This is a genomic window from Flavilitoribacter nigricans DSM 23189 = NBRC 102662 (assembly GCF_002646595.1).
Classification (GTDB): Bacteria; Bacteroidota; Bacteroidia; order Chitinophagales; family Saprospiraceae; genus Flavilitoribacter; species Flavilitoribacter nigricans.
In genome coordinates, this window is record NZ_PDUD01000035.1 from 57672 (window position 1) to 161704 (window position 104033).

General features: G+C 51.0%; 86 protein-coding genes and 2 tRNA genes (1 of these 88 only partly in view). 53 read left to right on the forward strand and 35 right to left on the reverse strand.

The features are described from left to right. The 4 genes from CRP01_RS29355 to CRP01_RS29370 all read left to right on the forward strand — a co-directional run. Positions 1-389 carry the 3' end of a glycosyl hydrolase family 17 protein gene (locus CRP01_RS29355; protein WP_233752786.1) on the forward strand. 907 nt of this gene lie to the left of the window's left edge, so the window shows 389 of its 1296 coding nt (coding positions 908-1296); its start codon lies beyond the left edge, outside the window; it ends in the stop codon at positions 387-389. Between the two features lie 48 nt (positions 390-437). Further along, a complete protein-coding gene (locus tag CRP01_RS29360; RefSeq protein WP_099153637.1) occupies positions 438-1907 on the forward strand; it encodes a glycoside hydrolase family 30 protein in 1470 nt (489 codons plus the stop codon). A gap of 4 nt (positions 1908-1911) precedes the next feature. Continuing rightward, positions 1912-3342, forward strand: coding sequence for an MFS transporter (locus CRP01_RS29365; RefSeq protein WP_099153638.1), 1431 nt, complete (start codon positions 1912-1914; stop codon positions 3340-3342). Between the two features lie 139 nt (positions 3343-3481). Next, the gene (locus CRP01_RS29370) at positions 3482-4366 is read left to right on the forward strand and encodes a glycoside hydrolase family 17 protein (protein ID WP_099153639.1); all 885 of its coding nucleotides are present in this window, start codon (positions 3482-3484) and stop codon (positions 4364-4366) included. 48 nt (positions 4367-4414) lie between these two features. Here the strand turns inward: CRP01_RS29370 and CRP01_RS29375 are convergent, their stop codons facing one another. Together CRP01_RS29375 and CRP01_RS29380 are read right to left on the reverse strand one after the other, a co-directional pair. Further along, positions 4415-5158, reverse strand: a complete 744-nt coding sequence (locus tag CRP01_RS29375) for a LytR/AlgR family response regulator transcription factor (protein WP_099153640.1) — start codon at positions 5156-5158, stop codon at positions 4415-4417. Between the two features lie 133 nt (positions 5159-5291). Next, the gene (locus tag CRP01_RS29380) at positions 5292-8429 is read right to left on the reverse strand and encodes a ligand-binding sensor domain-containing protein (protein WP_099153641.1); all 3138 of its coding nucleotides are present in this window, start codon (positions 8427-8429) and stop codon (positions 5292-5294) included. Between the two features lie 434 nt (positions 8430-8863). On the opposite strand from CRP01_RS29380, the gene CRP01_RS29385 reads away from it, so the two are divergent. Next, positions 8864-11431, forward strand: coding sequence for an adenosylcobalamin-dependent ribonucleoside-diphosphate reductase (locus CRP01_RS29385; RefSeq protein ID WP_099153642.1), 2568 nt, complete (start codon positions 8864-8866; stop codon positions 11429-11431). Between the two features lie 76 nt (positions 11432-11507). Here CRP01_RS29385 and CRP01_RS29390 read toward each other — a convergent pair whose 3' ends face one another. The 3 genes from CRP01_RS29390 to CRP01_RS29400 form a co-directional block, all read right to left on the reverse strand. Further along, on the reverse strand, positions 11508-12488 hold the full coding sequence (locus CRP01_RS29390) for a phytanoyl-CoA dioxygenase family protein (protein WP_170110594.1): 981 nt from the start codon (positions 12486-12488) through the stop codon (positions 11508-11510). Positions 12489-12528: 40 nt separating this feature from the next. Further along, entirely contained in the window at positions 12529-14322 is a 1794-nt protein-coding gene (locus CRP01_RS29395) for an ABC transporter ATP-binding protein (RefSeq protein ID WP_099153644.1), read from the reverse strand. A 225-nt stretch (positions 14323-14547) separates the two neighbouring features. Continuing rightward, entirely contained in the window at positions 14548-15168 is a 621-nt protein-coding gene (locus CRP01_RS29400) for an NADase-type glycan-binding domain-containing protein (RefSeq protein ID WP_143473579.1), read from the reverse strand. Between the two features lie 344 nt (positions 15169-15512). Here CRP01_RS29400 and CRP01_RS43365 point away from each other — a divergent pair, with 344 nt between their 5' ends. Then, positions 15513-16220, forward strand: coding sequence for a M23 family metallopeptidase (locus tag CRP01_RS43365; protein ID WP_170110595.1), 708 nt, complete (start codon positions 15513-15515; stop codon positions 16218-16220). 12 nt (positions 16221-16232) lie between these two features. Here the strand turns inward: CRP01_RS43365 and CRP01_RS29410 are convergent, their stop codons facing one another. Further along, positions 16233-18620, reverse strand: a complete 2388-nt coding sequence (locus CRP01_RS29410; RefSeq protein ID WP_099153647.1) for an endonuclease MutS2 — start codon at positions 18618-18620, stop codon at positions 16233-16235. A gap of 376 nt (positions 18621-18996) precedes the next feature. On the opposite strand from CRP01_RS29410, the gene aroC reads away from it, so the two are divergent. Further along, positions 18997-20076 carry a chorismate synthase gene (gene aroC, locus CRP01_RS29415; protein ID WP_099153648.1) on the forward strand — a complete coding sequence of 360 codons (1080 nt, stop codon included), beginning with the start codon at positions 18997-18999 and terminating at the stop codon, positions 20074-20076. Between the two features lie 20 nt (positions 20077-20096). On the opposite strand, the gene CRP01_RS29420 is transcribed toward aroC, so the two are convergent. From CRP01_RS29420 to folP, 3 genes are all read right to left on the reverse strand, one after another. Then, on the reverse strand, positions 20097-25016 hold the full coding sequence (locus tag CRP01_RS29420) for a translocation/assembly module TamB domain-containing protein (protein WP_099153649.1): 4920 nt from the start codon (positions 25014-25016) through the stop codon (positions 20097-20099). A 231-nt stretch (positions 25017-25247) separates the two neighbouring features. Then, positions 25248-26669: a hypothetical protein gene (locus CRP01_RS29425; protein ID WP_099153650.1), complete on the reverse strand. Its 1422-nt coding sequence runs from the start codon at positions 26667-26669 to the stop codon at positions 25248-25250. Positions 26670-26730: 61 nt separating this feature from the next. Further along, the gene (gene folP / locus CRP01_RS29430; RefSeq protein ID WP_099153651.1) at positions 26731-27570 is read right to left on the reverse strand and encodes a dihydropteroate synthase; all 840 of its coding nucleotides are present in this window, start codon (positions 27568-27570) and stop codon (positions 26731-26733) included. Positions 27571-27789: 219 nt separating this feature from the next. Between folP and CRP01_RS29435 the strand changes: the two genes are divergently transcribed. Beyond that, complete coding sequence (locus CRP01_RS29435) at positions 27790-28932, forward strand: DUF4230 domain-containing protein (protein ID WP_233752789.1); 1143 nt, start codon at positions 27790-27792, stop codon at positions 28930-28932. A gap of 6 nt (positions 28933-28938) precedes the next feature. After that, positions 28939-29406, forward strand: coding sequence for a nucleoside 2-deoxyribosyltransferase domain-containing protein (locus CRP01_RS29440; RefSeq protein WP_099153653.1), 468 nt, complete (start codon positions 28939-28941; stop codon positions 29404-29406). 19 nt (positions 29407-29425) lie between these two features. Here CRP01_RS29440 and pyrH read toward each other — a convergent pair whose 3' ends face one another. The 5 genes from pyrH to rplM form a co-directional block, all read right to left on the reverse strand. Next, positions 29426-30139 (reverse strand): UMP kinase, encoded by a 714-nt coding sequence (pyrH, locus tag CRP01_RS29445; RefSeq protein WP_099153654.1) that lies wholly within the window; start codon positions 30137-30139, stop codon positions 29426-29428. Positions 30140-30219: 80 nt separating this feature from the next. Then, complete coding sequence (gene tsf, locus CRP01_RS29450; protein WP_099153655.1) at positions 30220-31050, reverse strand: translation elongation factor Ts; 831 nt, start codon at positions 31048-31050, stop codon at positions 30220-30222. Positions 31051-31094: 44 nt separating this feature from the next. Beyond that, positions 31095-31820: a 30S ribosomal protein S2 gene (gene rpsB, locus CRP01_RS29455; protein WP_099153656.1), complete on the reverse strand. Its 726-nt coding sequence runs from the start codon at positions 31818-31820 to the stop codon at positions 31095-31097. 60 nt (positions 31821-31880) lie between these two features. Next, positions 31881-32267, reverse strand: a complete 387-nt coding sequence (rpsI, locus tag CRP01_RS29460; RefSeq protein ID WP_099153657.1) for a 30S ribosomal protein S9 — start codon at positions 32265-32267, stop codon at positions 31881-31883. Between the two features lie 39 nt (positions 32268-32306). Further along, positions 32307-32750 (reverse strand): 50S ribosomal protein L13, encoded by a 444-nt coding sequence (rplM, locus tag CRP01_RS29465; RefSeq protein ID WP_099153658.1) that lies wholly within the window; start codon positions 32748-32750, stop codon positions 32307-32309. A 291-nt stretch (positions 32751-33041) separates the two neighbouring features. Between rplM and CRP01_RS29470 the strand changes: the two genes are divergently transcribed. The 4 genes from CRP01_RS29470 to CRP01_RS43225 all read left to right on the forward strand — a co-directional run bounded on the left by CRP01_RS29470 (position 33042) and on the right by CRP01_RS43225 (position 37179). Further along, on the forward strand, positions 33042-34103 hold the full coding sequence (locus CRP01_RS29470; RefSeq protein ID WP_099153722.1) for a beta/alpha barrel domain-containing protein: 1062 nt from the start codon (positions 33042-33044) through the stop codon (positions 34101-34103). 32 nt (positions 34104-34135) lie between these two features. Further along, positions 34136-35449 carry a hydroxymethylglutaryl-CoA reductase gene (locus CRP01_RS29475; protein WP_099153659.1) on the forward strand — a complete coding sequence of 438 codons (1314 nt, stop codon included), beginning with the start codon at positions 34136-34138 and terminating at the stop codon, positions 35447-35449. Between the two features lie 2 nt (positions 35450-35451). Continuing rightward, entirely contained in the window at positions 35452-36426 is a 975-nt protein-coding gene (locus CRP01_RS29480; protein WP_099153660.1) for a GYDIA family GHMP kinase, read from the forward strand. 138 nt (positions 36427-36564) lie between these two features. Next, positions 36565-37179, forward strand: a complete 615-nt coding sequence (locus CRP01_RS43225) for a NifU family protein (RefSeq protein WP_099153661.1) — start codon at positions 36565-36567, stop codon at positions 37177-37179. A 79-nt stretch (positions 37180-37258) separates the two neighbouring features. On the opposite strand, the gene CRP01_RS29490 is transcribed toward CRP01_RS43225, so the two are convergent. The 3 genes from CRP01_RS29490 to CRP01_RS29500 form a co-directional block, all read right to left on the reverse strand. Then, positions 37259-37852 carry a hypothetical protein gene (locus tag CRP01_RS29490; protein ID WP_099153662.1) on the reverse strand — a complete coding sequence of 198 codons (594 nt, stop codon included), beginning with the start codon at positions 37850-37852 and terminating at the stop codon, positions 37259-37261. Positions 37853-37898: 46 nt separating this feature from the next. Then, positions 37899-38168: an acyl carrier protein gene (locus CRP01_RS29495; protein ID WP_143473580.1), complete on the reverse strand. Its 270-nt coding sequence runs from the start codon at positions 38166-38168 to the stop codon at positions 37899-37901. A 110-nt stretch (positions 38169-38278) separates the two neighbouring features. After that, positions 38279-40225 carry an endonuclease/exonuclease/phosphatase family protein gene (locus tag CRP01_RS29500; RefSeq protein WP_143473581.1) on the reverse strand — a complete coding sequence of 649 codons (1947 nt, stop codon included), beginning with the start codon at positions 40223-40225 and terminating at the stop codon, positions 38279-38281. 45 nt (positions 40226-40270) lie between these two features. Between CRP01_RS29500 and CRP01_RS29505 the strand changes: the two genes are divergently transcribed. The 5 genes from CRP01_RS29505 to CRP01_RS29525 all read left to right on the forward strand — a co-directional run bounded on the left by CRP01_RS29505 (position 40271) and on the right by CRP01_RS29525 (position 44582). Then, entirely contained in the window at positions 40271-40741 is a 471-nt protein-coding gene (locus CRP01_RS29505; protein ID WP_099153665.1) for a hypothetical protein, read from the forward strand. A gap of 180 nt (positions 40742-40921) precedes the next feature. After that, entirely contained in the window at positions 40922-41518 is a 597-nt protein-coding gene (gene yihA, locus CRP01_RS29510; RefSeq protein ID WP_099153666.1) for a ribosome biogenesis GTP-binding protein YihA/YsxC, read from the forward strand. Then, positions 41515-43227, forward strand: a complete 1713-nt coding sequence (locus tag CRP01_RS29515; protein WP_099153667.1) for a 1-acyl-sn-glycerol-3-phosphate acyltransferase — start codon at positions 41515-41517, stop codon at positions 43225-43227. The genes yihA and CRP01_RS29515 overlap by 4 nt, the downstream gene beginning before the upstream one ends. 23 nt (positions 43228-43250) lie before the next feature. Next, a complete protein-coding gene (locus CRP01_RS29520; RefSeq protein WP_099153668.1) occupies positions 43251-44033 on the forward strand; it encodes an ion transporter in 783 nt (260 codons plus the stop codon). Positions 44034-44036: 3 nt separating this feature from the next. Next, complete coding sequence (locus tag CRP01_RS29525) at positions 44037-44582, forward strand: 3'-5' exonuclease (protein ID WP_099153669.1); 546 nt, start codon at positions 44037-44039, stop codon at positions 44580-44582. 77 nt (positions 44583-44659) lie between these two features. On the opposite strand, the gene ung is transcribed toward CRP01_RS29525, so the two are convergent. Continuing rightward, a complete protein-coding gene (gene ung / locus CRP01_RS29530; RefSeq protein ID WP_099153670.1) occupies positions 44660-45331 on the reverse strand; it encodes a uracil-DNA glycosylase in 672 nt (223 codons plus the stop codon). 219 nt (positions 45332-45550) lie between these two features. On the opposite strand from ung, the gene CRP01_RS29535 reads away from it, so the two are divergent. The 5 genes from CRP01_RS29535 to CRP01_RS29555 all read left to right on the forward strand — a co-directional run bounded on the left by CRP01_RS29535 (position 45551) and on the right by CRP01_RS29555 (position 52169). Beyond that, positions 45551-48103, forward strand: coding sequence for a family 20 glycosylhydrolase (locus CRP01_RS29535; RefSeq protein WP_099153671.1), 2553 nt, complete (start codon positions 45551-45553; stop codon positions 48101-48103). An 80-nt stretch (positions 48104-48183) separates the two neighbouring features. After that, entirely contained in the window at positions 48184-48837 is a 654-nt protein-coding gene (locus CRP01_RS29540; protein ID WP_099153672.1) for an IMPACT family protein, read from the forward strand. A gap of 9 nt (positions 48838-48846) precedes the next feature. Continuing rightward, a complete protein-coding gene (locus CRP01_RS29545) occupies positions 48847-49938 on the forward strand; it encodes a BamA/TamA family outer membrane protein (protein WP_099153673.1) in 1092 nt (363 codons plus the stop codon). 54 nt (positions 49939-49992) lie between these two features. Continuing rightward, complete coding sequence (locus tag CRP01_RS29550) at positions 49993-50685, forward strand: TIGR04283 family arsenosugar biosynthesis glycosyltransferase (RefSeq protein WP_099153674.1); 693 nt, start codon at positions 49993-49995, stop codon at positions 50683-50685. Between the two features lie 44 nt (positions 50686-50729). Continuing rightward, entirely contained in the window at positions 50730-52169 is a 1440-nt protein-coding gene (locus tag CRP01_RS29555; RefSeq protein ID WP_099153675.1) for a pyridoxal phosphate-dependent decarboxylase family protein, read from the forward strand. Positions 52170-52201: 32 nt separating this feature from the next. Here CRP01_RS29555 and CRP01_RS29560 read toward each other — a convergent pair whose 3' ends face one another. Continuing rightward, on the reverse strand, positions 52202-52609 hold the full coding sequence (locus CRP01_RS29560; protein WP_099153676.1) for a DUF1761 domain-containing protein: 408 nt from the start codon (positions 52607-52609) through the stop codon (positions 52202-52204). 257 nt (positions 52610-52866) lie between these two features. Between CRP01_RS29560 and CRP01_RS29565 the strand changes: the two genes are divergently transcribed. From CRP01_RS29565 to cysM, 4 genes are all read left to right on the forward strand, one after another. Beyond that, entirely contained in the window at positions 52867-53910 is a 1044-nt protein-coding gene (locus tag CRP01_RS29565) for a sensor histidine kinase (protein WP_170110596.1), read from the forward strand. Between the two features lie 81 nt (positions 53911-53991). Beyond that, the gene (locus CRP01_RS29570; protein WP_099153678.1) at positions 53992-54741 is read left to right on the forward strand and encodes a LytR/AlgR family response regulator transcription factor; all 750 of its coding nucleotides are present in this window, start codon (positions 53992-53994) and stop codon (positions 54739-54741) included. Between the two features lie 123 nt (positions 54742-54864). Further along, the gene (locus CRP01_RS29575) at positions 54865-55668 is read left to right on the forward strand and encodes a serine O-acetyltransferase (protein WP_099153679.1); all 804 of its coding nucleotides are present in this window, start codon (positions 54865-54867) and stop codon (positions 55666-55668) included. A 58-nt stretch (positions 55669-55726) separates the two neighbouring features. Further along, complete coding sequence (gene cysM / locus CRP01_RS29580) at positions 55727-56608, forward strand: cysteine synthase CysM (protein WP_099153680.1); 882 nt, start codon at positions 55727-55729, stop codon at positions 56606-56608. A gap of 40 nt (positions 56609-56648) precedes the next feature. On the opposite strand, the gene CRP01_RS29585 is transcribed toward cysM, so the two are convergent. The 5 genes from CRP01_RS29585 to CRP01_RS29605 all read right to left on the reverse strand — a co-directional run bounded on the left by CRP01_RS29585 (position 56649) and on the right by CRP01_RS29605 (position 60840). Next, entirely contained in the window at positions 56649-56864 is a 216-nt protein-coding gene (locus CRP01_RS29585; protein WP_099153681.1) for a PspC domain-containing protein, read from the reverse strand. Positions 56865-56974: 110 nt separating this feature from the next. Continuing rightward, positions 56975-57703 (reverse strand): metallophosphoesterase, encoded by a 729-nt coding sequence (locus tag CRP01_RS29590; RefSeq protein WP_170110597.1) that lies wholly within the window; start codon positions 57701-57703, stop codon positions 56975-56977. A 127-nt stretch (positions 57704-57830) separates the two neighbouring features. Then, positions 57831-58766 carry a succinylglutamate desuccinylase/aspartoacylase family protein gene (locus tag CRP01_RS29595; protein ID WP_099153683.1) on the reverse strand — a complete coding sequence of 312 codons (936 nt, stop codon included), beginning with the start codon at positions 58764-58766 and terminating at the stop codon, positions 57831-57833. A gap of 7 nt (positions 58767-58773) precedes the next feature. Beyond that, complete coding sequence (locus CRP01_RS29600; RefSeq protein WP_099153684.1) at positions 58774-59400, reverse strand: HAD family hydrolase; 627 nt, start codon at positions 59398-59400, stop codon at positions 58774-58776. A gap of 168 nt (positions 59401-59568) precedes the next feature. After that, the gene (locus tag CRP01_RS29605; protein WP_099153685.1) at positions 59569-60840 is read right to left on the reverse strand and encodes a hypothetical protein; all 1272 of its coding nucleotides are present in this window, start codon (positions 60838-60840) and stop codon (positions 59569-59571) included. Positions 60841-60854: 14 nt separating this feature from the next. On the opposite strand from CRP01_RS29605, the gene CRP01_RS29610 reads away from it, so the two are divergent. From CRP01_RS29610 to CRP01_RS29630, 5 genes are all read left to right on the forward strand, one after another. Continuing rightward, entirely contained in the window at positions 60855-61772 is a 918-nt protein-coding gene (locus CRP01_RS29610; protein WP_099153686.1) for a DUF72 domain-containing protein, read from the forward strand. A gap of 1 nt (position 61773) precedes the next feature. Next, positions 61774-63873 carry a polyphosphate kinase 1 gene (ppk1, locus tag CRP01_RS29615; protein ID WP_099153687.1) on the forward strand — a complete coding sequence of 700 codons (2100 nt, stop codon included), beginning with the start codon at positions 61774-61776 and terminating at the stop codon, positions 63871-63873. 466 nt (positions 63874-64339) lie between these two features. Continuing rightward, on the forward strand, positions 64340-65689 hold the full coding sequence (locus CRP01_RS29620) for an ABC transporter substrate-binding protein (protein WP_099153688.1): 1350 nt from the start codon (positions 64340-64342) through the stop codon (positions 65687-65689). Between the two features lie 239 nt (positions 65690-65928). Then, positions 65929-66004 (forward strand) — tRNA-Gly (locus CRP01_RS29625). 202 nt (positions 66005-66206) lie between these two features. Next, positions 66207-66291, forward strand: a tRNA-Leu gene (locus CRP01_RS29630). Positions 66292-66376: 85 nt separating this feature from the next. Here the strand turns inward: CRP01_RS29630 and CRP01_RS29635 are convergent. From CRP01_RS29635 to CRP01_RS29650, 3 genes are all read right to left on the reverse strand, one after another. Beyond that, positions 66377-66574 carry a hypothetical protein gene (locus tag CRP01_RS29635; protein WP_099153689.1) on the reverse strand — a complete coding sequence of 66 codons (198 nt, stop codon included), beginning with the start codon at positions 66572-66574 and terminating at the stop codon, positions 66377-66379. 789 nt (positions 66575-67363) lie between these two features. Then, on the reverse strand, positions 67364-68668 hold the full coding sequence (locus CRP01_RS29645; RefSeq protein WP_099153691.1) for a hypothetical protein: 1305 nt from the start codon (positions 68666-68668) through the stop codon (positions 67364-67366). Then, positions 68668-68922 (reverse strand): hypothetical protein, encoded by a 255-nt coding sequence (locus tag CRP01_RS29650; protein WP_099153692.1) that lies wholly within the window; start codon positions 68920-68922, stop codon positions 68668-68670. The genes CRP01_RS29645 and CRP01_RS29650 overlap by 1 nt, the downstream gene beginning before the upstream one ends. A 685-nt stretch (positions 68923-69607) precedes the next feature. Between CRP01_RS29650 and CRP01_RS29660 the strand changes: the two genes are divergently transcribed. After that, on the forward strand, positions 69608-70468 hold the full coding sequence (locus CRP01_RS29660; RefSeq protein WP_099153694.1) for a helix-turn-helix domain-containing protein: 861 nt from the start codon (positions 69608-69610) through the stop codon (positions 70466-70468). A gap of 76 nt (positions 70469-70544) precedes the next feature. After that, a complete protein-coding gene (locus CRP01_RS29665) occupies positions 70545-71621 on the forward strand; it encodes a hypothetical protein (protein ID WP_099153695.1) in 1077 nt (358 codons plus the stop codon). 50 nt (positions 71622-71671) lie between these two features. Here CRP01_RS29665 and CRP01_RS29670 read toward each other — a convergent pair whose 3' ends face one another. Continuing rightward, on the reverse strand, positions 71672-73108 hold the full coding sequence (locus tag CRP01_RS29670; RefSeq protein WP_099153696.1) for a hypothetical protein: 1437 nt from the start codon (positions 73106-73108) through the stop codon (positions 71672-71674). A 245-nt stretch (positions 73109-73353) separates the two neighbouring features. Between CRP01_RS29670 and CRP01_RS29675 the strand changes: the two genes are divergently transcribed. The 3 genes from CRP01_RS29675 to CRP01_RS29685 all read left to right on the forward strand — a co-directional run bounded on the left by CRP01_RS29675 (position 73354) and on the right by CRP01_RS29685 (position 75839). Then, positions 73354-74361 (forward strand): WD40/YVTN/BNR-like repeat-containing protein, encoded by a 1008-nt coding sequence (locus tag CRP01_RS29675; protein WP_099153697.1) that lies wholly within the window; start codon positions 73354-73356, stop codon positions 74359-74361. 44 nt (positions 74362-74405) lie between these two features. After that, the gene (locus tag CRP01_RS29680; protein WP_143473582.1) at positions 74406-74762 is read left to right on the forward strand and encodes a hypothetical protein; all 357 of its coding nucleotides are present in this window, start codon (positions 74406-74408) and stop codon (positions 74760-74762) included. A gap of 231 nt (positions 74763-74993) precedes the next feature. Next, the gene (locus CRP01_RS29685; RefSeq protein ID WP_099153699.1) at positions 74994-75839 is read left to right on the forward strand and encodes a universal stress protein; all 846 of its coding nucleotides are present in this window, start codon (positions 74994-74996) and stop codon (positions 75837-75839) included. Positions 75840-75939: 100 nt separating this feature from the next. Here CRP01_RS29685 and CRP01_RS29690 read toward each other — a convergent pair whose 3' ends face one another. Beyond that, positions 75940-77448: a S8 family peptidase gene (locus CRP01_RS29690; RefSeq protein WP_099153700.1), complete on the reverse strand. Its 1509-nt coding sequence runs from the start codon at positions 77446-77448 to the stop codon at positions 75940-75942. A gap of 449 nt (positions 77449-77897) precedes the next feature. Here CRP01_RS29690 and CRP01_RS29695 point away from each other — a divergent pair, with 449 nt between their 5' ends. The 10 genes from CRP01_RS29695 (at position 77898) to CRP01_RS29740 (ending at position 88944) form a co-directional block, all read left to right on the forward strand. Continuing rightward, entirely contained in the window at positions 77898-79433 is a 1536-nt protein-coding gene (locus tag CRP01_RS29695; protein ID WP_099153701.1) for an OmpA family protein, read from the forward strand. A 3-nt stretch (positions 79434-79436) separates the two neighbouring features. Beyond that, positions 79437-79964, forward strand: a complete 528-nt coding sequence (locus CRP01_RS29700) for a GNAT family N-acetyltransferase (protein ID WP_099153702.1) — start codon at positions 79437-79439, stop codon at positions 79962-79964. A gap of 12 nt (positions 79965-79976) precedes the next feature. Continuing rightward, a complete protein-coding gene (locus tag CRP01_RS29705) occupies positions 79977-81368 on the forward strand; it encodes a dipeptidase (RefSeq protein ID WP_099153703.1) in 1392 nt (463 codons plus the stop codon). Positions 81369-81436: 68 nt separating this feature from the next. Beyond that, positions 81437-82765: an amidohydrolase gene (locus tag CRP01_RS29710; protein ID WP_099153704.1), complete on the forward strand. Its 1329-nt coding sequence runs from the start codon at positions 81437-81439 to the stop codon at positions 82763-82765. Between the two features lie 152 nt (positions 82766-82917). Further along, positions 82918-83283, forward strand: a complete 366-nt coding sequence (locus tag CRP01_RS29715; RefSeq protein ID WP_099153705.1) for a hypothetical protein — start codon at positions 82918-82920, stop codon at positions 83281-83283. Positions 83284-84086: 803 nt separating this feature from the next. Next, on the forward strand, positions 84087-85736 hold the full coding sequence (locus CRP01_RS29720) for a hypothetical protein (RefSeq protein ID WP_233752788.1): 1650 nt from the start codon (positions 84087-84089) through the stop codon (positions 85734-85736). A 77-nt stretch (positions 85737-85813) separates the two neighbouring features. Next, positions 85814-86671, forward strand: coding sequence for a helix-turn-helix domain-containing protein (locus CRP01_RS29725; protein ID WP_099153706.1), 858 nt, complete (start codon positions 85814-85816; stop codon positions 86669-86671). 200 nt (positions 86672-86871) lie between these two features. Then, positions 86872-87357 (forward strand): anthrone oxygenase family protein, encoded by a 486-nt coding sequence (locus CRP01_RS29730; RefSeq protein ID WP_099153707.1) that lies wholly within the window; start codon positions 86872-86874, stop codon positions 87355-87357. Positions 87358-87376: 19 nt separating this feature from the next. Further along, positions 87377-88225: an NmrA family NAD(P)-binding protein gene (locus CRP01_RS29735; RefSeq protein ID WP_099153708.1), complete on the forward strand. Its 849-nt coding sequence runs from the start codon at positions 87377-87379 to the stop codon at positions 88223-88225. Positions 88226-88389: 164 nt separating this feature from the next. Continuing rightward, entirely contained in the window at positions 88390-88944 is a 555-nt protein-coding gene (locus tag CRP01_RS29740; protein ID WP_143473583.1) for a hypothetical protein, read from the forward strand. Between the two features lie 32 nt (positions 88945-88976). Here CRP01_RS29740 and CRP01_RS29745 read toward each other — a convergent pair whose 3' ends face one another. Both CRP01_RS29745 and CRP01_RS29750 read right to left on the reverse strand, forming a co-directional pair. Next, positions 88977-91208 (reverse strand): ligand-binding sensor domain-containing protein, encoded by a 2232-nt coding sequence (locus CRP01_RS29745; RefSeq protein ID WP_099153710.1) that lies wholly within the window; start codon positions 91206-91208, stop codon positions 88977-88979. A gap of 77 nt (positions 91209-91285) precedes the next feature. Continuing rightward, on the reverse strand, positions 91286-92431 hold the full coding sequence (locus tag CRP01_RS29750) for a mannonate dehydratase (RefSeq protein ID WP_099153711.1): 1146 nt from the start codon (positions 92429-92431) through the stop codon (positions 91286-91288). A gap of 373 nt (positions 92432-92804) precedes the next feature. Between CRP01_RS29750 and CRP01_RS29755 the strand changes: the two genes are divergently transcribed. The 5 genes from CRP01_RS29755 (at position 92805) to CRP01_RS29775 (ending at position 99635) form a co-directional block, all read left to right on the forward strand. Further along, positions 92805-93452: a hypothetical protein gene (locus tag CRP01_RS29755; RefSeq protein ID WP_099153712.1), complete on the forward strand. Its 648-nt coding sequence runs from the start codon at positions 92805-92807 to the stop codon at positions 93450-93452. A 122-nt stretch (positions 93453-93574) separates the two neighbouring features. Next, positions 93575-94666 (forward strand): T9SS type A sorting domain-containing protein, encoded by a 1092-nt coding sequence (locus tag CRP01_RS29760; RefSeq protein ID WP_170110598.1) that lies wholly within the window; start codon positions 93575-93577, stop codon positions 94664-94666. A 207-nt stretch (positions 94667-94873) separates the two neighbouring features. Then, positions 94874-96043: a hypothetical protein gene (locus CRP01_RS29765; RefSeq protein WP_099153714.1), complete on the forward strand. Its 1170-nt coding sequence runs from the start codon at positions 94874-94876 to the stop codon at positions 96041-96043. Positions 96044-96148: 105 nt separating this feature from the next. Next, entirely contained in the window at positions 96149-97993 is a 1845-nt protein-coding gene (locus tag CRP01_RS29770; RefSeq protein WP_099153715.1) for a right-handed parallel beta-helix repeat-containing protein, read from the forward strand. A 223-nt stretch (positions 97994-98216) separates the two neighbouring features. Continuing rightward, positions 98217-99635: an OFA family MFS transporter gene (locus tag CRP01_RS29775; RefSeq protein ID WP_099153716.1), complete on the forward strand. Its 1419-nt coding sequence runs from the start codon at positions 98217-98219 to the stop codon at positions 99633-99635. Positions 99636-100054: 419 nt separating this feature from the next. Here the strand turns inward: CRP01_RS29775 and CRP01_RS29780 are convergent, their stop codons facing one another. From CRP01_RS29780 to CRP01_RS29790, 3 genes are read right to left on the reverse strand one after another with little or no spacing between them, the layout of a single operon-like run. Next, the gene (locus CRP01_RS29780; protein WP_143473584.1) at positions 100055-101410 is read right to left on the reverse strand and encodes a pentapeptide repeat-containing protein; all 1356 of its coding nucleotides are present in this window, start codon (positions 101408-101410) and stop codon (positions 100055-100057) included. 41 nt (positions 101411-101451) lie between these two features. Continuing rightward, positions 101452-102267, reverse strand: coding sequence for a hypothetical protein (locus tag CRP01_RS29785; protein ID WP_099153718.1), 816 nt, complete (start codon positions 102265-102267; stop codon positions 101452-101454). A gap of 6 nt (positions 102268-102273) precedes the next feature. Beyond that, positions 102274-103167: a DUF488 domain-containing protein gene (locus CRP01_RS29790; protein WP_099153719.1), complete on the reverse strand. Its 894-nt coding sequence runs from the start codon at positions 103165-103167 to the stop codon at positions 102274-102276. A gap of 170 nt (positions 103168-103337) precedes the next feature. Here CRP01_RS29790 and CRP01_RS29795 point away from each other — a divergent pair, with 170 nt between their 5' ends. Beyond that, complete coding sequence (locus CRP01_RS29795; RefSeq protein WP_099153720.1) at positions 103338-103559, forward strand: hypothetical protein; 222 nt, start codon at positions 103338-103340, stop codon at positions 103557-103559. 89 nt (positions 103560-103648) lie between these two features. Here the strand turns inward: CRP01_RS29795 and CRP01_RS42515 are convergent. Beyond that, a partial coding sequence (locus CRP01_RS42515) for a hypothetical protein (protein ID WP_170110599.1) occupies positions 103649-104033 on the reverse strand: 385 nt, incomplete at its 5' end.

The window sequence follows — 104033 nt, forward strand, 5'->3', positions numbered from 1 at the left end:
GAGTAGAAAAGCCCATTCATATCGGGGAGACCGGTTGGGCCAGTTCATCGAATGAGTTCTACGGACCTACGGGCTCCAAAGCAACGGATGAATATAAATCGGCTTTGTACTACCATAAGATCAGGTCCTGGACCAATGCGGAGGGCATCGCCTGTTTCTACTTTGAAGCCTTTGACGAGCCGTGGAAGGATGCCAATAACCCCGGGGGATCGGAAAACCATTTTGGCCTGTTTGATATCAACGGTCAGGCAAAATTCGCTTTGTGGGAGCTGGTGGATAAAGGGGTTTTTGAAGGTTTGAGCCGGGGAGGGCACTCCATTGGGAAAACCTTCAACGGCGATCGGGAAGAAATGCTTTCGGCAGTAGAGGTACCACCCTTGAAAAAATAAATCAAAGCGTAACTCATAGAGATCCTTAACTCTAATTTTTTCCTGCTAATGTCCGCTACCATGTTGCCAGTCTGTTCTGAAGTAAAGGAGGATCAGCTTGCCGTAGAGGTCTACGAAACCGCTGCGAACGGTCACCAGTTGCAGCGGATCACGGAATGCTGTACAGCCGATACTGCGGGAACTATACGATTAAAAACGGAAAAGACTTTTCAGACCATCACCGGTTTCGGCGGATCTTTTACCCAGGCTTCAGCCTATTTGCTTAACCGGCTGAGCCCGGAAAACCGTACACGAATACTGGAGGCCTATTTTGGAGAAAGCGGGGCAAAATACGCTCTGACCCGGACGCATATCAATTCCTGTGATTTCTCGATCCGAAATTATGCCTATGCTCCGGTTCCGGGAGACAGAACGCTGGAACATTTTTCCATTGACGAGGACCGCAGAGACCTCATTCCCATGATCAAAGACGCCATGGCCGTTTCCCAAGACGGCTTCAGGATCATTGCCTCACCCTGGACGGCGCCGCCCTGGATGAAGGATAATAACGATTGGCGGGGTGGCAAACTGATACCGGAATACTACGAGACCTGGGCCCTGTACTTTTCCAAATATCTGGTGGCATACCGGGAGGCGGGTATCCCCATCTGGGGGATCACCGTTGAAAACGAACCCCTGGGCAATGACTGTAACTGGGAAAGTATGCATTACACCCCCCGCGAAATGAATGATTTTGTGAGCCGGCATCTAGGCCCCCGGCTGCGGGCTGACGGCCACGAGGTGAAGATACTGGGCTACGATCAGAATAGGGGAGAGGAGTTACGGGAATGGGTAAATACGATGTACGGGGACGATGCCGCCGCATCCTACTTTGCCGGCACTGCCGTGCATTGGTACGCCAGTACCTACGAATTCTTTCCGGATAATCTTCAGTACGCTCATGCCGCTGCTCCCGATAAACACCTCATTCAGTCGGAGGCCTGTGTCGATGCGGAAGTACCCCGATGGCAGGATGACCAATGGTACTGGTCCCGGGAAGCCACGGATTGGGGGTGGGACTGGGCCCCGGAAGCGGACAAATATCTGCATCCCAAATACGTACCGGTATATCGCTACGCCCGCGATATCATCGGCTGTCTCAATAACTGGGTGGACGGTTGGATTGACTGGAACATGGTCCTGGATCGGAAGGGCGGTCCCAACTGGTCCCGCAACTGGTGTGTGGCTCCGGTAATTGTCGACCCGGAAAATGATGAAATTTATTTTACACCGATCTACTATACCCTGTCCCATTTTAGCCGCTATATCCGTCCGGGAGCGCAACGTATCGATTTTGAAAATACGCAGGAGCGATTGCAGGTGACAGCTGCAAAAAATCCGGATGGTTCCCTGGTAGCCGTCGTGCTAAATGAAGGAGAAACTCCGCAAGGCTTTCACCTGATTTTGGGTGAGGCCAGCCGGAGGCTTTCGATCCGGGGACAGGCAATTCAAACTATCTTGATATCAACACAAAATTAATATTATGTCTACAACTACCGGTAAAGTCTCATTCGGACAAAAAGTAGCTTTTGGAATTGGTATGCTGGCCAATCAGATGTTTCCCGCCGTACTGGGCATATTTATGGTCGTGTTAGTGCAGGATCTGGGGTTCCCGGGTTGGATGTGGGGAATTCTGTTCTTTTTGCCCCGGGTATTCGATTCGATCACGGATCCGATCATGGGTTTCATATCGGATAATACCCGCTCCCGCTGGGGGCGCCGCCGACAGTACGTCATGCTGGGAGCGGTTATTATGGGCGTTTCCTTTATCATCATGTGGCAGCTTTACCGGGAGAACGGGATTAATTACAACTTCACCTATTTCCTGCTCTGGTCTTTTGCCTTTTATCTGGGGTTGACCATTTTTAGCGTGCCCTACGTGGCTATGGGCTATGAAATGAGCAATGACTTCCACGAGCGGACCAATATCATGGCTATCGCCCAGTGGATCGGGCAGTGGGCCTGGGTGATCGCGCCCTGGTTCTGGGTGATCATGTACGACCAGGGCTGGTTCGAATCCGCGGATGTAGCTACCCGGGAACTGGCCATATATGTCGGAGTGGTTTGTATGCTCTTTGCCATGGTACCGGCCATTTTTATTAAAAGCAAGTCAACCTTAAACGAGGATTATTCTCCGCTGACCCTGAAAAATACGGGGAAAAGCCTGAAGGAAATACTCCGGGGATTCAAGGAGGCCTTTGAAGTAGTACCGTTCCGGAAACTCTGCATCGCCACCTTTTTTATCTTCAACGCTTTCAATACGATCGCGGCCTTTTCTTTCTTTATCATCGTATACTATCTGTTCAACGGAGATGCAGGAGCAGCCGGGATCTGGCCGACACTTTTTGGTAGCCTGGGAGCGTTGGTGACCACCTTTGTGGTTATTCCCATCGTAGCCAGAATGTCCAAAACCATGGGTAAAAAAAGAGCCTTTGTGCTTTCCCAGGGATTGTCCATAGTGGGGTACATTCTGCTCTGGTTCCTGTTTGTTCCGGGCAAACCCTATATGTTCGTATTTGCCTTGCCGTTCTTCTCTTTCGGGATCGGCAGTCTTTTCACCCTGATGATGTCCATGACTGCAGATGTGCTCGATCTGGACGAACTGAATACGGGCAAAAGAAGGGAAGGTATCTTCGGAGCTATCTACTGGTGGATGGTAAAATTCGGATTCGCTATTGCCGGACTACTCAGCGGGGCCATCTTGTCAGTAGTGGGTTTTGATCCTAATGCTGCTACCCAGACGGAGGGCGCTATTTTGGGTTTGCGGGCCTTCTATTCCGGTTTGCCTATTCTGGGTACCCTGATCGCTATTTACGTCATGCGTGATTACGATGTCACGGAAGAACGCTCCAATGAGATCCGGGCCGAACTGGATAAACGGGCAGCCCGTCCCGAAGTGATCAGTCCTTCTTAATACCAAACGGATACCCTGAATTCACGGATCAACGGAGAATCAGCGGTGGATCGAACCGTTTACACGTGCTTTTCCGGAAAAAGTGAGGAAGAGCCAGATATCAAATACATCGAAGACAAGACTGTAAAAAGATAAAACTATGTCCTACAGATCAAGACGAAAATGGTTGGCTAAAGGAGTCGACCTGAATCATAAGTCGGAGCAGGAGACCCACGAGCTGTTCCTGGAAGTTTTGGAGGAAGGATTACACGGACTGTGCTACAGCGCGTACGAAGATGGCCAGCAACCCGGCTCCATCCTGACCGAAAGTCAGATCCGTCGGCGGATGGCCATTATCGCTCCCCACACCGAATGGGTACGGTCCTTTTCCTGTATCGAAGGCAACGAGCTGATCCCGGTCATTGCCCGGGAATTCGGACTGAAAACGCTGGTTGGGGCCTGGTTGGGAAAAGATGAATCCCTGAATGAGCAGGAGATCGCCGGATTGATCAAGCTGGCAAAAGCCGGTTATGTGGATATCGCCGCGGTGGGGAACGAAGTGCTGTACCGGGAAGATCTGACCGAAGCAGTATTGCTGAATTATATCAACCGGGTAAAAACGGAACTCCCCGGTGTCCCGGTAGGTTATGTCGATGCGTATTATGAATTCAGTATGCGCCCCGAGATCACTGCCGCCTGCGATATCATTCTGGCCAATTGTTATCCGTACTGGGAAGGTAGCCACATTGATTACTCCTTTATCCACATCAAGCAAATGTACTACCAGGCACTACATGCAGGCAAGGGGAAGCAGGTGATCATCACCGAAACCGGTTGGCCCAGCCAGGGAACGGGCCTGGATGATGCCGCACCTTCGAAACTCAATGCCCTGAAGTATTTCCTCACGATCCAGCAATGGGTGGCCGAAAACAACATTGACCTCTTCTATTTCTCTTCCTTCGATGAATCCTGGAAAGTAGGAGGAGAAGGGGATGTCGGGGCCTACTGGGGATTATGGGATAAAAATGAACAGCTGAAATTTTAACCAAGAGCGCTATGGTCGGTATCCCCCGGAAAGATCCGAACGTAATGCTCAAAACTGCTTCAACAATTCCTCCCGCCGGCTGCGCGAAACCGGCAGCGTCATCTGATTGCTCATAATGAGATACCCCCCGTCGTTGCGGACGAATTCCTTTACGTGCCGGAGATTCACCAAATGGGAATGGTGGGCCCGAAAGAACTGGTATTCACTGAGCAGTTCCTCGATGTCTTTCAGGGTACGGGAGATTAGTTTTTTTCGGCCGTTTTCCAGATAGACCATGGTGTAATTACTATCCGAAGAGCAGGCGATGATCTCCTCCGGGAATACGAATTCAATACTCTCTTTGGTGGCCAGTGCGATCTTGCCCGGCCGCCCCTGTTTCTCTTCCTGGATGTTGCTGAACAGGACTTTCAGTTGGGTGCTGGTGAGTTGGGTATTGACCTTCTGCCGGTGCTTCTCGATAGCGGTCTTCAACTCGTCTACCTGTACCGGCTTCAGCAGATAATCGAGAGCACTGAACTTGATGGCTTTTACCCCGAATTCATCGTAGGCAGTGGTAAAGATCACATCAAAGGGTATGGGTACGATCTTTTTCAGGAGCTCGAAACCGTTGAGTCGCGGCATCTCAATATCCAGAAAAAGCAGATCGGGTTTGGTTTCCTGCAGGAATTCCAGTCCCTCTACCGGATCGGTAAACGTGCTGCTGACTTGTACTTCCGGACAGTGCTTTTCCAGTTTCCAGGCCAGGGTTTCTACGCTGTGGCGTTCGTCGTCGATAATTACTGCGGTGATCATGTTTTTGATTTTAGGGTTTTTGAGGTGTCAGGTTTTGAGGTGTCAGGTGTCAGGTTTTCAGGTGTCAGGTTTTGAGGTGTCAGGTGTCAGGTTTTCAGGTGTCAGTGTTTGAGGTTTTGGGTGTCAGACCGGTTTAGCGGATGGGGACTATGATGTCTACGCGGGTTCCGAGAGCAGTTCCCTGCTCGTCTTTCAGGTCGGTGATCTCCACGTCCGCTTTGGAATTGTGCATGCGGTTGATCCGGTGGAGCCGGTCCCGGGTCAGGTACATGCCCATCGAACGGTGTTTGCCGGTACTGGCCGACTTCATCCGGCGGGCGGCTTCGCGGCCTATACCGTTGTCTTCTATGCGGCAGTACAGAAGATTGTCCCGGCGGGTGATGGTCAGATCCAGTCGGTTTTTGCCGTTGGATTTTTTGGCCAATCCGTGCCAGATGGCATTTTCCACGTAGGGTTGCAGGAGCAATGGCGGAATCTCCAGATTGTCCAGTTGCAGTCCCGATCCGATGCGGACCACGTATTCAAAACGATCGTCGAAACGCAGACTTTCCATTTCCATGTATAATTTCAGGGCTTCCAGTTCATCCTTTAAGTTCACGTATTCGGCCCGGGAGTTTTGTAAGATCAGACGGATCAGCCGCGAAAAACGATTGAGGTAGTCCGATGCCTTTTCCGTTTCATTTTTGATGATGTAATAATCGATGCTGTTCAGGCAGTTGAAAATAAAGTGCGGGTTCATTTGTGCCCGGAGCGCGTGTAATTCCGTTGCCACCAGCTTTTTATCAAACTCGGATTTGATCTTTTCCTGTTCCCGCACCTGCCGGATGCGCCAGCGCACGGCAAACACCATTGCCATCGCGGCAAAAGATCCCGAGGGGAACCAGAACCACAGGGATTTCCACCAGGGCGTGGTTATGTGCATGGGTACTTCCAGGGCTTCGTGGTTCCAATTACCTTCATTATTGGTGGCCTCCAGTTGGAATACGTAATCTCCGCCGGGAATATTGGTGTAGGCGGCGTACCGGCGATTACCAGATTCGTTCCATTGCTGATCGAAGCCGCTCAGGCGATACCGGAAGCGCACCTGTTCGGGCAGATTGAACGCCAGCGCCGAAAACTCAAATGAAAAGAAATTCTGCCGGTAACTGAGCCGGATCTCTTCCGGGGTTTCCCGGGAATTCATGTGCTGCAATTCCCGGTCGAATACCTTGAAGGACGTCAGGTAGGGTATCGGCAGTTCCTCGTTGGCAGTGAGGTCTTTGGGGTTGAAGACTGCGATGCCGCCGGAGATCCCCACCGCCAGTTTGTTGCCTTCGATGGGCGTAATGAATTCGTTGATCGTCTGCGGGATACCGTAGCCGGTGCTGAAATAGCGGATCTTACCGGTGCCGGGATGGTAGCGGGTGATGCCTTTTTCATGTTCCATCCAGAGATACCCTTTTTCGTCCATGCCCAGTCCGCCGACATTGTAGGGAGGCAGTCCGTCGTCACTATTGATCACTTCCATCACGCCTTTTTCAACGGCATTGATCGAGGCCCGGCCGAGACCGAACTGTTCACCGGCCAGCCACATGTTACCGAATTTATCTTCCTGAAAATCCGTGATCACCGGGAATTGCTCGTCCGGAGCGAGGCCGTAACTGTCCCAGTGGATAAAGGTGTCCCGCTCCGGAACGTACACGCTGTACTCAAAAGACGTACGGATCCAGATCTGGCCGCGACTGTCTTTGTAAAGCGTTTCGATCCAGCGGTGGCGGGTATCTCCGGGTATCTTGTCCAGTTCCGTTTTGTAGATCTTCAGATCGCCATTGGTCAGGTTAAGCCGGTACAGGCCGCCCCGGCGGGAACCGATCCACAGTTCGTTGGGGGCACCCTCGATCATTCTCCGAAAGGCCGGGGTACCGAAATCGAGATTGGAAAACAATGGAACGATCGTCTGCTGGTCTTCCAGCAATTCGAATAACTGGTGGTGGGCCAAAATGATCACGCGGCCGTTTTCGAGCCGAAGCAGATCCTGAACGCCGGAACTCCAGTTCTCTCCAACCGGAGCGGGCAGAACGGCCCAGCGATCGGTTTTTGGTTGCCAGGAGATGATCCCGCTGAAGGAGATGGCCGCCAGGTAATAGGTGCCCGTAGTGGTGGCCGAAATGACCCTGCGGGGAATGATGGGATATAGTTTATTTTGAAAGGGGAACTTGTGTTGTTTGATGCGGTTGACCAGTGGATTGTACTGGTAAAGTCCCCAACTGCTGAGCCCCCACACCCGCGCCTGGTCATCGATGAAATGAGCCGTATGGATCTGTCCGGAGATCGCATTATTGGAATAGGTGGCCTCGATCCGATTGCTGGCCAGATTGTACCAGCAAAAACCGCTGCTGTAGGTGATACCGACCAGGTCGTGCTCCGGCATGGTTAGAAAGGAAACGACTTTCGATTTAAAAAGGTCGGGCAAAGCTGCTTTGGGATCGATGATCCGCTGAAAGGTCTGCTGGTATGGATCGAAAAGAAAAGCGCCATTCCAGGTGCCGATCAGTAATTTTCCGTTGGGGAGTTGATCCAGTTGTCGGATGGAATTGCCCAGGTACTGGTCGTTGGAGTTCTTCTGCTTATTGGGATACCATTTGTAGCTGTGGTCGGTTTTATTAAACTTGATCAGGCCCGATAGCGTACCCAGCCAGAGGACCTCCTGATCCGCGTCACTGGCGATGGTGAGTACGCCGTTGATCCGGGCGACGTCAAAGGTCGAGTCCTGGGGCTCTACCGAAAAGGTGAATTCCTGCTTATTTTGGTTCTCCAGATCGAGCCGGACGAGGCGACTCGGTGTGCCCACCCACAGTACCCGGCTGTGATCCTCGTGTACATTCAGGATTCTTTCGTAAGCCAGCGAGCTGTCCAGGCTGGCGGGAATGGTACCGAACGTACGATCTTCGGGGCGATAGTAACACAAACCGCGGTTGGTGCCGACCCAAAGCCGGTTGGTATGATCTACTACCAGGCATTCGATCCAGTTATTGGGGATGGTCGTTGTATCGTTGCGCTGGTGCTGAAAGATGTCGAGCCGCAGTCCGTCGAAGCGCGCAAGGCCCTCTTCCGTACCGACCCAGATAAATCCGGTCCGGTCCTTTACGACGGTATTGACCTGATCGGAAGGCAGCCCTTTTTCGCTATTGATGATGAGAGGTCGATCAAAGGTAAACGGGAACGCTGTCTGTGCGAAGCTCCACTCCGACAGCAGGCCTAAAAGGATCAGGATGTAGAAAATTTGCTTCATACTTTGCTAAAGTAAGACTTATCCCAGAAATTTTTCCGGTGGCCTAGCCAGTGGAGATCTGGTCGATTAAACGGTACGGTTTTATGAGTATTTGAACCGCCCAAAAAGTTTTCCACATAGTGTTTATAATTTCCTGACCGCTTTTTGTGGTTTTTTAAACCGCTTACTGTAATTTTAGCATTCGGTGTTAATGAAAGAGGAAGGATTTACACTACACCATCTCTTACCGCTTCCAGAAGGAAGCAGTCCATCTGAAAAATACTTACCGCAAATTTAGCAGGATAGTTTCCCGTGCCGGGGAAGCCCGGCTGTTCTATGTTGACCTGGTTGGTCGGGTCCTGAGGTATACAACCGATCGGGATCAAGCCACTTTGTGTCGTGTATAGGTATTAATCCTAAATCAAAACATACTTTTATCAACAAAACCCATTGTCATGGACACTCCCGTGATTAAATCACAATCAAAAAAGCCGAGAAAACTTAAAGCTTTTGACCGCGATGAGGTGGTAAAGGCCGCGGTGGAATACTTCCACGGTGACGAGTTGGCAGCAAACGTCTGGGTAAATAAATATGCCCTTAAGGACTCTTTTGGAAACATTTACGAGCGCACTCCTGATGACATGCACCGCCGGATAGCGAGTGAACTGGCGCGGATCGAGCAGAAGTACCCTAATCCATTATCTGAAGAAAAGATCTACAAGGCCTTGCGTTATTTCCAGTACATCGTGCCGCAGGGCAGCCCGATGGCCGGTATTGGAAATAATCTGCAGGTCTCTTCCCTTTCAAACTGTTTTGTGATCGGGAACGGTGCGGATTCTTACGGCGGTATCGCCAAAGCTGATGAAGAACAGGTGCAACTGATGAAACGCCGTGGCGGGGTCGGACAGGATCTCTCTCACCTGCGCCCGAAGGGAACTCCGGTGATGAACAGCGCCCTGTCCAGTACGGGCATCGTGCCGTTTATGGAACGTTACTCCAATTCTACCCGGGAAGTTGCCCAGGACGGCCGCCGGGGGGCACTGATGCTGACTGTATCCATTAAACACCCGGATGCGGAAGATTTTATTGACGCCAAGGTGGAAAGAGGTAAAGTGACCGGCGCCAACGTATCCGTGCGTATCGACGACGAATTCATGCGTTCGGCGATGGATGGCAAACCCTACCGCCAGCAGTTCCCCATCGATGCCAAGGAACCGGATATGACCAAGGAAGTGGATGCTTCCCGGATCTGGAAAAAGATCATTCACAACGCCTGGAAATCGGCGGAGCCGGGCATTCTGTTCTGGGATACCATCATCCGGGAATCAGTGCCGGATTGTTATTCGGACCTGGGCTACAAGACCATCTCTACTAACCCTTGCGGGGAGATCCCGCTTTGCCCGTACGACAGTTGCCGCCTGCTGGCCATCAACCTGTACGGCTACGTAGAAAATCCGTTTACCGATGAAGCTTCTTTCAATTTTGAGAAATTCGGTGAGCACGTTCAGATGGCCCAGCGGATGATGGACGACATCATCGACCTGGAAATTGAAAAGATCGAACGCATCCTCGAAAAGATCGACGCCGATCCGGAGGGAAGCGATATCAAAAATACCGAGCGGGAATTGTGGGTGAAGATCCAGAAGGCCTGCGTCAACGGTCGCCGCACGGGCGTCGGCATCACGGCGGAAGGCGATATGCTGGCCGCTCTCGGTCTGCGTTACGGCAGTGACGATGCCATTGATTTCTCCGTACAGGTACACCGTACCCTGGCGGTCAACGCCTACCGTTCTTCCGCCGTGATGGCGAAGGAGAGAGGCGCTTTCCCGATCTACGACAGCGAACGCGAAAAAGACAATCCGTTCATCAACCGTCTGCGGGAAGCAGATCCGGCCCTTTACGAAGAAATGCTGGCCCACGGCCGCCGGAATATCGCCCTGCTGACGATCGCTCCGACGGGAACGACCAGTCTGATGACCCAGACGACTTCCGGTATCGAACCGGCATTCCTGATCAGCTATAAGCGTCGCCGGAAAGTTAACCCGAACGATAAGGACGCGAAGGTGACCTTCATCGACGAGGTAGGGGATCACTGGGAAGAGTACAATGTATTCCACCATAAGTTCCTGGTATGGCTGACCAACAACGGCTACGATGTCGACAAGGTCACCCGCATGGAAGCCGAGGAACTGCAGAAGATCATCGAAAAATCACCCTTCTACAAGGCTACCGCCAATGATGTGGACTGGGTGCAGAAAGTGAAAATGCAGGGTGCGATCCAGAAATGGGTAGACCACTCGATCAGTGTGACGGTAAACATACCGGAAGATACTTCCGAGGAGATGGTGCAAAAGATCTATGAGACGGCCTGGGAAGCCGGTTGTAAAGGCTGTACGATCTACCGGGACGGTTCCCGTTCGGGGGTATTGGTTTCCGATACCGCTTCGAAAGAGTCTCAGCCCAAATTCCGGGAAACGATGCCGCCGAAGCGGCCGGATCGCCTGGAAGCGGCAGTTGTCCGTTTCAAGAACAGCAATGAGGACTGGATTGCCGTGATCGGTCTGTTCGACGACCGTCCTTACGAAGTATTTACCGGACGGGCGGAGGATATGTTCAAATTCCCGGATTACGTGACCAGCGGCTGGGTGATGAAGAACAAGGATGAAGACGGACACAATCGTTACGATCTGCAGTTCTGCGATCGTGACGGCTACCGGGTAACCATCGAGGGGCTGTCCCGTTCCTTCAATAAGGAATACTGGAACTACGCCAAACTGATCTCCGGCGTTTTGCGCCACGGTATGCCGATCGTACATGTGGTGGAACTGATCGAAGGACTGAACGTTCCGGAAGATTTCATCAATACCTGGAAGAAAGGGGTGATCCGTGCCCTCAAACAGTTCGTACCGGACGGTACCCAGGCGGCGGATAGTACCTGCCCGGGCTGTAGCGATCCCGATGGATTGCTGTACAAGGAAGGATGCCTGCTGTGTAAGAGTTGCGGATATTCCGAATGCGGCTAGACCGCTGAATATAAGGGGACACGGTCTGTGTTCCTGAACAATGGGTTAAACGGTGAATGGAGGCTGCGGTCTTTGTTCACCGTTTTTCTATGAGGGCCGGCCGCTGCGACATTTCGTGGTAGCAGATAACCCCTTCACAGAAGTAGTGAGCCACCATGCTTTTGCGGGTCGCGCCTTCGCGGGTGATGGCCTGTCCGCCGTGAATGAGGTTGGCGTGCCAGATGAGGATATCTCCCTTTTGGGCCAGGAAGGTTTTGGGTTGCAGATCGTTTTCGGCTACTATCTGGGCAATTTTGTCTTCGTAGCGTTTGTTGCTTTCCGATCCGATCGTCCAGTTGGTATTGCCGGAAGCGTATTGCTGCGTACTCACGAACGGTAGTCGGTGACTTCCGGGATAGAATTCGAGCGGTCCCTGATCCGGACCGATATCTTCCAGCGCGATCCAGGCCGCAATGAGGTAGCCCTGCGGTTCGGTGGTCATGTGGATGGAGTCGGAATGGGCCCGCTGTTCACTGCCCCGGATGAAGTTGATGGTTTGGAAGGGAATGACCGGCGCTCCCATGGTAAAACTCAGTAACTTATTCAATTGCCGGTTGCGGAAAAAGGCATCGGCCATGGGCGAGACGCGAAAGGATTCCATTACTTTCCGGCCGGTGTAATTGAAGTCGATCGACCGGTCCTGTAGCAATTGGTCAATTTCCTCATTCAGGCGATCGACATTCTCAATGGAAAAAAAGTTCTTCAGGATCATATAGCCGTCCCGGACGAAACGCTTTAATTCTTCCTGGATAGGGGCGGACCATTCCTTAAAACGGGGATGTTGCTCCAGTGCGCGGATGGCATCCGGTCGATCCAGCCAGGGAACATCCGGATGGGGCTTGGCAAAATCAGCCTTGCCCAGCGGCGCGTAAATGCTCTTTTTAAGGCCGTATTTGGCGTATAGTTCCCGGTTGTGGGCGAGCTTGTGCCGGTTGAGCAGATTATTCAGTACATAGACGGCTTTAAACTGCCGGAGTACTCCGGTATAATTCTTAAAGATCTGATTGAGCGATGCCATAGGTTTCATTTTGCGGTAACCGGTTTTCTGAAGATACGGGTCATAAAGCCAGACTCTCTTCCTGGTGGCGCCACAGCTCCTGGAAGACGGCACTATTCTGCAACAGCTCCTGGAATGTGCCCTGGTCTACGACGCGGCCTTTATCGAGCACGTAAACATAATCGAATTTAGTGAGCAAGTGAAGCCGGTGCAGCGAGGACAGTACCGCTTTATCCTTAAACTCCCGGAACAGTTGATCGTAAATCAGCATCTCCGTCTTGGGATCCACGCTGGAAGTCGGTTCGTCCATCAGTACAATATCGCTATCCCGCGCGGCAAGCACACCGCGGGCGAGGGCAAGCCTTTGTTTCTGCCCGCCGGACAGATTGACCCCTTTCTCCCGGATACTGGATTTCAGCCCCTGCGGCAACTGCTGGATCACTTCGGCAAAACGAACGGCCCGGCAGACCTTATCAATCTCTTCCTCGGAAAAGGGCAAACCCAGGGTAATGTTATACTCGATGGTGTTTTCGAAGATCTCCGGCTCCTGCGGAAAGAGCGTAACGTGTTCCGCGATCAGATGAATGCTGGCTTTCTGCTGCTGGTCGATGCGTACCTCGGCCGATTCCGGTGCGTAAAGCCCCCGGAGCAGGGCCAGCAGGGTACTCTTGCCACTCCCACTTTCCCCGATCAAAGCGATCTTTTGTCCTTTTTTGAAACGCAGGTCCAGGTCGTACAGTCCCAGACTGCCGGAATCGCTGGTCCAGGCTTCTTTGTGGATGAAGTTCAGCCCTTCGATCTCGATACTTTTCCAGTCGGCCGGCAGGCGCTGCCCGGAATCCGGCACGTGCAACTGATCGTAAGCATTGATGATATTTTCGGCGGTCTTCACATCAGTATCATAACTGACGATCTGGGTATACTGCCAGGCAAAGTTGTGGAATACGCCGGTAAACTGATTGACGTAGCCCACCAGGGTAACAAGCCCTCCGACGAGGAAGACCTCCCCGGGTATCCAGTTCTGGTAAATGAAACCGATCACGATCGTCACGTACATGAATTTTACGAGGGTATCCACCGTAAACCATTTCCATTCGTTGATCCGTACTTTTCGGAGAAAAGGCGGAAAGATATCCGAGATCCGTTTGAGGATTCCACTCTCCATCCGCTGCTCCAGGCGCAAAGTGATCACCGTGATGATATTGGACAGGCTGTCAAACAGACCCGCAGAAACTTCGTGTTCCTTTTCGTTGGTCTCCTTACTGGCTTCAATAAAGGGTTTGTCAAATCGCAGGATCGTCAGCAGTATGACCACACCCATGGCCACGGCGACACCTCCGAAGAGGGGCGAAAAATAAACCATGGCCCCCAAAGCAAAAAACATTTTGGCAAAGGTCTGGAAATACATGAAACCATTATCAAAAAAACTCTTTAGCGCTTCGTAGGCTTTCCGTACCCGGTTGATGGTAGCGCCACTGTGGTTATCCTGGTGCCATTTGACCGGCAGATGGACCGTTTTGTGGTAGAGTTCCTGCAGGAAATTGCGGCTGACGTGAAAAGCCAGTTTGCGCTCCATGACCCGCGCCGGGCCGTGACTGGCCCAGTCGATGAAGTGCAGGAGCAGGTAAATACCAGCGTATTTCCAGACGGACCGGAGCGCATCGGTACCTTCCAGTTGCAATTCATTGATGAATACCCCCCAGATGATCGGAAAGGCCGACATGGCCAGGTTGCTGATAATGAATAGCCCGTAAACCGTCAGATACCGCAAATGCTGACCACTTGCGTAGTGCCAGGCCGTGCGCATCAGGGAAAGATAGGGGTTGGAACTGCCTGATTTTTTGGTTGATTGCATAGGACGATCTTCTTGCGAATCGGAGTACAGGAACGTTTTTCAGAAACTAAATAAAGTCGATCGTGCCCGGAAAAGTTCCCCGTAATTTGAATTTAACGCCTGGGATCTGAAAGCGTACCGGCATGGACCGTCCTGGCAAAACAGAGCGGAACAGCCGACGGTAAAGTTTCATCGACTGCCGCAAAGTTAGCGATCTTTTTGTTTCCTGTTGCCAGGCGGCAAAGATCAATGGGCTCCGTGGAATCCCAGGTCAGAAATAGCCGTATCTTCGTATTTACTACCCGGATAAACTTCCACGATCTCGAGACTGACCACATCGCTGGGACCGACCATGACCAGATTCGAAGTCCAGAAAAATTGCTGGGGGTAGAGGTCATCGTCCAGTTCCAGATAGCACATTTTTTTGCTGTTGAGCCAGACCAGTAGTTTTTTGACCCGTCCGTTCTTGGTCCAGATATCGGCATTTTTGGAATAACCGTTGGTGATGATCATCCCGTGGAAAGGGATCTTTAGGTCTTTTTCGTCTCCGTAGGGTTCATCAAAGGTGATCATGATCCGCTGCCCGATTCCGTTGCCCTTTACGCCCTCTACCCAGGCGGTGCTCCGTTTTCCGTCTTCCAGTTTCGATACATCGTAGGTATTTCCGCTTTGTGATTCGAGTGTTGAAGTAGCGGAAAGCGTCCAGCCGATACCGCAGCCGAGGCTGCACGCGCCGTCCGCCATGGCTTCGAGGTCCTCAAAGAGTGGAATACCCGCTTTCCTGGGACCAAAACTGGGAATGGAGGCTTCCTGAGCGCTGAGCTGTAGCGCAAACAGGCAGAGGAGGAGCACAAAACTGATTTTCATAAACTTGGATTTTACGGTGATAATCGCACCCGGAGCAGCTTGCCTGATTCCATTTCGGAAAATGAGAGCAGATCCGGCCTCGGGTGGCAAAAATATGCTATAATTCATAGCTTTTATTCCATTGGGACCCGATTGGTTACTACATTTGAAATGGATTTTACTCCGGGAACCAACAAGCTGTCGTAATAAAACGCGAAATACTGATGCTGAAAACTGGATTTGCCGGCCTGGCGCTGCTACTCTTCGTCTAGATAGGGTGTACCCGCCAATTACCCTCTAAGATCTATAAGGCCTACGAACTGGACTGGCAATGGGTGAGCCGGGAAGATTCAGTCTATATGTGGGTGAAAAATCCCTTAGCCGGCCCGCTGGTCTTTACCGTCAGAACCGATAACGATACCCTCAAAGCGGCACTGGCGGATCAGCTTCCCGTTGTACTCGGACCCTACGAAACCTTTAAGCTGGTGCTGCCGCCGGAACTGGAATCGCCGGCGATTCGCTCCGAGCTGGAACCCTATTCCTTTTGGTCTCGAATGCAGCCCGCGGTGCCGGATACTTCCGTTCGTTACGTGCTGCCGTTCCCCAGAGGAAAGACCCACCGGGTCATTCAGGCTTACGGAGGTAAATTCAGCCATCGCGCTTCACCCTTTGCTTATTATGCTATTGATTTCGACCTGGCGGTAGGCGATACGATCTGTGCGGCCAGGGATGGCGTTGTGGTCGGTTTGGTGGAAGAGAACCGGAATTGGGTACACGGTCCTGATCCCAAGTACCGCGAATACGCTAATTACCTGCGCCTGTACCATGCCGATGAGATCTACACCGATTATGTCCATTTGAAATATAAGGGAGCGCTGGTGGAAATGGGGGATACTGTCCGGGCCGGACAAGCGATTGGGATTTCCGGATATACCGGATTTACTTCCGTACCGCACCTGCATTTCAACGTCATGCGACCAACGGATCAGGGCACCCTGGAAGGTATTCCGGTCCGGTTTGAACAAATAGACGGGAAAGATCTGCAGGAAGGCGACCGGGTAGGCCACGACTAGCTTCATTATAGCCTACATATCGACAATCGTCACACCGTCGCCTCCCAGTTCGGCGGCCGGATGGCTGATGTCCATCGGTACGTTGTATTCGCGGAGCTTTTTACGTACGGCATTGCGCAGTACCCCGTTCCCCTTACCGTGTACAATGCGCAGGTTGCTGGCATTGGTCATGAGGGCCTGATCAACGAAATCTTCTACCACCTTCAGCGCTTCTTCGTAGCGCATCCCACGAATGTCCAGCTTGCTGGAAAATTCGGATACCATGCCCACGTCGGACTGGATGCTTTTACTTTGCTGCACATTCAGCGGTTCCTTGGCGTGCTGCAGATCGCGGACCTTGATCGTCATCCGCATATCGCCGATCACCACGACGGCAGATTTTTTATTAATGGATTCCACGGTGCCCACGGCGCTGCCGGTGCGCATTTTGACGAAGTCTCCCTCCTTGATCGGCTTTTGGGCCAGGTCCTTTTCGGTGGGTTTGTAGTAGACTTCTTCCTGAAGTTCCTGCACCTCCTCTACCAGTTCCGTGCGTTCTTCGCGGATCCTTTCAGCCATTTTTCGGGCCTTCTCCAGGTTTTTTTCCTCCTTGATCTCGCGGATGATCCTTTCGAACTCCTTGTTCGTCTGGGCGGTTTGTTGCAGGGCCTGTTCTTTGGTTTCCAGCTTCAGCCGCTTGCGACGGAATTCGAGGTCCCGGTGCATCTCATTGTAAGTCTTGATCAGCTTTTCCATTTGCTGCTGCTTACTGGTGAGATCGGCCAGTTTTTCTTCTACTTCCTGCTTTTCGCGCTGCAGGTCAACCAGGAGTTCATCCACGGCTTTTTCGTTCTTGCCGATCTTTTTCCGTGCGTAGTTCAGCACCTTATTACTCAGCCGGCTTTTCTGGGCGATCTCAAAGGCATAGGAACTACCGGGGCGACCCACTTTCAGTTCGTAAGTAGGAGAGAGGCTCTCCCCGTCGAACAGCATTGACCCGTTGACGATCCCCTTGGTTTTAAACGCAAAGATCTTCAGGTTAGAATAGTGCGTGGTGATCACCCCGTATATCTGACGGTAATTCAGTTCCCAGAGGATCGCTTCGGCGATCGCACCGCCGATCTTGGGATCGGTACCGGAGCCGAATTCATCGATCAGCACCAGACTGTCCTTATCGGCTTTTTCCAGAAATACACGAGCGTTCTCCAGGCGGGAGCTGTAAGTACTCAGGTCATCCTCCAGCGATTGCTGGTCACCGATATCCGCAAAGAATTTTTTGAAGATCCCCATCTCGGAAGTCGACTCCACCGGGATCAGCAGACCACTTTGCAGCATCAGCTGCAGCAGGCCGACAGATTTCATGGTAATGGATTTACCGCCGGCATTGGGTCCACTCAGTACCAGCAGCCGGTTGGATCCGAACAAGGTGAGGTCAAACGGAATGGTCGGCTTGTCGATCTGCTTGTTCTTCAGCAGCAAAAGCGGGTGGTAGCCCTTGATGATCCCCAGGTGCGGCCGGTCGACAACCTGCGGCCGGGTCGCCTTCATTTGTTGGGCCAGACGTGTCTTCGCCTGGATCAGGTCCAGTTCTACCAGCGTATCCTGCAGTTGGGTCAGCACCTCCGTATGCGGACGGAGCATAGCGCTGAGTTCCCGCAACAAACGGTAGATCTCGCGTTTTTCCTCCTGCTCCAGGTCAAAAAGGTCGTTGTTGATATCGATGATCCCTTCGGGTTCGATGAAAGCGGTCTTCCCCGTAGCCGATTCGTCGTGGATGATTCCCCGGATCTTGCGCTTGTGCTCGGCCGGTACACTCAGTACCCGGCGGCCGTTCCGGAAGGATTCCACATTATCCGACAGCCAACCTTTGGAGCGATACTGGTTGATGATCACCCGGAACTGGCGGTCCATTTCCTTTTGTTTGGAGGTCATCATCCGCCGGATACGCAGCAGTTCAGGTGAGGCATCGGGTTTGATATTCCCCTCCTCATCGATCACACTCTCGATACTTTTGGTCAGCTCATCGTCGTAAGCCAGCGGCTGGATCAGGGCAAATAGCTCCGGATACGCCTCCTGACGTCCTTTATTGAAATAGCGGAAAATGTAGCGGTAAATGAGCAGCAGATTATTGATGTTCTGCAGCCCTTCCACGGAGAGTACATAACCTTCTACCTGCAGGTGACGGATCTCTTCGGAGATCGATTCGTAGCGACGCAGGGGGAAAGGATCATTTTTATCCTGGGTGAGTTTGTAGGCGGCAACTTCCGCCAGGCGCTGGTTGATCCAGCTGATGTTATCCCTCGGTTTGATCTCGGTGCTGACGGCTTCCTGCCCGAGCGCGCCCACGCAGGATGATCTCAGCAAATTCAGTACCTTATTAAACTCTAACTTTTCGTAAATATCTTTCGGTTCCAGTTCCATTCTTCTACTACTCTGTATGTGTATTTTGATTCCTGCTGCGGCGGGAAAGCCGGGATATTGCTCCTTTTGTGGCATTTCAGAGTCGCAACACGGCGCTGCGGACAAAAAAATTGAAAGTGGGGCAAACGGATGCCTTTGGCGGCACAGCCAGGAAGTGACAAACAACTTCGCTTGCTAAAAGACGGCGAAATTACGGCTTTAATTGCAATTTTGAAAAGCCATTGATAGAAACAATGTTTCCCAGTAAGAGTTCCTTAATACCGGTAAAAATAATACCTTAGCCGCTTTATTTCAGGATCGGGGACGGAGGAATGAAGCGGGCTGCACCCGGCCTTCTATCTCCGGCGCTCGTTCCACATTGCTAAAAAAGAGAGTCGTGGCTGGTAATATATTTGGGCAGGCATTCAGAATCAGTACTTTTGGCGAATCCCACGGGAAAGCTATCGGGGTCATCATCGATGGTTGCCCTCCGGGCGTGGTCATCGATGAGGAGTTTATCCAATCGGAGCTCGATCGCCGGAAACCCGGACAATCTAAGATCGTAACCCAACGTAAGGAAAGCGATACGGCCCAAATTTTGTCGGGCGTTTTTGAAGGGAAAAGCACGGGTACGCCCATCGCGATGGTGATCTACAACGCCGATGCCCGCTCCAAAGACTACGGTCATATTGCCGATAAATTCCGGCCCTCCCACGCCGACTATACCTATCACGCCAAGTACGGTATCCGGGATTATCGCGGCGGCGGTCGTTCTTCGGCCCGCGAAACGGCGGCCCGTGTTGCTGCCGGAGCGGTGGCCAAACTGCTGTTACGGGCGCAGGGCGTCGACATTAAAGCGTACGTCAGCCAGGTTGGAAATATGGCACTGGGCAAAACCTACCAGGAACTGGATCTGGAAGAGACCGAAAAGAATATCGTGCGTTGTCCGGACCCGGAAATGGCCGAGCAGATGATCGAATACATCAAGGCCGTGCGTAAGGACGGAGATACGATCGGCGGGGTGGTCAACGCCGTGATCACCGGCTGCCCGGCCGGACTGGGCGAACCGGCTTTCGATAAACTCCATGCCGATCTGGGCAAAGCCATGCTGAGTATCAATGCCTGTAAAGGGTTTGAATATGGTTCCGGTTTCGATGGCGTAGCCATGCGGGGCTCGGAACACAATGACCACTTCTACCAGGAGGATGGCCAGGTAAAGACCAAAACCAACTATTCCGGAGGGGTACAGGGCGGTATTTCCAACGGGATGGACATCTATTTCCGGGTGGCCTTCAAGCCGGTGGCGACCATCGTTCCGGAGCAGGAATCGATCAACGAGGCTGGAGAACAAGTAACGGTAGTGGGTAAAGGCCGGCACGATCCCTGTGTGGTGCCGCGGGCGGTGCCGATTGTGGAGGCGATGTCCGCACTGGTCATTGCGGATCACTTTCTGCGGCAGCGGATGATGATGGTTTGATCGCGTTCGCGGATCCGGGATTACTGCGGCCGTCTCCGGTCCCGCATGGCCCGACCTTCCTTACTGAAACTTTTCCAGAATTCCCTGAAGGTATTGAACTCCTTCCGGTAACTCAGTCCACCACCGATCTGGAGCCGCTGACCGCCACCGATATCCGGTAGCAGACGCTGGTAGATCCGCAATTTCAAGGTGTTGAGGCGGGGGTTGAGCAGGTATTCGATCACCAGGTCGTTCCCAACAAAAGTACCGCTGCTTTCGGGCGTAGCCTGCAGGGCATTGTCAAAGTTGACGTTACCACCTACCTGGACCGAAAGCCGGTCGTCAAAGAAATTCTGGGTTACACTCAATTCGAATTCCTCTCCGGTATTGATCTGGTTATTCAGATCTACCGAGCGGTACTGGTTATAGGCGATATCAAAGTCGATACCCGACAGTACCTTACCTTCCCCGATTACTTCGGAAAACAACTCCGTGAGCAGTAGCGAGAGCTGGTTGGAAACGAATTCACTCACCGTATTGTAAATGATGTCCGTACCCCGGAAAGAAAGGTCCGAGGGCAGGAACTGGCCCACCACGATCAGGCCAAATACCTGTCGGTTGAGTTCGTTCTGATCCTGCCGGAGCAAACGCAGTTTATTCTCGGTATAAGTCTGGAGTTCCCCTTTCAGATCGGGGAAGATGATATCAAAATCGATGATCGGACGCAGGAGATCGCCCTCCAGTTTCAGGATGAGGTTGACGTCCGTTGAGTTACTGGCGTCGTTGCGCACATTGGCACTGGCGTTGAGGAGGTATTCCTGAATGAAATTGGCCACCGGAGTTTTCAGGTCCTGGTATTCGGCCTGCAGCCGGATCTGGGCTTCAAACGGATCCCCGTTCCAGCGGATGATACCGCCGGGTCGGACCTTGAAGTCCTTATTGACCACATTGTAGAGGGTAAATAGATAATTTCCCTTGGTGATATAGTAATCCCCATACATCTGGAAATCACCACCCCTGGGCACCAGTATCCGGATGTTCCCCCGGCCGGCTCCCCGGATAATATCTCCCGCCTGTTCGTCGAAAATGATCTGCATGGTGGCTTCTTCCCGCACGATGAGATCCATCTCCAGGTCGATGCCTTTCGGGGCCGACAGCGTATTTTTATTCTGGTTGAAATCGTCCCTTTTGGTCCAGCGAACGTAACTAAGGTCGGATACTTCTCTTTCACTACTTACCGGGATGACCAGGTTACTACTGTCGCCGACGGTCGCATTGACGTAGACGTCCGGCTGGGCAAAACTACCGTTGAATTGCACGGTTCCCTGACCGAGGGCGTGCCCGTAGAACAGTTCATTATCCCCTTTGCGGGTATCGAGAGCGAGAAAGCGACTGGTACGCAGGCGGGCATCAAAACCGAAATCGCGCAAATGATCGTGGGCAACCCCACCAAACAGCACCGCCCGGTGGTTGTATTTATCGTACAGAATGGTACCGGTGAGGTCAAACAGGTCATTGTCAATATCCGCGAGGGCCGATACGAACCGATATTTGGTATTGAGGAAGTTCACTTTGAACGAGCCGTTCTCCGCTCTCAGGTGACCGCGCAGGTTGGGTTTGCTGGGCAATCCTTCCAGGTGCAGACTGCTGCTGAAATATCCCTTGACTTCCGAAATGGCATTGCTGATGAAGAATTCCGCGATATCCAGCGGATAAGCGGAAATGTCCACGTCGAAATTCATGTAATTGGGGTGCTGGTTGACGGGAAGTTCTTCCAGCGGTTTGTCACCCAGAGACGCGAGGTTGAAGGTGCCCTGGCCGAGCAATTGCATCGTATCCAGGGAAATGGACAGGTACATGCTGGCCTGACTGCGGAGGTCTTCGGCATTAGCGTCCAGCCGCAGGCGGCCGAAATCCCGCTGGTTGATCAGCAGGGTATCTCCCTCGATGGTTGCAGAGAAATTCTTGAGCTTGAAAATATCCTGTACGGCGACATTGGCATCGAAGCGGCCGTCAAAATCCAGCAGATCGTAATCCCATTGTTCGTCGATCAGACCAAAATCGAAGTTGCGCATCCAGAGTCGCAATCCCCTTTGTCCGATCTTCTCCAGTTGGACGACCTTTTCCCCGTTGGTCATTTCAAAGTGGCGCGTATCGATGAAGTTCTTGCCGAAGGTAATGAAGTTGTTGGCGTCAATATTCCAGGAGTTATCCAGAATGGTGAGATCCGAAGGTTTGAACCGGATCTCGTAATTGGTGCTGTCCGGCAAATAGAGCAGGCCGTCCAGATTGAGGTCTTCGACCAGTCCGGAGGGCCCCGAGGAATGGATAAAGGTAAAATCGATCGAATCGCCCTCGATCAGGCTCGAAAGCTGTACGGTCGACAGCAGGTAATTACCGTTGATGATGGTAGAATCCACTACAAAATAGAGGGACCCCGCCTCCGGCTCTCCGTCAAAACGGGCCGCAATATCCTGCAGGAGGATGTTGTCGAAGCGGAAGGACGGAATATCGAGATCGACGAGTACCTGTCCGCTGGTCCCGTGGTAGTAGCCCTTCAGACTGACGTCGCGGAAATTCCCCAGTTTGGGATTCAGTAGAGTGGTCAGGCCCTTGGTATCGAAGATCTCCAGATTGTAGTCGAAATCCTGGGATTCCAGCGCTACGTTGGGTTTGGGAAACTTGAGCCGCCGGGAAAATTCACTGTACTGTTGATGAAGATAACCCAGGAAGACATTACCGATCTGCTGGAGGTCGAAGGTGCCGTTGAAATCGGCCTTCCCGATGTCCGAGCGCAAGATCAGATTATCTTTACCATCCGCGTCGGTAAAGGCATTCACCTCCAGGGAATCGATCTGGTAATTGGTTTCCCGGTTGTGGAGGATGCTCAGATTGCTCATCCGGGCATTCCCCTTGATATCCGTAATGCGTTTCATTTGAAGCGCAAGATCAAACTGACCGGAGACCACGATGTCTTTCTGCGAGAGGTTGAGGTTTTTGAGGTCCAGCCTTTCCACATTGGCGTCGAAATCGTAACTCGGAATACTGTCCGTGAAATCGAGTTTCCCGCGGAAAAAGAAGTCAATATTATCGTCCTGAATATTAAAGTCTCCCTGGAAAAAGTTTTTGGTCAGCTGACCGATGAGACTGGCGTTCTGGTAGTTGTAATCCTTGAAAACAAAATTCTCGATATTGGCTACCAGATCAGCATTGGCGGTTTCGAGCGTCAGCCCGACGCCGTTATTGACCTGGGAAGTAAAATTGACAATGCCAAAATTGGGGTTATCGGACCATTTACCCAGATCGAAGTTGATCAGGTTCAGAGAACCGCTGTATTTGGCATCGGCCCGGCGGTTGCCCAGGGTCATGTTCATGTCCATCTTGGCCTGACCGATATCGGTGCGCAGGTTTCCCGTAGCAAAGAAACTGACAAAGAATCCACCAAAGCTTCCCTTAAAGTTCAGGCGCCCCAGGCGGTCAAAGTTTTCCGGAGGCGCAAAGTTCGGGATCAACTGCCGGAGCGTGGAAACATCCGTGAGCAGGGACTCCAGTTCGAGATTCAGGAATTCTTCTCCCCGTACTGCCAGTTCACGCGACGAAAACTTTCCCTTCAGCGAGGTACTTCGTTTCCCGTTTTTCCCGGGTAGGATAATGGACATTTCATCGGCGCTCAGGTTATTGATGGTACCGTCTATTTCCCCATCCACCGTCAGTACTTCGTTCCTGTTGTTCTTAAAGAAAACGTTGTTACGCAAACCGGGCGCGAAAGTCATAATATCCTTCAGGGCAATGGCGGCCTGATTGAGCTGTAAGTCCATTCTGACCCGGTTGACAAAATCGCGGAAGGCCGTGTAACCGTTGTAGGAAAACTTCAGGTGATCACCCACCAGACTCTGGGGCGTCTGGATGATCAGATTTGCGAGCCGGGTAGAGTCCGGTGAAATAATGGCGCTGGTGGTTGACAATTCCTCCAGGACAAAGCCGCTGGAATCCTGCAGGTTGATATTGTTGACCTTTCCGGTATAAACGTCCTTGTAATACTGGAAGCTATCCACACTGATATCGATGTCGAATACGTCCATGTGGGCATAATCCAGTTCATCGGGCTCGCTGAGGCGAACGGGGGCCTTCCGGTAATTGTGCAGCGAAAATTTCCCATCCTGTAGCCGGAAAAAATTGACGATGAATTTAAGGCTCACCGTATCGATCATCGCCGTGTCAATCACTTTAGGCAGGTCCCGGTTGGTATTCAGAATGGCCGGATAAGTGGAATCCCGCTCGTAGTTCTCGGTGGTGAATTCCGGGCGGTGGATCTCCACACTGCGAATATCGACCACACGGCCGGGCAGATCGAGCAGATTGAAATTAATTACGCCGTTCGGAATGCTGATCACCAGATGTTGTCCCTGTACTTTATCGTCTTTTTCAAAACGGATGTTATCCAGGTTGAGTTGTTCCAGGTCGATCTGAAAGGAATTGTTCTTGTTTTTATCTTTCGGAGGAAAAAGGCGGTTGAGGGCGATGGCCAGGGTATTGAGTGATTCTCCGGCTTCCCGCCGTTGCCGCAGTTGGGCGTTGTTCAGACTAATCTCTTCGATGGATAACTGACCGCGTAAAAGTTTGATGGGATTGAGGCTAAAATTCACGTTCAGGTCCCTGGCCGCCAGCAGGGTGTCTCCGTAGATGTCTTCGATATAGGTATCTTCCAGGACGAGCTCATCGAAAAATTTGAGGTAGAGATAACCAACTTCTACCTTGGTACCCAGCCGTTTACTCAGTGTTTGGGTAAGCTGGCTAACGGCCCAGTTCTGTACCGCAGGGATATGAAAGATGCCCAGCATAATAATCAATGCGACCAAAAAGGCAAACAACAGCCGGGTGACGGAACGCCACCACTTTCTACCGCTTACCTGCTGTTCTTCAGGTACCGGTTGTTCTGTGTTCTTATCCTGTTGATCCATTTATTATTATTCACCCAAACCTCTATCCCCGGCGTTTTCGGAACCATTTCCGCGGGTTATCCTTTTACCCATTGTTTGTTTAAGCACCATCCGTTTAGGATCTAAACCTATACATTGAACTTGTCAGCTGCTGATAAGTTTAAACCGCCTTACGCCCTAAGAATAATTAACCGTAAGATACAGTAGTCCACCAAAGATAGTCGGACATTTAACGTCAATTTAACCACTTTATTAGTCCTGTCGGTCTATAACCGGAGATATCGGCCGAATTCGGCTTTGCAGGCCGACGGCCGTCAGTTTCGTACTCAAACTATCGAGCGCGAACTGGGCCTCCTGCGCATTGTTATGCATCGTTTCTACGTACATGACGAAGGCTTCCCGGCTGGGGGAAAAACAACCTTCCCAGAACACCACGCCATAAATACCGGCATCACCCAGGATCTCCAGATCATCCCGCGCCTGGGCCTGATCGCCGTATTGTCCGATCTCAATAATATACTTCGTATCATCAAAGTTGTACATTCTTTCGCAGTCGTAAAGAATGATATTCTGATTATAGGGATCGTAGATCATCACCTCCGCTTCGGGTTTGATCGGAACGATCTCGGCGGCTTGCTTATCCTCCGTTACTATTTCATCGTCAAAACCGATGATCTCCTCCTGGGTGAGGCTGTCACTGAAGGGAACGGTGTAGGGTTTCGGATCATTTATAGCCGGTTCTTCTTCCAGCGTTTTTGACCGTTCTTCCAGGGTTTTGGTATAACTGGATTCGCTGGGGTAATAAACCGGCATCCGCTTGCGCTCCTGCAGGAAAGCCACAAAAATAAGTATCCACCCGAGCAGGATTAGGGCCGTCTGGTGTTTGAAGCCGCTCTTAAAACGGAAATAATCGTGTTCCCGGTAGGGGTTGGTCCAGTTGTTCCACCATTGCACGATCTTCCAGTCGTGTTTGGTGAGCTCCTGCAGTCTCAGATACTTTTGTACGTTTAACAAACGGATGCGTTCCCGCTGGCGATCGAATTGTTCTTCCCGGGAAGGACTGAGTACCAATCTGGGAGATAACTGGTTGTCGATCAGGATCAGACCGAAGCCAAAGCGCGTACACTGTCTTTTCAGTTCCCGGTAGTAAGTATTTTCGTCGAGCAGGGGGAAAACGGCTTTAGCCAGCGCTACCCACTGTTCGTCGGCATGGTATTTTTTAAACTGGGCGATGGCGTAGATGTAGCGGTAACGCCGCAGAGGTCGAATGCCGCTGTGGTAGATCACACTCATTCCGACGACGGTCAGAATGATCGTGAGGGCCCGGAGTCCGGGAGAAAGCCCGGGCATGGATAATGCGGGTACAAAGTAACTGGAAATGGTGTAGATGAAGCCCAGCAGAGAACCGAACACTATACTGTCCCAGAGCAGCAGACGATACTGAACGGAGTACTTGACTTCATCCCGTGTATCCACGGAAGTGGCTTCTGCGGTGGCAATAAAAACTTCGCCGTCCTCGTCCGGATAAGACAGATAACTATCCACGATGATGCCGCCTTCCCCCCGCATATTGGTCTCGGTGTGCATTTCACCCGAGCGGGGACGGTGCTTGTAGTAGCTTCGGAGGAAGCCAAGCGCCAGCTTTTTTATATCATCTTCGTGAATAGTCGCCAAAATATCGTTTTTTATGGTGCGGATGAACGATCATCCTATCACTGCAAGGGGTAATACTGATCTAACCTTTCAGCAGTTCCCAGAGTTTGATCACTTCCATTGCCGGAGCAACATCGTGTACCCGAAGAATCCTTGCTCCCTGCTGCAAAGCGATCATATGCAGGGCGGTAGTACCGTTGAGTGCATGCTCCGAATTCACTCCCAGCGGTTTACTGATCATGGATTTTCTGGATATACCCGCCAGTATCGGAACGTCGAGCATCTGGAAAACGTGTAATGAACGCAGTATTTCGTAGTTGTGTTCAACACTTTTACCGAAGCCGAAGCCCGGATCGATCACAATATCCTTTACGCCCAATTGGCGGAGGGCATCCACTTCCCGGATCAAAAAGTCGAGGATCTCCTGCACTACATTTTCGTAAACGGGAGCTTCCTGCATATTTTCGGGCCGTTTCTGCATATGCATCAGTACGTAGGGGACCTGCAATTCCGCCAGGGTGGGGTAGAGGTCCGCATCAAATTTGCCGGCCGAAATGTCATTGACAATGGAAGCCCCGGCTGCAACAGCCTCCCGGGCAATTTTACTGCGTATGGTGTCGATGGAAAGTATTGCGTCGGGGAATTCGCGGTGAATGGTTTCGATCGCCGGCAGGACCCGTTCCAATTCTTCGTCCGCATCGATCACTACGGCTCCTGGCCGGGAAGACATGCCGCCGATATCCAGGATGGCTGCACCTTCCGCCAGCATTTGTCCGGCGGTTTCCAGGATCTTTTCGATACCGGTCACCCGGCTGCCCCGGTAAAAGGAATCGTCGTTTATATTTAAAATGCCCATTACGACCGGCCGGCTGAGGTCCAGTAGTTTCCCAGCGCAATTGATCGTTGTTTTTGGGTGGATCATTCCTCGGATTTTTGTGGGTCCAAATTTATCGATAATCAGGTATAAATTAAGGGTAAAGACGTAATTTCACTAGCGAAAAATAGAACTACAGAGCGTTATTATCCGTTTGATATTAAAAATTAAGTCGATATTCATTCGATTGTTAGAAAAATAAACATAATGAGCGAAAGGTCTTCATCTTCTCCTTCATCACCCAAAAGAAGTGCGCGCTTAATACTAGTGGTTTTGATCCTCAGTTTCCTGGGGATCGTACTGTTCCGGTATTACCAGGGAGGCAGTGGCTTCGGCAATTTCACCAATGTGCCCAAAGAATATCAGGTCAATTACCTGCCCGCGGACTTTAAAGCGAATATTGATGAGGAAAACGCCATGGCTATTTTGGCCAATCCCCGGCGGTACCGTCGGGAATTTGACGATCTGGTCTACAACCTGAACCGGTCCATCATCGACCACGTAGCCAACCGCATGGGATTGCCGGACAGCCTGAAGACTGCGGTTTACCAGGAATACGAAAGGCAACATCCGTATCTGAGCGATCTGTACTACAATGACTTCATTCAGTTGAAAGATACCACTTCCACCCTCTATCAGTCCTGGTACGATAATGAATCGATCAATGCAGTAGATGCCCTCAAGCAGATCGCTTCCCGCTATACCTGTTTTCTGGTCACGCAGATCATTACCCAGGTCGTGCAGACCCGGGGAGGCACAATGTACATCCGCGGGGATAATGTAGATACGCCCTGTGGCGTGGCGGTCAACGAAGCGCTGGCTCCGATGATGCAGCGACTGGAAGACCGGGCAGCCATCGAGGATTTCGGGCGATCGAAGGGTATCATGGAAGAAAAAATAGAACGAACCATCGCCGAACTGGCGACTTTTGAAGTGCGCGATAAAAAGGGCATCACCAAGAATCTGCAGACGAAGATCTGGGGATTCAATGTCTCTTCTTCCGACGTGGAGATCACCGCCATCAGTATTTTGAAGATCGGTTTTCGTCTGGATGATTACTTTGACGTGAGCCTGAATGACCGGAGTGGGGTAGTAACGGTTACCTTGCCCGAACCCACCATTCTTTCCCACGAAGTCTATCCCCGGATCGATAAGCTCGATATCGGCTGGCTGCGGGAAGTCAAGGATGTCAACCTCAACGAAAGTTTCAACCTCCTTCGGGATGAATTTCGCCGGGAAGCCCGCTCGGAAAACTCTTTTGACCGGGCAAAGGAAAAGGCCGTTGAGTTGATGAACACCATGTTTACCCCGGTATTGGGCGCGATGAATAAGCGCTTCAAGTTGAAGATCCGGTTTGAATCCCGACCGGATAGTCCGATCGACCGCACCCAGGAAGATATCAGTGATTAACAGATTATGAAGATCATCAAACCGCCACTGAGCATTGCGAAACACCACCGCCGGCCAAAGTCCCTGTTTCTGGCGGGCTCGATCGAGATGGGGAAATCCGAGAACTGGCAGGCCGGAGTGGAAAACTATTTTGCCGACCTGGAGGATTATACCCTATTTAATCCCCGACGAGACAACTGGGATGCTTCCTGGGAACAGGAATTCGAAAAGCCCGAGTTTTACCAGCAGGTAAACTGGGAACTGACGGCACTGGAACAGGCCGACCTTATCCTCATGTACTTCAGTCCGGAAACAAAATCCCCGATCTCTTTACTGGAACTTGGGCTGCACGCCCGTAGTGGAAAGTTGTTGGTGTGTTGCCCCGATGGCTTTTGGCGAAAAGGAAATGTAGAGATCGTATGCGAAAGATATACGATCTCTACATTTTTTAATGATCTGGAAGAATTGCTGGCCAGCCGGTTTCCCAAGGGCTGACCTGAAAAAAGACCGGTTGCTAACCTTCTACCAGCGTGCCGACGGCCTCACCGCTTACGATCCGTTCCATATTGCCTTTCTCGTTTACGTCAAAAACGACGATGGGCAGGTTGTTTTCCTGACACAGCGTAAAGGCGGTCATATCCATGACGCCCAGATTCTGACTGATCACTTTGGTAAAGGAAACCCGGTCGAAGCGCTCGGCATCCGGAAATTTTTCCGGATCGGCGCTGTAGATACCATCTACCCGTGTACCTTTTAGAATGACGTCGGCGCTGATCTCATTGGCGCGCAGGGCAGCGGCGGAATCGGTCGTGAAATAAGGGCTACCGGTGCCGGCACTGAAAATGACGACCCGTTTTTTCTCCAGATGACGGATGGCCCGCCGACGGATATACGGCTCGGCGATCTGTTTCATTTCAATGGCGGAAACCAGGCGGGTATAGATCCCGAGACCTTCCAGTGTACTTTGTAGGGCCATACCGTTGATCACGGTTGCCATCATGCCCATATAGTCCCCCTGTACCCGCTCGATGCCGGAAGCCGAAGCCTGCAGGCCGCGGAAGATATTACCACCACCGATCACGACGGCTACTTCTACCTGCTTATCGGTCAGGGTCTTGATTTCTTCAGCGTAGTGCTGTAAGCGTTCCGGTGAAATTCCAAATCCCTGGTCTCCCATCAGGGACTCACCGCTAAGTTTCAATAATACTCTTTTGTACTTTAATGCCATATCACCTACCTTGATTAGAGAGCCCAAAGGACAGAAAAAAAGGCGAACTAGAAAACCAGTTCGCCTTTTTTAATTTTTTTTTATCCAAGCTCGACATGCTTGAACTCCGTAACGGTCAACTCCGGATCAAATGACTGGAGGTATTGCGCTACGCTCTGCTTGTTATCTCGTACGAATTGCTGGTTCAGCAGGGTGTTCTCTTTGTAGAACTTATTGAGTTTACCCAATGCGATCTTTTCCAGCATGGCTTCGGGCTTGCCTTCGTTGCGGGCCTGCTCCTTACCAATTTCGATCTCTTTTTCCACAACGGTTGCGTCAACACCGTCTTTATCAACGGCCACCGGGCGCATGGCGGCTACCTGCATGGCTACGGCACGACCTGGCTCGAAGAAGCTGTCGTCCGCTTTGCTCATACCGATCAGTACACCTGCTTTATTACCCATGTGGATATAAGGAGCAACCATCTCGGCTTCCACTCTTTCGTAAGCGGCCAGTTCGATCTTCTCACCGATCACACCTACCTGCTCAGTGATCTTCTCACCGATGGTGATGTTTCCGTAAGGGATCGCCAGCACACCTTCTTTGTCAGCCGGGAAGTGTTCCAGGGCCAGTTCGGCGAATTTCTCCGCCAGATTAACGAATTCCTGGTTTTTGGCAACAAAGTCAGTTTCAGAGCTCAGCTTGATAATTACACCGCGGTTGCGATCATCGTTCACTACGGCTATAACTACCCCTTCGGTAGCATCGCGGTCTGCACGTTTGGCAGACATCTTCTGGCCTTGTTTACGAAGTACCTCAACTGCTTTATCGAAATCGCCGTCGGCTTCCGCCAGGGCTTTCTTACAGTCCATCATACCTGCGCCGGTCATATCGCGCAGTTTTTTAACATCGGATGCAGTAATTGCACTCATTTCCTATGCGAGATTATTAGGTTTTACAAATGGTTGATTGTTGCTTAGGCCTGCTTGGCAGCCTCTTTCTCCGCTTTGACGGACTTGCGGTCCTCCAGTCCCTGGCGGATGCACTCAGCCATATAGTTGGTGATGATCGCAATGGACTTGGATGCATCATCATTGGCCGGTACTGCGTAATCTACCAGATTGGGATCGGAGTTGGTGTCGACCATACCGAAAGTACGCAGACCCAGTTTGTGGGCCTCGGCGATGGCGATGTGCTCGTGGTGGATGTCCACAACGAAGATCGCAGCCGGCAGGCGGTTCAGGTTGGCAATACCACCCAGTACTTTCTCCAGCTTGTCTTTCTCGCGGGTCAGGGTCAGACGTTCCTTTTTAGTAACGTTTGACAGCGTACCGTCCTGCAGCATCCGGTCGATGTTCTGCATTTTCTTAACAGAACGGCGGATGGTGGCGAAGTTGGTCATCATACCACCCAGCCAGCGGTCGGTAACAAAAGGCATGCCTACACCGAGTGCAGCTTTGGATACGATATCCCGTGCTTGCTTCTTGGTGGCAACGAACATGATCTTTTTACCGGCTTTAGCCATTTGGCGGGCAGCGCGTCCGGCACGCTCCAGGCTTTCCAGGGTGCGGTTCAGATCAATAATGTGGATGCCTTTGCGCTCCATGAAGATGTAAGGAGCCATTTTGGGATTCCACTTCTTCTTAAGGTGTCCGAAGTGTACCCCCGCATCAAGCAACTCTTTATACGTAGGTTTTTCCATCTTTTTATAAAATATCGAGTGTTCGCCGAAAGGGCAAACGATTTAAGTTTTGAAATATCATTAACGCTTGCTGAACTGGAAGCTCTTTCTCGCTTTGGGCTTACCGTACTTCTTACGTTCCACCACGCGGGCATCACGAGTAAGGTATTTTTTGCTTTTCAGCGGGGAACGGAAGTCTTCGTTCAGTTTAACCAGCGCTCTTGAGATAGCCATACGGATGGCTTCGGCCTGTCCCTTGTAGCCACCGCCGTTGACGTTGACTTTCAGATCGTAGATATTAACCGCTTCTACGGTGTGGAAGGGGTCAAGCACTTTGTTTTGTATATGCGGTTGCGGGAAGTATTCTTTCAGCTCCTTACCGTTGATCATGACTTTACCTTCACCTTTGGTGAGGTAAACACGAGCAACAGAGGCTTTTCTTCTCCCGGTGGCATTAATCATTTCCATTTACTCTCCAATTAATTTTTGAATACCCTTTGGGGTAAATTAGAATTCAAAAGGTTGTGGCTGCTGTGCCTGGTGTGGATGCTCCGCACCTTCGTACACGAACAGTTTTTTGATCATCGCACGACCCAGCTTGGTTTTAGGTAGCATACCGCGTACGGCATTCTCTACCACACCGATCGGCTTTTTCGTACGCATGTCTTTCGCAACACGACGTTTCTGACCGCCCGGGTAACCAGAGAAAGTAATGTACTCTTTCTGATCCCATTTCTTGCCGGTGAAGCGGATCTTTTCGGCGTTGATCACGATCACGTAATCACCCGTATCCACGTGTGGTGTGTAGGAAGTTTTGTGCTTACCGCGAAGCACGTGGGCGATCTTGGAACAGATGCGACCTACAACCTCACCTTCGGCGTCGATAACGTACCAGTTACGTTCAACCTCGCCTTTCTTTGCAGAATTTGTTTTATAACTTAGCGTATTCACTTTTCGCTCGCTTTACAAATGAAATAAAAGCATTTTTTCAATCGCTCTTACGGTGCCAGCGGATGCGAATCGGGTTACGCATGGAGTAGCCTCCGAAAAAGCAGGTGCAAAGGTATTTCTAATATTTTCAATTTACAAGCATTTTTCAAAAAAAAATTACTTTCCATGAACATAAGTAACTGATAAACAGTTTGATTTTCGCCCAAATATTTTTTGGTCTCCGCCAAAAGTGGATTTATTTTAACTTTGCCGGGGCTTTTGGAAGCCCTTTTTTTTAACCTAATCCGTGCTATGAGCGAAAAGCAAAATAATAATCTGTCCGAACCGGCTTTCACCGATGATGATCCGACGGCGGCTTCCCGCAAAAAGGACCATATTGAAATGGCCTTTGCTTCCCAGGTCGTCAAGCAGGAACTGGACAGCCGTTTTTATTACGAACCGCTCCTGAGCGCTCACCCGGAAAAAGACAGCTGGCCGGCTTTCAGTTTCCTGAATAAGACGATGAAAGTACCGCTCTGGGTATCCAGTATGACCGGCGGAACGGCGATGGCCAATACCATCAACCACAATCTGGCCCGGGCCTGCGGGGAATTCGGAATGGGCATGGGACTGGGGTCCTGTCGGTCGCTGCTGTATTCTGATGAGAACCTGGCCGATTTTGCCGTGCGAAAATGGATCGGAGAGGACCATCCGCTTTTTGCCAATCTGGGCGTCGCCCAGTTGGAACAGCTTCTGGATAAAAACGAACTGTACCGGGTCAATGATCTGATCGATAAAGTGGAAGCCGACGGACTGATCGTCCATGTCAATCCTTTCCAGGAGTGGCTCCAGCCGGAAGGGGATCGCTTTCGCCAACCGCCGCTCGATACGATCAGGGCCCTGATCGATCAGTTGCCGGATCTGTCCATCATCGTTAAGGAAGTCGGGCAGGGTATGGGCCGGGAAAGCCTTCGGCAATTATTCCAGTTGCCGCTGACGGCGATCGATTTTGCGGCGAACGGCGGCACCAATTTTGCCAAACTGGAATTGTTGCGCAGTGACGCCCGCCGCAAGGAAACCTACGCGCCGCTCGCTCTGGTCGGGCACAGTGCCGAGGATATGGTGGAACTGACCAACGAGCTGGTCGCCGAAATGGGCGCTTTCCTGCAAACCCGGCAGGTGATCATTTCCGGTGGCGTTAAAGATTTTCTGGACGGTTACTACCTGATCAATAAGATCGACCTCAGCGCCGTATACGGACAGGCTTCCGGATTTTTGCGTCACGCCCGGGGCGATTACGAATCCCTCCGGTCCTACGTCATCACCCAGATCGAAGGGCTCGAGCTGGCCCGCGCCTATCTCAGATTGCGTTAGTAGCGTTTGAAATAACTGCAAGGAAACAGAAAATGAACAAAAATATTAACGGCTTTTCCAAGTTGAGCAAAGACGGGAAAATTGCCTGGTTACAAAAAAACTACTTGCCTGACGTATCCGAATTGCAAGAGGAACTGAGTTCTTTCTGGCATACCGATGCTGACCTGCAGCGGATCATTGACGGATTCAGTGAGAACACCCTTAGCAATTATTACCTTCCCTTCGGACTGGCACCGAATTTCCTGATCAACGGGCAGGTCTACGCCGTACCGATGGTGATCGAGGAAAGCTCCGTAGTGGCCGCCGCCGCCAGTGCCGCGAAATTCTGGTCTACGCGCGGTGGGTTCCAGACCAGAGTGATCGCCACGGCCAAACTGGGGCAGCTCCATTTTCACTGGAAGGGTAAGACGGAAAAGTTGCATCAACTCGCATCCGAATGGAAAGCCCGCCTACTGCGGGATGCCGCAACACTTACTGCCAATATGGAAAAACGGGGTGGGGGAGTGATTGATATGGAACTGATCGATTTTACCGACCTGGAACCCGATTACCATCAGTTGCGGGTCACGTTTGAGACCTGTGATTCCATGGGGGCCAACTTTATCAATTCCGTACTGGAGCAATTCGGCGAAAGCCTGCAGCATTTCGTGGAAACCCACGATGCTTTCACGAACGAAGAGCGGGATCTGGATATCATCATGGCTATTTTGTCCAACTATACGCCAAATTGTCTGGTAAGGGCGGAAGTCCGCTGTCCGGTAGAAAAACTGGCGGGGGTAGCTCCGAATATGGATGCCCGCACCTTCGCCGAGCGGTTCGCCCGCGCGGTACGCATCGCCCGCATCGATCCCTACCGGGCCGTTACGCATAATAAAGGCATCTTCAACGGTATCGACGCGGTGGTGCTGGCTACCGCCAATGATTTTCGCGCGGTTGAGGCCGGCGGGCACGCCTATGCCGCCCGCGACGGACAATACCGCAGCCTCAGTGAATGCGAGATCGTAGACGGCGAATTCCGTTTCTGGCTGGAAGTGCCCCTGGCGCTCGGCACGGTTGGGGGACTGACCAAACTGCACCCTCTGGCGAAGCGATCACTGGAAATCCTGGGTAAACCGAGCGCTAATCAGTTGATGCAGATCATTGCCGCTACCGGGCTGGCCCAAAACTTTGCCGCCCTGCGCTCCCTGATCACTACCGGTATTCAGCAGGGACATATGAAAATGCACCTGATGAACATCCTTAATCACCTGGGTGCGGATGTAGATCAGATGGAACGGGCCGTGCAGTATTTTGCGGATAAAGTAGTTTCCTTTACGGCGGTCCGGGATTTTCTGCAACTGGGTTAGATATGGCGGGGACCGATACTTCACACCAATTTTACAGTCACGGAAAGTTACTGCTCACCGGAGAATACTTGGTGCTGGACGGCGCTCTGGCGCTGGCCCTGCCCACCCGGCCGGGACAATCCCTACACGTTGATCCACTGGAATCCCCGGAGCCGGAATTACACTGGAAAAGTTTCACCGATACGGGAGCCTGCTGGTTTTCGGGGCGATTTGCCCTGCCGGGAGGCAATTATCTCGAAGGGACGGATCGGGCCGTGGGAGAAAGATTAGAACAGATCCTGCGGGCGGGGAAAAAACTGCGCCCGTCGTTGTGGCCTACATCTTCGCTCTCCGGATACGCCGTGCGAACGGAACTGGAGTTTCCGCGAAACTGGGGCCTCGGTACGAGTTCCACACTGATCGCCAATCTGGCGCAATGGTGGCGGGTGGATCCTTATCAACTACTGGCCGATACTTTCGGTGGTTCCGGTTACGATCTGGCCTGTGCTGCTTCGGAGCGGGCGGTTTTTTACCAACTGGAGGCGGGAGCGCCGCAGGTCACTCCGGTTGATTTCGCGCCCCCTTTTGCCGACCAGCTTTCCTTCCTTTATCTGGAGAAAAAACAGAACAGCCGGACCGGGATCGCCCGTTACCGCGAAAAAGGGACCCCACCCGCAGAACTGCTGGAAAAGATCAGCGATATCAGTACCCGGCTGGCCCGTGAAAGATCGCTGGCCGGATTTTGTGAACTGCTGGAAAACCACGAGCAGATCATTGCCGAATGGATGGAGACGGAGCCGGTAAAAGCGCGGTACTTCCCGGATTTTCCGGGGACGATCAAGTCCCTGGGGGCCTGGGGCGGCGATTTTGTACTGGTCGCTTCTGAACGGAACTTCCCGGCCGTAAAACAGTATTTTTCGGACCGTGGCTATCCGACCCTTGTGCCATTTAGGGAAATGGTATTGCCCACCGAAAATGCTAGCCCGAACTCAAACTAATTTGGGGATGATATGTTATCTTTGTAGAATTAATCTAAATAAGGAAAGAGAAATCCAAACTCAGCTTCAGATGGAACAGGGAAAACCTACATTTATCCGGAAGTTGAAGTTTAAAACGAGTTTGAAACCAATAATCTTATGAGTGATACTGTAACCAAGAGCCCGGTACTGTTGTACACCGAGCAAACTCCCAACCCGGAATCCCTGAAGTTTGTGACCAATCGCATGCTATACAAAGGGACTGCGGATTTCAGAGAAGAAGAACTGGCCCGCGAGTGGTCCGAACTGGCCTCTGAGCTGTTCGATAAGCCGTACGTGAAGGGAGTTTATATCTGCAATAATTTTGTAACGGTTACCAAGGAAATGAACTACGACTGGGCGGATATCATGCTGCCGCTGAAGCAGTTCATCAAGAGCTATATCGAGAACGGCGGCGATATCCTGAAGGAAGGATTTGAGGAAGCGATGGCGGAGATCGAGGAAGAACGCGGCGCGAGCTATGAATATTCGGAAGACGAAGCGGAGATCGTGAATAAGATCAAGGATCTGATCGATACGTACGTGCGCCCCGCCGTGGAAATGGACGGTGGCAATATTACCTTTAAGTCTTATGATGAGGGAATTGTAACGGTGATCCTGCAGGGCGCCTGTAGCGGTTGTCCTTCTTCAACGGTGACCCTCAAAGCGGGGATCGAAGGCATGCTCAAAAGAATGATCCCACAGGTTAAAGAGGTGGTATCGGAAATGGGCTAAGCCTGAGCTAATCATTTGATGCTGCAAAACGGTGATCACCGATCATTGAATTGCAGCATCAAATCAGTTGTAGGTCGCTTCAGTCCTTGTCCCGGAATAATTCAAATACCTGGGTTCCCTTCTCATAGAAAGCTTTAATCTCCTGTGGCGGAAACAATACATCCTTCTTATAGAAGATGAGATAGTAATTCACGCCTTCCACCCGCCATCCTTTCTCTACGCTAAAGAATCGCAAGATCCCGTCGTGCATACTGGCACGCAGATACTGTTCGTCGGAACTCTTCAGGTAATACTGGCGGGAAAATTCGGGAAATTCTTCAAAGTTGATATCCTCAAAGCCAAGCAGGGCACCGATCTTATGGATAAACAGTTCCGGTTTCATCCGGAATTCCGGTAAGCCCAGTTTGCGGGAATCAGCGAAAAAAACCGTCTGCCGGAAGCGTTTGCTGGTTTTGCCCGTACTGATCGTGTACTGGTAATCAAATACCCGGAGATCAGTTTCCAAAAAATCATCCCTGCTCCGGAAAACGTTGGAGATCGTTTTCCGAAAACCCCGCCGGAAGAGCTTGAAGTCTTCCAGAAGGTTGATCAGTCCCCAGTCGTCTTCCGGTGAAAAGTCAACTTTAATTCGATAGGCAATTTCAGCTAGCTGATCGCTTCTACTTCCAGACATGAGCTAATTTTGCCATCAAGGTATAGAAAATTTGAGAAATGCGGGCTTAGGCCGCGGCCCTTTGCTGGAAAAAGAAACTGGCATCCTGTACCGTTTCGATGGCATCGGCCTCTTCCGGACTGAGGTAAATATTCAGCCGGTTTTCCAGTTCAATGATCAGCAACATTTTATCGATGGGATCCAGCAGGAGGTCATCAATAAGGCTGGTGTAGGGGAAAATTCGGGCGCTCGGAATGTTTAAAGACCAGCTGATCATATCTATGATCGCATCTTGGGTGGCCTTGTCGCGGGTGTCTAAAACCATTAGATGATTCATTTAGTAGATTGTTTTCTTTCGCTTGTTTTCTTGGTCTGTTGGATAACGTTTATCTCCCCGGAGAAGTTGCTTGTTAAAATGAAATTGCAGTGAATTTTCGCTGGACGTATCTAATTGCTCGGTAGAACCACAATTTTTTCACTATGAAAAGCATCTCCGGTTCGGATAAACAACCAATAATGGCCGGGCTGGTCAACAGGTATAGTAACACGGTCGTCTCCCATTTGTTTACGCCTTTCGAGGATGGTTTGTCCGTTTGCGGCAACAAGTGTAATGTGTGCGCGAACATCGCGCGGAAGCTCCAAAAAAAGTGGTTCGCCCGTCACTGCGGGGTTGGGAAATACAACGCTTTTTCCTTCCCAAAGAGTGGATTGTACCGCATTGGGTTGGTTGGGTTGGAGGTAGACGACAAAGCCGTCGTGATCGCTGGCCCGCTGCACGATCTGCTCGTTGGGAGCATAGGCGTCGGGAAAGTCCGCATTGGCGCGGGCGAAGGCCATTCCGGTGATCGTAAGCCCTTCCATCGGACCGGCAAGTGCATGGTCAATTTGTTGGGCGGAGCCGTCAAAAACATAGGAATAGCGCTCTGTAGCCGGCAACAGCTGACCCAGGTCCTGGAGGGGCGGCATAACGATAGATTCCAGCGGATAAAGCGCGCCCAGACCGGAGTTACCGGTGATCTGATTGACTACATCGACGTAGCCGTCGGTAAAGGGGTAGGCATTGAAATCCCCTACGATCAACAGATTGTCTGATCTTAGTTCCTGGGCGATCTCCGCCAGCGCTACGGATTGCCGGAAGCGTTTTTCCCGGACGAAACCTGCGTTGTTGCCCTCGATACCCAGCAGGGAGCGAAGGTGAACATTCAATACACTAATGCGGATGTCGCCGGCGGCGCTCAAACCGGCGGAAAAACGCAGGGGCGGCCGGTCGAAAAGTATACCGCCTCCGGGCAGGGTTTCCGTCTTGCCCAATTGTTCCAGCTGAATGTCGGTGAAGGTGCCCGTTTTGGCTAGATAGGCGAGATGAATGTCATCATTGCCGGCCAGGAAAAAAGGGGTATATTCCAGGGAGGCGTCTTGTTGCGCTATGAAGAACCGCAGGGTTGATAAAGCGGAAGCGCTGCCGACTTCCTGCAGGGCCAGGAGATCGGGAGCTCCCAGCATTTCCGTGATGTAAAGGGCCAGTTTACGGGCCTTGTCGTTGAAATCGTCATTGCTTTCTTCGAATCGGCGCACATTCAGACATCCGAGCGTGATCTCGCCGGAAGCAGCTGCGGGAACGGCTCTCGGTTCGGGATTCATCCCCACCTCATAGGTTTCGGGGAACAGAATGTAATCGTCATCCGCCTGAAAGAGCGGCCCGGTCCCGCTGATCGGCGTACGGCCGGCAATAAAACGGTTATTGGGAGCCTGCAGGGCATTGGGCAACAACCAGAAGATCTCCGGATTGCCGTCCCAGACCGGTAGGTTCAACTGTCCGGGATATTCGATGCCCGGTTCGCGAAAGGGGCGTTGATTGCCGGCTACTACCGGTACCATGGATCGGTAGTCCGAAGGGCCGGACGTAATGCCGGAGAACTGTACGCGCATGCCTTCCACGGCTTCCAGTTCCGGTACGGGTTGCGGCTCACCGTTCGGGAAATCCTGGTTCAGGACCACGGCTTCCGGGAGCGTATTACCGCTGCTGACGAGCGTGATCTGCACGCTTCCCTGTCCGATCTGGGTGCGTTTGTCCGTTTCGAGTACGGTGCCGGTCACTTCCACCAGATCGCCTACTTTGCGATTGCCCGCCTGGGTACTCACGACGTAGATTCCGTTCGAAGTCAGTGCATCCTCATCGGCACGATCCGTGGGGCTTTGCATAAAGAAAAAACCGCTGCCGATGGCGGTGATCACGGCCGGTGCGGTCCGGACCTGCTGTCCGGCGTACGGGCTCACCGTGGTAGTGCCCTGGATCTCCCAAACTTCCAGGGGGCCGGTCTGGGCGAAGGATAAAAAGGCGGGGCTGAGGAAAAGAACAATAAAAAGGAATATATTTCCCATATGCTTTAACATAGTGACAGCTTTTGTGTTAGTTGTGGACAACCAGTACGATAAATTATGCAAAATTCAAATAATTCAATTTTTGAAAAAGCGATCGACCCGGTACACCAGGCCATCCTTACTTTCGGCGGAGTGCTGAGTTTTATAATCATTTCCAAGCTCATCAACGCGATCGGTTTGCTTTCGGTTTCCGCCAAATTTCCCTGGATGACGGCCGCCGCCTTTCTGCTGTTGTTTGCCGTTTTTAACAGTGTCTATTCTCTAACTGCAAAAAGTGTGATCAAGTACTGGGGGCGTTCAATTTATTCTTTCATGGGCCTGGCGGTCGCTTCCGGTCTGGCCGCCTATCTGTTCTCGTCCATGACGATCTCGGAGGCTGGTTCCTACCGCTGGATCTATGTAGTGGTGACCTTCGGGTATCTGGTTTTCCTGAGCCTGATGTCCTTTATGCGGAAGATCGTGGAATTTGCCCAGAAGGAAGAGTGGAACCATCCGCGGATCCGGCGCAAGAAACGAAAAAATCGATGAATGCGGATCCCCGCTTAAATGCCAGGGTGTTCACCATCTGGTGGGATGTGAAAAGTCCGGACCCGAATCGTTCTGTTGTACCGAATTGCCGGCAACAACCTGGTGGGATGCCAGGCTCGCACCTTATTCTTTACTAATTATTTGAACCGCAACTTGCGTTAATTACTTACCTTAGCCGCCATGGATATACACCAAGCAGATTTTGTGGGGAGCTATCCCAAACCCGGGCTTTGCCCAACCGACCGGCGGGCGGAATTCGCTTTTATCGGCCGCTCCAATGTGGGTAAATCCTCACTGATCAATATGTTGTGCGGACGGAAAAGCCTGGCTCATGTTTCCAACAAACCCGGTAAGACCCAACTTTTGAATTACTACCTGATCAACGAAGAATGGTATCTGGTGGATCTTCCCGGTTATGGCTACGCCAAACGGTCCAAGAAGGAACGCCGGGGATTCGGCAAGATGATCAACGGGTATTTCCTGGAGCGGAGCGAGATGTACTGTGCTTTTGTCCTGGTGGACAGCAATATTCCCCCGCAGGACATCGATGTGGAGTTCATCAACTGGCTGGGCGAGCACGGCATTCCATTTGTACTGGTCTACACCAAAACCGATCGTCTGAACCAGCGGACCCTGGACGAAAATCTCGACAAAATTCGCAACAAACTACTGGAATACTGGACGCACCTGCCCCAGGAGTTCATCACTTCTTCCCGTACTGGAGAAGGACGCGATGAGGTCCTGACCTTTATTGAAAATACCAAGCAGGCAATATGAGCGAAGACAATAAAATGTACAATCAGGTCTTTCCCCGGATCGAGGATTGGCCTATATATAAACTGAGCGAGGACCGAAAGGATTTTGTGGAAGAGCTCGATGCCTTCACCATGCAGAAACTGGAACTGCTCAACGGTGCAAACATCGGAGATATCATTTCCAAGACCATCTATCTGGAGCGGATCCGGCTCAAGGAAGAACCCTGGAAGGTTGACCCGCCCAACGAACGCCAGTTCTGGCGCCGGATCCAGAAACGACTGGTAAAACACGCCATGGACAAGGAGCCGGCTCAGGCCGAAAAGGTATTTGAAGAGATCCTGCATAAGATCGTGCACCGGTATTCGGAAGAGATCGTCGGTACTTTCCGGATTAAGACTTTCCTTTTTGCCCGTCGTTTTCTGACGGTATTCTTTACCCGTTTGCTCAATACGGCCGTGCTCCGGAATCCCCGCGGACTATGGGGTGGAAAATACCGGCTGCTGGATCGCCTGAAGGTACTGGGCGAGACCGATAAGATCCGCAGCCTGATGCGCAAAGGGACCGTGGTGGTGGTGCCGACCCACTTCAGTAATCTAGATTCCATTCTGATCGGTTATGCGATGGATGCTTTCCTGGGACTGCCATCTTTTTCCTACGGTGCGGGATTGAACCTCTACAACACGGGATACACGGCCTATTTCATGAACCGCCTGGGGGCCTACCGGGTGGATCGCCGCAAGAAAAATCCCATCTACCTGGAGACGCTTAAGTCGATGTCCAAGCTCTCAATAGAACGGGGCGTGAACAGCCTTTTCTTTCCGGGAGGCACCCGCTCCCGGGCGGGCACCCTGGAAACGAAACTGAAAATGGGACTGCTCGGCACCACGATCGAAGCCCAGCGCTCCCTCCTGCAGCGGGGAAAAGAAGAAAAGATATTTATCGTACCGCTGATCCTGAGTTACCACTTCGTGCTGGAGGCGCCCTTTCTGATCGAACAGCATCTGCGCACCATTGGAAAAGAGCGTTATATCCGGACGAAGGATAGTTTCAACAGCCTCTGGCAGATCATCAAATTTACCTGGCGACTGTTTTCCTCGGGCAATGAGATCGTCCTCTCTTTTGCCCGGCCGATGGATGTATTGGGCAACCCGGTAGACATCGAAGGGAACAGCTACGATCAGTACGGCAACCCAATCAATATCCGGGATTATTTCCTGCGGGGAGGAGAGATCCGCAAGGATTTCCAGCGTGAATCGGAATACACCAAGATCCTCGCCGACAAGATCGTTGACCGCTTCCACTGCGAAAACATTGTGCTGACCAGTCATTTGGTCGCTTTTTCCGCTTTCCGGATTCTGAAACAGGAGAACAAACACCTGGATCTCTACGGTATCCTGCGCTTACCGGCCGACGAATTCGTTTTTCCGATGGACTATATGAAGGATGTAGTCGGGCAACTAAGGGAAGAATTGCTCGAAATGGAAAAGCGCAAAGAGATCAAACTTTCGGCGGGTATTCACGGGGATCTGGAAACGCTCATTAACGATGGGATCAAACGGATGGGCAACTTTCATCTAAAAAGTCCGTTACGTATCGATAAAAAAGGCCGTATAGTAAGTGATAGTTTTAAATTATTGTTTTATTATCACAACCGGCTGAAAAACTACGAACTGGAGCGAAAGATAAAATGGAAGGCGTACGAGTTGGAAGAGGTGGATGTGGAAGGTTAATTTACCGATGAAATAACTGGGCAATGTTTAAGCGGTTTTTTCTCTCCGAAAGAAATGTACTAACGGCGATCATCATTAATGCGATCATTATCTGCTGGATGTATTTTCCCCAGTACCGGCACCACGAATGGCTGGAAATGGTCGATCACTTCTTTCTGATATTTTTCATCGTTGAAGCGATTGTGAAGATCCGGGTGCTGGGGGGAAAAGGTTATTTCGGCAGCAAATGGAACCAGTTCGACTTTTTTATCGTGCTGGGCAGCCTGCCGTCCCTGCTCACCTCCTTCATTACGGTACCGAACACCTCCCTGCTGATGATTCTGCGGCTGTTCCGTCTCATCCGTCTGATCCGCTTTATTCGCTTCGTGCCGAACCTCGGGCAGATCCTGGCCGGTCTGGCCCGGGCCATGCGGGCTTCGGTTTTCGTATTGCTGGCCCTCGTTTTTCTGAACTTCATGCTGGCCATTATCTCCTGCCATTTCTTTGCGGGTGTGGCGCCGGACTTCTTTGGGGATCCGCTGGTTTCGGCCTATTCGATCTTTCAGATGTTTACGGTAGAGGGCTGGAATGAGATCCCGGCGGTAATTGCCGCCAATGCCGGAGAAGAGGTCTCTCCATTTTTACTGGGTATGATGCGTTTCTACTTTGTACTGGTGGTCCTGCTGGGCGGCATTTTCGGCATGTCCCTGGCCAACGCCGTCTTTGTCGATGAGATGACTATGGACAACAACAAAATACTGGAAGAGAAAATTGACACACTACAGGAACAGATCCTGGAGTTAAAAGAATTACTGAAGAATAAATAGCTCATGAACTTTATCGTATACGACCTGGAGGCCACCTGCTGGGAGGGCCGTCCACCTAATAAAGTACAGGAAATTATCGAGATCGGTGCGGTAAAGCTGAATCCTTACGGAGAAGTGGAAGGGCATTTCAAGAGTTTCGTCCGGCCCGTCATGAACCCCAATCTGTCCCTGTTTTGCCGACAGCTCACCAATATCGATCAGGTGGATGTCAACCGGGCGGATACTTTCCCGGTGGTGATCGACGACTTTCAGGATTGGATCGGCTATTTCGACGAAGAAGATTACCTGCTGTGCTCCTGGGGCCGCTTCGACCAGAAAATGCTCATCAACGATTCTCATCTCCATAACATGGAGCACGACTGGGTAGAACCACACATCAATCTTAAAAAACAATACCACGAGATCAAGCGACTACACCGCACCCGTGGTCTCCGCTACGCGATAGAAGCCGAAGGTTTCGAATTTACCGGCGAACAACACCGTGCCTACGATGATGCGATCAATCTGGCTCAGATCTTTCTAAAATTCCTGGACGAGTGGCGCTTCTAACCCCTCTGACCCCTGACCCCTTCAATCTGACCCCTGACACCTGACACCTGACCCCTGACACCTTCCCCCCTGACACCTCACACCTTCCAATCAACCGGCGTCTTCCCATGTTCTTCCAAATAAGCATTAGCCTGAGAAAAGTGCTTCGAACCGAAAAAGGCACCACCAGCCAGTGGAGAAGGGTGCGCTGCCATCAGGATCAGGTGCTTGTCGGCATCGATAAGTTCCTTCTTCCGCTTCGCAAAATTTCCCCACAGCATAAAGACGAGATTTTCCCGCCCGGCGGATAATTTCTTGATCACGGCATCCGTGAAATTCTGCCAACCGGCTTTGGAGTGGGCGCCCGCTTTTTTCCGTTCCACGGTGAGCATGGCATTGAGCAGAAATACCCCCTGTTCGGCCCAGGCGGTGAGGTCGCCGTGGGAGGCAATGGGAATGCCGAGGTCATCCTGCAGTTCTTTATAGATATTTTTGAGGGACGGAGGTGTACGTACTCCTTTGGGGACCGAAAAGCTCAATCCCATCGCCTCCCCCGGATTGTGGTAAGGATCCTGTCCGAGAATAACCACTTTGACCTGATCGAAAGGCGTCGTATTGAAGGCATTGAAGATGAGTGATCCGGGCGGGTAGATGGTTTTTCCGGCGGCCTTTTCCTGTTTGATGAAGTTGACCAGCGTTTCGAAGTAGGGCTGATTGAATTCGTCGGACAGCGCATTTTTCCAACTCTCTTCGATACGTACATTACTCATAGTGATCTGTTTACAATAATTTTGGGTGATGGAATTAACTTTAAACTGCCGGTAAAACCGTAAATTCTGCCGGAGGGTTCGGATTAATTAAGAACCCGAACTTAGTAGAAATTGACGAACTTGCTTAATTTCAGCCCACATTTTTACCAGGGTGGGCGGCGGCGGCTTTATCTTATTTTCAGTCGTTCGTTATACCTGCATCCAGACATCAAAAGAATCATGAATAGATTTTCGATCCTATTGCTGCTCTCCATTATCTTTTTTCAGTGGAACTGCCAATCAGAACAAACGGAACAGACCGGTTTGGAAAACGTAGCCATCAGCTGGCAATTGGAATCCAACCAGGTGGCCGAATCTCCGCGATTCCGGGCCTCTTTTACCATAACCAACCGGGGCAATACACCCATTGAAGGCAATGACTGGAGTATGTATTTCAGCCAGACGCCACGCGATATTGTGGAGGGAAGTGTTACCGGCCCGGCTGAGATCGAGCGGGTCAACGGGGATCTTTATCAACTGCGCCCGGCAAGTGGTTTTTCCCTGACGCCCGGCGACAGTCTGACCATCACCTACGAAGGAGAAGCCTGGTTGATCAAAGAAACCGACGCACCGCTTGGACTTTATTTTGTGCAGGAAAAAGCCGGCGGACAGGAAGAGACCATTCCGGTGGCCCGCTATACCATCTGGCCATTTGAAAATGAAGAACAATACAGCCGCCATAAAAATGACAAAACGCCGTTTCCCGAGGCGGCATTGGTGTTCGATCAGAATACGGAAGCGAATTTGTTACCGCCCGGTGAAGTGCCGCAGATCATTCCCTTCCCCCGTTCGGTGGTGTCCGGTTCGGGTAAGCTGACGATTGACGGTGGTACCACCATCCATTTCAGCCCCGGCCTGCAGAACGAATCCGAGCAATTGCGTAATTCCCTGGGAAATTTTCTGACCACCACTCCGACCGCTACCCAGATGGAAGGCACAATGGTGACGGAAGGCATCGTGTTGTCCATTAATGCCGGACTGGCGGAGGAAAGCCCCGAAGCTTACCAACTGGACATCGATGGCAGCCGTGCCGCCATCCAGGGTAAAAGTGCCGCCGGTGTATTTCGCGGCATACAGAGTCTACTGGCCCTGGTTCCGGTAGAGAACTGGATCAAAAAATCGGGCTCCCTCCAACTACCGCAGGTGGCCATAAAGGATGCCCCGCTTTTTGCCTACCGGGGAATGATGCTGGATATCGCCCGGAATTTCAACGATCTCACGGCGATCAAAAAGCTGATCGACGGCATGGCGTTCTACAAGCTCAATAAATTACATCTGCACCTAACCGATGATGAAGGCTGGCGGCTGGAAATTCCCGGATTGCCGGAGTTGACGGATGTCGGAGCCCGTCGCGGGCATACGGCGGACGAAGCCGACCGGCTGGCCCCTGCTTACGGTTCCGGACCCGGCGGTGAAGGCTCGCACGGTACCGGATACCTGAGCCGTAGTGATTTTATTGAACTGCTGCAGTACGCTACCCGCAGACACATCGAAGTGATCCCGGAACTGAATATGCCCGGACACGCCCGGGCGGCGATCAAATCGATGGAGGCCCGTTACCGGAAAATGTCGGTCGATAATGATCTGGCCTCGGCCGAAGCTTACCGACTGGCCGATCCGGAAGATCAATCGGAATACCGTTCCGTCCAGTACTACCCGGATAATGTGGTCTGTGTCTGCTGCGAAGGTACCTACCGCTTTTACGAAAAAGTGGTGGACGAAGTACGGGCGATGTATACCGAAGCGGGAGCAGTGCTTACCACCATTCATACCGGTGGTGATGAAGTACCGGGCGGCGTTTGGACGGCTTCACCGGCCTGTGCGGACCTGATCGATCAGGAGCCAGATATCAACAGCACTGCGGAATTACCCACCTATTTCTTCAGCCGCATCAGCCAGATCCTGGCCGACCGTGGTTTGAAGGCTGCCGGTTGGGAAGAGATCGCCATGCAGAAAGTAGAAGGTGGTTGGGTACCCCATCCGGATTTCGCCAACGGGAATGTGATTCCCTTTGTGTGGCAGAACCTCTGGGGGAATCAGGACCTCGGTTACCGGCTCGCCAATGCGGGCTATCCGGTCGTACTCTGTAATGTGACCAATTTGTACTTTGACCTGGCCTACAATAAAGATCCCCGGGAACCCGGGTTTTACTGGGGCGGTTTCGTCGATACGCGAAAGGCGTTTGATTTTCGTCCCTTTGATGTTTTCACTTCAACCAATTTTGACCCGATGGGCAACGCTTTCGACGTGGCCCGGGATTATAAAGATATGGAACGTCTGCAGCCGGCAGCCCGTAAGAACATTCTGGGGATTCAGGGCCAGTTGTGGAGTGAGACCATCAAAGGCCAGAATATGATGGAATACTACATCTTTCCCAAGTTGCTGGGGCTGGCCCAAAGGGCCTGGTCGGCACCCCTGGGTGAAGGTGCGGCGGTAAATGATGAATGGGAGAAATTTGCCAACGCATTGGGCCAGAGAGAGCTTATTCACCTGGATTACCTGTCGGGGGGCTACAACTACCGGATCCCTACTCCCGGAGCCAAGATCGAGAACGGAAAGGCTATGGCAAATGTACCCTTCCCGGGCCTGACCATCCGGTACACCACGGACGGCAGTGAACCCTCTACTGCTTCGACACTTTATGCCGAACCGGTAGCGGTGGACAGCCTGGTTTGTTTCAAGGCGTTCGATCAGCGTGGGCGTTCCAGCCGAATGATTTGTGTGAATCAGTAGGCTTGCCAATAGAGCACTTGCCGAATAATGAAAACGGCACGGCCTGAGCCATGCCGGACCTTTTAATAGTTTAGCAGCTGATGGAAGATGCCTACCAAACAATTGCGGGGCCGAGTACCGGGGAATTCCGGGACCGGGGCAGTAAGTTTCTGGCTTACGCCTACCCGGTGTACGATGAGGAGACGATCAATGAGCATTTGCTGGAACTGAAAAAACTTCACCCCAAGGCCCGCCACCATTGCTACGCCTGGCGCCTCGGGACTGACGGTTTGCAATTTCGGGCCAATGACGACGGAGAACCCAGCGGTACCGCCGGACGGCCCATCCTCGGTCAGATCGACAGTTTTGAACTTACCAATGTTTTCGTGGTCGTTGTCCGTTATTTCGGAGGCACCAAGCTCGGCACCTCCGGTCTGATCAATGCGTATAAGGTGAGCACGGCCGCCGCCCTGGAAGCGGCCGAGATCGAAGAACGTCTTTTGGAAGCCGTCTACCAGGTCGAGTTTGAATACAGCCTGATGAGTGATGTCATGAATGCTGTGAAGCAGTACGAGGTGGAGATCATTAAACAGGAATTTACCGACAAGGGATACCTGCAGATCGCCATTCGACTCAGCGAAACGGAAGAAAAACTGATGCGGATCCGCGCTCAGATCGCCGGCGCTTTTCTCGAAGAAAAAGAGAAATGGGAAACCATTGAAGGCCTGGAGATCGAATATAAGTTTACACGCTAATCCAAATTCATGCGCAATATTTTCTTCCTGTTTTTCTTTGCCGGTTCCATTTTGTCATTTGGCCAGGAAGCCGACACCTCCGGCCGGGATCGCCGGGGAAGTGTTTTCGGCCTGCCGATCGTTTACGTTACGCCGGAGACCAGTTGGGCATTCGGCGCAGCCGGCATCTATTCCTTCTATGCGGACCGAAAAGCTCCCGTAGCCGGCACCCGGCCTTCCCAGTTGCAGCTCGCTTTTGCCTATACGCTGAAAAAACAGATCCTGTTCTACCTACCGTACGACATCTTCACCGGTGGAAATCAGTACCGCTTTAACGGTGAGATCGGCCTGTATCGCTATACGTATTTCTACTTCGGCATTGGTAATGAGTATCCGGATTACGACGGAGAACTGTTTGGGATCAGTTTTGCCCGTATTCGCCTCAATGCGCTGAAAAAGACCCAAAAGCACCTGTTTCTCGGACTGCGCTACTGGATGGATCGTTTTACCATTGATGAAGTGGAAGACCAGGGCCTGCTGACGGATCGTACGGTCGCCGGCGCTAATGGCGGCATGGTTTCCGGTCTGGGACCAACCCTGTTGATCGATTCCCGGGACAATCTGTTTTTTCCCCGGAAAGGAGCCCTGGTGGAAGCGGCCGTCATTGCACATGCTCCTTTGCTGGGTAGTGATTTTTCCTATTCCAAATTCAGCGTCAATGCTTCCCGCTATCTGGTACCCGTACCGAAAACGGTGCTGGCCTTGAATGCCTATATGGAGTTCAATTCGGGCACGGTTCCGTTTAATCAGATGGCGCTGCTCGGTGGCGCCAAAAAGCTGCGTGGCTACTACGAAGGTCGTTTCCGGGACAAGCAACTGTTAATTTTGCAGGGAGAATGGCGTTTTCCCATCTGGAAAAGATTCAAAGGTACCATTGTTGGCGGTGCGGGAATGGTGGCCGATAAGCTCGCCAATTTCAACCTGGATAATCTCCGGCCGGCCTACGGCGCGGGTTTGCGTTATCTGGCGCTGAAAGCACAACAGATCCACATCCGCCTGGATTTTGCCTGGGGGCAAAACGACAATAGCGGATTCTATTTGACGATCGGTGAAGCCTTTTGACCAAACACGAAACCGTTTTCGGCGTTCATGACGTATATGGTTTAAATGTTAGAAATGGAGATATCGATCATAATCCCTACCCTGAATGAGGCGGAAAACATTGATCGTCTGGTGAGACATCTGGTGTCCCACGGCGGACAGCAGTTATTGGAAGTAATCGTAGTGGATGGTGGCAGTACGGACAATACCCTGAATTTAGCCGCTCGTGCGGGAGCCGAAGTACTGATATCTCCCAAACGGGGACGTTCCGCCCAGATGAACTACGGAGCGAGCCGGGCACGGGGAAATCTACTTTATTTTGTCCACGCAGATACCTTACCTCCGGCCCACTTTGCTGCTGATATCCGGGAGTCCCTGGAGTTGGACTACCCGCTGGGTTGTTTCCGTTTCCGCTTTGATTCCCGTCGCCCGCTCTTGCGGCTGAATTCCTGGTTTACCCGTTTCGACCTGTTATGGTGCCGTGGCGGCGACCAGTCCCTTTACATCCAACGGGATCTTTTTCGGGAACTCGACGGATTTTCCGATGAACACATCATCATGGAGGAATACGATCTCATCGTGCGGGCCCGCCGTGATCACGCCTTCCGGATCATTCCCCGTGAGATCCTGGTCTCGGCCCGGAAATACGAATCCAACAGCTACCTGCGGGTGCAGATCGCCAATTTCATTGCATTTAACATGTACCGACTGGGTTTTCCCCAAAAACGCATTTACAATACCTACCGCCGGATGTTGGATTATCGTTAAATTGCGCCCGAAAATAGTATCCGATCTATCCTTTTACCTAGTTTATGACTGAATTGCTCAACCAGGCCTACGCTGCGGATACTTTCCGCCGGCAGGGCCACGCACTTATCGATCAACTGGCTGATTATCTGGAGGCAGTCCGCCGTCCCGATTATCCGGCGGGAGCCATCGATTTTCATTTTCCGGAAGACTCCCTGCAACAGTGGACGGAGGACCTCCGGACGGCTCCCAATCCAGATGTAGCCGACCTGTTTACCCGCGCCATGGACCAGAGTGTGCGCCTGTTGCATCCCCAATACGTGGGGCATCAGATCAGTCCGCCCGTACCGGTATCCGTACTGGCCGGATTGCTCGGAGATTTTCTGAATAACGGTATGGGGGTTTACGAGATGGGCATGGCCGGCTCAACGACCGAACGGTTAGTGGCGCTCACGGTAGCCCGGCAACTGGGATTCCCGGAGGAGGCCGATGGTTTTATTACCTCCGGCGGCACTCTGGCCAATCTGACGGCCCTGCTGAGCGCCCGCGGGAGGAAAGCTTCTTCTAACATCTGGAAATCAGGCAGTAAAGGCCAACTGGCGCTGATGGTTTCCGAGGAGGCGCATTATTGTGTCGACCGGGCCGTTCGCATTATGGGCTGGGGCGATGCGGGTATCATCAAGGTGCCGGTGGATGATCGTTACTGCATGCGCACGGATCTGCTCGAAGCATATTACCAGGAGGCTACTGCGGCGGGCATAGAAGTGATCGCCGTGGTGGGAAGTGCTTGTACCACCGCCACCGGCAGCTTCGATGACCTGGCAGGTATTGGGGATTTTTGCCGCCGGCACGATCTCTGGTTTCACGTTGACGGTGCCCACGGAGCGGCCCTGGCCTTTTCCGGCAAATACGCGCCGGTAGTCAGAGGGATCGATAAAGCGGACAGTGTGGCGATGGATTTTCACAAAATGCTGCTGACGCCTTCCATCACCACCGCACTGGTATTTCGCAATGGCGCCGACAGCTACCGGACCTTTAGTCAGGAAGCGCAATACCTGTTTAACCGGGAGGAACCCGAGTGGTTCAATATGGCCAAACGCACTTTCGAGTGCACCAAACTGATGATCGGCTTTAAGGCTTACAGTATCATCCGTACTTACGGCACCAAATTATTTGATGAATACGTCACCCTCGTCTGTGACCTCGGGCATACCCTGGCGGATCAGGTCCGAAAAAGAAATGAACTTACCTTGGCGATGGAGCCCTTTTGCAACATCATTTGTTTCCGCTACGCACCGGCGGGAGTTTCGGAAGAACAGCTCAACGAGATCAATGAACGCATTCGTCAGCGAATGCTGGAAGATGGCGATTTTTATCTGGTGCAGACCCGGCTCAAAGGTAAGCTCTATCTGCGCTGCACCCTGACGAATCCCTTCACCAAAGCCGGCGATCTGGAAAAACTGCTGGATACGGTTATAGCCGTAGGGAACGGAGTGCAGGTCTAGAACTACCCGCACTCCCTGTATTTTTCAATTGCTTATCGCCACCAGCCGATGACCAGTCCCATCAGGGTAAGTGAGACGACCATATAGGCGGCATTGATCAGCATGTACCGGGTGGATCGGCGTTCAAAGAGACCGATAATGAAAATGCCCATGGCAACCCAGCCGAAACCGGCCAGAAAACCGGCAATCGCTCCCCAGGATGCCGTAGTGCCGGGATCGTTGAGGAACATGCCGAGGTTAAAGGCCATCACCAGCGACCACAAAAATGCGAAGCCAAATATGCGGGCACTGTTGCCCTGCTGCAGCTCCGCTTCGGTCAGATTGTTTTCCTGCATCCAGGCTTTTCCGAACAGCAGGGGAGAATACCACATTCCTCCAATGACAAAGGAAAGTACTGCGGCAACCAGCACCGCGGGAATGTTGAGGGTAGAAGGATCCATGCGTTTTACGTTTTTGTTTGCAATAGGCTCAATTTCGCAATAATTTGTTTCTTCTCTAAAAGGAATTTACCTAAACCGGATACTGGCCGTCCCAAACCGAATTTTGGCGACCTGTAAGTAGAATAGGGGAGCGTTAACGTCATTATCCGGAAGGGAAAGGTAAAAAGGAATTCTTATTTTAATGCCGACATTTCCCGGTGACAACTTTCTATAGTTTTTTCAAGCATTGCCAGAACAGAATGAAGCGGGCTTCCGACATGACTGATGAACAGGATATCAGGGACATTCCTCTGATGCTCTGGCTTGTCCCCGGTTTTGGGATCATCATTCCCAATCTCACCGGTCTGTTCGGACCGCTGCGGCCATCCGACGGTCTCTACTGGCTCGGTTACGTCTGCTTTATCGGTCTGGCTTACACCATCTGGTGGGGAAATCGCTGGCTGTACCTGCGCCAGCGACGGTATTTCGATTGGTTTCAGCGCCCCGTTTCCAAAGTCATTACGGTACTTTTTGCCAACATTTTTTATACGGCACCGGTGACCCTGATCTGGTGTTGGGCCTGGTATTATTTCCGGGACGTACCGGTGGACTGGGTCGTGATCAAGGACACCAGTCTGTTTAATGTGATCGCCGTTATATTTATCACCCACGTTTACGAAACGGCCTTTTTGATCAAGGACCGGGAGACGGATATGCTCCGACTGGCAAAACTGGAACAATCCCGGGCGCTGGCCGAACTGGAAGCGCTGAAAAATCAGGTGGATCCGCACTTCATGTTCAACTCCCTGAATACCTTGTCCCATCTGGTAAGCACCAACCAGCGAAATGCGGAAGAATTTATCGAAAAACTGGCGGACGTTTACCGGTACATCCTGCAGAGTAAGGAAAAGGACCTGGTTCAGTTGATCGAGGAAATACAGTTTCTGAATAACTATTTCGATCTGCTGCGGCTGCGGTTCGGCAGTTCTATTTTACTGGATATCGAAAGTCCGGTGCAGGAGCTGCAGTTCCTGCCGCCCATTTCTCTGCAATTGTTGCTGGAAAATGCCGTGAAACACAACGGCTTCGATGAAAAGCAACCGCTAATGATCCAGGTAGACTGCCGGGAGGATCACATCCTGTTCGTCAACAACCGAAGGAAAAAGACCGGGGGTGGGATCGTATCCAACGGCATTGGCCTGCAGAATCTGAATAACCGCTTCCAGCTCTTGTTACAGCAACCGATCGAAATCCGCGAACAGGCGGACCGGTTTTCCGTGAAATTGCCGCTGGTGAGCCTGGATGGCGGCGGGACGGGGTAACCCAAAGAGTATCCGTACGTAAGACCGGAAAGAAAGAATATCCGGCACACTTGAAACCAGGAAACACAAAACGACTATACTATGAAAATTTTATTGGTGGAAGATGAGCTACCGGCCCGGGAACGGCTTAAAAACCTGTTGGCCAAAATGAAGACGAAGATCAGCACTGTCGCTGAGGCCGGAAGTATCCAGGAAGCGGTACTCCGGTTGGAAGAAGAAAACGATTTCGATCTGGCATTCTTTGACATTCAGTTATCCGATGGGCTATCTTTTGAGATCTTTCGCAAGGTAAATGTCCGGATCCCGGTGATCTTTACCACGGCCTACGATGCCTATCTGCTGGAAGCCTTCCATTCCAATGGTATTGATTATCTACTGAAGCCGCTAAAGGAACGGGAACTCTTCCGGGCGCTGCAGAAATTCTACCAGTTGCAATCCCATTTTTCGGCGGATATTGCCGGTTTCATCGCTCAGATGACCGAAAAGACCAATTACCTGAAACGCATTGCCGGTATGAAATCCAGCGCCATGATCCCGGTCAAAGTCGAGGAGGTTGCCTGGTTTACCACCCGTCATAAGGTAACTTTGCTGCGCACATTCGGGGATGAGAGTCTGGTGGTCAACAAACCCCTGACTAATCTGGAAGGGGTGCTGGATCCGCACCAGTTCCGGCGGGTCAACCGGCAATACATCGTCAATATTGAGGCCGTCCGGCAGATCAAACCTTATCAGAAAGGCAAATTATTACTCAGTCTGGAACCTTCCTCCGGTGAGGAGATCGTGATCAGCCAGGAGCAGGCCAGTCTGATGAAAGAATGGCTGGAGATCTGATAAAACTCCGGCTGGCTGGAAGTCCGGTTGCGGAATATCTGATAAGAAATCGGGGAATAGAACAACTTTAGCCCGATTCATTCAGTATATATATGGTATAATTGTGATGCACAACGGAAAGCAATGGAAGATAAATTTGTTGAAAGACTTTACAGTGAGCACCTGAACGCTCAGACCATCCCTTCGCCGGGACTGGCCTGCAGTTGGGTAAAGGGTACACTGGAGATGCTGTTTCCCGAACTGGCCGATCGGCAATACGCCACCTACCGGGCCTTTCGCCAGCATTTCGACGATCTTCGGCTGGATCTTTACAACATCCTGCGGACGATCGAACACCGCCTGGAATTTACGGCCGAGGTGGTGGAAAAAAAATTCCTGGAACGCCTGCCCCAGATCCGGGAAAAGCTGATCCGGGATGCGGATGCGATTTGTGCCGGTGACCCGGCAGCCCTGGATCGCACCGAAGTGATCCGGACCTATCCGGGCTTTTTCGCCATTGCCATTTACCGGCTGGCGCACGAATTCCACTTGATGAACGTGCCCCTCATTCCCCGCATCCTTACTGAATTTGCCCACGGAGAAACGGGGATCGATATCCACCCCGGGGCGAGTATCGGCGAAAAATTCTGCATTGACCACGGCACCGGCATCGTCATCGGCGGCACCTGTGTGATCGGAGATCACGTAAAGATCTACCAGGGAGTTACCCTGGGTGCACTGAGTGTACAGAAGGAATTCGCCAAACTCAAACGCCATCCGACGATCGAAGATAATGTCGTGATCTACGCCGGTACCACTATTCTAGGCGGAGATACGGTCATTGGCCGGGACAGTATCATCGGCGGTAACGTCTGGCTGACCAAAAGCCTGCCTCCGGGTTCGCGGGTCTACTACCAGGGGCATATCAACCAGCGTCATTCCGTATGACCTATAGCAACAGCAAAAATTATCAAACCATAAATAATAGCAAAAGCAATATAGCGTAATGGGTAGTATACTGGATTTATTAGGGAATACCCCTTTAGTGGAGATCAGCCATATTATTAAGAAACCGGGAGTTACCGTGTACGGAAAACTGGAAGGCCAGAATCCCGGTGGGAGTGTAAAAGACCGTCCTGCCTACGGTATGATCAAAGGGGCCCTGGACCGCGGAGAGATCCAGCCGGGCGTAAAACTGGTGGAAGCTACCAGCGGCAATACCGGGATCGCCCTGGCGATGATCGCCCGCCTGTTCGGATTGGAGATCACCCTGGTGATGCCGGAAGATTCTACCCTGGAGCGGATCCAGACCATGCGGGCCTACGGTGCGGAAGTCGTCCTGACCCCGGCGGAAAAAACCATCGAATATTCCAGAGAATACGCCCAGTCCCTGGTAGATCAGGGCGGGTATTTTATGCTGAACCAGTTCGGAAATCCCGATAATTGGGGCATCCATTATAAAACCACCGGTCCGGAGATCTGGCGCGATACGGAAGGCAAGATCACCCACTTTGTCTCCTCTATGGGCACTACCGGTACCATCATGGGCGTTTCGCGTTACCTCAAGGAGCAGAGCGAAGCCGTACAGATCGTTGGGGTACAGCCGACGGACGGATCCCGAATCCCGGGTATTCGTCGCTGGTCACCTGAATTCCTGCCCGAAATATTCGAAGCCGACCGGGTGGATCAAAAAATTGATGTGTCGCAAAAAGAAGCTACGGATATGATGCAACGGCTGGCCAAGGAAGAAGCCATTTTCGCCGGTATGAGTAGCGGCGGGGCGGTAGCGGCGGCCGCAAAGCTGGCGGAAAGCCTGGATGAAGGGGTGGTGGTCTGTATTATTTGCGATCGCGGAGACCGCTATTTATCATCGGGTATATTTGGTTAGCGGGCGTACCCGGGACGCCGGCGTCGGTTCCCGGGGCATATTATTCCCACAACCAACTGTTTTTCTTGCGGATATAAGTGCGGAGATTCAGCCAGAATGCCGTGAAGAGATACAGTAAAACCGGCGAACCAAGGGTTACAAAGGAAATGTAAATAAAGTACAGACGCACCCGCGCGGAGGAGATGCCCATCTTTTCTCCCAAATAGCTGCAGACGCCAAATGCAGAGCGCTCCAGCATATCTTTTAGTCGCTTCATTAGTACGGATTTTGTGGTTTAAAGGCGCTGTTTAAACAATGCAGGCCTGATTTGGTTCCGAACTAAATTAAGTTTTTCGCTAATAATATACCAAGGGCTTTCCCAAGATTTTATAAAAATATGACAGTATGGCTGAGCTGACTGGTCGTCGCATCGATCTCCCGTAATGCCGGCCGGTAGTGATCTACGGCAAACTCCTCGGAATGCTGATCGATCTGAAAAAAGCAGGAAGGCGTAATGTGCACATTCAGGTTGTCGATACTGATCGTTTTGTCAACGTGGTAGTGCCCGCAAAAGATATCGATCCGCTGATTGTGGGCAAGGAGAATGTCGAGGACTTCTTCCCGGTTCTTCAGGGCATAGTTCCGATCCATATGCGGTACACCGGCCAGTAGGGGCGGATGGTGCATAAAAATGATCACCGGGCCGCCCTGATGTTTCAGGGCATCATCCAGCCAGTCGAGCTGTTTTTTGGAGACCATTCCGGTGGTCGTATCCAAAAAGAGGTAGGGAAAACCTTCCAGTTGCCGCTGGTAGTAGAGTTCGCCGTCCTGGAGCAGATGCTCGCAGTCGAACGATTTGGCCAGAGTGCGGGGATTATCGTGGTTGCCGGACAGCAGGTCGTAGGTGATCTCCAGGCTGTCCAGATGCTGTTTGATCCAGCGGTAGATCTCGGGATCGGCCTGTTCAAAACACAGGTCGCCCGACACCACGATGTAGTCCGGAGCCAGCGCTCTGGTCTTCTGACAGATCCCTAAAAAGTTGGCACGGACATCGACGTCAAAGGTAGCCTCATCAGCTAAACCAACGTGCAGGTCGGTTATTTGAACGATTCTCATAGCGGGGCAAATATACGTTTTTTTGGCAGAGACCGATAAGCGCGCAAAATAGGCAAAAAGTACCGGATGGCGGGGCATTCAGCCCGGCTTACCGCGCTGTGTACATCTTAATTCAATCGGCTGCCGGTCACTCGTAAGCAATATGGAAAAGCGCGTCTCCCTGACTGACTACCGGGGCGTTGTTGTGCCCGATGATTATGCCGGATTCCTTGGCTTTTACCCATATGGTATTGGATTTTCCGTAAGGTCCGTTGATCTGTCCGATGACGTCTCCCTTCTCCACTTTATTGCCCGAACATTTGATCCAAAGGAACATTCCGGCTTTTTCGGCACGAATCCAGGTCGTTTTTTTAAAAACTTCCGTATTCGCAGCCTTGGCTTCGGATTTGATCATTTCGCGCCGGGCCAGTACCCGGTGTAGCCCGCTCAGCCCTTTCTGGATCGCCATCGAATCGTAGCGTAGGCTTTCGCCGCCTTCAAACACAATGATCGGTTTTTCCAGATCCAGGGCCGTGCGGCGCAGGGATTTGGCAATGGTGCCCATGCCGAGGGCAAAAGGAGCGCCGAAATCCATGGCCAGTTGCTCGCTTTCCGCGTGATTCCGGGTGAAGCGCACCTGCGGATAATTGTACAGGCTGCGTCCACCGGTGTGAAAATCGATGCCGAAATCCACAAGCGGCAATATCTTTTTGGTGATGGTCCGGGCTACCCGGCTGGCCAGACTGCCGGAAGTGCTTCCGGGAAAACTGCGGTTTACATCCTTTCCGTCCGGAACGTCCCGGCTGAAATTAATAAAGCCGTAGATGTTGAGGAGCGGGATTGCGATCACATTGCCTTTGGTCAACTGCTCGAACAATCCGTCGTCTACGGCTCGCCGGATGATCTCTACCCCGTTGATCTCATCGCCGTGCACTCCGCCCAGTACCAACATCGTGGGGCCGGGTTCCGCACTCCGGTAAATATGCGCATGAATACTGATCCGGGTCCCGGAAGGTAACTGACCGACGGAGATCTTGATGCTGTTCTGTTCTCCGGGGGCTATGTCAATACCATTGATATTCATACTGTTTTTAAATTATTCCTGCCTGTTCCAGAGTCGCTCTCAGCGCCGCCGGATCGGTGAAGTGGATCGCGTGGATGCCGAATTCCCGGGCGGCGGTTATATTGGGCATACTGTCGTCGATGAAGACGGCTTTATCCGGTTCGATGCCGTAACGATCGACGAGCAGCTGGTAGATCTTCGGATCGGGTTTTTTGAGGTTTTCCGCTCCCGATACGAGGATGCCCTCAAAGATCTGCAGAAAATCGTAGCGCTCCCAGGCGTAGGGCCAGGTTTCGGCCGACCAGTTGGTCAGCGCGAGTAAGCGGTGCCGGCCCTGTTCTTCCAATTCTTGCAGGATCTCGACGGTACCTGCTATCGGTCCGTTCAGCATTTCGGTCCAGCGTTCGCGGAAAGCGCGGATCTCGGTGGTGTATTCGGGATGCCGGCCGGTGAGCAGTTCTGTAGCTTCCGCCCAGGTGCGGCCCGCATCCTGCTGGGCGTTCCAGCTGGGAGTGCAGACATGGTTGAGGAAATGCTGGATGTCTTCCTCCCGGTCAAATATCTTGCGGTACAGGTATTCCGGGTTCCAGTCGATCAGAACGGCACCCAGGTCAAAGATAACGGTGTCTATTTCGGTGTTGCTGCTAATGCTCATTACGTTGTTTAGATTATATCCATTCCTCCCGGTATTCCAGGTCCGGAGGTTGGTAGTTGATGAACTGTACAATGTGGGGTTTGTCGGAAGTATTGAAGCTGCTGCCGTGCGGTAGGCAATGCTTCCCTCGTCTTGAATGGCCTGCGAAACTGTTTCCATCATGTTCGTTCACCGGTCTAATTTAATCACTTGCGGCATGCCGTTCAGCTGTAGTCTTTGCCCTCTGAAGCTTACTTCGCTGACTTCTGCCCGAAAAGGCCCGGCCTGCCAGGCCAAATATAGCAGGTTTGCACCGTCGGAAAGACTGAAAATGTAAACATCTTTTTCGGAAATTACCTCCTGGAAACGATAGGCGCCGTAGCGATCCAGAAAATCGCGGATCAGAAAATAGCTTTTTTTGGGGCGCTTCCGGGCGTCGATGAGCCCGCAACTGGAATAGATCGGTACGTGTGGCTGATCGTATAATTCGTAAAAGATCAGCCGGTTAACGCCATAGCGGGCACTCAGCAGCAGGGCCCGCAGGAGGTAGGCGGCTTGTGCATTTTCCCCGATCGTTTCGCTGTTCCAGCCCGTTTCGGTAATGTTGAGGTCCAGGTGCGGTGCTACCGAATCTCTCCAGGCCACCAGGTCCGTAAATTCCAGAAAACGGCCGTTGGGGCTTTCCGGCGCCTGATTGATATCGTGGGTACCCTTTTCAAAAGCGTAAAAATGGCCGCTGATCGCCGCCAGCTTATCAAGGGTGCTCCGGGGTAGCATCTGGTCGATATGGTCATTGATGCGACTGTCGGGTTTGGAATTCTGGAAAGCCGGCGCCGAAAGCTGAAGTCGCCATCGCCCGCCGTAATAATCGTCTCCCGCCCGGATGACGGTGCGCAGGAGTTGTTCGAAACACTCCGGTCCCGGGGTTGCTTCGCCCCAGGGTTCGTTCCCGATCTCAAGCAGATCCACCAGACATTCCCTGCGGCGATCCCTGGGACAGAAGGTGGCAAGGTATTCCTGGGTATAGGTGTAAACGGTGGATTCCAGGTCACCCCATTCGTCGCAGGTGTACCACTTGTCGGGCCATTTTCCCACAGTTTCCCAACTGTGGATGACGTAAGGAATTCTTTCTTTCCAGTTTTTGGTTCGGTAGTAATTCTCACTGAAACCGCCCCAGCGGGCCCCTTCCTGAAAGGCAGCGGGCTGAAAATCTGCGGGTTGCCGATCTTCAAAATCCTTTTCCTGGAGGTAAAACATGCGGGCATTGGCAAAGATGCGGCCGGGAAAAGAATCTTTTTTAATTTCACTGTCCCAGTTGGTGCCACCGGTTACTCCGAACATCTGACGCAGGGATAGCGCATGGGGGCGGGCCGGAGGCAGATACTGCTGAGCCCGGCATCCGGGAAGGCCGGTTGAACAAATGATGAGGGTCAGGACTTTTATGAATAAGCATTTTTTCAAATGGATCACATTTTATGAAATTTGGTAAATTAGAAGATATCAGTCGGGTGGACTTCACCCTGCCGGATGACCCCGCGGGCAATGAGAAAGTACTGAACGGATTAGACCGCCCGGAGCATCCTCCAACCTGCTATATCGGATGTACCGGCTGGAGCATGCCGGAGTGGATCGGCAAGGTATATCCTAAAGGAGCCAAAAGCAAAGATTTTCTCAAGTATTACAGTCAGCAGTTTAACACCATCGAGTTCAATACGACCCACTACCGGATCCCGAATTTTTCGACGGTGGAGAAATGGTACGAGGAATCCGCTCCCGACTTCAAGTTTTGCCCGAAGGTACCCCAATCCATTAGCCACAGCCGGGACCTGGGAGCTGGAAATGACAGTCTGGAATTCTTCACGGACGTAATTTTAGGATTAAAAGAAAAGCTGGGCGCTTGTTTTTTACAACTTCCCCCGTATTTTGGGCACGACCGCCTGGCCTTGCTGGAAAACTTCCTGCAACGCTGGCCGCAGGAGATCGATCTGGCGGTGGAGGTCAGGCACGAAAGTTGGTTTGAGGGGGAGGCCAAACGCCGCGATCTTTTCAACCTGCTTTTCCGCTACGGCGCCGGAACGGTGATCACCGATGTGGCCGGCCGCCGTGATGTTTTACACATGGCGCTGACTTCCGGGGTTGCGATGGTACGCTTTGTGGGCAATGGGCTGCATCCCACGGACTACGAGCGGATCGACGAATGGGTAGACCGGATAAACATCTGGTTCGAACAGGGATTGCACGAGATTTTCTTTTTTCCCCACGAACCGGATAATATATTAGCTCCGGAATTGGCGCTATATCTCTTTGAAAAGATCAGGAATAATAGTACCATTAGGGTGAAAGGCCCCACCTTGCTGGACGAACAGGAGGGCGAACAAATGACATTATTTTAAGATGGTGACTGAATTTACGAAAGAAAAAGAATTGCCGCTGGTAGCCCGCGACATCAGCTGGTTGTCCTTTAACGAGCGGGTGTTACAGGAAGCCAGGGACCACACGGTGCCCCTATTCGAGCGGATCAAGTTCCTGGCGATCTATTCGTCCAACCTGGATGAGTTCTTCCGCGTGCGGATGGCCAACCACCGGAACCTGTTGCGGGTCGGTAAGAAGACCAAAAAAGAACTGGATATCGATCCCAAACAGACGGTAAAGGAGATCCAGGAGATCGTCAACGAACAACAGGAAGAATTCAGCCGGATCTTTCAGGAAGAGATCATTCCCGAGCTGAAGAAGCACAATATCAATATACTGCGCCGTCTTGATCTGAACGAAGAGCAGAAGGAGTTCGTGGAAAATTACTTCCGGGATCACATGTTGCCCTTCGTGCAGCCGGTACTGTTATTCAAGGATAAGATCCGGCCTTTTCTCAATAATGCGGCCCTGTATCTGTCGGTGCTGCTCAAACCGAAGGACAACTACAAGGCAGACTACGACTACGCCATCGTCAAGATCCCGTCCGATCACTTACCCCGTTTTATCCAGTTGCCGTCGCCCAGCAGCCGGTACGACATCATCATGCTGGATGACATCGTAAGGCACAGTATTTCCTGGATGTTTCCCGGCTACCATGTGATCGATACTTATTCCATTAAACTGACCCGGGATGCGGAGTTGTACATCGACGATGAGTTTTCCGGCAATCTGATCCAGAAGATTAAATCCAGTCTGACCAAAAGACACGTCGGACCGGCTTCCCGTTTTGTTTACGACAGTGAAATGCCGGAAGATTTCCTCAATTTTTTGATGGAGGTCTTCGATCTGGATAAATACGACCTGTTGCGGGAAGGCCGCTACCACAATAACTTCGATTTTTTCCGTTTTCCGGATTTCGGCATGGGCCATCTAAAGAATTCACCTCTGCCGCCCCTGCCGTATAAGCCACTGGAAGAGACCAAAGACTTTTTTCAGCAGATCCGGGAGAAGGATCACATGATCTACGTACCGTACCATTCCTACGAATCCGTCGTTCGCTTTTTTGAACAGGCGGCGCACGATCCGAAGGTCACCCACATTAAGATCGTTCAATACCGGGTGGCCCGGAAATCCCGCATTATGGACGCCCTAATCAACGCCGTCCGTTCGGGTAAGCAGGTATCGGTCTTTATCGAGGTAAAGGCGCGCTTCGATGAGGAGGCTAACCTCGAATGGGGGGAAAAGCTGTCGAAAGCCGGCGTGACGGTGCACTACAGTTTCCCGGGCGTGAAAGTACACAGTAAACTCGCCCTGGTTCGCCGTCTGGAAAAGAACGGGCCAACCATGTACACCTACCTGTCGACCGGTAACTTTCACGAAGATACGGCCAAGATCTACAGCGATTTTGGACTTTTCACTGCCGACGAACGCCTGGTTTACGAAGTGGCCCGCGTATTTTCTTTTCTGGAAACGGAACAGGTACCGGCCCAGCCGTTTGAACACCTGCTGGTCGGGCAGTTCAACCTGCGCTCGGATCTGGAATCTCTCATCAACTACGAGATCGAACAGGCCAAAGCCGATAAGCCGGCCTCCATCATTCTGAAGATGAACAGCCTGCAGGATGAGACCATGATCGAAAAACTTTACGAAGCCAGCATGGCGGGCGTACAGGTGACCCTGATCATCCGGGGGATCTGTTGCCTGGTGCCGGGATTACCGGAAAGTGAGAATATCCACGCTTTATCCATCGTTGATCGCTTTCTGGAGCACTCCCGGGTGTTTATCTTCCACCACGGCGGTGAGGAGCTGACTTATCTTTCGTCCGCCGACTGGATGACCCGTAATCTGAGCTACCGCGTGGAAACGGCTTTCCCGATCTACGATCCGGCCCTGCGCCGGGAGATCCGGGAATACATCAATATCCAGTTGATGGATAATGTAAAGGCCCGTGTCCTGGATGCAACCTTGAGCAATACCTATTACCGGAATGGATCACTGGCCATCCGCTCCCAGCGGGAGACCTACTACTACATCAAACGGCAAATGGAAGCGGAGAAACTGTCGGCCAAAAAGGAGCGGTAGAGCGGAGACTGCTGTAAAAATTTTCACTGGGCTGCAGAGGGCATAAAGTACTTTGGCTGCAATTACTGGCTTCTAAGGCGGCATGTCGCATTATTCATCAAGAGGTGCCCATTTTGCGGTGGAGTAGGGGAGAGCGCCCTATTTGCCGCTAAAAGACATTCTCGGAGGGTCCGTCCGGGCCTGCTGATACCCTTTTTTCAATTTTTCAGTTATCGGATACGACGCGAACGGGAGCGGTTTCCTGCGCCCTGCTGTTTATTCCGCTCTTTCAAGTGGAGTGGAAACAGGCTGTTTTATTTTATTAAGCCACAGATAATCAGCGTATTAAGGCTCGATTTTCCCAACTTGACAATCTCCCTAAATTAACCTATCTTTATAAGAAACCAAATTCAAATCTCCCGAGCTTCAATCTTCGCAGCGCTCCGACAAGTCAGTATTTCATTCCTAACCAATATAATACTGCAATATGAGATTCAATCACCACCACCATGTACCCAGAGGGAGGCTATTCCAACCATTCCTGATCCTTCCCTTATTGCTCGTTTCTCTCTTCCTGAGCAACTGTTCTGAAAAATCCACCACGGAACTCAACTTTGCTTTCGGACCCGACGACAGCGGCGCCGTGGCCGACCTGATCGAAGCCTTCAATCAGACCTACAAGGGCGAGATCCAGGTCAACTGGCAGGAAGGCTCGCGCGTATCCAACGAATTTTACCGCGAGATCGAAAAGGACCAGTCCTCCGATAATCCGAGCATGGATATTATCGGGGCGGACGTCGTCTGGACGGCAGCGCTGGCGCACGCCGGCTGGGCCAGGGACCTGTCCAACAACTTCTACGACAACTACCAGACGAACGACTTCAACGAAGCGTCCCTGAATTCTACGATCTACCAGTCCAAGATCTGGGGCATGCCCTGGTATATGGACGCCGGTATCCTCTACTACCGCAAGGACCTGCTGGCGGCCAATGGCTTTGATCACCCACCGGTAACCTGGAGTGAGCTCAAACAGATGGCGAAGACCATCATGGCCAACGACGGTCCCAAATACGGATACGTCTTTCAGGGAGCCAATTACGAGGGAGGGGTCGTTAACGCCTGTGAGTTCATCTGGAACGCAGGCGGTAATTTCCTGATCAGTGATCTTTCCATCGGCAGCGAGATCGACGAATCTTCCGATGAGGTAAATATCATCACCATCAACTCCGACGCAGCTAAGATGGGCCTGACCGAAGCGCTGGATATGATCACGTCCGGCGTGAGTCCCGAAGTAGTCAGCAACTTTAAAGAGCGGGAAACGGCCGCCGCCTTTGCCAACGGCGATGCCATCTTCATGCGCGCCTGGCCGACGGCTTACCCGGCTCTGGAAGCAGGAGATACCAAGGTAACTACGGATCAGTTTGCGCTGGCACCGCTACCGGTCAGTGAATTCGGCATGCAGTCTTACAGTTGTCTGGGGGGCTGGAATCTGGTCATCAGCAATCACATCGATGCGGATAAAGAGGAAGCCGCCTGGAAATTTATCCAATTCATGACGGACGCCCGCCAACAAAAAGAACTGGCCCTGAACGGTGGTACATTACCGACGCTGCAGCAGCTGTATTCCGACGAACGATTGATGCGTAAAGCCCCGGTTGTGGATTTTGCCCGCCAGGTCATTCAGAATACCCGGGTACGTCCGATCACGTCCAAGTACATGGAATTGTCGCCGGATATTGCCTGGACTTTCAACGAAGTCCTGAAGGGCAACCTGAATCCCACCGAGGCAGTAGAGACCATGCAGGGGCAAATGGAGGACGTACTCGCGGCGAACTGACGGATAGCGTGGTTTAAACCGCCCGTCCGGAAAAAAAATGGAAAAAAATGCATTTTTTTTAGTCCGCTCTAAGCTTCTTGCTATCAATAAATTAAAAGGGATCTACTCCCGCTATTGGGCAGCAAAATAGGCCGGATCTAAAAAAATGTTGTGAGGAGACTTGGATATTTGTTTCAAGTCTCCTTATATTTGCATCGCTCTTACAAAAAGGGGTTAAACGAAACCCCAACAACAAACATGCAGATGTAGCTCAGCTGGTAGAGCGCAACCTTGCCAAGGTTGAGGTCGCGGGTTCGAATCTCGTCATCTGCTCCAGGAAAGCCTCCGAAATTTCGGAGGCTTTTTTTTGTAAAGCCGGTCTCCAACCGGCTGAAAATTACGAGCAAGGAGACCGTTTTAAAACAGCCTCCAGGGAACTTTTCCGAAGGGATTTCCCTTACCGATACAAAGACCCGGTGAATATTTTCTACAGCAGAGATTTTACCAGGCATTTTTGTATCTTTAGACCGTGTTTTAAGCCCGGATGGTGGAACTGGTAGACACGCAGGACTTAAAATCCTGTTCCCATTGCGGGAGTGCGGGTTCGATTCCCGCTCCGGGTACTTTTAAAGCCGTAACTGATTGCTTGACGATTGGTTACGGCTTTTTATTTTTAATGATAGGGTGAAAAATAGGGCGCCGTGGTTTTTAAACTACGGCCAGCGGGACGATGCGGGGCGCGGTGTTCATCCCGGCCGTACTCACCTTCAGGGCAAAGTAGGGATCGGTACCCAAATTGGGCAGGCTCCCGCCGGCTTCTACCGTCGGGACCACCGTCGGCCGGTTGATCATGGCTGCGGGCTTGTTCGGAACAACCACCCGCCGCGGACTTGCTTGTCGAAGCATAATTCTTTAGTTTATTTAGGAAAAACCTAGTTGATAACTTTCTTCGACAATATTCGGGATAGATCCGGGCCTCAGCAAGGCTTTGATAAAGTTGGGATCGATGGGAGTTTTGGGGGCGATGATGTGGGCGTCATCGGTGGTGATATAAATTGTTAGGGTATTATTAGAATTATAGAAATCATTATCACAATTATTTCTATGATATTTAATATATGGAATACCATTTGATCTTTTTTAGACCAAGTAGAATTTACAAAAAGAGAGGTTATTGGCATAATGGCAAATAAGCCTGACAAAATCAAAGAAATCAAATATATCTCAGGTGATTTTTGCATATCTGTAGTTTTATACATGTAGGCAGACTAAATTGCGATTAAAGCCAATATGCCCAGGAGAAAATAACTTACAAACCTAAATCCATGTATCATCTTTAACCTTTTTCTTCATAAATTCGAATTATCTAATCTCGATTGCTACTTAAGATGAAAACTATGGCCAGCAGGGTTTATTTCTTTAGCTTACCATTTATCGAATCTGGTTTTCCTTCTCCTTGATTTCATTCGCTCATCATGGCCTCTAGTAGAAAATTCCTCTGATGTGAAAATTAGCGAGTTAAGAAGCCTCCATACCTTTTGCCAGAATGTTCTTTTGGAAGTTTTTCTAAATTCTCTCATGATTATTTTGATTTGCAACTATTCTAGACGATAGAAATGTAAAATACGAAAGCCGTAGTTTCCAAAAACTACGGCCAGCGGTGGTATTGTCAATAGAACTTTGTTTTGCGCATGTTCAATTGACCACTATTTCCTTCAATTTTTCATTTCCTTTTAGATCTCTTACCTGAAGAATATATTTACCAGGTGGTAAGATCAAAGCTTTTGTATCTCCCTTGTAGGATTTCTCAATAATATCAATTGGGACGGCTTCTAATCCCTCCTCTTTTTTGTATGCTTTTATCAAATATGGGTAGTTCTCTCCAAGATCATCAAAAAAATAAACTTTATTATTCTTATCCCATAACAGCCAATCCGGTCGATTGTATAGGTATTTCGTTCTAGGGTGATAAACTAATGCATCGAACAATTTATTATCCGGAAAACCATTGTATAAACTATTTTGGGGATCAACGAATATCGTAGGCTCATCATAATTCATCATCTCCATAAATGGACTTTCCGGAGTGGCAACTCTTTCAATTAAGATATCTTGATAAATAGTAAAGGGATTTATGCCGGTTATTCCTCGTAAATGGCTCGCCATCCAAGTCTGATTTTGATTTTCTTCTTCCAAGAGATGATACCATCCGCAAAGGACCAGGACTTTATCATATGGATATTCTTCGATTATTTTTTTGATGTTTTTTGCCTGATTCAGTTCTCGGTCCTCTCCCGTTTGCTCGTACGACCTTACAGTAAATCCAAGTCGAATTGCTTCTCGAATTAAGTTGCCCATTTGTGGTTCTACAATGTAATATCCACTTAGGGGAGAACTTACTGGGTATCCTCTGGCATTTAACGTTGAATCACATTCTGCCCAAGTTTTTACCTGACAATTATTCAATGCTTCTAAACATAGTACTCGGTAGCCTTTTGAATATAATCCTTTAAGAAGTAACCTGACGAAAACGCGATGTACAGGTTTATGATGTGCCTCATTAATAATGATTATTTTTTCATTTTCTGCCCTATCAATTATCGCTTCGAAGGCGTTCTTCGAACTAAACTGCTCGAAATACCTTCTATCTTTCTGGGTAAGGGTGTCAAAGTTCCATTCTATCTCAACTTCATTTGGAAAACTCAGAGCCTTAAAATATTCACCGATAAAGGAATAATATACTGCTGGTTGACCAGATCTTAATTCGCCAGATGCATATTTATCAAGTATTTCTGTTGAAAAATTGTATCGATGAAGCGGCATTGTATCAATATTCAGTGATCTGGCCGAAGCGGATGAAATGCAAATAAAAAATAAAATTATTGTCCGATAATTCACGGTTGTATTTTTTCGAAATATACCAATAAAATCCCCATCAAAAAAAGCCATCCACTCAAAGAATGGAAGGCCCTTCAAAAAACACCTAAAACCTGATATCATCAGCCCTTCGGCCAGTTTTCATCCTTATACCGATTCACCAAAGTCTTCGCCGTCGGGCTATTCTCCTTAAGCGCCTGGCCATTCTCCCGGCGCGTCACAAAACGCTCATTTGGATATTCCTCCACGAAATAGCGTTTGCCTTTGTACTGCAGTACCTCAAAATTGAGCAGATCCGACTCCGCTTCGGCCGGTTTTTCCTTAAACAGGATCGGGCCATTTTGGGTGAGGTAGGCGTGAAACGAGCGGATGATCAAAAAATAGGGGGCGATGATGTGGGCGTCATCGGTGGGATAATGGCAGAATTTGTATCCTGTAATGACTATCAGAGGTCTTTGTTTATCTTCATTTTCTGATTAGCCTAAAACTCCAATACGAGATAAAAACAAGCTGGATCATCAATAAGCCTAGCCAAATTAGCGGACGAATAAAGACAAAACCTTCGAGCAAGGTTAAACTATATATGATGGCTGTAAAAAATCCGAAGGACCTTGCATTGTTTTCTATCCCAAATTTTCTTGGGAGCCAGTAACAAATCCAGGATAGGACGTAAAATATAGCGCTAACTCCTATAAAGAAATTCATCTATTAATTTTTGATCGTAGCGTATTCACCCAAATATACAATCGGCGTTACAAACGCCGATCAGCGGTGAAGATCCAGATAAACTACGGCCAGCGGGGTTTTTGAATATCAACTTCCTGGTACTCCATTTGCTTTTCTTTTTGTAGCTGGCATCTGGCTAAACGGAAATTTCGTCCGTATAGTCGTACATACATTACTTGTACAATTCAAAGGATAAAAATAAAATCCTCATTAAAACTTTGCACCGTTTCGCCTCTAATTATCGTAGATTCACTCATTGGATGTATCAATTAGAACTGACTGGACCTTTCGTAATAGTAAAAATTGGCGAGCATCTTCAACCAAGTTTTAAAACGCATGATATCATTCTCATCCAATAATATCATCTTTTGGATGGCTTTCCCGGACTATCCCGTAAATCTGTTTGTGGATCATTTCGTACTCATGAAGGGAACACCGGCGGGCCAGCCGGAAGAAAGGATATTTCCCAACAACAAGGCAGAAGTGTTCTTCAATCTTGGCGACCACCTCCGCGGGTACTCCAATGATTCCGATCAGGAATTTCGTCTGAAAGAAAGTGTGGTGTCCGGGCTCCGGCATACGTATTTCAGTTTTCATCCGGGCCATTATTTCTCCATGGCCGGTCTGCGGTTCACCCTGTTCGGTTTTCACCATTTATTTGCCATTCCGGCGCAGCATTTTACCAATCAGAATTTTGACGCAATGGATGTCTGGGGACGGGAAATGGAACTGGTTCGCGAACGCCTCATGGAGACGAAGAGTGAAGCCGGCCGAATCAGTGTACTGCAGGACTGGATCACGAACAGGATTTCCGGGGCGTCCCTGCCGGATATGCTGCAGTGGAAAAAGGTGGAAGAAAAACTATCCACGCTCCGGGAGCCTGTTGCTTCATTTCTGGAGAAAAATATCGGTTACAGCCATAAGCATTCCCTTCAGCTGATTAAAGAAAAAGCCGGACTAACCCCTAAAATGATTGAAAAGGTAAACCGTTTTAACCGGTCGCTCCGCATGCTCAACCAAAGTACTTTTGTTAGCTGGGCGAACCTTGCCCTGGATGCTGGATACGCTGACCAAAGTCATTTTATCCGGGAATTTGGTCACTTTACCGGGTTTACGCCGGCAGTTTACCTGAAAGATAAACCCCGGATCTACAAGCTCTATCGACAGTTGGAATTACCATCGGAAGATCAGGAATGAGGTAAATTTTATTCTATACCGGGGGCGATTTCTCGGGTTTCTTTGGGGATATTTTATCATTCAATCCTTAAAGAATATGAAAAAGAAACTCCTTGTGGTGATGCCTGTGATCGCCGGTATCGCCTTTGCTGTGTTCCAGTTTGGTTTCAATACGGTTTCCACGATCAATCATTCCAAACAAAACTGGGAATGGGTCGAGACCCCACTTTCGGAAGGATCCAACGCTTATTTCTGGGAACATTTTCACCACGGTAATTACGATAGTATACCCGCTATACTGGAGCGGCTGACAGCAGCCTATCTTGACAATCCGAACGACTTTCAGACGGTACTCCACCTGGGATTTACCCATTTTTGGGCCATAGCGGAGCGACAGCACCTGGAGAAGATCCCCGCATCCATGATCGATCATGCAGTACTGGCCCAAAAATATCTGGGTGAAGCTTATAAAATGAATTCTAAAGATACCCGGATACTTTCTTTTTTATCAGCGGCAAAGATCATTGTCGGGGATGTTAGTAAGGATGATCAAATGGTTACCGACGGATACTTTAACGGATTGAAAAGTATCCGGGATTGGAAGGACTTTGGTGAATTTTCTCTCGCCTACACGATGAGTCAGTTGCCTCATACCGATCCAAATTTCCAGAAAGCCCTCGAGTGGATGAAAAACACCACCGAGCGCTGCTACTGTGCAGACCTGGATCCACCGACAGATGCCTGCAAACAGTTCATAGCTCAGAAAGTGGCTAATCCCACCAGCTTGGGGCGAAAAAGGATAGTACCCAATTCCTGGGTGGCTCCCCATAACATTGAAGGTTTCTTTATGTCTTACGGAGACTTATTAGTCAAAAGCGGTAACTGGGAACAGGCGATCCCCATTTACGAGCTGGCCAAACATGCTCCTGACTATGCAAACTGGCCCTACCGGGATGTTCTGGAAAAAAGGATCCTGAACGCGCAACAAAATGTGGACCTGTTCCGAAAAGAAACTGCCAAAGGTAAAATCGCCGGGATGGACACTGCTATCATGATACAAACTGCGATAGCTTGTCGGGCCTGTCACCAAATGAGCCCCCAGGATCGGAACATTACCTACAACAACTTTGATCGAAAAAAATACCTGGATAAGGTCTATTACTTTTTGGATTAACTTATTTCATTGCCCATGCCGTTAGGTAAGCCTGATCAGATAGTGTGAAATTACGGAATTTGCTCAATAAGCTCCAAAATCCGTTTCACCGGAGGCTTCCAGTTCAACGCTTCCACGATCAGCCCGTTGGTATCTATCAGCACGATGTTGGGATGTCGGCCTTGCTGGAGTTTCATATCGAAGGCTTTATCAAAATAGTTCATTGATAGATGCGTGATGGGATGATTGTCGTATTCATTTTCGGAATAGAATTTTTGCCAATCCGCAAAGTCGCCATTCATATCTACGAGGCAGATGTTCATATCGGGGTGGGCGATCAGATTTTGCCTCAGTTTCTTAAGGTAATGGATGACAAAATCGACCCGGTAAAAACGCCGATCGTGGAAATACAATAAGGATGGTCGTCCCTGGAAGAAGGAAGTGTCGGGCCGGTCGCCGTTATGGAATTGAAACACTTCCGCCAGGACCGGGCCGTCGACAATCGAAAAAGATTGCAGCGAGTAGACTTTCGGAGGGCTTTCCCGGAGATCTTTTAATTTTTGCTTCAATAAGACCGGGGCATCCGATGCCATAAAGGCCTGGTATTGTTTGGCCATGTATTCGGGCTTCACCAGCCAGTTCAGGTTGCGCTCAAATACGAGATACTGCATATAGTACAGCGAGGGGCCGATAAGAAATCGGTTCAGGAACGCGTATTGGTACGCACCGCCGGTCCGCAGTTCCCAATCCATCGGTTTTTTCAGCTTATGAATAATGAAGGATTCTAAAAATCGCTGATAACTCGCCTGGAGAATAGCATCGGGATTGTTGACTGCTATGTGATCAAGGAAAGAAAAGTAGCTGGCGGAAGGATCCCGGTGTTTTGTACCGGCGTGAAGGCGCTGAAAGTCGGATGGGTATCTCAGCAATGCGGTGGCGTAAGTGTAAGCAATATCATTTCGAAGCCACTGCAGCAATTGCGGAGCCACTTTTATACCGGTTTTACTTGTATAGTTTTCCACAAAGTTCTCCCTGGCTGCCCGGTTTTGCTCCATCAGCCTCCGGTATTCCCGGGTGGTTGAACGGGCCAGGCGGCTGGAATCAATCGGTGGCGCCTGCTCTGCCAGAAACTGCAGGTAGGCGTGGAAAAAGGTATTGTCCGCTCCGCCCGGACCTGCAAAGCGAACTGCTTTGGCTTCCTTCTCGCCGCCTATAAATTCCAGGGAAAAAGACTGATTCGGTACGAGGAAGACGAAGATGTTAGATTCACCGTGGGTAAGCTGCGCCGAAGTTGCGACGTTGGTATCGATGGCAAAACTGAATTCATTCCCGGCGGAGAGGCGGACGCTGGTCGTGCTGGGTGCTCCGCCCAGAGTGGTGGGAGGAATGATAAGGGCCACCAAGGTGTCAACCGAATGATTGATCTTTCCCGTAACCAGGACCTGGCCGGACAGCCCGGAAAAGTATAGGCAGAGTAGCAATGGAAAAACCAGGCGGTAGCGGTACATAGGAGAACATTGATCGTAGTTCTATTGACAGACTTATAGTTTTAAATATAGCTAAAATCATGCAACAGCTGGTAAAGCAATGTGATCTGTTCTATACACAGGTCCTTTGATTTTAAGCCAGAACGAGCTGTATCCTCAAAAAAACACCCTTTTAACTTTCCTTTACATCCTTTTACAAGCAAAAAGCGCTAGATTAGGTCGTTTCCCGCATCTTTGTCGTATCGTTTCATCAATCCATTTTGAACATGCGTAATTTTCAATTTTTACTGATCTTACTATTGCCCTGTTTTTGGGCCTGTGAACAGGTCCAGGAGGCCGCATTACTTGACCTTTCTTCCAATGTGGTGACCGGCGGAGTCACCGAGAGTCCCAGCACCCCATCGGCGGAGATCGTTTTTCAATCCACGGATCAGGGCCAGACCTGGCAGGATATCAGTTCGGGTTTACCCGCCGATCTTAGCCCGACCTCATTCCTGGTGGCCGATGGTGAACTTTTCCTGACTACCGCCAAGGGTATTTACCGAAACAGTTCAGCTGCGACGAAGGCCAACTGGAAAAAAGAAATGTCCTTAATGGAGCCGTTTTCCAACATTTCTACCGGTTCCGGCAACAGGATCGCTTTCAACCGTGAAGGTCGTTTTTACCAGAAATTGCAGGGTACAGGTGTCTGGATGCCCATTTTCACCAATTTTGAAAACCCGCTGGTGCGCAGCGTGCACACCACCGAAAGTGGCATTATTTTTATTGGTTGTGACAATGGTCTTTTCAAATCTTCCGATCAGGGGAAATCCTGGAAGCATGTGATGGAGAACGGCTGGGTGTTCAAAATGGTCGAGTCGGACGGGGTGCTGCTCTGCACCAACGAGAGCGGTATTTTGCGCTCTACCGACGGCGGTGAAAATTGGGATTTGGTACTAAGCGAAGGTGGCGTTGGTATCACCGTAGAAACCATTAAAGGTGGATTTGCCGCGATTACCTGCTGCGAAAATATGGAATCCAGACGCGTCCGTACCTCCATGGACGGCGGATTGACCTGGCAGGCGATTGATGCGGACCTTCCTCCCTCACTTTCCATTTCCTCCATCCAGGAAGTGGGTGATTACTTCTACTGCGGTCATCCCAATGGCATCTACCGCTCCGATGATCGGGGACAGACCTGGGAACTGTTGCAGCCGACCATTGGGGAAAAAGTATTCGAACTATCCGTTTCCGGTGAGGTACTGTACGCTATATTGCGGGATAAAGGGTGTTAAAAGCCCGAAGCCCCTCACCACTGCATAACCCCAAAATTAAAAGCATGAGAAGAATAATGCTACTGCTGATCTGCTATGGTTACGTAGGGATCGGAATGCTCTTTTCTCAGGAAAAAGTGAGGCCGGCTATTGATTTTATTGATCCGGAGGATGTCCTGGAAAGCAGGCCCCGTCCAGATAATTACATTGACCTACCGGCCGGTACGATCATAGCGAGAGATACCGCTAAGATCACTCCGATGGTCAACGGTCAAAAAATGTCTTATACGAATTTCGAGCAAACCTATGTTTCTGTACCGGACTCCATACCGGGATTTCGGATCGATTCCATCAAGGTCAAAAAAGTGGACCTGGAAGACCGGGTCATCATTTATTGTACGCATGAAAAAGTGGTAGAGTAAGGATCGGACAGCGCGTGGTGCAACATCTAGGGGTTGCCCACGCGCTGTCGGTTTATAGGGGCCACCGGGCGTTCCCATGTGCCCACTTAATGATAAAAATCACCCTATACCTCATCAAAGATCATCTTTTCTCCGTTGGGAAACCTGCAACTTGTCACTGCAGTTCATAAGCAGAATCACTGGAATTGTTTCGGTAAAATGCCGAAATTATAACACTCAAAGACAAGAGCCATGAAATACATACTCGTTCCCACCGATTTCTCTCCAACCGCAAAGAATGCCTATAACTTTGCCCTGGAAGTAGCCCAGGCACGGGAATTGCCGATCCGCCTGGTCCATTGTTTCCTGCCGGATGTCGATCCTGCTTTCCCGTATCTGGGAGTGAACTCCAAAGAGTTTCTGGACGCCAAGCAGGAACTGATCGAAAAATTTAAACAGCACACCCTCGCGCCGCACGACGGCGGGGTGATGACCCGGGTAGAAGTGGAAACGGACGTCCGGCCGGGTTATCCAACCGAGGAGATCGTGAAATTATCCCGGGAGGAAGACGTGGCCCTCATCGTGATGGGCGCTACCGGCGAACACGGGCTGGCGGGGCAGTTGTTCGGCTCCGTATCCACCCATATTTCCCGCAAGGCCCACTGTCCGGTGCTGCTGGTGCCCAACGGCGCTCATTTCGCGGGCTTCAAGCATATTCTTTTTGCCAGTAGCTACGAGGCGGTTCACGAAAATGTACTGAAGCATCTGAAGGACTTTGCGATGCTGTTCGGTTCTTCCGTCCACTTCGTCCACGTGCGCGAACCGAACGATTCTACCGATTACCAGGAAGTGGAAGAAAAGATCTTCGATTTCTTCTTCGGGGAAGAGGACCCGGTCTTTGCTTTCAGTATGGATATGGTACACGCCGAGGACGCCGTCAACGGACTTAATAATTACGCCAAGCAGAGGGCGATCGACCTGGCGGTCATGGTATCCCCGCGACGTAGCTTTTGGGAGAATATCCTGCATAAAAGTAAAACCAAAGCGATGGCTTTGAATACCACTATTCCGATGCTGGTCTACCACGCTGACGAATAGTCGGGTTATGACGCAAATGAGAAGAGCGGGTGGTCCACGTGACTCACCCGCTCTCGTTATTTAGCTTATTGTAGCCGGATTACTATCCGAAATATAGCCATCAGTTCACCGCCTGTGCTGCATCGATGAGGCCCCAGCCAAATTCGCTGTTGCGACTGGGATAGAACTGGGAGGCGTTCTTCATCCGGTTGAGTACCTGATTGCGGCTCTGTCCGGGATTGGTGGCCCAAACCAGCGCCGCAATGCCTGCCGTAGTGGCCGTCGCTGCTGAAGACCCGCCTACGTAGGCCGGCGTATTGCCGCTGGGGGCCAGGGTAAGGCTGGTACGCGAGTTATCGCTGGAGCGCTGCATCACCGCTACAAAATCCACTTCGCTGCCCGAATGACAGGTATTGCAACGGCTCAGCGAGCTACCGTCCCTGACGCCGGTCACGGCTACCGTTTCGGCCATGTTGGCGGGGAAGATCACCCCGTACCAGCTGGTCCATGACAAAGAAGTGCCGGCTGCGGCAAAGATCAGTTTACCGCGATTGTAGGCGTAATAAATCCCGTCCGCTACCGTATCGCTCCAGAAAACATCCCCGATAGACATACTGATGATCTTCACGCCACTGTCTTTGCCGGCAATGACCAGCGCATCTTTCACCCCGTCTTTTTCGCTGCCGCCATTTACGACTACATCGCCGGTTCCGCGGATGGCCAGGAGGTTACAATTGTAGGCAACGCCGACCGTTGCGCCGCCGCTACCCCGGGGAGCCGCGATCAGACCGGCCATCTGGGTGCCGTGGCCACACTGATCGTCCGGACCGTCCGGGCTGGCCCACCACCACCAGGAACTGACGTAGGTGCCCTTGCGGGAAATGGTGCGCCCCTGAGACTGGCCGGAATTGAAGGCACTGCCCAGTTTAGACTGATTGGGAGAGGTGCCCGTATCGATCAGCGCCACTTTAATGCCGGCTCCGGTCGAAGTATTCCAGGCCGCCGGGATATTGGCGTTATAAAAGTTCCAGGGAACTTTCACATTGGGACTGACGGTGGTGTAATCGGCGGTCGGGATACTGCTGGCGGGCACTACATCACAGCCGCTGTCACTGCGCCGGGCTATTTCTTCGGGCTGGTAATTGGCTGGCTCAAGGTAGCGCACTTCCGGCAAAGCGCGCAGACGGGCAATCGCGGTCCGGTCACTGAGTTTCAGCAACAGGATCGGAAGGTCCTGATCCTCCTGCAGCAGGATATCGTTGCGACTAACTCCCGGCAGGCCGGAAAGGGCCGTTCGGATGATGTTTTCCCGGGCCTGTTTCCAGTTCTGATTTTGGAGATTGATCTCGTGGATCCGTTCTTTGATGTTCTCGAATCCGGCTGGCTGGTAACCGATAGAAATGGTAGAATCACTTTGCACTACAGCGCTCCAGAGCAGCTGCTCCTCGGCCTGGCCCCAACGGAATACACTTTGTTGGCGGATAATCTCCTGCTCCACTTTTTCGTTGATCTCCTGACGACTCAGTGGCTCCTGATCGGGATCAGGCTGGGAGATCTGCAGATCTTCTTTAGCGCAGGACGCCAGGATGCACCCCGCTAGTAAGGCGATTAGGACATTTTTCAATTTCATACTAGTTGCTATTGTTTGATTGGAATATTGTTTGGACTAAATATAGTTATATGAAATTAAAAATTAATTTGAATGATGATTTAAAATTTTTGTATCAGTTTGATGGATGGTGATCCCGGGCTGAAAGAGATGATTTTGGCGTTCAGATCCGCTGCGATCTTTCCTCCCGTCTCCCTCATTTTGGACCTGATATTCCTTGGCAAATTCCCGCGTCCCGGCCGGAAACCGGTTTATGAGGAATAAATGCGATTTTTTACCGGAAATTTGAAACAATGAACCCGTTTTGCCGATTGACTTTAACAGGGACCGCTCAAATGGCCAAATGCCCAGTATCCACGGGGACTTTGGCAAAAAATAGGGGCGAGGTTGGGTGAGAATCACCCAAAGAATTAACTTTAGCAAAAATTTTTATTCCAAAAACTAGAAAATCCCAAAAACACAAGGATCCTATGAGAAAAATCATTTTCCTATTGGTTTGCGTAGGTCTGGGCCTTCAATTGTCCGGACAGGAAATGCAAAAAGAGAAAGTAAGCTCAAGCGCCATCAGCGCAAAATTGCTCTTCATCGATTACGGAACGCCGAATGATCTGGATGACCTCAAGGTAACCAATGGTCTGGAGATCGGATTCCTCTACAATTTCAACCGGTTCATCGGGATCGGTGTACCCTTGAAAGTTGGCGTGGCGAATGTTTTTGAAGACATCAATAACCGCAACATTATCAGTGTGGATGGTGTTTTGCGACTGCAATATCAGGCCGCTGAGGAAAGTCCGGTGATCCCCTATATATTCGGCGGTGTCGGGTATGTGTCGGAAGTCAGCAATCAAAACAATATGCAGATCCCGCTCGGAGCCGGTCTCAATATTCGCCTGGGACAAAATTCCTACGGAAATATCCAGGGGGAATACCGGATGTCCGATCTCGAAAACCGCAACAACCTGCAACTGGGTGTCGGTTATGTGTATAAATTCGGTAAAATGGACCGGGATCGGGACGGAATTGCCGACAATGAAGATGATTGTCCCGATATTGCCGGGGTCGCATCGGCCAATGGTTGTCCGGATGCCGACGGTGACGGTATCGTCGACCTCCAGGATCATTGCCCGCAGGTGCCGGGTATTCCGGAACTGAGTGGCTGCCCGGACCGGGACGGTGACGGGGTTGCGGATGACGATGACCAGTGCCCGGATGAACCCGGAACGGTGGACGGCTGTCCGGATAGCGACGAAGACGGTGTGGCCGATAAATCCGACGATTGCCCCGAAGTACCCGGTGTGGCCGAACTGAACGGTTGCCCGGACCGGGATGGCGACGGTATTAAAGATGCTGAAGACAAGTGCCCGGACGAAGCCGGAACGGCGGCCACCAACGGCTGCCCGGATCGCGACGGCGATGGCATTATTGATGCTGAAGACGAATGTCCGGACGAAGCCGGAACGGCACGTACCCGCGGCTGTCCGGATCGCGATGGCGACGGGGTAGCCGATGCCGATGACCGCTGCCCGGATGTGGAAGGCCCGTATTCCGGTTGCCCGGATACCGACGGCGACGGTTTGATGGACGCCGATGACAGTTGCCCGGATACGCCGGGACTGATCACCAATAAAGGTTGCCCCGAAATTGCCGAAGAGGTAAAAGAGGTACTGGAGTTCGCCATGCGGGCGGTACAGTTCCAGACGGGTAAGTCTACCTTATTGCCGGCATCCTTCCAGGTACTGGATCAGATCGTGGACATCATGGGGCAGTATCCGGATTACAGTATGTCCATCAACGGGCATACCGATAGTGTGGGAGATGAGTCCTCCAACCAGTTGCTGTCGGAGGAACGAGCTAAAGCCTGTTACGCTTATCTCATTAGTAAAGGCATCAGCCCCAGCCGGCTGAGTTTCCAGGGATTCGGAGAGAGTTCGCCCATTGCGGACAACAACCGCTCCCGGGGCCGTATGTTGAATCGTCGGGTAGAATTTAATTTGTATATACCATAGCGTGTGAGGATAGAAAGGCTGGAAGAATTCAAATTAAGCGGGACAGTCCGGGCCAAGATCGCGGCCCTGCTGAAGGAGGGTTTTGGTGTATATCCGGAGGGACGGACGTTTTATAAACAATTGCCGGATTTCCGTTATCTGGCCTGGGACGGCGAAGATCTGCTCGGGCATCTGGCGGCCGAATTCCGGATCATTAACGTTGGCGGCACCCTTTTGCCGATCTTTGGGGTAGCGGATCTCTGCGTAACCCCTTCCCGGCAGCAGGAGCGCATTGCGACCCAAATGCTGCGGGAGCTGGAAGCACTGGCCCGTTCGTCCAACGTAGAGTTTATTCTGCTGACCGGCTCGGAACCCAATGTGTATAAAGGAATGGGGTTCGACCGGTTGGAGCGCTCCTGCCGGTGGTTGTTAATGAATAACCTCAGCACCCTGGGGGTGATCCGTCGCTCGGTAAATAATATTATGATCAAATGCCTGGGAGATCGAACCTGGCCGGAAGGCGAGATCGATTTCCTCGGCCATATTTTTTAAAATTAGCAATTCATGGAGAAAGCACAGGCTTATATCAGTGCAAACAAAGAACGTTTTTTAGAAGAACTCTTCAACCTCTTAAGAATCCCTTCCATTAGTGCCGACCCGGCTTACAAGGATGATGTCAAACGCACCGCCGAGGCGGTAGCCGAAAACCTGCGTCAGTCCGGAGCGGATGATGTAGAAGTTATTCCAACCGCCGGTCATCCGATCGTTTTCGGCCAGAAGATCATCGATCCGTCCCTGCCTACGATCCTGGTGTACGGACACTACGATGTACAACCGCCCGATCCGCTGGAACTCTGGGAATCCGGACCCTTCGATCCGGTGGTGAAAAAGACCAAGGCCCACCCCCAGGGAGCTATCTACGCCCGGGGTTCCTGTGACGATAAGGGACAGATGTTTATGCACGTCAAGGCATTTGAAGCCATGGCGGCTACGGACTCACTGGCCTGTAATGTGAAGTTCATGATCGAGGGAGAGGAAGAAGTCGGTTCCGATCACCTGGGAGCTTTCTGCCGGGAGCACAAGGACAAACTGACGGCCGATGTGATCCTGATCTCCGATACCTCCATTATCGCCAATGATACGCCTTCGATCACGACCGGATTGCGGGGACTGAGTTACGTTGAGGTAGAAGTGACCGGTCCGAATCGGGACCTGCACTCGGGCGTTTACGGCGGTGCCGTAGCCAACCCGGTCAATGTACTCTGTGAGATGATCGCCTCCATGATGGACGAAAATTACCACATTACGGTTCCCGGATTTTACGATGATGTGGAAGAATTGAGTGAAGCAGACCGGGAAGAACTGAATAAAGCACCTTTCAACCTGGGGCACTACCAGAAAGATCTGGGCATCCGCACCGTACGGGGCGAAGTAGGGTATACCACCCTGGAACGCACGTCTATCCGTCCGACGCTCGATGTGAACGGCATCTGGGGAGGATACATCGGAGAAGGTGCCAAAACGGTCCTGCCCTCCAAGGCTTTCGCCAAGATCAGCATGCGTTTGGTACCGCACCAGCAACCCGACAAGATCACGGAATTATTTACCAAATATTTCCGCCGGATCGCTCCGCCATCGGTAAAGGTGGAAGTCCGGCCCCACCACGGTGGCGAACCGGTAGTGACCCCAACGGATACCCCCGAATACCAGGCCGCCCACAAAGCCATGCAAAAAACCTTCGGTAAGGACCCCATCCCCAAGCGAGAAGGTGGTAGTATTCCGATCGTTGCCCTGTTTGAGGAAGTACTGGGCGTTAAATCCGTACTCATGGGATTCGGACTGGATTCGGACGCCATCCATTCGCCCAATGAGCACTACGGCCTGTTCAATTTCTACAAAGGCATCGAAACTATACCGTACTACCATCATTACTACGCTGAAATGAAGAAAAGCTAACGGTATCGTCACCGGCTACCCGGTAGCCGGTGACCCTCAACCATAAACATTTTTTAATCAAAAGAGCTATGAGAATAGTAACACTACTTATGCTGCTCCTGGCGGGGCTTACCAGTTCATTGGCCCAGCCCGGTCATTACACCAAAGTGGCTAAGGCGGCCGATGCCATCGACGATAAAGTGGTCGAATGGCGTCATCATCTCCACCAAAACCCGGAACTGAGCAACCGGGAATTCAAAACTGCGGAATACATTACCAAGCACCTGAAATCACTGGGTATCAAAGTGGAGACGGGAGTAGCCCATACGGGAGTAGTGGGGGTTCTCAAAGGGGGGAAGCCCGGGCCGGTCGTGGCCCTGCGCGCGGATATGGACGGCTTACCGGTCACCGAGCGCGTAGATGTGCCCTACGCCTCCAAAGTGCAATCCACCTATCTGGGTAAGGAAACGGGGGTCATGCACGCCTGCGGACACGATACGCACGTAGCCATGCTGATGGGCGCCGCGGAGATCCTGGCCGGTATGCAAAAGGATATTCCCGGTACCGTCGTATTCCTGTTCCAACCTGCTGAAGAAGGGGCACCTCCGGGTGAGGAAGGCGGCGCCAAGCTGATGGTCGAAGAAGGGGTGTTGACCAAACACAAAGTGGACGCTGCTTTCGGCCTGCACATCAACTCCGGAACGGAAGTGGGTAAAGTCCGCTACAAACCCGGTGGATCCATGGCGGCCGTCAATCGGTTCGTTGTCAAGGTAAAAGGCGCGCAGACCCACGGTTCTGCTCCCTGGGGCGGTATTGATCCCATTACGGTATCCGCCCAGATCATTCAGGGCCTGCAGATGATCATCAGTCGCCAGACCGAACTCACGAAAGAACCGGCCGTCATCAGTATCGGTAAGATCACCGGCGGGGTGCGCAGTAACATCATTCCCGAAGAAGTGGAAATGATCGGGACCATCCGGACCCTGGATCGCGACATGCAGAAAGAGATCCACGAACGTATCGTCCGTACGGCCACCAATATTGCCGAATCCGCGGGTGCCACCGCCGAAGTGACGATCGAAGAGGGATACCCGGTGACCTACAATGATCCGGTACTTACCTCCGAAATGCTGCCCACCATCGCGGCTACTGCCGGCAGTGACAATGTAATCCTTTCCAAAGCCATCACGGGGGCGGAAGACTTTTCTTTCTTTGCCGAAAAGGTACCTGGGCTTTTCCTGTTTGTCGGCGGCATGCCTAAAGGACAGGACCCGGCAACGGCCCCTCCGCACCACACTCCGGATTTCTTTATTGACGACAGCGGTATGAAGACCGGTGTAAAACTGTATACCAATTTGGCGCTGGATTACCTCAGCCAGAAAGGGAAAGGACAAAAAGGCGAGGCGGGATCGCGCTAAGCGGAACCAAGCGCCAGTACAACTCCTGAAGGCAGGATTAGCTTTCCATAAGTGAGCTAATCCTGCCGAATTTTTCATCCCTGGGAGTGATCTATTTTCAGGGACTACTATGATAAATTTCATCGCTCCCTGCCGGGAAATGGCCTACTTTGATGGAGTACCAAATCATCAACAGTATGGCTACCCTGCACAAAGATCCCGTCGAGATTTTATGGGATCGCCTCCACGAACTGCCCAGACACAGAATGTACGCCCTGCTCATTCTGGGACTCTTATTGCTCGCCGGCCTGTCGTACTACTCGGTCGACCTGATCCGCAACGAACGCTTTTTCGTATTCTTTTTTGCCGGGAAAGTGACCGGTACCGTTCTGGCCATTGCCTCCGTACTCTGGTCTTCGGTAAATACGATCCTGCTGGTAAAGGACTCCCGTGGCGCCAATTTACAGGATGCTTTCTGGATCCTGATCAGTGCCATTCCGGTCATTTTTGTGTTGTTTATGAGCTATGTGATGGGATAGAATTGGGTAAGCGTATTCGTTTTGAATAGCACCTGGATTAAAGCTCCTGAATTCCGGGCATAAGGTGAATGGGAAGTTTTACGGTCCATTGATTTCAATGTAATGGACGCGGATATTTGTGTATCTCAAATTGCCCAAACCATTACGCCGTGGTAGGTGCAGCGCACCGTTCTGCTGGTATTTCATATCGTTTTATGTTGCTACGCTGTAGCTTTATTTATTTTCATTCCTTTGGGTTTGAAGATAGTCCGGTGCGCTGCACCTAAAATTGTTGCGAGATGGGGTGGTCCTGACGTGATGGTGATAATATGGATTCCCAAACCAATTTTGCATTAGCACAAGGTGCAGCGCACCGTCATACCTCCAAAATATAACGGGATCGCTTTTTCCAGGTGCAGCGCACCGTTCTGCTGATATTTCATATCGTTTTATGTCGCTACGCTTTAGCTCTGTTTATTTTCATTCCTTTGGGTTTGAAGATAATCCGGTGCGCTGCACCTATATTTGTTGCGAGATGGGTGGTCCTGACGTGATGGTGGCAATCAGGATTCCAAAACCAATTTTGCGTTAGTGCAAGGTGCAGCGCACCGTCATACCTCCAGATACGACGGAAACGATATTTCCAGGTGCAGCGCACCGTTCTATTCGTTATAGCGGTTTGTATTTCCCCCATTTAGCCTGAAAATACTACAGTGCCATCTACCTACCTGAGCAATTTGGGATACCCACCTCATGCTCCGTCTTTTCCGGATAACTGCCAGATTCATTATATTGCCCTTTCGCAACTAAATGAATCTATCCTTATGCCCAGCTACCTCATCTTGTTTTTCGGCTTTCTAATCGGGTTCAATTTTCCTGTTCATAATTCATCCGCCGAACATTCCGGCACGGACGCTTATCCGGACCTGGTCCAGCTGTTTCGGGAATGGCGTGCCTTTGAACAACCCCCGCTCCGGGACGGTGCTCCGGATTATACCGCAGCAACTTTTACACAGCGGCGCCCGGAATTTGAAGCACTGCGGGCCCGCTTGCTGGCTCTGGATACCACAGGCTGGTCGGTAGCGGAACAGGTAGATTGGCAGATCGTGCGGGCCGAAATGAACGGATATGACTTCAACGAAAGGATCCTGCAGCCCTGGGCACGCGATCCCGCATTTTACAAATCGGTCTGGACGGCCCGGAGTGATGTCCCGGCCCACGAAGGCCCCACCCACCACGGCACTACCGAGATCTGGACCTATACCTTTCCGCTCAGTGCAGCCGAACGGGAACGCCTGATGAATGATCTACGGGTGATCCCGGCCCTCAACCGCCAGGCGCAGCTGAATCTTACCGGCAATGCGCGGGACCTCTGGATTGCCGGTATCCGGGATATTCGCCGGCAGATAGACGATCTGGAGGCTATCCGGGAACGAGCGGGCGTTGCGGAAGATACCGAAATGAACGAGCTTATCAGCGAGGCAGTGTCTTCCACGGAAGCGTTGGTGAACTGGCTGGAAGCGGAATCCGCCGATAAGAACGGACCGTCCGGGATCGGTCGGGACAACTATACCTGGTACCTGCAAAACGTGCATCTGGTGCCGCTCAGTTGGGAAGACGAGGTCATGCTACTGAAACGGGAATTGGCGCGCGCCTGGTCTTCGCTCAAACTGGAGGAACACCGCAATCGCAAGCGCCCGCCGCTACAGCCGGCAGATAGTCCGGAAGCTTACGAAACCCTGGCCGAATGGTCGGTGCAAAGCCTCATGAGCTTTCTGGATCAGCAGGAAATGGTCACGGTAAAGGAATATTTCGAACCGGCCCTGCGGGAACATCTGGGGCAATTTGTGCCCAAAGAAAGCCGTAACTTTTTCTGGATCACAGCCCACCACGATCCCCGGCCGCTTTATTCCCATTTTTACCACTGGTTTGAGCTGGCGCGCATGGATACCGAACCACATGAGCGTGAGATCCGGCGCGGGCCCCTGCTGTATAATATCTTTGATTCCCGCAATGAAGGCACGGCCACGGCTGTGGAGGAAATGTTTATGCAAGCCGGTCTGTACGATGATCATCCGCGGGTACGGGAGATCGTTTATATTATGATCGCCCAGCGTGCCGCACGGGGACTCGGATCATTGTACGCCCATGCCAACGAAATGACCATGGAGGAAGCCGGCGGGATTCATTCGGAATACACACCGCGCGGCTGGATGAAAACGGAAAAGGAACTACTACTTTTTGAGCAACATCTTTACCTGCGTCAGCCCGGTTACGGTACGAGTTATATCACCGGGAAATATTTGCTGGAAGAGGCCATGATGGGCTACGCCCGGCTTCAGGAAAAATCGGACGAGCCTTTTCGGATGAAAGATTTTCTGGATCGCCTGAATGCCATTGGGAACATTCCCATCGTACTGGGGAACTGGGAAATGACCGGAGACCGGTCGGCGCTTCCGGCAAATTCGAAGTAAGATTTACGATCGGATTAGAATGCTCAATTAGTGAAATAAGATCAAACAATTAAATAAACTCCACGCAGCTAAGCCTTATGACCCGGGATATCATCGACATCAATGACTTTACCGTGCTGGTAGAAGAATCGGACCCATCATCAAGTGGTCTGGATGCCTGCTCTTTCGATGAACCCATCATCGGGGTGGCTTTCTACGGTGCCGGCAATGTGGATCTGTCCGTACGGTACGGTGAAAAGGAAAAGTCGTTCGAGCATACCAAAGGGCTTACCCTTTCTTTCTACGCCGATGAGCGGGTAATCTTTGAACACCATGCTTCGCCGGAAAAACCGCTGGAGTGTATCGTGATCGCCACCGCCACGCGCAACCTGGAAAACCTGCCGTATCAGGCCGGTGAGTTATTCGGGGATTTTCTCGGTCAACTGGTCCATCCTCAGGACCACTACGTAGAGGGCCCGCAGTTTTTTATGACTCCCGAAATGCAAACCATCCTGGAACAGATCTTCCATAATCGCTTTGCCGGTAAGACCAGAATGCTGTTTTTTAAAAGTCAGATCACGGCGCTATTATCCCATTTCTTCGGACAACTATCGCTGCTCCAGGAAGCCAACATGCCGGCCGGAGAACGCGAAAAACTTCACCAGGCCAAAGAGATCCTTTCCAATAACCTGGAAACGCCGCCCTCGCTTTCCGAGCTTTCCCGCCGGATTGGTCTAAACAGTTACAAACTCAAAAAGAATTTTAAAGAGCTGTTTGGTGTTCCCGTATTCAAGTATCTGCAGAACGAGCGGCTGACCAAAGCGCACGACCTGCTGCGTTACGAGGATGTCAGTATCCAGGAGGCCGCCTGGCAGGTTGGTTACGACAGTCTCAGTTCCTTTTCCAATGCCTTTCTGAAGAAATTCGGCTTCCGTCCGAGCGAGATCAAGCGATAATCCTTTTCGAACAAATCATGCTCCTTTTCGAACAAGCCTTCCGCCGGTTCCGGCCATAACTTTGTCCCATCATTAACACCAAAAGGTAGTAGATCTTTCCCGATCGGTAAGTCCCCGGCCAACATTACCGGACCATTTTAAAACGTACCGAAGCATACGAGACCTCTGGGAATGGTCGCTGCACCTAAAGCTATTCAACTATGGAAATTTCAATTAAATCCGCCGTTTTACTGGCTGCGATCCTGCTGACGGGACTTTCCGCCGGTTTGTTTTACGCCTGGCAGGTATCCGTGATCCCCGGCACCCGCCGGGTTGCCGATGTGACCTATCTGGAGACTATGCAGTCCATCAACCGGGCTATTCTCAACCCTGCTTTCTTTTTGATCTTTCTGGGCAGTCTGGTAATGCTCACGGTCAGTACCGTTCAGCAGTACTCGAACGAACCGGTTTTTGGGTGGGTACTGGCAGCAGCCGTGGTTTACGCCATCGGCACATTTGGAATCACTGCCTTCGGCAATGTCCCGCTAAACGATATGCTGGATGCCCTGGATCTGGCGCAACTAAGCGCGGAAAAGATCAGCGAAACCCGTAGCCAGTATGAAGGCTTATGGAACCGCTATCACCTGATCCGGACGATCTGTTCCGTGCTATCTTTTTTACTGGCGCTACTGGCCGTATTCAAATAACTTTTTAAATACAGATAAAATGACCAACAACATTTTAGTGATTGGAGGAACCGGCAAGACCGGTCGTAAAATCGTAGAGAAACTGCAGGCCCTGCACCAAAACGTACGGGTCGGCTCCCGCCGGGCGAACCCGGCCTTTGACTGGGAAGATCCGTCTACCTGGGCCGCTGCCCTGGACGGTATGGACAAAGTCTACATTACCTTCCAGCCGGACCTGGCGGTGCCCGGTGCCCTGGATGCCATCGAAGCCCTGAGTCGGGAGGCTCGCCGCAGCGGGATCCGGAAAATGGTGCTGCTTTCGGGAAAAGGTGAAAAGGAAGCGGAACTGTGCGAACAGGTCGTCATTCATTCGGGGATCGACTATACCATTATCCGGGCGAGCTGGTTCAACCAGAATTTCAGTGAGAGCTTTTTCCTGGAGCCCATTCTGGCCGGTCAGGTAGCTTTGCCCCAGGCAGAAGCCCAGGTACCGTACGTAGATACGGATGATATCGCGGATGTGGCCGTTGCCGCATTGCTGGACGATCGGCACAACGGAGAGATCTACCAATTGACGGGACCGGATACCTGGACGTTCCCGCAGGTTATGGAGGAGATCAGCCGCGTTACGGGAAGGTCTATTGAATTTACGCCGATCTCGTTGACGGCTTACCAGCGGATGCTGGAATCCTTCCAATTGCCTCCTGATTATGTCTGGCTGATCAATTATCTTTTCACGGAAGTGCTGGGTGCCGAAAATAACAACGTGGTGACCCACGATATTGAAAAGGTGCTGGGGAGAAAAGCCAAAAGCTTCCCCGAATACGTGAGGGAAACGGCGCTCACCGGTGTGTGGGATGTCCGGCTGGCCGAAGTTTCCGAAGGCTAGGTCATTACAAACTGATCTTTAGAGAAAGCTCCACTTCGTTGGGGCTTTTTTGCGTGTTACTTATATCGAACCTGCCCGGAATAGCGTTTGTTATCCCGGAAGCAAAAAAGCACAAACCAATATCTTTCCGGTTCCCAAAACGAGATGCTCCCTCAAAATCGAATATGAAGAGAAACATGCAGATGAGTAAGATCCTTACCCTGGTAATATGCTCCTTATTGGTGGTCAATGCCAATGCCCAAAGTTCGGAAGACGATTACGTGGAGCTGATCCAGCGGCAGTTAGGAGGGGAAATGGAAGTGGCGGTCACCAGCGGTTTCGTAGATCTGTTAACGGACGAATATGCGTACGAAGTAGAATTTTCCAATAAGTGGAAACAGGCGATCGGCCAGGCATTGTGGTACGGATTGCAAACCAATAAAAAGCCCGGGATCATTCTGATCAAAAAAACGATCAATGAAAACAAGTACGGTATCCAGTTGGAGACGGCCTTGGATTATGGAGGGCTTCGAGATAAAATAAAGGTGCTGGTGTGGCCCGATGATTTTAAGGTGATTGTTCCTCCAGATCCTGAGCCTGCCGTACCCTTGGGTAAAAAGTACTGGTTAACCATTTCGACCCAAACGAGGCACAATTCCGGATGTCGCTATTTTCAGGACTCCCAGGGACAGTTTTGCGCTAAGAATGAAGGAACCGCCTGCAAAAGATGTGGTGGGTGATGAGTTACCGACCGGGAGCGATGGAGCAGATTTCAATTGGCGATCAGTCCCAGATATCTTCCCATCCAGTAGGGGAGTAGCCAGAATACCGGTTCCCGCTCCTGATGAGGATTGCCGGCAACCGCCAGGTAAGGATTCTTGTCCCAACGGATACTGCGATATTCGCCCGGTGGCCGCAGGGCATTGACCTGGATCTCTTCCAGAATGGGCTCCCGGACCAGTTGCAGATCTTCCCGCCGGCTATTGTCCATCTGCCAGTCAACCAGATCCAGGGGCATATCTTTGAGGAAGGCGATCGAACTGTCCAGTTCGTCGGCGCCTCCGGCCAGCCAGTTGTAAGTAAAATTGACGAGCGGGCTTTTGATCGATCGGTTCCTGGCGAACCAGCCGTCCAGCAAGGCACGGTAGCGGGCGCTCCGGGCGGGATCCGTTTCGTATTCGATCAGCGGAGGAAAAATATACAGGGCCAGGAAGATATCGAAATAAGTCTCGAATGCCGGATTGGGTTGCAGGATCCCCATGGCATTTTCCAGATAACCTTCTTCCTCGATCAGCCGCCGGTAGGCCCGCTCGTAGGCCTCATTCTCCGAAATGTACGCGGCAAATTTCAGCCAGGAGAGGATCTCCAGGGAATTCAGGGCTTTTTCCGGTGCCCAGTCCGGATCTTCGTTTAAACTCTGCGGAGACCAAACGCCCCATTTCGTCGGTTTTCCATCCACATCTACCAAATTAAAGTCATTGCGGATCAGATGATCGGTGATCTGGCTCACGTGCCGGTTGATGCGTGCCCGCTCCCGGTTGTCAGCCGCCAGATGGTAATAGCAGTAATACCCAAACAGATGCCCGCAAAGCTCATCGCTACTGGTATCGCCTTTCCATTTTTGACGACCGTCTTCGGTCAGATGCCAGCGCTGCCGAACGGGTTTGTGCCGGGGATTTTTGATCAGTTCATCGGCGAGCTCCTGGGGCGTGTATTCCCGATTTGGGTCGTGCATCTGCTGCCATTCTGCCGGAATGATGGTGCGGGCAAAGAAGCCGTCGGTACCGGTGATCTCCCGGAGTTTATACAGGAAATCGAAGGATTTTTGGGCGCGTTCTCTGGCCGAAGGTGCTCCGGTAGTGGCGTAGCGGAAAGACTCCATGGCCAGATACATGGCGTTGTATTCTCCGTCATTATCATCATCATCCGGAACAATGGAGGTGGTATCTCCGGCTGTAGTTAGGCGGAAACGCCCGATGATCCAGGGTTCCCGGAGATTGCGCCGCAGCATGCGGTCGTAGAAGTAGTCGGCTTTTCGGGATAGGGTATACGCTTCCTTTTTAATACAGCTCACCCCGCCGCTTGTGGCAATCCAGGCATTACCCTCTGGATCAAAGGCGATATCCCGTACTTCATCGGCCATCAGCCAACGTTTGTTTAACAGCACGGAATAAGTCTCGCCTGCGGCCGGAAACCGACTGATACCGTGATCCGTTCCGACCCACATACTGCCGTCGGGTGCTCTTCGCACCACGGTGACCTGCGCGTTCGGCAGGCCGTCCTGCGGCCGTTTTACCGCGATCTTTCCCTGCTCATTCCGAATGGTGATGCCGCCCAGACCTCCGACCCATAAATTGCCCATTGGATCGTAATCCATCCCTTGTACATAGGCGCTGAGCAATTCGCTGGTATCCTGATATAGGACGCAAGCGTTGTTCAAGCAATAGTACAGTCCCACATCCGTCCCGATCCAGAGTTCATTCTCTTTTACGGGAAGCACCTTACGGATACTTCTGGCAATGTCGAGTTCCAGTTGCTGCCACCGATCTTCCTGAAGTTGCCAGACGCCGAGTGGGCCTAAGGCATACACCATCGATCCGGTCGCACTGATCTGCGCTACCGGTCCCGTCGGCCCAACGGCCTTAATCATCTTCCCGTTACGATAAGCGTAAATGCCATTCCAGGCGGCGATCCAGAAGGTGCCGTCCGAACCCCGGCTAAGATCATAAGCGGGTCCCTGGTCATTCCCCTGGATCATCAGGTCCCAATGGCGATGTTCCTTCGGCTTCCGGTAAACACCATTTTTGGTGGCGATCCAGACCTCACCGGCAGGGTCCGGCAGTACACTGCGGACATCATTAGCGGCCCGATTCATGCTATCGACCAGGTATCCGTCGTGGGATTCCTGAAAGAAGGGTACATCGGTATAGCCTGCAGTTTGTCCGGCCAGCCGGAACGAGATCGCAATAAGGGCGCATAAAAGGGTAAATAAGGGAACTCTCATGCAGCTAAAATAGTGTATAGACTCCGGCTACCCATCACCTTTTTTGACTTTTGCTTCTACTTATTTGACCCATTGGGTTATTCCTGCCCAATGGCCTGGATGAGCGCCTTGATGTAACCGAACGCAAAGGCGTGCCCCTGCAGCCCACTGGCCGGGTCGGCGTGGCGGGGAATATGATCGGGCATGACCATACCGTCGTATCCGACTGCCCGCAGGGCCCGGATCACGGCTACAAAATCCATATCTCCGTTATCGGGATAGACCTCCTGGAAATTATTCCACCCACCGATGATGTTGCGCAAATGGATATTGAAGATCTGTTTTCTTTCGCCCACCCATTTAATGATGGGCAGGATTTCGGTTTTTGGATCTTTCAAACCTTCGGCGGTAGAGCCGAGGCAAAGGTTAAAGCCGTGGTATTCGCTGTCGTAAAGCTCGGCAAACCGTTTGATCCCGGTGAAGACCTCCGGACTGTTCCAGCGGGTGATCCCCCGGAAACCGACCGGCGTCGGTGGGTCGGCGATATGATTGCCCAGTTTGACTTTAAATTCTTCGGCCACCGGCAGGATCCGGTCCAGCAGGTAGGTGATGCGCTCGTACATTGCATCGATATCCACATCCCCCGCTACGGTAAGCGGATCGTTCCGTTTCACCGCTTCTTCGTAATTCCAGGTGCTGTATTCGACATTGCCGCGTTTGGGATCTACCGTCCGCCCGGTGCGGAGGACGGGATGAATGGTCGTATTGTAGAGCAAGAGCCGGACGTCACTTTTAGCAGCCACTTCGATCATTTGCTGGATCAGCTCGATCTCCCGGTCCCTTTCCGGACTTTTGCCCAGCATAATATTAGGGGTCGATACCCGGTCGATCCCGGCGGAACTCAGCGGCAGGTGGTAGGCCGCCAGTTTAATCCCATACTGCTCGCAGGCTTCCTTTTTAGCGAGAGAATCTTCCAGGTCCCAGCCCACGCCTTCGATAAATTTGGGGGAGCCTCCATCCATGTGGTATACCCCGTGGCGAGCCAGATATTCCAGGTTGTCTTTTCCGGTGCCACCGTGCTGGCAGCCCACGTGCATGCGCATTTCCGGTAAGGGCCCGCTGTCGGCCGCTTCTTCCGTGGAGGCGGATGCCGGTGCACAGGCGGCGGACGAGCCCAGGGCCATCACGCCGAGGGAACTATTGGCGAGTAATTTGAGTAGGTTTCTTCGGTTAGTTTTTTGCATAGGAGTCGGTATTGAAGGATTAAAGGTGGAGTAGATTGATCATCGGTCAAACGAGATGGGTGTTGGAGTGACCAGCCGTTATATCAGACTTCACGGCGGGCCAACTATATCGAAGACGGAGTTTTTTGCTGCTTACCCTATGTCAAACGTTCGAATGTACAGTCTGAAGGAGTGAATGGACAAACTGTTTAATCCAATATTTTAAAGATGATTTTTTATTAATTTTTACTAAAAAAAACCATCTTTGGGTTAACAAACATTTCTTCTTCATTTTGGCCCCTCAAGAGAAGAAACGGAGTCCCTCATTTCAACACTTCCTATCACTTTTTTTACGGAAAAGGTTTTGCTAATTATTATATAAACTCAAGCAAATATGAGAACGCTCTGTTTTGGGATTAGCTGTATTGTTTTATTCCTGAGTGGAATTCGTGTGGATGCCCAGGATTTGCGGGTAGCGGGTAACATTGGCATCGGTACCGTTCCCGATACCAAACTGGATGTGAACGGCACCGTAAAGATTCGTGACCTCCCTCCCGGAGAAGGAACGCCGGTAGTTGCGGACGCAGAAGGCAATCTTTTTGCCGGCGATGGCATCATCAGCAATGATTCGCTGACCTACACGGTGATTTCGGGCTACGGCCCCGCCATTGCTACCGGTACTTATCCATTGGGCTCGTTTAACATCGGTGGTGCCAGTGGAGAGGGGATCATGGTCCTGAACCTGACCAAAGCGGTAGATCGGAACACGGCCGGTTTCTTGAACCTTTTTGCCATTCCGAATACAAATTCTGTGGTCATTGAGATCGATGTATACAAGGCAGGTTCCAATACACCATACGCTTCCCATAAATTTTCGCAGATCCAGGTGTTGGCTTTCTCCCAGGCTTATCCTGCCGCTGAAGAGCAATCCGAAACTTTCACCATTGGCGTACCGGTATATGGCTTTTTTGATCATGTCAATGGCACCTCTTTCGCCTATGACCTACTGAACAGCGTTGAGATAGCTTACGGATCTTTTTAACCCGGTTTTGGTCCCAGAGGCCATGACCAATAATTGCGAGTACTATGGGGTTTAGAGGTTGGTACCGGGTCCAAAGATCAGGCGTAAAAGCCATGACTTTCCCGCTTTCAAATAGTTGGATCATGCATTCCGTCTTACCGTTGATCCTGTTGTTGCAGGTCAATAGTGGGCGGGGACAGATCGTCCTCGCCTCGGATGGTTCTTCGATCATCCGGATCCAGGGTTTGCCGACGGAAGATTGTAACAAAACAGTCGCGATCTACAAATACAGCGGCACTCCGCAAAACCGGGTGACACTGGCCAGTCAGGTAGAGGAGGCTTTAGCTGCGATACCTGCGGCCGAGCGGATTAAACTCGAAGCCGGTAAACTTTACCGGTACAATTTGCAGATTAAGTTGCCGGATTATACCGAGATCAATCCTTCCTTATGGGGGCAGACGCACGGAAAAGGAACAGCCGTAGTGCCGGTCTATTACGATAGCGACGGGATCTTGTCTCCATCGGCCAGGCCGCAGTTCCTGCGATCGAATAACCAGTACACACGAGCTTTGGATGTTACGCGACTGGAGGGTTCCCTTAAATTCGACGAGGGCAGCTCGAATGCATACCTGTGCATTCCGTACCGGGAAAAGAACCGGAACAATACCGTTTACACCACCAACATCATCATTCCGCTGGTGGTGACCGGATCGGAAAAGTCAGCCAATCCTGCTGCCACCGAACCAACCGAAAAAGTAGCCGCCACTTCAAGGGGCAGGACCCCGGCGGTAAAACAAGCGGCGAAGCAACTGCCGCAGCCGATCGTCGGAGTTACCGCTCAGGTGCAGTCGCCCGGCCGGTCGATCCAGCCGGATCCGGGACTAAAATGGAAGGGAACGGGAAAACGGCTGGGTTACACCATACCGTGTCTGCCTGAGGAGGAAGAGGAAGAACCGGTAACGGATCTGAGCCTGAAAGTATATCCCAATCCATCGAGCGGTACGACCAGTATTCAGTACCATTTGCCGGAGCCGGATGCGGTCGCGATCCTGGTCTATGATGTCCAGGGTAAAGCCGTGAAAACCCTGTTGTCGAAAACGAGTAAGGAAGCCGGAGTGCACCAAATTTTCTGGAACTCCGAGGGACTGCCCAGCGGGATGTATCTGGTCCGGGTACAGACGTCAACGGACTTCACGGTAAATAAGATCATGTTGACCAGGGATACGCACCGCTAGCTACCCGTCCGGTAGAAGCTATCGGATTTAATTGCGGGTGCAGCCTTTCTGTTTTTATCTGGTCTTTCCGGATAGGAGCTAAACTAAATTTTTCCATTTACTCCGGTTTGATATTCCTTCCCGGTGATTTCTATTATCAAGTTTAAGACAAGGGTACGGTGTTTCCTCAGTAAGGGGAACCGCCAGACTCAATTAATTCAAATGACTATGAATAATAGACTGATCACCGTTCTTTTTTGCTGCTGCTTTTCAATTGCTTTGATTGGACAGGGGGCGCTGGTTTACCGGCCCGCTGGTTTCGATGAAGTACAGGAAGTGACCGGCACCTATGGCGATAATCTCAGTTACAAACTTTATTTACCCGCTGATCCGGATAGCGGAAAATGGCCGCTGGTGGTTTTTATCAACGGGGTAGGAGGGGATGTGACTACCTGGGACCAATATATCGACTGGCCGAAAGCCTGTGCTGCCCGTGGTTTGGCGGCTGTAGCGTACGAAGTAAAAAGGGAGTCGCCCTACGAGAATACCCGGGAGATTCTGGACTATTTGATGGCGGGTAAGGCCCATCCGCAGGTGGACGGAGACCAGCTGGTGCTTTGGATGTGTTCTTCCAACGGCAGGGTAGGGAGCCGTATTCTTTTTGATCCGGCCTACCCCCAGATAAAAGGCGGTAGTCTGTACTATCCGGCAGTCCTGCCCGATCTTCCGCTCGATAGAACGGATATCAAATTGGAAATAGTGCGGGCCGGTATGGACAGTTACTCGCTCAATCAACTACTGGACGCCTGGATTCCCAAACTGCTCACCCGGGATATCGATCTGCAACTCATCAACCTCCCAGCGGCCCGCCACGTCTTTGATCTGTTCGATGCTCATCTGCCGCAAAGCGAAACGACCATTCGCAATACCGTTAACTTTATGCACGATCTGGCCTACGGGGAAAGCGCCGTTTCCGATCCGGTAACTACTCCAACGAGATTATTGACCCTGCTGCAAAATAATGAACTGGAAGAGGCCGAACGGTATTACCGGACCGCGATGGAACAGGATTCTATCACCCGTACCAATCTTTTCTACAACGGCCTGTACCGGGACAGTGGCCTCGGAGCCTTATCCATGGCGCTGCAGCAGGAGGAAAAATACGATGCCGCGCTATTGCCTCTACAGTGGGCCCTGCGCATTGCTCCCGAGCATCCCAATAATCACGATAATCTGGCGGCCCTCTACGAAGCGAAGGGAGATGTGGAGCGGGCTTTGCACCATTCCGAGCTGGCCTTAAAATATTTGGAAGGTTTCGAGCATCCCAACCAGGCATTTGTCGAGGCGATCCGAACGGCAGCAGCCGATCGGATTGAAAAGCTTCGGAACAAAGAATAGCCGGCTACGCTTTCTTTGGATAGAATATTTCAGTTGGTAATGGTTTTTTGGGCCGGCCAGTAATGTTAAGGACGGAGAAAAACGTTTTATGGTAAAAGAACCCTGATGTTTAAGCACCTCTTCCCCTTCGCAATTTGTAGCCTGGCCTTAATCTGCTTATATTCCTGTTCCCCGCAGACGCTGGAATTTTACGTCTCTCCGGAAGGCAACGATGACCATTCCGGAAGCCGTACCCAGCCTTTTGCGACCCTGCAACGGGCCAAAACTGCTGTGCTGGAATCCCTGGCCGATAAAGCGGGAGAACGTACGATCTGGCTCCAGCCGGGACGCCACCAGTTGACCGCACCCCTGGTCTTTACATCGGCGGATTTCCCGGATACCAGTAGCCGCTTACAAATAATTGGAGAGGAAGGTGCCATTATCTCGGGAGGTGTAGTCCTTACCGACTGGCAAACTGCCGAGACCGGACTTTGGATGTGTCAGCTTCCGCCCGCAGCCGGAAGCGTCCAATCCGTTCGCGAACTGTTTGTGGGCGGTAAGAGAGCCATACGGTCGCGTTTTCCGAATTCCGACTACCTGCGGGTGGGAACGGTCGGCGCCGACAAACGCAGCCACTTTTTTTATGAATCGGGCGATTTCCCGCTGCCCGCACAGGTAAACGATACGGAACTGATCCTGATGCACGACTGGTCTTCCAGCCGTATCTCTATACAATCCATAGATACCACTACGAATAAACTGACGCCGGTGGATTGGATCGGCGCTCGGGTACTCGACTTTTTCACCCTGGATCACTGGGAAGCCCACGCCCGTTATTTCCTGGAAAACGATCTGCTATTTATCGACCAGGATTACGAGTGGTATTACTCATCGGAAGAACGCAGGATCTACCTTCAACTTCCCACCGGTCAGGACGCCAATGAGCTGGAGATCATCGTGCCGGTATCCGCCGGCCTACTTCAAATGAACGGCACGGAGGAACACCCGATCCGTAATATCCATATCGAAAACATTACCTTTCGTCACAGTGCCTGGGAACTGCCCACCGGAGGTTACGCCGGTATCCAGGCCACACACTTTGATCCGCGACCCAATACAGGAACGGGCTGGTCGGTGGTGCCGGCTGCCGTCACGGCCAGTCTCGCGGAAGCCTGCACCTTTACCAACTGCCGATTCGAAAATCTCGGAGGTTCGGGCCTGTGGCTCGGTCGGGGATGCACGGATAATGCAGTGACCGCCTCCAAATTCCGGGATATTTCCGGGAACGGCATCATGATCGGGGAGGGCCGGGATCGCCGGGTGACCGACGGCCCCTGGTGGGAAAACGCTCCGGACCAGGCCGCCCGCGGTAATCGTATTGAAAATTCCACGATCACCGATTGCGGCGTGCAATTTTTTGGTGCTGTCGGCATCTGGGTGGGTCTGGCCGCCGAAACGACCATTACCAATAACGAGGTCCATCATCTTCCCTATACCGGTATCTCCATCGGCTGGATGTGGAACCCCAGCCCGACCCCGGCCCGCGGCAACCGGGTGGTCGGCAACCACATTCACCACATCATGCAGAAACTGAGTGACGGCGGCGGCATCTATATGCTGGGCCTGCAACCGGGAAGTGAACTAAAAGACAATCTCATCCATGATGTGACGGTCAATGTCGGCCGGGCGGAAAGTAACGGCATGTTCCTGGATGAAGGTACTACGGATGTGATCGTTTCCGGTAATGTGATCTATAATATTGCGAAATCTCCGATCCGCTTTCACCGGGCTACGACGAATCTGGTTCAGCAAAATGCCCTGTTTTGCGGGGAAGGAATCCCGCCTTTCACCTATAACGCTACGGATGCCTCCCTCATCAAAAAAGTGGATAATGAGGTACACCAGGCCGGTGATGCAGGTATTGAGGCAGCTTTGCAGCGGGCAGTAGAGTCCTGGAAGGAAAATCATTAGAAAACTGAGAGCACGGACGCAAACAGATTTCCATATTCCCCAAATCTTAATGAATACTATGCTCCCCTCCGGGGAGCTGTCCACCCCGGTACGGGCCGTATGGCCAGACTGAGGGGGCCAACATTATACCCATCACCACCAAACCCACCCCCAAGTCCCATATATCCACTATCTTTAGTCAAAATCCACGCTTACTAAACCCAAATCCCACCCCACCGACCAAATGTTCATCCATCACCAAAACCAACGAACATTGGCCCTACTTTCCTTTCTCGACAGATCCCACTCCGTAGCGAAATCCGGCTACAACCGCTGGCTGGTACCGCCCGCCGCCCTTTGCATTCACCTGTGCATCGGTCAGATCTACGCCTACAGCGTATTCAACGAACCCATGACCCGCATTCTGGGCGTCACCGCCTCCACACCGGAGGACTGGAAACTGACGACGCTCGGCTGGATCTTTAGCATCGCCCTGTTTACGCTCGGCGCTTCCGCGGCCTTATTTGGTAAGTGGCTGGAACGGGTCGGTCCGCGTATGGCTATGTTCATTTCCGCGGTCTGCTTTTGCGGCGGGTTCCTCGTTGCTGCCCTGGGCGTTTACCTGCATCAGATATGGATCGTTTATCTGGGGCACGGCATCCTGGGAGGCATCGGCCTAGGCCTGGGTTATATCTCCCCGGTCTCAACCCTGATCAAATGGTTTCCCGACCGGCCCGGACTGGCTACCGGCATGGCCATCATGGGTTTCGGCGGAGGCGCCATGATCGCTTCCCCGCTGTCGGTCAGTTTGATGGAATGGTTCAGTTCCGCTAATTCGGTGGGCGTGGCGGAGACCTTTATCGCCTTGGGACTGATCTATTTCGTGGTGATGATGGCCGGCGTGTTTACCGTCCGCGTACCGCAGGCAGGCTGGCATCCATCGCACTACCAGCCGGATGCGGTAAAACCCAAAAAACTGGTTACCACCGCCAATGTCGATGCGGACACGGCCATCCGTACCCCACAGTTCTGGTTTATATTCCTGGTGCTGATGCTGAATGTAACGGCAGGGATCGGCGTCCTCGGTCAGGCCTCAGTAATGATCCAGGAAATGTTTTCGGCCGATGTGGTCGGAGCGGACCGGGCGATCGGCGTGGCGGAAGCTGCCGGCTTCGTAGGGTTGCTGAGCTTATTCAACATGCTGGGACGTTTCTTCTGGTCTTCAACTTCCGACCGCATTGGACGAAAACCAACCTACTCCATATTCTTCCTGCTGGGGGCTGTATTGTACGTACTGATCCCCACCTTCGGCAATATGGGCAGCTCCGTATTGTTTATCGGTACCTTCTGTATCATCATCAGCATGTACGGTGGCGGTTTTGCGACCGTACCGGCTTATCTGAAAGATATGTTCGGCGTCATGCAGGTCGGTGCGATTCACGGTCGCTTACTGGTCGCCTGGTCCTTAGCCGCTATTTTCGGTCCGGTGCTGATCAACTACCTGCGCGCCTATCAGATCGAAACGGTAGGTCTGCCGCCGGCGCAGGCCTATTCTTTCACCATGTACATCATGGCGGGCCTGCTGGTGCTGGGTTTCGTCTTCAATATGCTGATCCGGCCGGTGCGGGAGAGATACCATTACGAGGAATCGGGTAAGGGGTGATTTTTTATAGTAGAGGCTGATGGTCTATTTAATGCCCATTATTTTGGGCCGTATCCTATGAAACCTCTTTCATATATTTTCGTTTATAGTGTTACTCCAATTATTTAGAGCCTCACTTCATTTAACAACAATCGGCAACGATTATAGACTATTGTAATTTTGTTTCATGTGTGAGGGTGAGGCCAGTTTTGGCTTTGCCCTTTTTCAACGTTTGTTTTGAGTCATTCTTTCCTTGGACTGCCCACTTTGATAAGTATTTGGAGAGCTTTTCTAGGCCTTGGACTGAAAGAAAAAGCCCTGACGGTGGATCGTCAAGGCTTTTTTTGTGGTCTCGCTAGGAATGAAACAATTTCTGTAAAATCCTGATTGCTAGATTTATATAATTTCTCTGAATCATTATAAAGAAATTCTAAAAAGCATTAGTCTTTGGGTGTCCTGTATTTTGGAGAAGTAAGTAGTATAAGATTTAGTTCTCCTGGCTTTTTTTCAATATCTGTTTCCAGCAATGAAGCTAAGCTATCTGGAAGGCCAAAGACCTGATAAATAGTGTTAGAAGATTTAAGTTCTTTAGAATTCAATCCCATGACCCCGTCAAAGTTGGTACGAATAAAGTAAGTTCCGCTGATATTGGCAAAGTGGAGTTTAGCTCCGCTGAGATTGGTCTCAACGAAATAGGCTTCTTCCAAATCGGCTGAGTTTAAATTACCTTTTCTAAGGTCAGCTTCGTTGATAAATGCATCTTTGAGGTTTGCCCACTGGAAACCAACACCGAAAAGCTTGCTTCCATTGAGATTGGCTTTTAAGAGATTGGCATGGTTGAGACGAGTCTCGCTGAGATTGGCTCCACGGAGGCTGGCATTGCTAAGATTAACACCAGATAGATCAGCCTTTTTCAAGTAAGCTGAATCAAGAATTGCTCCCTGCAGATTAGCTTTATGCAAAACTGTTTGCTTAAATATAATATCCAGTGTAAAAGTATCAATCCCACTATTCACCAAAGCTAACAATAACGCCCCCCGCTCCGGACTAAGCGGCCGATCAATCATCTTCCCATCCTCCATAAAATAATAAGGTTGAAACGACTGACTTAACGAAGCAATCCGCCCAATCAACTGCGGACTTAGTCGCCGCTTCGTATTCTCCGGATCACTCAATTCCTGATTAACCTGGTCCAACACATTCCCTAACAAAAAATTAAGCGAACTCCGCCGTGCCGCCTCATCCAGCAGGATCTGGTTATCAATCTTCTCATTCTGCTTTTGCAGCAGCTGATTCTGATTATACAACAAAATCGTCCCCATCAGCCCCCCAATAGCCACGAACACCGTCATCAACATCCGCAGGCCACTATTCCGCAGCCGCGAAAACACCAGATAATGCAATATCCCTGGCAGATCCTTTTGGATATTTTTCCGCACTTCCGGATCGGCCTTAGCTAGGGCATAGCCGGCAATGGTGTCGGCAATATGATTTGCTTTCGCCTGAATATCCCCGACTGCCGCTTCTACATCCACCTCCTGCCCGGTATAGCGCCTGGCGAAGTAGTTGATGACGCGGGGTAAGGCGAGTACAGCGATGACAATAAAGAGGAACAGCGCGATGAATATGGCCATCAATATTGACAAATGGGATAGCAAGTAATCGATGACGGGACGGATGAGAAGGGAACCGATCAGGATGCCGAGGGCTAGGATCAGAAGAACCTTTTGGGAGTCCCAGTTACCTTTCGGTTTTGGGGGGGCTGCTGTTTCGTTGTTCTCTGCTTGTTCTGGCATGGATATGTGGGGTTGATCCAGGGTAAAGATAATATAGATCGTCAAAACAACTTCAACTGCTTTTCCTTCTGGGGATAAAAAAGGCCAATAATCACAAACGGGTTACTCCCTTTTCTTCTATGCCATTGCAGCGTTGTGCCCAAAAAAAAGTGTAAATCACATTGTTCGACTAGGTAGTCCCAACACCTGGCCCTCACTTTTTTAAGAGCTTCTTCTTCACTGGCCGAAGTTTTTATACAATTCCAGTAAAGCTGACCAATTTCCCAATCTTCGATCATGATTTTTCTTCGGGTACCGTCCTCGTCAATAAATCGGTAGCTAAATTTATAGGGAACTTTTTTGATATCCAGTTTTTCAAATTCCTCACCGGTAAACAGGCAAAGTTGCTTCATCTGTTCTTTCCATTCCTTTTTCCAATCACGTTCATCTTCCTCGATGACAAAGTCTACTATTCGCTTTGGTTTGTAAGTAGCCAAGGAAACTGACTTATCTTTATCATAAGCATCCTCGATCAATTTGGTGAGGCTGATATATACATTTTTCAGACACAATTCTTTTCGAAGCAACCAATTACTCTTTGTTTTGATCTGATCTAAGATTTTAAGATCGCTCATACTTGCATCAACTGGATTGAAACTTTCCGGCCGGAAATCTTTGTAGGAGTCTCTTTTTTTAAGATTGATCTCGATCCAATAGTATTTTCTGAATCGGTTATTGACAAGCTTTGAAAGAGGAACTGGGTAGATCCTGATCCATTCCCCCTTTTCGGTTAATCCTGCAGTACAAACTAACTCTTGGTATTTATTGGAAGGTAAGGGGTAAGTTGTTACTGTAATTAGAATTTTCTTTCTTTCCATTAGGGTTTATAAATGTCTTATCGGTATATCCCAGTCTGGCCATGCTGATAATCTCTTGGTAATTCGGCCGCGATGGCACATGCAAACCTCTCTTTCAAAACAAGTTAATGCAATCCTTTTATGTGCCTTAATTAATTCTACGATATTTTCTAAACTTTTGTTGCTTTCCATCAAAGTGGAGCTTTCGTATCGATCAAATAATTCTTTGTAATCTTGAATAGAATTAAGTTTCTTCCTTTCACTAGATTCAATCCCTAGCTCAGGAATATGAATGAATTGTATATCTACACTTTGGCAAGCATTTTGGAGCTGTGATTTAGAAAAACCATACTTCATGCTAAACGAATTCTTCCGTACATCTACCAGGAGTTCGACTCCATTAATAATTAGCTTGTTTATATAGTTTTCGAGACTGATCCCTTCATAGCCAATAGTAAAAAGTGTGGTGTCGGAAAATTCTCGCCTCTGCTTATCGATTTTTTCAAGTTGTTTTTCGTCGAGAAGCCTGTTGGCGATTTTACTGTTAATTGCGTAATAAGGATATTCGATATATGTGTGCTTAATTAGTTCTTCCTGGGAAAACTCACCAAACTGTATTTTTATTCGTTGGAGAAGATCACGGTCTTCTTTTTTCAGTGTAGAGACAATCGATTCATTTTCATTAAAAAAAAATGTGTTCTCAGAATTTTCTTGTTTTCTTAAAAGGTGACTATTTGTTAGGATTCGGATATCGTTTGCAGCCTGAAATGAAAAACAGCCATACTTATACGGTACAAAATCATAGGCTTTTTTTGACTGACCTCTGGTCATCAAAAAAAGCAACTTTTGAAATTGAGTTTTTGACAAACCCGATGGGAAACTCTCCGCCAGTGCAAGTAAAATTTTTCGTCTGTAGTACATGCTGCGAAGGTACAAAGATCTTTACAGAAGCTTTTGTTTATATTGACCTATTTAAAAACATTTCCTAGTTTTATGTGATTCGAAGTCCTTACAAGACCCCTGGCAGCGATCAGCGCCACGACCAGGTAAGAGGATCCAAATTTTGTTAATCGTTCTTTAATCGACATCAGATGAAATTTCTACTAACTGCCACACCCACCCTCTGGAGCAACGAATTCGACATCTTCTGGAAACTCGGCCTCGTGGCCCTCTTTGGCCTCCTCTCGCTGCTGCAGCGCCAGGGCGCCCTGAAAAACATCACCTGGCTCGACAACAAAGACTGGCCCGGGATCACCGGCCTGTCGGCGCTGCTGGTGGCGGTATTGTTGGGGTTTCGGTATTTGCATGGGTAAGTTGAGGTTTGAAGATAGTTACTCGGAGTTGCAAACTCCTCGAAGCGGGAAACTACGGCCAGCGGGGTAAAGGAAGATAAGATCATTAATTATTCATTCTCAAATTTTTCAATTCTTTTTATTGCACTAATTTTCATCTCGGCATTTCTTTCTTCCGCATTATCAGCATAGACTGACCATCTTATTATTTCTTCAGAAGCTTGTATGGTTTCATTGAGCACTACTTTGGCAAGTTTTGTACGAAGTTTTGGCAAAATCGGATCGAATCTTGATGGTCCATATTTTGGATTAAAGTGAAAGCCGTCAGATTTTACATCAACTACGTCTCGAATAGTGTTGTCTCCATAAACTTGGATGTAGGCCGTCCCTGTAAATTCTCCAGGAGATAGTCTTCGATATAAAATTTGGCTATTGGCCGTTTCCCTTGTGGAGTTGTAAATCCGAAGATTGATGATTCTAGGTCTATACGGTCCC

What these genes read in the sequence shown, in the direction of transcription:
- CRP01_RS29360 (WP_099153637.1), top strand. Translation starts at nt 438, where the DNA reads ATGTCCGCTACCATGTTGCCAGTCTGTTCTGAAGTAAAGGAGGATCAG.
- CRP01_RS29365 (WP_099153638.1), top strand. Translation starts at nt 1,912, where the DNA reads ATGTCTACAACTACCGGTAAAGTCTCATTCGGACAAAAAGTAGCTTTT.
- CRP01_RS29370 (WP_099153639.1), top strand. Translation starts at nt 3,482, where the DNA reads ATGTCCTACAGATCAAGACGAAAATGGTTGGCTAAAGGAGTCGACCTG.
- CRP01_RS29375 (WP_099153640.1), bottom strand. Translation starts at nt 5,158, where the DNA reads ATGATCACCGCAGTAATTATCGACGACGAACGCCACAGCGTAGAAACC.
- CRP01_RS29380 (WP_099153641.1), bottom strand. Translation starts at nt 8,429, where the DNA reads ATGAAGCAAATTTTCTACATCCTGATCCTTTTAGGCCTGCTGTCGGAG.
- CRP01_RS29385 (WP_099153642.1), top strand. Translation starts at nt 8,864, where the DNA reads ATGGACACTCCCGTGATTAAATCACAATCAAAAAAGCCGAGAAAACTT.
- CRP01_RS29390 (WP_170110594.1), bottom strand. Translation starts at nt 12,488, where the DNA reads ATGGCATCGCTCAATCAGATCTTTAAGAATTATACCGGAGTACTCCGG.
- CRP01_RS29395 (WP_099153644.1), bottom strand. Translation starts at nt 14,322, where the DNA reads ATGCAATCAACCAAAAAATCAGGCAGTTCCAACCCCTATCTTTCCCTG.
- CRP01_RS29400 (WP_143473579.1), bottom strand. Translation starts at nt 15,168, where the DNA reads ATGAAAATCAGTTTTGTGCTCCTCCTCTGCCTGTTTGCGCTACAGCTC.
- CRP01_RS29410 (WP_099153647.1), bottom strand. Translation starts at nt 18,620, where the DNA reads ATGGAACTGGAACCGAAAGATATTTACGAAAAGTTAGAGTTTAATAAG.
- CRP01_RS29420 (WP_099153649.1), bottom strand. Translation starts at nt 25,016, where the DNA reads ATGGATCAACAGGATAAGAACACAGAACAACCGGTACCTGAAGAACAG.
- folP (WP_099153651.1), bottom strand. Translation starts at nt 27,570, where the DNA reads ATGATCCACCCAAAAACAACGATCAATTGCGCTGGGAAACTACTGGAC.
- CRP01_RS29440 (WP_099153653.1), top strand. Translation starts at nt 28,939, where the DNA reads ATGAAGATCATCAAACCGCCACTGAGCATTGCGAAACACCACCGCCGG.
- pyrH (WP_099153654.1), bottom strand. Translation starts at nt 30,139, where the DNA reads ATGGCATTAAAGTACAAAAGAGTATTATTGAAACTTAGCGGTGAGTCC.
- tsf (WP_099153655.1), bottom strand. Translation starts at nt 31,050, where the DNA reads ATGAGTGCAATTACTGCATCCGATGTTAAAAAACTGCGCGATATGACC.
- rpsB (WP_099153656.1), bottom strand. Translation starts at nt 31,820, where the DNA reads ATGGAAAAACCTACGTATAAAGAGTTGCTTGATGCGGGGGTACACTTC.
- rpsI (WP_099153657.1), bottom strand. Translation starts at nt 32,267, where the DNA reads ATGGAAATGATTAATGCCACCGGGAGAAGAAAAGCCTCTGTTGCTCGT.
- CRP01_RS29470 (WP_099153722.1), top strand. Translation starts at nt 33,042, where the DNA reads ATGAGCGAAAAGCAAAATAATAATCTGTCCGAACCGGCTTTCACCGAT.
- CRP01_RS29475 (WP_099153659.1), top strand. Translation starts at nt 34,136, where the DNA reads ATGAACAAAAATATTAACGGCTTTTCCAAGTTGAGCAAAGACGGGAAA.
- CRP01_RS29480 (WP_099153660.1), top strand. Translation starts at nt 35,452, where the DNA reads ATGGCGGGGACCGATACTTCACACCAATTTTACAGTCACGGAAAGTTA.
- CRP01_RS43225 (WP_099153661.1), top strand. Translation starts at nt 36,565, where the DNA reads ATGAGTGATACTGTAACCAAGAGCCCGGTACTGTTGTACACCGAGCAA.
- CRP01_RS29490 (WP_099153662.1), bottom strand. Translation starts at nt 37,852, where the DNA reads ATGTCTGGAAGTAGAAGCGATCAGCTAGCTGAAATTGCCTATCGAATT.
- CRP01_RS29495 (WP_143473580.1), bottom strand. Translation starts at nt 38,168, where the DNA reads ATGAATCATCTAATGGTTTTAGACACCCGCGACAAGGCCACCCAAGAT.
- CRP01_RS29500 (WP_143473581.1), bottom strand. Translation starts at nt 40,225, where the DNA reads ATGTTAAAGCATATGGGAAATATATTCCTTTTTATTGTTCTTTTCCTC.
- CRP01_RS29505 (WP_099153665.1), top strand. Translation starts at nt 40,271, where the DNA reads ATGCAAAATTCAAATAATTCAATTTTTGAAAAAGCGATCGACCCGGTA.
- yihA (WP_099153666.1), top strand. Translation starts at nt 40,922, where the DNA reads ATGGATATACACCAAGCAGATTTTGTGGGGAGCTATCCCAAACCCGGG.
- CRP01_RS29515 (WP_099153667.1), top strand. Translation starts at nt 41,515, where the DNA reads ATGAGCGAAGACAATAAAATGTACAATCAGGTCTTTCCCCGGATCGAG.
- CRP01_RS29520 (WP_099153668.1), top strand. Translation starts at nt 43,251, where the DNA reads ATGTTTAAGCGGTTTTTTCTCTCCGAAAGAAATGTACTAACGGCGATC.
- CRP01_RS29525 (WP_099153669.1), top strand. Translation starts at nt 44,037, where the DNA reads ATGAACTTTATCGTATACGACCTGGAGGCCACCTGCTGGGAGGGCCGT.
- ung (WP_099153670.1), bottom strand. Translation starts at nt 45,331, where the DNA reads ATGAGTAATGTACGTATCGAAGAGAGTTGGAAAAATGCGCTGTCCGAC.
- CRP01_RS29535 (WP_099153671.1), top strand. Translation starts at nt 45,551, where the DNA reads ATGAATAGATTTTCGATCCTATTGCTGCTCTCCATTATCTTTTTTCAG.
- CRP01_RS29540 (WP_099153672.1), top strand. Translation starts at nt 48,184, where the DNA reads ATGGAAGATGCCTACCAAACAATTGCGGGGCCGAGTACCGGGGAATTC.
- CRP01_RS29545 (WP_099153673.1), top strand. Translation starts at nt 48,847, where the DNA reads ATGCGCAATATTTTCTTCCTGTTTTTCTTTGCCGGTTCCATTTTGTCA.
- CRP01_RS29550 (WP_099153674.1), top strand. Translation starts at nt 49,993, where the DNA reads ATGGAGATATCGATCATAATCCCTACCCTGAATGAGGCGGAAAACATT.
- CRP01_RS29555 (WP_099153675.1), top strand. Translation starts at nt 50,730, where the DNA reads ATGACTGAATTGCTCAACCAGGCCTACGCTGCGGATACTTTCCGCCGG.
- CRP01_RS29560 (WP_099153676.1), bottom strand. Translation starts at nt 52,609, where the DNA reads ATGGATCCTTCTACCCTCAACATTCCCGCGGTGCTGGTTGCCGCAGTA.
- CRP01_RS29565 (WP_170110596.1), top strand. Translation starts at nt 52,867, where the DNA reads ATGACTGATGAACAGGATATCAGGGACATTCCTCTGATGCTCTGGCTT.
- CRP01_RS29570 (WP_099153678.1), top strand. Translation starts at nt 53,992, where the DNA reads ATGAAAATTTTATTGGTGGAAGATGAGCTACCGGCCCGGGAACGGCTT.
- CRP01_RS29575 (WP_099153679.1), top strand. Translation starts at nt 54,865, where the DNA reads ATGGAAGATAAATTTGTTGAAAGACTTTACAGTGAGCACCTGAACGCT.
- cysM (WP_099153680.1), top strand. Translation starts at nt 55,727, where the DNA reads ATGGGTAGTATACTGGATTTATTAGGGAATACCCCTTTAGTGGAGATC.
- CRP01_RS29585 (WP_099153681.1), bottom strand. Translation starts at nt 56,864, where the DNA reads ATGAAGCGACTAAAAGATATGCTGGAGCGCTCTGCATTTGGCGTCTGC.
- CRP01_RS29590 (WP_170110597.1), bottom strand. Translation starts at nt 57,703, where the DNA reads ATGAGAATCGTTCAAATAACCGACCTGCACGTTGGTTTAGCTGATGAG.
- CRP01_RS29595 (WP_099153683.1), bottom strand. Translation starts at nt 58,766, where the DNA reads ATGAATATCAATGGTATTGACATAGCCCCCGGAGAACAGAACAGCATC.
- CRP01_RS29600 (WP_099153684.1), bottom strand. Translation starts at nt 59,400, where the DNA reads ATGAGCATTAGCAGCAACACCGAAATAGACACCGTTATCTTTGACCTG.
- CRP01_RS29610 (WP_099153686.1), top strand. Translation starts at nt 60,855, where the DNA reads ATGAAATTTGGTAAATTAGAAGATATCAGTCGGGTGGACTTCACCCTG.
- ppk1 (WP_099153687.1), top strand. Translation starts at nt 61,774, where the DNA reads ATGGTGACTGAATTTACGAAAGAAAAAGAATTGCCGCTGGTAGCCCGC.
- CRP01_RS29620 (WP_099153688.1), top strand. Translation starts at nt 64,340, where the DNA reads ATGAGATTCAATCACCACCACCATGTACCCAGAGGGAGGCTATTCCAA.
- CRP01_RS29635 (WP_099153689.1), bottom strand. Translation starts at nt 66,574, where the DNA reads ATGCTTCGACAAGCAAGTCCGCGGCGGGTGGTTGTTCCGAACAAGCCC.
- CRP01_RS29645 (WP_099153691.1), bottom strand. Translation starts at nt 68,668, where the DNA reads ATGATATCAGGTTTTAGGTGTTTTTTGAAGGGCCTTCCATTCTTTGAG.
- CRP01_RS29660 (WP_099153694.1), top strand. Translation starts at nt 69,608, where the DNA reads ATGATATCATTCTCATCCAATAATATCATCTTTTGGATGGCTTTCCCG.
- CRP01_RS29665 (WP_099153695.1), top strand. Translation starts at nt 70,545, where the DNA reads ATGAAAAAGAAACTCCTTGTGGTGATGCCTGTGATCGCCGGTATCGCC.
- CRP01_RS29670 (WP_099153696.1), bottom strand. Translation starts at nt 73,108, where the DNA reads ATGTACCGCTACCGCCTGGTTTTTCCATTGCTACTCTGCCTATACTTT.
- CRP01_RS29675 (WP_099153697.1), top strand. Translation starts at nt 73,354, where the DNA reads ATGCGTAATTTTCAATTTTTACTGATCTTACTATTGCCCTGTTTTTGG.
- CRP01_RS29680 (WP_143473582.1), top strand. Translation starts at nt 74,406, where the DNA reads ATGAGAAGAATAATGCTACTGCTGATCTGCTATGGTTACGTAGGGATC.
- CRP01_RS29685 (WP_099153699.1), top strand. Translation starts at nt 74,994, where the DNA reads ATGAAATACATACTCGTTCCCACCGATTTCTCTCCAACCGCAAAGAAT.
- CRP01_RS29690 (WP_099153700.1), bottom strand. Translation starts at nt 77,448, where the DNA reads ATGAAATTGAAAAATGTCCTAATCGCCTTACTAGCGGGGTGCATCCTG.
- CRP01_RS29695 (WP_099153701.1), top strand. Translation starts at nt 77,898, where the DNA reads ATGAGAAAAATCATTTTCCTATTGGTTTGCGTAGGTCTGGGCCTTCAA.
- CRP01_RS29705 (WP_099153703.1), top strand. Translation starts at nt 79,977, where the DNA reads ATGGAGAAAGCACAGGCTTATATCAGTGCAAACAAAGAACGTTTTTTA.
- CRP01_RS29710 (WP_099153704.1), top strand. Translation starts at nt 81,437, where the DNA reads ATGAGAATAGTAACACTACTTATGCTGCTCCTGGCGGGGCTTACCAGT.
- CRP01_RS29715 (WP_099153705.1), top strand. Translation starts at nt 82,918, where the DNA reads ATGGAGTACCAAATCATCAACAGTATGGCTACCCTGCACAAAGATCCC.
- CRP01_RS29720 (WP_233752788.1), top strand. Translation starts at nt 84,087, where the DNA reads ATGCCCAGCTACCTCATCTTGTTTTTCGGCTTTCTAATCGGGTTCAAT.
- CRP01_RS29725 (WP_099153706.1), top strand. Translation starts at nt 85,814, where the DNA reads ATGACCCGGGATATCATCGACATCAATGACTTTACCGTGCTGGTAGAA.
- CRP01_RS29730 (WP_099153707.1), top strand. Translation starts at nt 86,872, where the DNA reads ATGGAAATTTCAATTAAATCCGCCGTTTTACTGGCTGCGATCCTGCTG.
- CRP01_RS29735 (WP_099153708.1), top strand. Translation starts at nt 87,377, where the DNA reads ATGACCAACAACATTTTAGTGATTGGAGGAACCGGCAAGACCGGTCGT.
- CRP01_RS29740 (WP_143473583.1), top strand. Translation starts at nt 88,390, where the DNA reads ATGAAGAGAAACATGCAGATGAGTAAGATCCTTACCCTGGTAATATGC.
- CRP01_RS29745 (WP_099153710.1), bottom strand. Translation starts at nt 91,208, where the DNA reads ATGAGAGTTCCCTTATTTACCCTTTTATGCGCCCTTATTGCGATCTCG.
- CRP01_RS29750 (WP_099153711.1), bottom strand. Translation starts at nt 92,431, where the DNA reads ATGCAAAAAACTAACCGAAGAAACCTACTCAAATTACTCGCCAATAGT.
- CRP01_RS29755 (WP_099153712.1), top strand. Translation starts at nt 92,805, where the DNA reads ATGAGAACGCTCTGTTTTGGGATTAGCTGTATTGTTTTATTCCTGAGT.
- CRP01_RS29760 (WP_170110598.1), top strand. Translation starts at nt 93,575, where the DNA reads ATGCATTCCGTCTTACCGTTGATCCTGTTGTTGCAGGTCAATAGTGGG.
- CRP01_RS29765 (WP_099153714.1), top strand. Translation starts at nt 94,874, where the DNA reads ATGAATAATAGACTGATCACCGTTCTTTTTTGCTGCTGCTTTTCAATT.
- CRP01_RS29770 (WP_099153715.1), top strand. Translation starts at nt 96,149, where the DNA reads ATGTTTAAGCACCTCTTCCCCTTCGCAATTTGTAGCCTGGCCTTAATC.
- CRP01_RS29775 (WP_099153716.1), top strand. Translation starts at nt 98,217, where the DNA reads ATGTTCATCCATCACCAAAACCAACGAACATTGGCCCTACTTTCCTTT.
- CRP01_RS29780 (WP_143473584.1), bottom strand. Translation starts at nt 101,410, where the DNA reads ATGCCAGAACAAGCAGAGAACAACGAAACAGCAGCCCCCCCAAAACCG.
- CRP01_RS29785 (WP_099153718.1), bottom strand. Translation starts at nt 102,267, where the DNA reads ATGGAAAGAAAGAAAATTCTAATTACAGTAACAACTTACCCCTTACCT.
- CRP01_RS29790 (WP_099153719.1), bottom strand. Translation starts at nt 103,167, where the DNA reads ATGTACTACAGACGAAAAATTTTACTTGCACTGGCGGAGAGTTTCCCA.
- CRP01_RS29795 (WP_099153720.1), top strand. Translation starts at nt 103,338, where the DNA reads ATGAAATTTCTACTAACTGCCACACCCACCCTCTGGAGCAACGAATTC.